Consider the following 111,351-nt stretch of genomic DNA (forward strand, 5'->3'; position numbering starts at 1 on the left):
AAGCGGCATGGCCCCTATACGATAACCGATAAAGACGGAAAGGTTACGACCTCCGGTGAATACGATCATGGGAAGAAAGTTGGTGAATGGGTTTCAAAAGACAGCTACGGTGAGATAAACGAGCATTACGACCAAGAGGGTAAGCTTGATGGTGTCCGTGAAGTCTATGGTGAAAATGGTGATTTGCGTTTACGCGAGCACTATAAAGATGACTTGCTAGACGGGGCTTATCAGGAATACGCCGACGGTGAACTCGTTGTTGAAGGCGAGTATGTCGAGGGTAAACGCGAGGGAGAGTGGCAAGTTGCTCTTGGCTATGCGCCTTATGAAATATCCCGGGGAAGCTATGAAAACGGCGTTAAAGTAGGGGAGTGGCGTACTTATTCTCCACAAGGTTACTTGCGTGGCGTTGAGTCATTCGATAGTGAAGGCTACCTGGACGGTATTGTTGTGAACTTCACTGATGAAGGCGCGTTATACAATATCAGCGAGTATAAAAGAGACAGGCGACATGGAAAAAGCTGGTCTTATACACAATCAGGGCAGCCGTTTTCAATCTCTGTTTACGAGGATGGCAGGTTGAAAGAGGAGCGCTTTGAGGATGAATTTGAACTGAGTGAATTTCCTTAAACGGAAGCTTATTAACCTTGATTAATACGTGTTGGCAGCCTGAAAACAGTTGCCAACACATTAATATTCGAAAGTTAACTCAAGTTTTAGTTCTTGCCCTGAATACTCTGAATATTTTCGGCAGTAAGCTCCACAATGCGCTGCCGCGCTTCAGGTGATGTCCAGGCGTTGTGAGGTGTGACAATCATGTTTAATCCCTCGTTCATCGCATCCAACAAGGGGTTGCCACCTTTAGGCGGTTCCTGAGGCAGAACATCAGCGGCAACACCACCTATTTCTCCCGCTCGTAGCGCCTCGGTAACATCCTGTTCATTGATAACACCACCCCGGGCATTATTAATAATTAGAGCGTCTTTTTTACAAAGTTTGAGATTATCTGCGTTAAGCAAGTTTTTGGTGTCATCCGTTAACGGACAATGAAAAGAGATAACGTCCGCCGAAGGTAGTAGCTCATTTAGCGTTGGCCGCGGATCATCTTTCTTTCCGGGGCGTGCTGAGAACTCAACGTGCATCCCCAAAGCTTCTGCCAGAGTTTTTACCTCCTGGCCGAGCTCACCAGAACCAACAATAACTAACTTCTTGCCGGCCAGTTGAATAATGGATGGGTCTAACAGGCAGAACATGGACGAACTTTGCCAGTCACCGGCGGCAACTCGTTTTTGCATAATGGGTTGCTTAGTCGCCAGCGAAAGCATCATCATCAAAGTATGCTGAACCACGCTTTGTGTACCGTAAGCTTCAACATTTTTAACCGGAATACTCCGTTTTTTGGCAGCAGCTAAATCAATATTGTTCATTCCCGTGGCTAACACGCAAATTAGCTTTAACTGTTCAGCGGACTCAAGGGCCTGTTCATTAATGACGACTTTATTTGTGATAACAATTTCAGCATCGTTAATTCGCTCATTAAGCTGTTCGGTCGTTGTTGAATCATATAAAACCAGTTCGTCGACGGACTTTTCAATAGCGGAGAGATCAATTCCCTTGCCCAGGGTTTCTGCATCGAGTATGACAGCTTTCATTAATTACCTCTTAATGGCGTCTTTATTTGCATAGGAGCTAAGCATCTTAGCAGAAATTATAAAAGCTCATTTAGTTAAGCTTAATTTTTTAGCGCTATTTACACTCATAAAATGAGTCCGTTAAGGGCTGAGTTTTACAAATATTAACTGGTATCGAAAAGACCGAAGCATTAAACTGGACACCTATTTTTAACTAATTCCTATGTTGATTGCCGTGCTCTATCAGAAAAACAACAAAGCCCTTATTGAATTGCTAAAGCGCACTGAAACGCAGGCGCATAACAGCCGTACCCGAGAGAATCTCGACGTGGTTATTGATGATCTGAAAGCCTTTTCCGGAAGCTACCAGTTTAATATGAAAGCTTACTGGATAGCTTTTGCCGTGTTCTTGTTGGTAACCGCCGCATTAACTTACTGGGACTGGTCTCAGTGGCAACGCTTTCAGCAAAGTACCTGGATTATTCTGGCCGTAGGTAGTGTTTTAACTTTGGTTGCCGGAATAACCGCTTTTTACCCGGGCAGGCTGATGGCAAAGGCATCGCATGCTTTACTGCAACGCGATGGTTTACTGGACAACGACTTGTCGCCCGCTGTATTTGAGGGCAGAGCGGCGTCAAATGAGTTCCAGCAGCGCTTCAGCGATTTTAACCGGGGTAATTACAAACGTGAAATTCGCGCGCTTTATGATGGAAGCTACAGTGGCAGTGAGTATTCTTTTAAGTACCAGTACTACCATTTTCATTATGTTGACGAACGAATAGTCACAGAGACATACACAGACAGTAGAGGCAACGTAAAAACCCGAAGAAAGAAGGTCTACGATCATTATGATCGCTACGGGCTTATTTTGCCTTTCGGTTTGTTACGTAATGTTGCTGTTGTAGGTTTTGGCCTTCCGGGAGCAGGAAAAGCAACTTATAAACCAGCGTCCAACCGGTTTAACAAAGAATTTAAAGTGGTCGCTGCCAGTGAACTAGAAGCTGCAAAAGCAATGAAACCGACCGTGGTTATTGCTTTTGAGGAGTTCTCTGAGGTGCTGTCGCAAGTGAACTTCGAAGTGAATGATGCCGGCGATTTGTGTCTTTCGTTCGCAGACAAAGACCTTATTGCCACAACTAAAGACGCTAAGATATGCGACTATGAAGCCTTTATTGAAGCTTTAGAAGGCGAGCAGGAATTTGCAAAGTTAAAGGCATCGCTTGATTTTATCCACTATGTAATGACCAAACTGGACAGTAACTTTTAGGAGTAAAACAATGACAGGAACATGGATAGCTATTGGCATAGCCCTTGTTTTAGTAATAGCCGTTATTGCTATATATAACGCCATTATTAGCCGCGCGAACGCTGTCGAGAGAGCATGGGCTAACGTTATTACACAAGAGCGTCAAAAAAATAAAATTATTCCGCATTTAGAAGATGTCGTGAAAGATTATAAAGAGTTCGAACAGGGCACTTTGACCAAAGTGACCGAACTGCGTAGTGCTCTGCAGGGTTTGGATAGTGGTAAAGTCGATACGGCTAAGCTTGAGCAGGCAGAAGCCAGAACTGGCGAGCTGCTTAAAAGTCTAAACGTTACTGTCGAGAACTACCCGGAACTAAAAGCTTCAGAAACTTATCAGAAATTGATGAGAGAAATTACCGACCAGCAGGAAAACATTGGTGCGGCAATTCGCATCTTTAACCAGAACGTAGAAGACTTTAACAACGGTATTGAAGTGTTCCCAAATTCATTGGTTAACTCTATGCTGAACCATAAAGAAAAAATAAAAACTTTCTCCGACTCTCAGGCTGAAGAAGGTTTTGAGTACAAGCCGAATATTTAATACTCTTGTTTTTCCCTACAGCCCGTTAATTTCATAACGGGCACTTAACTGGAAAGAATAACAGCATCTGGTTCATGCCAGTACGTCCTTGATAGAGCAGTTGAGCTTTAGAGTTGCCAGCTCATCGGCTCGTGTTTTCCCCAGAGTTAACAGAGCAACAGGTTGATTGTTTTGGTGAGCCTGACGTGCAAAGCGATAACCCGAAAAGACCATAAGCGAGGTGCCAATAGCGAGTAGGGCGTTACTGTTCTCTAGCGCTTTTTGAGCTTCTTCAACTCGCGGGCGGGGTACGTTGTCACCAAAGTACACGACATCGGGTTTTAGAATACCACCGCAGCTTCGGCAGTCGGCGACTTTGAATTGTTCAAAGTCGGCTTCAAGGTCTGCATCACCGTCCGGAGCGGCGGTTGCCTCTAAAGCAGCAAAGTCCGGGTTCAATTTCAGACTGCGTTCATGCATCTCCAACCGTGGGGTTATTTTCCTACAGCTCATGCAGACCATGTCGTTGGCGTATCCGTGTAAGTTAATGACACGAGTGGCTCCGGCTTTTTGGTGTAGGCCGTCCACATTCTGCGTGATAACACAGCCAATAAGCCCTTGCTGCTGCAATTTGGCTATCGCGTAATGCGCTGAGTTAGGCCTGGCGTGATAAAGCACTGGCCAGCCAAACAAGCTTCGCGCCCAGTACCTTTTTCGTACCGCTTCGCTGCGCATGTAATCCTGATGCTGAACCGGAGGCGTACGCTTCCATTCGCCATCATTATCGCGATAGTCGGGAATTCCTGAGTCTGTACTTATGCCGGCGCCGGTAATGACTGTTACGGGGGCATTGTCTCGCAAGAATGTCATTAGGGCCTTACGAGCCTGGGTAGGGTCAGTTATTGTCATATAAATGGAAACGCATATGTGAGTTACTACTTTTCTTATAAGTTATCACTGCTGGGCATTAAGAGAAAATAAGTTAAGTAAAAAATCTGCAAATCTTATCAGAGACTATACTAAAGCATGCTAGCTTTTTGGGCATTCATTGTTTTGATGGAGTTAGAGTATGAAAAAGTTAGTTTTGACTATGATGTTCTCTTCGTTAGCACTTGTGGGTTGTGCAAATATGAGTAACACCCAGAAAGGTGCGTCTATTGGTGCGGTCACTGGCGCTTTGCTGGGTAAAGGCACGGGCGACCATGATAAAAGCCGGTATGTATGGGGCGCGGCGGTTGGCGCCTTAGCCGGAGGTGCCATTGGTTCCTATATGGATAAGCAGGAAGAAGAGTTTCGGGAAGAACTGGCCGACAGTGGTGTGAAGGTAATACGTGACGGCGATAATCTCCGTTTGCAGTTACCTAGTAACATTACCTTTGCTACCGGTAGTGCAAATATTTCTCAAAGCTTCAACCCAGTACTGGACGATGTTGCGCGAGTGCTGAAAAAGTATGAAAAAACCACCATGCTGATAGAAGGACACACCGACAGTACAGGTTCTGCTGAATACAATCAGCAACTGTCGTTAAATCGTGCTAATGCCGTACGCAATAATTTAGTGGGTAACGGCGTGGACTCCCGCAGGGTAACAACCGAAGGTTATGGAGAAAGTATGCCGGTTGCAGATAACGATACCGAAAGCGGACGTCAGTTAAACCGTCGGGTAGAGTTACGTATTGTTCCTAATACTAAATAACGCGTCTTAGCTTTTGTTAGCCCTTGATTGATAAAGGGCTAACGTTTAAATTCCAGCAGCTGGTTATTGGCCGGCAAAGCGTGCATCTTTTTCAGCTCAAAGCCTTGCTGATTGGCCAGCTCTGCAATCCATTGCCAATCGCGTATTCCCATGTCGCTGTTACGCGACTGCAGCGACTGGTGAAAGCGACGGTTACTGTCGCTGGTAAAATGACCGTTGTCGTTAAAAGGCCCGTAAATACATAAAGACTTCACACTACTAAGACTGTCTCCCAAATGCTCGAAGAGCCTTTCAACCCCTTCTTTGGGCATAATATGGCAGGTGTTTGCGGTGAAAAGAGCGTTGAATGTTCCTTCCGGTGCGTCTGCAAATACATCAAATTCAACCGGTAATGGCTGGTTAGTTACGCCTTCCTGTTTTATCCGTGCCGTCACTCCCGGCAGGTACTCTTTTTGATCACTGGCTTGCCAATGAATATTAGGCATTTGGCTGGCAAAGTACACGGCATGTTGACCTGTGCCACTGCCTACTTCCAGAACACGAGTGCAGTTTGAAAATGCCGTTTTAAGAACCCGGAGTATAGGGTCTTTGTTGTTTTCACAGGCTTGCGAGAAAGGTAGTTCCATATCACATCCAGGATTTTTTCAAAGCTTCCACCTGATAAAGACAGGTGTCTATGAGTTCTTCACCGATTCGAGCGTTAATAAAAGGCAGGGTTTGCCCACCAGAGGCTAGTACAAATTTTACTGAACACAACTGAAAGCGGCGCATAAACCAGCTTTGCGAAAACTTTGTCTGCTGAACTTTATGAATAGGGAAGCAGCGGTAATTAACCCCAATCAGGCCCTTTCTGAGATAAATAAAGTTGTTATCAATTGCATAGCCGCGGCGCTTCCAAGCCAGAATGATAAAGCCGGTAGCTAGCACAAAAGCAGTAATTGAAGCTGCTGCCAGCTCTGTTTTTTCAAAATAAGCAAGCACGGAAGCAAAAGGAACAAACAGCCAAAAAGCGATGAGTGTGTTTCTAATAGCTAGTCGCTTGCTGACCGGGTTATAGCTTATGCTGCTTAATTGATTATTGGGCCAGGTTTCTGTTGCCAGGTTATGTGCTTCTTCGAGAGTAACCGATGGCACAATAATTTTGCCACCTGAAGTTCCTGCGGACTGGCGTTCAAAGTTGGCGTTGAGCTGCTCGAACTTTAAGTTAACTCTTTGCAGTAAGCGATCAAGCCAGTTTTGTTGTAAAGCAATCATTTGCAGTCGTGACAGTTTCATAACGACTTCGTGACGGGTAAAAAGTCCGTTTCGGCGAATATAGCGATCGTCACTGCGAGTTAACTTAAAGTCGTAGAAGGTGATGACAGAGCCTAAGACAGAAATTAATGCCATTAGGGCAATAACAATAAAGGCGATAGAAAAGAAGAATAATATGTATTGCCAGAAAGCGTATTGTGAAGAGGCCATAAGCGCATCAACATCCACTCCGAAGCTTTCTACGCTTTCAACAACCTTGTCTGAAAAGGAGTTAAAGAAAGGGGCTAACGCACCCAGCACAATCCAGATACGATTACTGGCCAGGCCATGAATAACTAAGTCTCGCATGGAACGGGAATTTAGCAGGCGTTCTTCATTAAACTGAGCTTGGTGATCTGTTGTTTCATGAGTATCTTCGGTTTTATAAGCGAGTATTTCTTGTTTTAGAGACTCGGCTACGTTTTTGGGTAAAGCAATAATTTTTGCTTCGAGTTTATTGGAACCGGCCGTGTCCAGAAGCATGCAGACATGATTCGTCGGGCGGTAAAAAATGGGTTGTTCAAAACGGACATTCTGTATGCGCTCGAAGGGAAGGTCTATATGCGTTTTCTGGAACACGCCGGAATGAATCTGAACTCGACCTTCGCTCAACCGGTACTGATAGAAATAAAATTTGAGCAAAGCGGAGATGGCGACAAAGACTAATAGAGCACCAAGCCCGGACAGTATTATCAAGGCATTTTCTGAAAACTGATTGTAGCCAACAAAAATAGCCGGCAGTAAATAAAATAAGTTGTTACCAATGGTTTTGATGAACTGAACAGCGAAATAAATAATCGCTACAGGTGATAGCTTCAGCCATTGGTTCTGGTAACTAGTCATTGGCTGCGATGTCGCTATGGGTTAGTACGTAGGAACGTATTTCGCGAGCTTTCTCTTCTGGTAAGCCCGGTATTGCGAAAGTGTGCATGGCACCGCCGGCACTGAAAATCTCCAGACTGGCCAGTCCAAAGTGTCGGTCAATCGGTCCGTGTTTTAATTCAACATGCTGAATACGTAAAATAGGCTGACTGACTACTGACTGGAATATAACACCACTACGATAGCTAAAGTCGTGCTCTCTTATGGCGTACCCTTTGTTTTTGTCAGCTAAAATTCCATAAACCGAACTTAATAAGCCAAAAACTCCTGCGGTTAATTGTATCTGGGGCAGATAAACTTCTAGCAGCCTGGGAAGAGCAACCCAGGGCTGCCAATAAAGAATTAATAAGGCGCTCACCACCATCAACCAAAAAATTAAGCGACACATTAGGTTGACCTTAATATAGGTATTACTTAATGGTGTAAAGGACTGAGAGTTTATCTGAGGAAGTTCTTCAGGTGTTATGGGGTGATTGCTAAATTCATCTTTTGACATAGTTTAGATTCTTATTTTTGTTATGTCGTAAAGTTATCAGTAATTTACTTGATGTTCTAGTTCTGAGGATATAAAAAAAGCGGCTAAGAAGCCGCTTTTTATCAGGGAGTATTAAAAAATATGATTAATTTTCTTCGCGAACCTGAATATCGTTTTCGATGTCTTTAACACCTTTTACGGTAGCCGCTAGATTCTCTGCTGTGTCGATATCGGCATCGCTTTCAACGAAACCTGACAACTGAACAATTCCGTTGTTCGTTTCTACATTGATATCCATGCTGCTCAGATTGTCGTCTTCGAATATAACGGCTTTGACTTTAGTGGTGATGACAGCATCATCAACATATTCACCCGCGTCTTCAGCCTTTTGCTCAGTGTAGCTTTTTGCTTCCTGAGCTTTTTCTTTAGTTTCTTGCATCGCGTTTTCAGTTTTATCTTCAGCTTCCTGCATAGCGCTTTCAGCTTTCGACTCTGCTTTTTCTGTTTCAGCATCACTGCAACCCGAAAGTGTCAGCATTGAAATTGCGATTAAACTTGCTGGTAGTGCCATTTTAAAGTTCTTCATGGGTAACCTCCTGTTATTAAAAATTATTACCACGCTCACTATAACTGGAACTGCGTGAGTTTACGGTTATCTTTACAGATGTTTTGCAAAAGTGCTGGCACTTTGTACGCCAGCAATAAGTCTTAATACTTTAATAACTCTATCTGTGGCAGATTTTTTCCCACCGGAAGACTTTGTCTGCTTTTTCGGCCGATTTGCCATTTCTCCGATAAAGAAACCTGCACCTGCGGCAACGCAAAGAGCCGTGGGAGAGGCTAGTTTGTCATGAGTTGTCGAAATAACGCTTTGTGAACGAACCTTAACAGCTAATTTGCGAAGCTGAAGGTCTTTTTGCGTTTGCGCTATTTGATAATCAAGGTCTGATGCCATAAGCCCTCCACTTAGAGACTGCTACTGGTTTCTGCAAACAGTAGGTCGCGACTTCTTCGTTTTATATATCTGACAATATAAAAAGCCGCTGCCAAATGAGCGACGGCAACAATGACTAATGCTGTTGTTAAAGACATTACACTACTATTTACAATCGCTATTACAGCAGCTGTAACTAAAACAGCCCACGCCGTAAAAGCTAAGCAAGCGGCCAGCACAGCGAAGGCGACCATACGCACAAAACTCTCCCCAGCTCTGCGGGTTTCCATACCCGCGAGCTGGAGTTGTGTTTTTACAACGGCGCGAACTTCACTCTCCAGTGCTTGAACTTGCTCAAGCAAACTTTCTGTTTCGTTCGCTTCAGGTTGCTTATGAGCGGTCACTGAACAACCTACTCAGTAAATAACCACTTGCAGCCGCAATACCTAAAGATTTAATCGGGTTATCTTTAACGTAATCAGTTGCAGTCGAAAGCCATTTTTCCTGAGTTTCTTTAAGATTATGTCCTTTTTCACCCAGGTTGTCAGATGCATGTTTCGCTGCGTCTGCCACTTTATCGATGGTGTCGTGAGCTTTATTTGCTGACTTGTTTACCGCGTCTTCTGCTTTTGCTTGATTGTTACTCATAATACCCTCGGTTTTTATTGAATGTACCTATTAAGGAAAGACGCAAATTCGGATATACGCAAATTTTTTACACTGCTTTACAAACTGTAAAGATGAATACTTTTCGGTATTCGATGGGAATAAACTAAAAAGCCCCTAAAAAAATCAGTGTTATTCTTGTTATTGATTGGGATCAATATCGTCATTGTCAAGTTTGAATAAACTGAAATCAAGAATTCAAACAGGGGAATAACCATGAGTTTATGGCAAGAGTTTTTTAAAGATCCGGTCATCTTTTTTTCTTTTACAGGCTTAGCGATTGTTATTGGAATGTGTGTTTTTTACGCTATTTTCTTTTACTTAAAAATGGTTAAATCAGAGAATAAACGTAAGTAGCGCTAAAAGAGGAACTATGAAGTATATTTTTCAGGTTCGTATCAAAGAAGGTCATACGGCAGAGGAGTATGCAGAGGCTTGGGTAAAAGCCAGTGAAATAATCCAGCAAGCACCAGGAGCCCGAGGTACGGAGTTACACCGCAAAATCGGTGATGACAAAACGTTAATAGCCATAGCGTCGTGGGATAGCAAAGAAAAACGCGACGCTATGGAAGGACAGCATAACTCCGAAGTGGCTAAGATTATTCGCAGTGCTGCCCCATTTTGTGAAATAACACCTTTAGGTGAATTCAGAGATCCTGAATGGGTGGTGTTGCCGCCGGAAGGTTAGATTTTAGTTAGCCAACTGTGTTTATCTTCCGCCTTACCCCACTGAATATCGTTCAGCGCTTTGCGTAATTTCAGTGTGGTAGCGCCTGATTTCCCACTACCGACAGAAAATTCTTTTCCGTTATGAATCAAAGTACCAACTGGCGCAAGTACCGCTGCCGTGCCAGACAAAGCGGCTTCGCAATCAGGTTTTGAAGCACGCTCCAGTAGTTCATCTACGCTAAGCTCTCGTTCAGATACAGTCATTCCCATATCACGCGCAATGGTGAGAATAGAGTCTCGGGTTACGCCATGCAGAAAGCTACTGTCCAGTGCTTTGGTGATAATTTCGTTGCCGTCAATAAGCAAAAAGTTGGCGGCTCCAGTTTCCTGTACGTCGCCATTAGGGCAGAACAGAACTTGATCTGCATTCACGGATTCCCGTGCCTGAAGAATGGGTTGTAACGCACTGGCGTAGTTGCCGCCGCTTTTAACCATACCCATATGAGCCGCGCAACGTGAACCGTCTTCCTCGAGCAATAAGCGTAAGGTTTTATCGCCGCCGGAAAAATAATCACCGACAGGCGATAGCAATACATAGAGCATTGATGAGCTGGTTGGCGAGGCTGCCTTGCCAATAGCCGCTTCGGTACCAATGTGAGTAGGGCGTATATACATTGACCCCGGTGGTTTTGGAACTTCGTCGCTGAAGTGTTTCACTACATCTGTAATCATTTTTTGCAGCAAGCCAGCATCAAATGCCGGTAAGGAAAGCAAACGGCTGCTTTGCTGCATGCGCTCAATGTTGCGGTTCATACGAAATAGATTGATAGAGCCATCTTCATGGCGAAACGCCTTTAATCCTTCAAAGCAAGTGCTGGCGTAATGCAGAACATGAGCTCCGGGGTGTAACTGTATTGCGTCAGAAGAGACTAATTCAGGTTTATTCCAGTCTGAATTCTCGAAAGTTGCCATCGTCATTTGTGGCATAAATACGGTGCCAAAGGCTGCCATAGGGTTGTCCTGATCTAGAAAATAATGCGCAGTAATATACCATAATTTTTAACATTCGGATGACTCTGGCGGTTTGCTTCTTTCGCATCATGCTCTTACATTGAGGAATTTGTGGGTAGTTGGGAAGTGACAGGCTAATACATTGCTGGTGAACAAGGATTTAACGAGCATGACTTTGTGCGGGATGTACTCGAAGCTCTATAAAAATTCCCTCAGAGTATGCCGAACAGTGATAGACTGTTGCCACCATACGGACGTATACCGAGACCTTATTATGAACGAAGAACAGCAAGTAACTCAAAGCAAACATACCCAACAATACAGTGCTGACGGTAAAAATGTAGAGATAGATATTTACCGTACCGAGGACAGCGGCTGGATTCTGGAAATTGTTGATGAGAATAATAATTCAACGCTTTGGGAAGATGCGTTTGAGAACGAAGATGATGCGCTTGCTGAAGCCCTCGACGCTTTGAAAGAAGAAGGCATAGATAACTTTATCCAGCCCGCTGAGTGATGTGGGTAAAATCGTTTAATTTTTTTGGTAATAAAGAGAAAAATGATTCAGATATCGCAACGAGTTGAGTTAGCAGAGAGCGAAATTGAATGGCAGTTTATCCGTTCCAGTGGAGCGGGTGGGCAAAACGTGAATAAAGTAGCAACTGCGGCTCAACTCATTTTTGATATTCAGGCCTCTTCACTTCCTGACTTTTATAAAAATCGCTTGCTGAAAAAATCTGACCACCGTATTACCCAAAGCGGAAAAGTGATTATAAAGTCTCAGGAAACTCGCAGTCAGGCACGTAATAGAGAGTTGGCACTGGAACAACTAATTGATTTAATCCGCAGCGCATCCCAGATTCAGAAAAAACGCATTCCGACGAAACCCAGCCGCTCGGCTAAAGAAAGACGACTAACCACTAAAAAGCAGCAGGGACAGAAAAAAGCACTTCGAAAGAAAGACTTCTAACCGTCGAAGTTCTGCAATGAGCCGGAACAGTTTATTCTGGCGCATTCAAGTATCAACTGTTTAAGCTCGCACTGACTGCAGTAATCACTGCAACGAATATCACTCGCCACTAACTTTTGCTCAAGCAGCAGTTTTTTAAGTTGCTCTTTACTCATTGAAAGTTGCAAGCGTTCAGGTTTGTTCATGCGCATAACCGGATTCCTCTAATTGTTGCATACAGTGCCCCAGGCAACGAGAATGCTGACAACCGGTAATTAGGAGTTGATAGCAGTAGCGACATAACTCTTCTAGTGGCCGAGTTTTAGCCTGATTAAGCCATGACGTTAGTTGCTCAACACTCTCTTGTTGAAACTCATACGCCTGTAGCTTTTGCTGGCAGCGAATATGGGTAGCAATTAACAAAATAGAACAGGTTGTAAAGCTTTGGATGGCATTACCCACCAGTACAGGTTCACTGAAGGCCCGTTTTGCTGAGTCGCGTGCCTGACTGAGAAATGTCGTTGCAGCGCGATAATCTTTTTGGTTGAGCAGTGAGCTCGCTATTTTTAGCTTTTCCTGAGAGTTAAAGTACTCTTGATAGGCGTTAGTCATTATGCATCCTTTATTCTGGCTTTGATTAAACAAGCTAACGCAAATGATAATAGTTCGCAATAAGTTATTTGTAAACGATCGTAATTGCAAAATAAAACGTATAGATAGCCGACAAAAATAAACTGGAGCTTTAATGAAAACCTACAAACAGCAAGATTTAGCGAAAATGAATGACCGCGATCGCGCACGTTTTGTGAATTGTTTATCCGGGTTTAAAAGTGCCAATGTCATTGGTACCCGAGACCGGCATCAGCAAAATAATTTAGCCATGATAAGTTCTGTTGTTCATCTGGGAAGTAACCCACCTCTGTTAGGGTTTGTTATGCGCCCTCAGTCAGTAACCCGACACACCTGGGAAAACATTGAAGAGAGTGGTGTTTATACGATTAATCAAGTTAACGAAAATTTTTTTCGCCAAGCACATCAGACCTCAGCACGGTATCCCAGAGAAACATCAGAGTTTGAAGCTTGTGGCCTGACGCCCGAATTTGTCGACGGTTTTCATGCGCCGTATGTGGCCGAAAGTTCGCTCAGAATAGGTATGCAGCAGGTTGAAATTATTCCGATACAACATAACGACACTGCATTAATTGTTGGGGAAGTTCGTTGGGTTGAAGTTAAAGAAGAGGCGGTGAAAAGCGATGGTTTCATTGATATAGAATCGCTCGGCACAATGACAATTTCAGGCCTTGATGGGTATCATCGCACTCAGCGGGCTGCGCGTTTGTCTTATGCGAAACCCGATGAGGAGCTTAGTGAATTAGATGCAGAAGGCGAGCCTAAAGACTAACTATGTTGGGTGTTCTGCGACTGTGCTTTTTAGTAACCCAAAAGAGTAGCAGACCGGCCAGCGATAGCGCGCACCCAACCCAGCCGGTTCCTTGCCAACTAAGTGGAGAAATAATAGCAAGACCACCCAGCCAGGCACCTAAGGCGTTAGCCGCATTAAAAGCGGAGTGGTTTAACGATGCTGCTAAAGTCTGGGCTTCTCCGGCAACGTCCATTAAACGTACCTGCAGAGCCGGAACCAGCGCGGCGGAACTACCAAGTAATAACACCATAGGCATCACCGTCCAGAGACTCTGCAGTGTTAAGGGATAAATTGCCAGCACAATTGCCGACCATACCAGAGAACCGCCAATGGTTAATTTCAGATTTCTGTCGGCAGCCCAGCCGCCGACCAAACTACCCGCCAAGGATCCCAGTCCGTAGATAAATAAAGCAACAGGTATCCAGTGAGAATCCAAGCCGGTGGCGTTTATTAGTGTTGGAGCTATGTAGCTCAGTACCGCAAACATGCCGCCGAAGCCAATGGCCCCTATGGCTAAAGTCAGCCAGACTTGAGGGTTTTGTAATGCCTGCATCTCTCCACGGGCAGAAGTTTTCTTTTCATTCGGGTGTTTGGGTACCACAATGAAAATCATGACAAAGGCCAGTAAGCCTAGAGCTCCCACGGTATGATATACGGTGCGCCAGTCAATAAGCTGCCCTAACCAGGTGGCTAAAGGATTTCCGACCAGGATAGCTACCGTGAGTCCCATCATCACCATAGTTACTGCCATACCACGTTGATTTTTACGAACCATATCGGCCGCAACCAAACAGGCAATCCCGAAATAAGCACCGTGAGGCAGGCCAGTTAAGAAACGTAACACCTGAAGTAATGTGTAATTGTCTGCTGAGGCACTGGCGAAGTTGCCCAGAGAAAATGCCAGCATTAGTGCAAGTAACATAGGTTTGCGTGGCAGCCTGGCAAATAAAATGGTAATAAGCGGAGCTCCGATAACCACACCAAGCGCATAAAGACTGATTAAGTGGCCTGTTTCCCGGGTGTCGGTATTAAAGTCTGCAGCGACGTCGGGCAGCAGCCCCATAATGACAAACTCACCAATACCAATGGCAAAGCTTCCAATTGCCATTGCAAAAATGGCCAGTAGAACTTGTATTTTTGAGAACTGCATAGGGCGGATTTACTTCCTGTCGTAACGAAGGCCTGTTCGGAGTGCGCAGTTTAGCGAATGCTACAACTATTGCAATCTATGTCACTTTACTGTACAAATAAACAGTATATTTACACATCAGCAAAGGACCATACCATGGCTGTAGTAACCCAATATGTAGTTATTCGCGACGGAGCCGAGAAAATGACCTTCACTTCAAAAGCCGAAGCCGATGCGCACGATAAAATTCTGGATATGGCAGAAGCCCTGAACCCATTAATTAAAAGTAGCGAACTGTTTACTGATGAGCAACAGCTTGAGGATATGGCTCTGTTTTTAGCGAAAGAGCGTGAAAATGTACTTATTGCATTAGGGGCTAAAAAGCCCAAAAAACCTAAGACCGAAAAAACATCGACAGAAAAAGCCGAAGTGTCTAAGCCTGCGGATAAAGAATCGACCAAAGCGGCTTAGTTACCGGTATTTCATTTGGTGCCGGCAAAGACTTTGCTAATATAGCCGCCTTGTTTTAAGTGAATAGGATTAAAATATGACGCAACAAACGATTTACCATATCGGAACACCGGGCACCCCATGGGGAGCGACAGAAAAAGCTCAGTGGCTGGCCGAGCAAACGAAAAAGCGCTCTTACTTCGATGATGTGGTTAGTAAGATTGAAACCTTTAAAAGCGATTTCGATGTAGACCAATATGGTGAACTTGCGTACGACAGCGGTACTTATCCTTTATTTGTGGTCAGAACAAAAAACTGGGATGACTCGAAGCCAACGGTTTTGGTTACCGGCGGAGTACATGGGTATGAAACCAGTGGTGTCCATGGTGCGTTGCGCTTTATTGAAACCAAAGCGAAAGATTACCAGCCACACTTCAATGTGGTGGTAGCGCCATGTTTGAGTCCCTGGGGCTATGAAACCATCAACCGTTGGAATCCGGCGGCCATTGATCCTAATCGCTCTTTTGTCGCTGATTCTCCTGCCGGGGAATGCGCGCACATTATGAATTATGTTGCTGGCTTAGGCGTAGATATTCTGGCCCACATAGATTTACACGAAACAACGGATACGGATAACAGCGAGTTTCGTCCGGCCAAAGCGGCGATGGATGGAAAAGTGAATACGAACTGGAATATTCCGGATGGGTTCTATTTGGTTGGAAATTCAGAAAAGCCTTATCCTGAGTTTCAGAAGGCGGTGTTAGATTCGGTGGAAGAGGTCACTCATATTGCCGATGCCGACGACGAAAATAAACTGATAGGCGAGGATATTGCTCAGCGTGGCGTTATTTTATTGCCAACGGCGAAAATGGGTTTGTGCATTAGCTTTAGCAAAGCAGAGTATGCGACGACTACAGAAGTGTATCCCGACAGCCCGAAAGCAACGCCTGAACAGTGTATTCAAGCACAAGTTGCTGCGGTAACCGGAGGACTGGACTTCTTAAAGTAAAGTCCGGTCCTGCTGGTCTGCGGTAGAATTAACGTCGTGTGTCCGGGCGCTTCTGGCGAGGCGCACGACGAGAGTTTTGAGGACGCCCCGTACGAGGCTTCTGAATCGGCTCCGGCTTTATGCTGGGGTCTGGTTCAAAACCCGGAATAACTTCCCTGGGTATCTCATTTTTAGTTAGCTTTTCTATATCGCGCAGCAATTTATGCTCATCAACACAGACTAAAGACGCGGCTTCACCTTCACTTCCTGCACGGCCTGTACGGCCAATACGGTGTACATAGTCTTCAGCGACCTGAGGCAGTTCAAAGTTAATAACGTGTGGCAATTCATCAATATCAATACCGCGTGCAGCGATATCCGTTGCAACCAATACTCGTAATTTACCGGCTTTAAACTGTGCTAAAGCCTTGGTTCTTGCGCCCTGACTTTTGTTACCGTGGATTGCCATAGCGGGGAGGCCATCATCAGTTAACTGTGTTGCCAGTCTGTTAGCACCATGCTTGGTACGCGTAAAGACCAGCACTTGTCGCCAGTTACGGCTGCCAATTAAGTAACTGAGTAGCTCTCTTTTACGTTTTTTATCCACCGGATAAACACGTTGCTCAATGGTATCAGCTGCGGCATTCTGACGCGCAACTTCAATCAGCTTGGGTTGCTGCATAAACTGCTGAGACAGTGCTTTAATTTCACTAGAAAAAGTCGCTGAAAACAGCAGTGTCTGGCGTTTTTCAGGAATGAGCTTCATGACCTTTTTAATGTCATGAATAAATCCCATATCCAGCATGCGGTCAGCTTCGTCCAGAATCAGTACGTCAATTTTACTTAAATCAACGGTTCCCTGACGACTGTGATCCAGCAAACGGCCGGGTGTTGCAACAAGAATGTCAACACCACGACGCAAGGCACTAATTTGTGGGTTAATACCAACACCACCAAAAATCACCAGGGACTTAAGACCGGTATATTTTGCATAGGTATTCAAATTGTCTTCAACCTGTGCTGCCAGCTCTCTGGTTGGCGTAAGGATTAACGCCTTAATAACAGGCTTTCCGTCGGTCTTTGTCTGCGACAATTTGTGCAGCAAAGGTAGCGTAAAACCAGCTGTCTTACCGGTACCCGTTTGCGCGGCGGCTAATAAGTCGTGGCCGGCCATAACGGTCGGAATGGCTTGCTGTTGAATTGGTGTTGGGGTGGTGTAACCGCATTCAGTAACGGCTCGTAAAATATCGTCGCTCAATCCGAGTGACTGGAATGAGGATGGGTTTTGTTCTGTGGACATGAAGCTCCGGGAATTATGATAGTAGATACCGCGCTAATGAGCGGCTTTTCGACATTGTATCACAAACGAGACTAAACCTTTATTTAGAAAAGTACCCTGAAGCTGAAGTTTTTCTTGATCCACTGAAAAAGCGGGCGCATCATTTCCGCAAAATGTCATTTCGCAGTAGGGCGTTTCATTGTCACTCATGAAATCAGGTAAGGCTCGTTCCCGTTGGCTTATTATCGCCGTTGTGGCCTGGTTTGGGCTGGTGCTTCTGGGGATCAGTTATTTACTGGAACAGCGGCTGGTCTGGTTTGATGAAAAAGGTGAATTACTGGAGCTCAGCAATAACGAAAAGCTGGAACCTCAGTTAGTGGCTGAGCTCACGCGTCTTGGTTATTCCGTTGCTGGCAGCGTTTTTCATATTACCTCCGGGGACTGTTCTTGTAACTGGCGCTCATCCGGGCATATGGCCAGCGTAAAAAGAAAGGTAGCGGAATCTGAAGGAGAAAACCGGGTTGTTGATATCGATCAATATCCAACCTTAAAGCGCTTCGTTCCTGCAACTCCAGCGATTATCATGTTCAATAAATCATCAAAGCTGATTTACATTGGCCCATATGCCGATGGTGCTTTTTGTACTACTGATAGTAGCTTTGTAGAAGAGCTGATACCTTCCGTTTCGGGGGAATCAGCGGCTCCTAAATGGGTTAATACCGTTGCAAAAGGGTGTTATTGCAAAGTTTAATGCGGCAGAACAGTGGAGCCACATAACGATGGAAGTAAAACAAACCTTTATTGAGTTCCTTGAAGTGATACCGGACGGTGCAATAGTTATTAATTCTCAGGGACTTATTGTTGGTGTTAACCAGGCTGCCGCGGCAATGTTTCGCTATTCCTCGTCATCTATGCTTGAACTGCATCTTAATGAACTGTTACCCGAAGGTATGCGTGAAAAGCATGATCAGCACTTAGAAAAGTTTTTTAAGTACCCGGGCAGGCGCTCTATGGGGAATGGCTTGATTTTCCCCGCAATTCGTCGGGATGGTTCAACTTTTTATGCCGATATTATGCTGAATCAACTGGATATCGAAGACCAGTTGTATGGCATAGCAATAGTGCGGGATTACACTCTGCAGAAAAAATCGGAAGATAAAATCCGTCTCGAACTGGAATTTGAGAAACGTCAGGCTCTTACCGACCACTTAACCGGAATAATGAACCGACGTGCCTTTACCGCACAGTTACAAGATGAAATAAACCAACTGGAAACCCATGGTACGCCCTTTGCTGTGAGTTTTATCGATTTGGATGACTTTAAAGAAATAAACGATGAACATGGACATCACTTCGGCGACCTGGTTTTGCAAAAGATAGCCGATTTAATTCGTTTGCACAGTCGACATACCGATTATGTTGCCCGTATTGGAGGTGACGAGTTTGCTACCATTCACCCTATGATTTCCGCTGAAGACGCCAGACTTATGATGCACCGTTTACGTTGCCAGTTAGTGAGTGGAATTGGGCATGCCGAGTTACCTGTCACCTTGTCTATTGGCCTTTGTCAATGCGATAAGCCTTCAGAGCATTACACTATTGAAGGCATTATGGCCCGGGCAGACAAAGCCATGTATCAGGCAAAGAGCGAAGGTAAAAACGCGGTCGTGCTGACAAGTTAAGTGTAATGAAGCGTAATTAAGTTTGATTGTCGCTTAAGGTCTGCTCTAAAGTGGTTAAGGGCTTTTAAGGAGAGACCATGGCAATCTTCACTTCCTATCTACGAATTATTCTACTGATTTCGGGCGTACTTGCCGGAATACAGTTGCCCGGCTTTGTTGATCAGTACGGTAAGAGTTTGCAGGCTCATATGGTTGAGTCAGAGCGCAGCCTGAACGAGTTTCGTGATGAAGCCGAGAAATTTTTCGATGGTAGTATTGAGGAACTTATTGCTCACTATCAGGCCAGTGACGACAGAGTATTTCAGGAAGGCGGGCAAAGCATCAGTGCCATTTATCAACGTAATCAATTGTTGGAACAAGCCTATCGTAGTTTCAGCCAAAATGCCTGGAGTGCTTATCAACAGGCATTTTTTACCCCAGTTGAGGACATTCAGCGCGAGGTTCGCAGCAGCTTTTCTTATACTGTAAAACTCAACCCCGGCGCTATTTTGTTTGGTTTAGCTTCAGGCTTGTTGCTGGCGGTATTTGGCGAACTTATTGTGCGTCTGCTGGCGAGGCCCTTTCGACAATCGCAGCACAATTAAGCCCTGTGGGCAATGTGCCATAGTTGAGTCCGGTCTTTGCTGCTAAACGGCTGGCACAAAAGGCATCGGCAACGTCCGTACCGGCGTGTTGAACTAATAAAGCGGCTTGTAACCCAACGGCCATGTTGTCCGTTATACTGCGTGCACGATACTGAAGCATATTCCTGTCAGTAAACTCACTTTTCAACCGCATAATAAACTGGTCGAGTCGTTTATCTGCACCTTGTGCCCGTTGCAGTTCGGCAAAATAGACATCGAGAACCTCTGGTTGTTTTTCTATTGCTCTGAGAACATCAAGACATTGAATATTACCGCTGCCTTCCCATATAGCGTTTACTGGCGACTCTCTGAACAGTCTCGGCATAATGTGGTTTTCCATAACACCGCTACCGCCAATCACTTCCATAGCTTCATAAGCATGATTCGGTGTGCGCTTACAAATCCAGTATTTGCCTATGGGTGTGGCAATACGGGACAAAAGCTTTTCATGCTCGTCGTCCTGGTTATCCATCGCCCGCGCTATGCGCATCATGTAAGTCATGGCGGCTTCGCTTTCAATGGCTAAGTCCGCCAGCAAATTTTGCATTAGTGGTTGTTCACTTAACTTAGCACCAAAAGCTTCGCGGTGGCTGGCGTGGTGAATGGCCTGAACCACGGCTTGCCGCATGCCGGAAGAGGAACCAATCATGCAGTCGTAGCGGGTAGTTGCCACCATTTCTATAATAGTGCGAACGCCTTTACCTTCTTGACCTACCATCCAGCCCAGTGCACCTCGCAACTCAGTTTCACTGGAAGCATTGGCCGCGTTTCCCATCTTTTGTTTCAGTTGTTGAATCTGAATTGGATTCTTTGAACCGTCCGGACGCCAGCGCGGCACCAGAAAACAGGATAACCCGCTGGCTGTTTGAGCAAGCACCAGAAAAGCATCGCACATTGGTGCTGACACAAACCATTTGTGACCAACCAGTTCGTAAGTCTGGCCTGAACCTTCTTTGTCTATTGGGTAAGCGCGAGTGCTGTTCAGCCGGACATCAGAGCCACCTTGTTTTTCGGTCATCGCCATGCCAATGGTCACGGCACTTTTTTCGGTATGGGGGATATTCCTGGGGTCGTATTGCCTGGCGGTAATTTTTGGTCCCCACTCTTTGAACAAATCGGGTTGGTGTCTTAGTGCGGGTATAGAGGCAAAGGTCATGGTAATAGGGCAGCCATGAGAGGCTTCAACCTGAGTGTGTAGATAATATTTAGCGGCGCGTGCAACATGAGCCCCTAATTTAGGTTCGCTCCAGGGACTCGCGTGTAAGCCATGCTCGATGGCTGTCGACATAAGCTGGTGATAGGTCGGGTGAAAATCAATGAGATCGATACGGTGCCCGTAGCGATCGTGAGTTCTCAGTTCAGGCTGGTATTTATTTGCCTGAAAACCCTGTTCGATACTGTCTGTTTTACCCGCCAGTTCGCCAAAAGCGATAAGATCGGAATAAGCCCAGCTGGCACCTTCGCGCTCAACGGCTTTTCGTAGTGCTTTATCAGCCAGGTAAAGATTATAGTTTTCCAGCGCCGTCGGCTGATTCTCAACCTGATGAGTGCTGGCCATAAACTGATCGGCTCGGGGATATTTATGAGTCATGTTCTTACTCCTTATCTTAATTGAGTGAAGCAAGATTATTAATGATCGTCAATGCACGAATAGTTGTCTTTCGTCTATTTTTCTACGACAGTGAAGTGAGATACTTTATCGTCGGTTTAAATAAGGACACGCAATGAGAGTCGTATTTTTAGGTGGTGCGGAAACGGTTACCGGTTCCAAATATTTAGTTGAAACAGAGTCAACCCGAATTCTAATAGACTGTGGCCTTTTTCAGGGCTACAAGTGGTTACGGCGACGTAATTGGCAGCCTTTGCCAATGGGGATTAATCAGGTTGACGGTGTCGTATTAACCCATGCTCATCTTGATCATTCGGGGTTTGTTCCTGTGCTATATAAAGAAGGTTTCCGGGGAGCTGTTTTCGCGCATCATGCAACATCTGGTTTGTGCGATATCCTGTGGGCCGATAGCGGAAGGATTCAGGAAGAAGATGCGAAATACCTCGGTAAACATAAGTTAAGCCGTCATGAAAAACCAGAACCTTTGTACGATGAGGCAACGGCAAAGTCAGCTATACGGCTGCTTCAGGGCGTTGAGTTTCATCAGCAATTTGAAATTGGCGATATTAAAGTGACTTTGCAGCCAGCCGGTCATATTCTGGGGGCTTCAAGCGTGATTATTGAAGCCGAAGGTAAGCGTGTTGGCTTTTCCGGTGATATCGGGCGTCCGCAGGATATTATGATGTATCCACCTGAACCGCTACCGGATTTGGACTTGCTACTGCTTGAGTCAACTTATGGCAATCGGCTTCATGCTAAAACCGAAAATGCGGAAGAGCAGTTGGCAGACGTCGTTAATGAGACGGCTCAGTCCGGCGGTGTGTTATTAATTCCGAGCTTTTCTGTCGGCAGAGCACAACTGCTGCAATATCTGTTAGTAAAATTGATGGATGAGGGGCGGGTACCTAAGCAACCTATTTATTTGGATTCTCCCATGGCTATTAACGTTTCAGGGCTTTACCAGCGCTTTCATAGCCTTCACAAACTGACGGACTCAGACTGCTCCCGAACCTTTGCAAGAGTCGAGTACACGCGTTCTGTCGATGAATCAAAAGCTATTGCGTCTCAGTCGGGGCCTCATATTATTATTGCGGGCAGCGGTATGGCGACAGGCGGGCGAATTCTGCATCACTTTAAACGCTGGTTGAGTGATCATCGCGCGACGGTTTTATTCAGTGGGCATCAGGCAGGGGGGACTCGTGGTGCCAAAATGCTGCAGGGCGTGGAGTCGATAAAACTGCATGGCCAATGGTTACCGGTAAAAGCTCGAATCCGTTCTTTAGAAGGGCTGTCAGGGCATGCTGACTACCAAGAAATTGCTGATTGGTTAGAGCAGTCCAGTTTAAAACCAAACACACCAATTCAATTGGTACATGGTGAGTTAGATGCATTGGAAACTTTCCGTGACTATTTAATGCAGAACACCACTTATAATGTCGATGTTGCTGATTACCAAGGGGTATATCGCCTCTAACAGAGTCTGGTAAACTACTCTTACTTAGGTGTACCAGATTAATAAGGAAGTCGTATGAAGTTTTTGAAAGCTGTTTTCTGTGGTAGTACGCTTTTATTTGTCAGTGTGTTTGCCCAGGCGCAGGACAGTGGTTACTACGGCGCAGCATCTCTAGCTCAGTTGAATGTTGATACCGAGCTTGAGGGCGCCCCGTCATTTACCCCTCATACGATGAACCTGATGCTGGGTTATCGTTACAGCAACAGCCTTTCGGCAGAAGCACGCTACGGTTTTGGCGTACACAGCAGCAGTGATAAAGGCACCAAGTTTGAAACCGATTACACGGCCAGCATTTTAGCTAAGCCTCGTTTGTATTTGTCACCCGACGTCGCTTTGTATCTTACCGGTGGTTTTTCGCGGGGAAAATTTACGGTAGGTGGTCAAAACACAACACTTAACAGTATCAGTTACGGCGGCGGAGTTCAGTATGATCATAACCCCAGAACAACTTACTTTATCGACTGGATAAAATTGATTGATAAAGACGAATACACAATTGATGCGCTAAATATAGGCGTAACCTATCGATTTTGATCAAACTATCTGTGGTAACAGGCTGTCATTATTGAGGCGGATTCGGTACATTACAAAAAAGTAACATCTAATTTGTTGATCTTGACTGAGCAGGCATTGATGCGTAATCCATTTTTATTAAAGCAGTATATAAATACGTTAGAGTCTGCTGCAATATGTGCGCGCTTGTCGCCGGACGGTAATATTCGCTGGATGAGTGAATCTCTGCATAAATTGTTAGGAGTTCACTACTTAAAGCGCACAACCGCATTTTCTGAGTTTCTCCACATTGATAGTCGCAACGATGTGACTGGCGAGATAAATCAAGCTGCCGCTAATGGTGAAGTCTGGAATGGACGACTTTGCCTGACAAGTACCAACCGCAGGCGCTGGTGTCGCTGTATTGCAATTCCCTTATACGAAACTGATGGCTTTTTAGCTGAGCAAATATTGTTGTTTCAGGATATCTCACGAGAGATTCACCTAGATGAATTACTACAGGAAGCCCGCTTTGATCAGGTTACCGCTCTTCCTACCCGAATAGACTTGCTCAACGACCTTAAACAGGTAGGGGCTCAATGCCTTGCCGTACTGGATATTCGTAAGTTTCGAAGTTACGCCGACTTCTACGGTTTAGAATTTGGTGATGCGTTACTGCGTGAATTTAGTGACTGGGCTTCGGCATTTTTGCGAACTAAACACATCAATATTTACCGTTTGCATGGTGATAAATTTGCGTTAATTCCAGATTTCAGAATGATCCCCAGTTTATTCGAGAGACAATTGCTTAGCTTTTACAATGCGTTGTCGTTACACAAACTCAAAGTAGAAAATAGTGATGTCACTCTGGATGTTGCCATAGGCATGGGTGTTGGGCGTAAAAAGCAGTTACAGCTTGCGGAAAGCGCCTTGTCGAAAGCGAAAGCCATTTACTCCGGCTACAAGGTGGAAGTGGTTTATGAACGTGAGTTGCTTGACGAGAATAAAGTGAACTGGCTTCCTAAAATTCAGTCAGCGCTGGTTGATCATCGCTTTGTCAATTACTACCAGCCCATTCAAAGTACGAACAAAAATCAGCCCAGCTATTACGAGGCGCTGGTCCGGTTAAGAGATAACAATAAGGATTTAGTGCCAGGGCTGTTTTTAGACGAGGCAAAAACAACACGTTATTATTGTGAAATTACCCGCTCTGTTATTGAACAGGCGGTGCTCACGTCCGAGCAATACCAGGTCGCAATATCCGTGAATGTCTCCATCGAAGATATTTTGAATGAAGAGACGGTCAGTTTTATTCATTATGTGCTGTCAGAGCATAAAAAAGCGCAGCTTATTTTCGAAATTACGGAAACCGAATCTACAGAAGATTTTACCAAGGTTCAGGCTTTTGCCAGAGATGTCAGACGTTTAGGCGGACAAATTGCGATAGATGATTTTGGCGTCGGTTATTCAAACTTCTCGCGCCTTATAAGTCTTCGTCCGGATTATTTGAAGATTGATGGCAGCATAGTTCAAAACGTATTACATGACCCGACAAGTGCCAGTATTCTGAATGGCCTGATCAGTATCTGTAAGGAATTACATATTCCTATCGTGGCTGAATTTGTTGAAAATAAAGAAGTAAATAGCTACTTGTGTGACCAGCAAATTGAGTACTTACAGGGCTATTACATTGGTAAGCCATCGCCGGAAGTCAGTCGCGTATTGAATTAATTTTTTAGCATGTTATCTCGGCCAAACGTATAGCAATTAGAAAGAGTCATGTTTATGAATGATTTTATCGAAACCTATGATAATGCCTTATCCTCCGAATTGTGCCAGCAGCTCATCACAGTTTTCGAAAAGTCACGGCATACCTTTCAGGGGCGTACCGGAGGTGGTGTTGATGTGAGTAAAAAGTCGAGTACGGACTTAGCATTGAACGCTCACCCGGAGTACCAGAAGCTGCTGCTGGAAATACAGAAAATCACAGCCCGATATGCGTTGGAGTATTTTAAAAAATATCATTTTGCCTTGATAGCGCCAGTCGCGCTAACGTTGCAGCACCCTAAAACTCAGCAGCCAGCCGCTTTAACACATGATAATTTTGATGAGATAGCGAAAGGCAACGAAATGGCAATTATGCAAAAGCTGTTTCGGGTTGGTGCAATACAAATGCAGCGTTATCGAAAAGGTGAAGGAAATTATAATTACTGGCACTGCGAAGCGTATCCTCAGAAAGGCTCAACGGAGCCATTGCATCGGGCTCTGTTGTTTATGTATTACTTAAACGATGTAGACGAAGGTGGCGAAACGGACTTTTATTATCAGGAACGGTCGCTAAAACCCCAAGCGGGTCAAATGGTTATAGCGCCAGCTTACTTTACTCACACGCATAGAGGCAGAATACCTGTATCAAATGATAAGTATATTTTAACCAGCTGGATCCTTCATAGTCGCGCAGAGCAATTATTTGGTGAGTAATGAGAGAGAAATTCCCCCAGTCAGAAAGACTGGGGGAGACGATGTTACTTCACGTCGCTTTCTTTTAGAATAGTTACCTCACCTAAATTCAGTGAACGTACTTTTTCTTCAATTTCAGCCAGGTCACCAACGATAACCCAGGTCATAGCGTCAGGTTTTAGAACCTTGTCCGCATTATCCTGAATATCGTTAAGCGTAATGGCGTTTATGCGCTGACCATAGTTCTCGAGATACTCAACATCTTTGCCTTTATTAAAGGTGCTGACTAAACCGTTCAGCAAGCTGCCTTTGGTTTCGTAGGCGCCAGGTAATTTAGCTGTTTTGTTGGCTTTTACTTTTGCCAGCTCGTCTGCGGTTGCTGGTTTGTCACCTTCGTATTGAGTAAATTCTTTCATAATTTCCTGAATCGACTCTTTAGTTTTATCGGTTTGAACCGGAGCCAGTGCAATTAGTAACCCTGGGCCTTCGTTATCTAACCAAATAGAGCGAGCACCATAAGACCAGCCTTTGTCTTCACGTAAGTTCATGTTCAGACGACTGGTGAAACTGCCGCCAAGAATGGTGTTCATTACGTCAATAGTATCAGCATTGTCGACTTGGCCAGAAGGAGCCAACTGACCCGCTATTATCACTGACTGAGGGTTTCCTGGTTTATCAATCAGGAATACGCGACTGGTTTCAGATGCCATCGAAGTATCAAGAGTCTTTTCTGGTTTATCAGAAGCCGGAGCCTGCCAGCTGGCAAACTGCTCTTCTAATAAAGATTGAGCTTGTTCAACGTTGGTATCACCCACAATCACCAGTTTTGCGTTGTCCGGGCGTAACCAGGTTTGAGCGTGCTGGACTAAGTCTTCACGAGTTAATGACTTAATGGATTCAGGAGTACCTGAGCCAGTTAATGGCTGGCTGTAAGCGTGTCCTTCCCCAAACATTAAGCCGGGCAACACGCGTAAAGCTTGAGTTTGAGGGCGAGCTTCTTCCTTGCGAATGCCTTCTATCCAGTTTGAACGCTTGCGTTCAATTTCTTCGTCAGAAAAAGCCGGATTCTGCAGCACATCATTCATCAGTGCTAAGCTCTCGGCAAAGTTTACACTAAGTGTATCCATACTAATGCGTGAACTATCGAGGCTGGCTGACGCATTTAAGTTGGTTCCTAAAGACTCTAAACGCTCATTTAATTCCAGTGCGCTTAGGTTTTCAGTGCCTTCTTTTAGCATCGACATGGTGTAACTTGCTGTTCCGAGTTTGCCGCCAACATCCGAAGCATAACCACTGTCAAAGACCAGACTCATTTCAATGGTTGGCGTATCGCTACGTTGAGCCAGATAAACTTCTAAACCATTAGATAAGGTGAAAGTTTTAACTTCAGGCAATTCTAGCTGTGGCAAGTCGCCAACGTCAGGTAATTGTGAGCGATCGGCATTAGTTTCCTGGGTAATATATTCAGGTTGTGGTACAACATTAAGCACAAAGTCACCAGAGCTTAACCATTGTTCTGCCGCATTTTGTAGGTCATTGACGGAAGCTTGTTTTGTCCATTCCATCTCTTGTTGGTAGAAGCCGGGGTTATCATGGTAAACCGCTCCCGAAGCCAGAATGTCAGATTTACCACCAAAGCCGCCAACTTTTTCAGCGCGACGAACAAAGTCAGCTGTGGTGCTGAATTTGGTGCGTTGCAATTCTGCCGCCGTTGGACCTTCCGTAATTAAACGCTCAAGCTCTTCATCAATAATTTTTTCAATTTGCTCAAGCTCAACACCTGGTTTGGCATCAGCCGTAATAAAGAATTGACCAGAGAGTTTGCGACCATATTGGAAGGCACCAACAGAGCTGGCAATTTGTTCGTTATAAACTAAGCGTTCATAAAGTCGTGAGTTTTTACCGTTAGCCAGAATGTCCGCCAACAGGTTAAGGTATTCGGAGTCGGCAGTCCCCATTTGTGCGGTATTCCATACCTTATAAATCCGTGGGGCCGGAACACGATCTTCCATAGTCGAGCGTTTTTGCTCATCGCGTTTAGCAACCCAGGCTTCCTGTTTTTGCAGTGGTTTACCAGGACCAATATCAGCAAAGTATTTGGTCACTTTTTCTTTCGCGGTTTCAACATCAATATCACCGGCTAAAACCAAAACTGCGTTAGCTGCACCGTAGTAATCCTCAAACCATTGGTGAACGTCGTCCAGAGAAGCTGCGTTCAAGTCTTCCATAGAGCCAATAACCGACCATGAGTACGGATGTCCTTCGGGGAAGGTCTGTTCGGCGATATAACTCCAGGCCTTACCATACGGCTGAGCTTCACCCTGGCGCTTTTCGTTTTGCACAACGCCGCGCTGCTCGTCTAGTTTGTCTTGAGTTATGGCTCCTAACAGATGGCCCATACGATCAGACTCCATCCACAAGGCCATATCCAATGCCGGTGTAGGAACATTTTCAAAATAGTTGGTACGGTCATTGTTGGTGGTGCCGTTCATTTCTGTTGCACCAGCGCGTTCAAAAGGACCGAAGTACTCGTCATCGTAGTTTTCGGTACCGTTAAACATTAAGTGCTCAAATAAGTGGGCAAAACCCGTTTGGCCCATTTTTTCGTCTTTAGAGCCAACGGCGTACCAAACATTAACCGCAACGATAGGCGCTTTGCGATCTTCATGAACAACAACCGTTAAACCGTTATCCAATGTAAATGTCTCGTAGTTGACCTTTACTTCGGGAAATTGTGACTGGCTGACATCCTGCCCGTTATTAGCTAACTGAGTTGTCTGACAACCGCCTAGTAACACAGTTGCTACAGCAACGGCGGTTAAAGTTTTCATCATTTTCATAGTGGTTCCTGGATTATTTTTTTATTTAGCGAACTTACTATAAGAGAGGGGGCACTGATATGCATGCTTATGTTCAGGCTAAATTGTAACGAAATTAAACATATGAGGGATTATCGGCCAAAGTTATGACAATAAAGGTGTCAGTCAAGTCTTTTAATTACGCAGACAATCAAGGATAATTGCGCGCGGTTTGCAGCAATTAGAAACGGAAGCTTGTGAGTAAAATAACAGTTATAGCGATAGCTGGCGCCTCAGCGTCGGGAAAAAGTCTGTTTGCCTCCACGGTGTATCAGGAGTTAGTGGCTGAATTAGGAACTGACGGCATTGCTATTCTGGCCGAAGACGCTTACTACCGTGACCAGAGTCATATGACCATGGAGCAGCGGGTGTTAACTAACTATGATCAACCTGCTGCTTTTGAACATGATTTGCTGATGCAACATTTACGGCAGTTAAAGGCCGGTGAAGCGGTCGATATGCCACAGTACAGTCATACTACGCATACCCGCCTGGAAAAATCTATACGGGTTGCTCCGGCAAAAGTCGTAATGGTTGAGGGTATTTTGCTGTTAACCGACGAAAAGTTACGTGAACAGTTTGATATCTCGGTATTTATGGACACGCCATTGGATATTTGCCTGCTGCGCCGTATCAAGCGCGATATTGAAGAGCGTGGACGTACGTTGCAGTCGGTTACTGAACAATATGAGCAGTATGTTCGTCCCGCATTCTTTGACTTTATATTCCCGTCTAAGCAGTTTGCTGATCTCGTTGTCACTCGCGGTGGTCAAAACGAAATCGCCATTGATATTATAAAAACAAAAATACGTCAGTTGCTGGCGGAATAAAATTGGTTCTTTTATGAATAGTATTCTCGGCGTTGCCGTCATTTTTATTGTTGCTTATTTAGTTTCAACGAACCGTAAAGCCATTCGCTGGCGTACTGTTATCGGCGCTTTTGGTATTCAAGTCGTACTGGCTGGGTTTGTGCTTTACGTGCCTATTGGGCGAGAGTTACTGTTCGGTTTTGCGCAAGGTGTCTCGGCGGTCATAGGTTACACCCAAGCCGGTATAAACTTTCTGTTTGGCAGCCTGGCGTCTGAAGAATTTGGTTTCGTTTTTGCCATTCAAGTCCTGTCCGTTATTGTATTCTTCTCTTCACTCATTTCGGTTCTGTACTACTTAGGCATTATGAAATGGGTCATCCGTATTCTTGGTGGTGGTCTGCAAAAGCTGCTGGGTACCAGCCGTCCGGAGTCCATGTCCGCCGCTGCTAATATTTTTGTCGGACAGACCGAAGCACCTATGATGGTGCGGCCATTTATCGGAACGATGACCCGTTCTGAGCTTTTTGCCGTGATGGTGGGGGGAATGGCGTCGGTGTCCGGTTCAGTTTTAGCGGGTTACGCCGGTGTTGGAGTTGAGTTGAAATACCTGATCGCCGCAAGCTTTATGGCAGCTCCCGGTGGTTTCCTCATGGCGAAGATGATGATTCCCGAGTGCGAGAAACCGCGTAACGATTTAGAAGAAGTGGAAGTAGAAGACAATTCTGCAAACGTGATTGATGCCGCGGCTACGGGCGCGTCGAGCGGTCTGCAATTAGCCATGAACGTTGGTGCTATGTTGTTAGCCTTCGTTGCGCTTATTGCACTGGTTAACGGTATTTTTGGCTGGGTTGGCGGTTGGTTTGGGTATTCTGAAATCACCTTACAGCAAATTTTTGGTTATGTATTTCAGCCCGTTGCCTATGTATTAGGGGTCAGTTGGGATGAAGCTAACCTGGCGGGAAGCTTTATTGGTCAGAAGCTGGTTATTAATGAATTTGTCGCCTACCTCGATTTTGTCAATTACAAAGATCAGTTAAGTGAAAACTCGCAGGTTATCATTACCTTTGTGCTTTGCGGGTTTGCGAACTTTTCGTCTATTGCTATTTTGCTGGGCGGGTTAGGCGGTATGGCGCCCAGCCGACGCCATGACATTGCTCGTTTAGGTATGCGGGCTTTATTAGCAGCGACTTTGGCAAACATGATGAGTGCTGCAATTGCCGGTTTCTTTGTTTCTCTGACCTAATCAGTAAACGTCAATACGCCCTAATATCGGGATCGCGTTTAACCGCGGTCCCGTATAACACCTTCCTGAATTGTTGAGGCAACCAATACGCCGTCACGTGTGAATATTTGCCCACGAACTAAACCGCGCTGACCACTGGCAGAAGGGCTATCTATTGCGTAGAGCAGCCAGTCATCCATACGGAAATCGCGATGGAACCACATGGCATGATCAACGGTTGCAACCTGCATATGGGGTTGAGCAAAGCTAACGCCATGAGGCTGCAGTGCTGTCGGTAAAAAGTTAAAGTCTGACGCATAAGCCAGCAAGTATTTGTGCACACGCTGATCGTCCGGCATGTTGCCGTTAGCTCTGAACCAGACATAACGGCGAGGCTCGTCTTTTTCAGGTTTAAATGGGTTATATGGGGTAACAAAGCGCATTTCTATGGGCTTGTCGCAAATGAACTTTTTGCGTAATGGTGCCGGTATTAACTCTTCGTGTTCACGATAAATATCCAAGTCTGAAACTAAGCCTTCTGGACCGGGCACTTCAGGCATGGTGTCCTGATGCTCAAAGCCTTGTTCCTGTTGCTGGAAAGACGCAGTCATGTAGAAAATGGGTTTACCATACTGTATGGCTTTGACTCTGCGTGCTGAAAAACTTTTACCGTCGCGTATGGTTTCAACGTCATAAACAATGGGTTTTTTGGCGTCACCCGGACGTAAAAAGTAACTGTGAAACGAATGGCACACTCGCTCCTGAGGTAAAGTTTCTTTAGCCGCCGACAGCGCCTGTCCAATAACCTGACCACCAAAAACTGCGCCAAAGCCTAAATCCTGACTTTGTCCACGGTAAAGACCGTCCTCAATGCTTTCCAGGGTCAGCAGGTTGAGTAAATCATCGAGTACCTGACTCATCCATTATATCCTTATTTTATTCGCTAAGACTGATGTCTGATTGATCTTAAACACTTTTTACAGACTATGTAATATAAACACAATTTATAATAAAAATAGTTGCTTAACTGACTACTTAACCAGCAGTTAATTGGCACAAACTTTTGATTTATGTTTTCATCAATATACACATTTGATGGCTGAAACGGTTCTGTTTGTCTATATTTAAGAAACCGTTTAGTTCACAACGACGCTTTGGAAGCGAATGGGAGAGAATCTATGTCAGGCAAAGACAGTCTGAAAACCTTAAGTTCGTTAGATGTTAAAGGAAAAACCTTTCATTATTATAGCCTGCCTAAAGCAGAAGAAGCCTTAGGAGACATTTCTAAACTTCCTGCTTCAATGAAGGTTTTACTCGAAAACCTATTGCGTAATGAAGATGGCGAAACCGTCACGAAAGACGATTTGCAAGCCATGGTCGACTGGTCGAAGAAGAAAAAAATTGACCGTGAAATTCAGTACCGCCCTGCGCGGGTTCTGATGCAGGACTTCACCGGTGTTCCGGGTATTGTCGATTTGGCGGCAATGCGTGATGCCGTGGCGAAAGCCGGGCATGACCCTGAAGTCATTAACCCGTTGTCGCCTGTCGACCTGGTCATTGACCACTCGGTAATGGTAGACAAATACGCAACCGAGGGTGCATTTAAGGAAAACGTCCGCTTTGAGATGGAACGTAACAAAGAGCGTTATGAGTTCCTGAAATGGGGGCAGGGTGCCTTTGAAAACTTCCGCGTAGTGCCGCCGGGTACCGGTATTTGCCACCAGGTGAATCTGGAGTATTTAGGTAAGAGTGTCTGGACGAAGGAAGAAGACGGCAAAACCTTTGCTTATCCTGATACTTTGGTTGGCACCGACTCGCACACCACCATGATCAACGGTATTGGCGTATTAGGTTGGGGTGTTGGCGGTATTGAAGCCGAAGCTGCAATGCTAGGTCAACCGGTTTCTATGTTGATACCAGAGGTTGTCGGCTTCCGTATGACCGGCGCGCTGAAAGAAGGTGTAACCGCGACAGACTTGGTATTAACCGTTACTCAAATGCTGCGTGAAAAAGGCGTAGTAGGTAAATTTGTTGAGTTTTATGGCCCGGGTCTGGACAACTTACCATTAGCTGACCGCGCAACCATTTCAAATATGTCGCCGGAATATGGCGCAACCTGTGGTTTCTTCCCGGTAGATGATGAAACCCTGCGTTATTTCCGCTTGTCAGGTCGTGATGAAGAAACTATTGAGTTAGTTGAGAAATACTCTAAAGCTCAGGGTTTGTGGCGCGACAATGACAACGAACCTGAGTACACCGATACGCTGGAATTAGACTTAAGCACCGTAACAGCCTCGCTTGCCGGTCCGAAACGCCCGCAGGATCGAGTAAACATGGAGCAGCTTGGCAGTAATTTCGATCTGATACTGGAAACTAACGGTAAATCGGGCGAAAAAGATAAAGAAGTAAAAGTTAAAGGTAAGGATTATTCCTTATCGCACGGTGATGTTGTAATCGCTGCTATAACTTCTTGTACCAATACGTCAAACCCAAGCGTCATGATGGCAGCAGGCTTACTGGCTAAAAAAGCAGTGGAAAAAGGGCTGGTTCGTAAGCCATGGGTGAAATCGTCATTGGCTCCGGGTTCTAAAGTAGTTACTGATTATTTCGCAAAAGCCGGTTTAGATGAGTACCTTGATAAACTTGGCTTTAACTTAGTGGGCTACGGTTGTACTACCTGTATTGGTAACTCTGGTCCGCTGGACGATGAAATAACGGAAGCCATTAATGAAGGTGACCTGACGGTATCTTCTGTGTTGTCAGGAAACCGTAACTTTGAAGGCCGTGTTCACCCTGAAGTTAAAGCGAACTGGCTGGCGTCACCACCGCTAGTGGTTGCCTACGCGCTGTCGGGTACAACGCGTACTGACTTGAGTAAAGATCCTTTAGGTAAAGACTCTGACGGTAATGGTGTATTCCTGAAAGACATTTGGCCTAGCAGTTCAGAAATTGCTGAAGCTGTGAAAATGGTTGATAACGAGATGTTCGGCAAAGAATACGGAGAAGTCTTTGAAGGTGATGAAGAATGGCAGTCAATTAGTGTTGCCAAAGGCAATACCTATAACTGGCAGGACGACTCTACTTACGTTAAGAATCCGCCGTTCTTTGAAGGTATTGATAAGCCACTGCAGGCACCGAGCGACATTAAAGACGCTAACGTGTTGGCGGTATTTGCGGACTCAATTACGACGGATCACATTTCACCGGCAGGTTCTATTAAGCCAGATTCGCCAGCAGGTAAGTATCTGCAGGAAAATGGCGTCGAAATTAAAGACTTTAACTCTTATGGTTCGCGTCGTGGTAACCACGAAGTCATGATGCGCGGTACTTTTGCCAATATTCGTATTAAAAACCAGATGCTGGATGATGTTGAAGGTGGTTACACCAAGTACATTCCAACTGGCGAGCAAATGGCCATTTACGATGCCGCCATGAAGTATATGGAAAATGACACGCCGTTGGTTGTATTGGCCGGTAAGGAGTATGGTACCGGTTCAAGCCGTGACTGGGCTGCCAAAGGTACAACGCTGTTAGGTGTTAAGGCCGTACTGGCTGAGAGCTATGAACGTATTCACCGTTCTAACCTGGTGGGTATGGGCGTTCTGCCGCTGCAATTTGTTGAAGGTGAAGGTGTTAAAGAACACAAGCTGACTGGCGAAGAGCAGATATCGATTTTAGGCCTTGATGATAACCTCAAGCCTGGACAAATGCTGAAAGTTGTTGCGAAACGCAAAGACGGAAGCGAAATCGAGTTTGAGGTTAAGTGCCGTATCGATACTGGTAATGAAATGAGCTACTACAAAAGTGGTGGTATCTTACATTACGTATTGCGCGGAATGCTTAAATAAGAGTCGCTATAGTGAACTGAAACCCGGCCACCGTGCCGGGTTTTTTTATATCATTAAGCCGCGACCGCCGTCGACTTTAATGGACTCGCCCGTAATAAACGGGTTGTCGCGTAAAAAGCGAACGGTTTCTATCATTGGCTCTAAACCACCTTCGACCCGCAATGGTGTTTCATCCAGCACCTGCATACGATGTTCTTTATCGTGCTCTGGTAAAAATAGAATAGGGCCTGGCTGAATGGCGTTGACTCTTACTGACGGCGCTAGGCTTTTAGCAAAAGCCTGGGTCATGTTGGCGAGTCCGGCTTTCGCTGCGCAATAAGCAATATAGTCGGTAGACGGGCGGTCAGCGTAGATGTCCGTAATATTAATAACTAGTCCATTCCCGGAATGGCTTAATTGCCGTTGCAAGCCGCTTATAAGCAGATAGGGTGCCATTCCGTGTACCTGAAATACCGCAGCTAATGCGTTGTTGTCGTTATCAACGGTCTCGTTGTCGAAAAAACAGGAAGCGTTGTTAACCAATAGATCGACAGAGTCCGTAGCGCTGCTAATAGTACGAACCATGGCCTGAATGCTGTCTATGTTGGTGAAATCTGCTTGTACGCCCTGAGCACCTAGTGCTTCCAGCTCGTCAATACCGTCACGCGAGCTATTGTAGTGAGCAAATAACTGGTAGCCCTCAGTCAGCAAGGATTTGGCCAGTTCAAAACCAAAACGTCGTCCGGCGCCTGTAATAACTGCTGTTTTTTTCATGAGGTGAGTCCTAAATCTGGTAATAAAGAGGTTAAATATTCCGGTACCGGAGGTTTCTCTTCAAGCCGTCCCAGGATATCAATATCTATGGTGCGATCTTTAAAGCTTCTTTGTGGGTCTGAGCGGTCGCGGCCCATAGCCTCTTCGATAGCATTAAACTTTTGCTTTAATTCATTCGCAGACATAGGCGTGCGAATAATAAATAAGGCGTTCAAAAAATCGTTATTCGTATCCATGTCGACTGGTGAAGTCGGTATGTTTCGTGAAAAGCGTATATCGTCGGATAAAGCTTTAAGGGCCACTTGTGCCTGAGGAAAATGTGTTTCAGGCTCAAGGTTTGAACCGAGACTGCATAAATACTTTTGCATTGAATGACTGACCACTAAAAGTAAATAATATGTTGAACTGATTACGAGCAATAACAGTAAACAGATGACTATTTTAAACAGTTGAAATTAAAAAATTCTGCTGCTAGCCTGAGATTTCAACTAATGCTAATGAGCAGAAGTTTTAATGACAACGCAGAAAAACGGCTTTAACTATTGCTATATTTTGTTTGCTTTATGTTTGTTGGTAATGTTGCCAACAACTGCGCATGCGAGCTCGTTAAAACTGAGCGGGCCGGACTCCGTTGTAAAAGAAGGTTACTTCACTGTTTCTGTTAGCGCTCCGAATTTTGACGAGCTTAACAGAGTTACTATTGAAGTTGCCAGCAATTCAGAGTTTGCCAAGAGTACTCGTCAGTTTCCTACACTAGGTGACTTCCAGGATATTTCACTTACCGGTTTTAGCAATGGAACTTATTATTTGCGTGCTAGAGCCGAAGGTCCTGATAACCAAATTTATACCAGCAATACTATTGAGATAACGGTGGAGCACTATCCGCTCTGGCAATCTCTGACTTTATTCTTCGTCGGCCTGGTTATTTTCATTACTTTGGTAGCAACCTTATTATTGCTTCATCGGCAATGGATCCACTCCAGACAAGAGCGCCATGACTGAGTTCGCACTGGATACTAGTACCGGCATCACGATTATCGTCCTGTTTGGGGTGTTCTGGGTAGCCTTTGGTTATTGGCTGGGGCGGAAGAACCGCAGCCACGAGGACTTTGCTCTGGCAGGGCGGAATGTTGGTTTTGCGTTTGCAGCGGCAACGGCTATGGCCACCTGGGTTACCAGTAACACCACGCTGGTTGCTCCCCAGTTAACCTATCAATTCGGCATTTGGGGCATGGTAGGGTATTCCTTTGCTGCTCTGGGCTTAGTGCTGTTTGCACCTATGGCTAAACGCATTAAGGAACTGCTTCCTAACGGTTATACATCGGGCGACTTTGTGCGTTTGCGTTATGGCAATCTGGCCTGGCTCGTCTTTATCATCATTTCTGTGGTTTATGCTTTTGGCTGGTTAATTAGTCTGGGTATGGCTGGTGGTATTTTGCTTGAGTCACTCAGTGGGCTCGATTATCACATAGGCATGACCACCATACTGGTAATTTGTGTCGGCTATACACTTTTTGGCGGAATGCGGGCGGTTATTGCTACCGACTTTATTCAGGCTTTAATCATCATTGTCGGTGTCAGTTTTATCGCGTACTGGATAATTGATAATGTTGGCCTGGAGAGCATCCACAGCAACCTGACAAGTGAGCATCCGCAGCTTTTGGACATGCTGTTTCCGGCTGCCGTCATGTTTCTGTTTAACAATATCTTCTTCGGCCTTGGGGAAATCTTTCATTCCAATGTCTGGTGGTCACGGGCGCTGTCTTTTAAAAAGAATGTGGCTTACAAGGCTTACTTAACTGGTGGCTTATTATGGCTGCCCATTCCTATTGTTACCGGGTTTATTGCGTTAGCAGCGCCTCAGCTGGGAATTTTCCCACCAAGCCCCGATATGATTGGCCCTACCGTTGCCGCTGCTGTACTCGGTAAAGCCGGAGCCATTATTGTTTTTATTGTTATTTTTTCTGCGTTGGCGTCCAGCCTGGACTCGTTACTCGCAGCTACTTCAGATTTAGTCACGCAGGATATTTTCCATAAAAAACTGAAACCTAAAGCCAGCGACAAAACATTAATGCGCTTTAATCGCAGTTGTATTCTAGGCTTAGGAGTCGTTACCTGGTTATTGTGCTTGCCGCGCGTTGCAACCTTAGGTGCTCTATTGAATTTTGCCGGAGCTTTTGTTGCCAGCACCATCTGGCCAATAGTACTGGGGCTGTATCATCGTCGGCTGACGGGAACATACGCGGCGTGCGCTATGGGGTTCGGTACGGCATTTGGTATGCTGAGTTATTTTGTTGTCGGCTTCTATGTCGCCGCTTTAGTGTCATGTGCAGTTTCCGGTCTAATATGTCTAGTAGGCATTTTACGCAGTAGCGAAAAGTTTGACTGGGACACACTAAATGAGAAGGAGCAGTCAAATGCTAATCAGTGAACTGGCTTTTGAGTGGTTAATTTCTTTGGCGCTAATAATGACTTGCTTAGCTCCGGTTTTGTTACTGGGGCTTTTTATTAAAGATTTTATTTCTAAAACCATATGGTAATTGTATGACTATAAAGGATGTCTCCTTTGAACGAGAGCGCCCCGATGTTTGCGGCGATGCTCATCCAAAGGCGTTATTAAAAGCAATTCAGGAAGATGGTGATTACTTGCTGAACTTGTCGAATCAGCATGTTGTGTCTGCTGATCAGTTTTCGCAGCTGGGGATGCTGCAACTGTTCCGGCTTGCTGCTAAGTACGAGGCTAACCCTCGTCGTTTTAGTACCTCATTACAGGGCAAAATTTTAATCAGCGCGTTTTACGAGCCAAGTACTCGTACTCGTCTGTCATTTGAAAGCGCCTGGCACCGTCTGGGCGGCGATATTATGTCAATTACTGATCGTTCTACTACCGGCATAGCCAAAGGTGAACGTTTAGCCGATGTGGCTGAAATGTTTAATAACTATGGTGACTGCGTGGTGTTGAGGGACAATAATGAAACCTCACTGGAAGAGATGATCGATTCGCTGCGCATTCCTATTATTAATGCGGGTAATGGTTCAGATGAACACCCGACTCAGGCGCTTACGGATATGTACGCACTGTTTAAATGGCGTCCCGATTTAGTGACGGACGAAGCCGATAAAGCGCCGATAAAAATTGGCATTATTGGTGTGCCAAATAAAATGCGTACCGTGCGCAGTTTTATTAAATGTTTAGTAAAGTTTCCAAAATCAATTGATGAAATTGTCATTATTCATGACGAGGAATCGTCGACTCAGCTGTTTGGAAGTGAGCAACGAGAACAGATTGAGCAAGCCGGAATAAAGATTCGTACGACCCGGGATTTAGAGCAGGTACTACCAGAGCTCGACGTGGTTTATATCAACGCGATTTCGTGGGAAGGTGATACCTTTAGTACTTATGGCAGTGAGTTTCACTTAACGGCGCAGTCTCCGCTAAAAGACAGCGCGATTATTTTACACCCTTTAGCGCGCGGTGAAGAATTATCCGCCGATCTCGACCATACGCCTCATAACTGGTATTTCAGCCAGGCACGGGGTGCGGTGTTTTTACGTATGGCGCTGCTGACCTGTATGGTACAGCGAGCTGAACGCGTCATTGATGTCGTCTGATACGAGGAAAAGCAAAGAATGTGCGGAATTGCTGGCGTTTTTCATCATCAAACGGAAAGAGCGATTGACCCCCAAACCTTAGTTAATATGGCTGCGATAATGCATCATCGTGGTCCCGACGGGTTTGGTTATGAAGTACAACAAGACTACGGCGTAGGATTTAGTCACGCCCGTTTATCCATTATCGACCTGGATGAAAAGCGAGGTCGGCAACCTTTTATATCAGCCGATAAACGACTGATGCTGACTCACAACGGTGAGTTTTACGACTTTAAACGCATACGCGCGGATTTAACCGCTCGTGGCGCACGCTTTAACAGTAAAAGCGACTCTGAAATTGTTCTTCACCTGTTTGAGCGTTACGGACTGGAGGACACCCTAAAGGAGCTTCGTGGAGAGTTCGCTTTCGGCTTATTCGATGCAAAAGATGAAAGCCTGTACCTGGTGCGCGACAGGTTTGGAATTAAGCCTTTATACTGGACGGAAACGGAGCATGGCGTGGTGTTTGGCTCTGAGCTGAAAGTGTTGTTTGCTCACCCGGACGTTAAACGGGAGTTTTCGGCAGAGGGCTTATACCACCAACTGATTCAAGTGATGGTGCCGGGCTCTACGGCTTTTGAAGAGATTAATCAGGTTCAGCCGGGTTATGTGGTTAAGTTGCAGCGTAAAAATGGCAAAGTGGTTGCAACGGAACATAAATACTGGGATGTCGATTTTCCGCCGGAAGAGAGCTATCCGGGAGCGGATGTTGACGAGGAATCTTATATTGAAGGGGTCCGCGCTAAGCTACTGGAAGCCGTTCAGCACCGAATGACAGCTGACGTACCTGTAGGTTGCTATTTGTCCGGTGGCATTGATTCATGTGCCATTCTGGGACTTGCGTCCGCCTCAACCCAAACCTCGGTAAAAGCTTTTACCATAGGTTTCGATTCTGCTGACTATGATGAAACACCTATTGCAGAAGAAATGGCTGAAGCTACTAAGGCTGATCACCACATTATGCGGCTTAAAGCCGATGACCTTTACGACCATTTCGTAAAAACTTTGTGGCATACAGAACGAACAATATACAACACGCTGGGCGTAGCCAAGTACCTGATGAGTAAAGAGGTGCATGAAGCCGGCTATAAAGTCGTGATGACCGGAGAGGGTTCCGATGAACTCTTTGCCGGTTACCCGGCTTTTAGAAAGGACATGTTCCTGCATGGACTCGACCATTTACCGGAAGTAGAGCGGGTTGAGTGGCAGGAGCTGTTGGAGAAAAACAATAAACTCTTTAAAGGCGCGATGTTGGCTCGCGAAGAGTTTGTCAGCGAAGCTTTTAACCAGAAAATGGGTTTTACTCCAAGTTGTGTGCAGCCGTGGCTTTCCTGCTCATCGGTTGCGCTGCCGCTTATGTCGGAGAACAAGCGAAAACAGGTTGAAGGCTATGACCCCAGCCTGGCTATTGCCAACACGCTTGATAAAGACATGCTGGATGGTCGGCATCCGCTGGACAGAGCTCAGTATGTCTGGATTAAAACCATGCTTGAGGGGCAAATTCTGACCTGGGGCGGCGACCGGGTGGATATGGCTAATTCAATGGAGGCGCGCCCGGCATTTTTAGATCATCACTTGGCGGAATACGCTTTCACTGTGCCGCCGCACCTGCGTATTAAAGGCAATAAAGAAAAATATGTGTTGCGTGAAGCCATGAAAGGCTTGTTGCCGGAAACGCTGTATAAACGGGAAAAGTTCGCTTTTATGGCACCGCCGGCGCACACCGACCCGGAGAAGTGGAAAGCTGTTGAGAAGCTGGCGGAGCAATTCCTGAATGCTGAGGCAGTTAAGTCAGCCGGTTTGCTTGACTACGACGAAGTGGTGCGGACCTTTGAACGGCATCAGGATGAGAATGTTCCGAATGAAGAGCGTGTGCAGCTTGATGCCGTCATCAACCATATGCTTGGTGTTCAGGTGCTGCATCATCACTTTGTGGCAACTGATGTGCCCAAGCAAGCTCAGCAGCGCGCTACTGAGCTGGGCTGGACGGCCTGATTATTACCGCTTAACTAATCATCGGTGACTGCAGGAATGTAGTCGCCGTACCCTTCTTCCTCCATTTTTTCTAAAGGAATAAAGCGCAGTGCCGCTGAATTCATGCAGTATCTTAAACCAGTAGGCGGTGGACCATCATTAAAAACGTGGCCTACATGAGAGTCTGCTTTGCGGCTGCGAATTTCAGTACGGGTGTAGAACCAGCTGCTGTCATCTTTTTCTACTACCGCGTCTGGGCTTATGGGCTTAGTAAAACTTGGCCAACCGGTACCCGATTCGTATTTATCTGCTGAAGAGAAAAGTGGCTCACCACTTACTACATCTACATAAATACCCTTGCGATCATTGTCCCAGTAGCGGTTATCGAAGGCGGGTTCCGTTTGGTCTTCCTGAGTCACAGCATACTGAATATCCGTTAGGCGTTTTTTCAGTTCGCTGTCACTAGGTTTAACGAAGCTTTGCTGTTCAGCTTTACCTGTCGGGTTGTCATTCGTAAATTGCTGATAGTCAACGTCCGAGGTATCGCCCCAATGCTTTTCAACGAAGTCATAACGCCCCGAGTTGTAGGTATAAATACGGTAGCGAACGGGGTTCTTGTCGTAATAGTCCTGGTGGTATTCTTCAGCTTTGTAGAAGCTCTTAAAGGGTGTTATTTCAATAACCACCGGGTCAGGGAAGGGTCCATTTTTATCCAGCCATTCGCGCGACTCCATAGCTATGCGCTTTTGTTCATCATTGTGATAAAAAACAGCGGGGCGATACTGTTTACCACGGTCAACAAACTGTCCGTCGTTGTCTGTCGGGTCACTGATACGCCATAACTTCTGAAGTAATGCCGCGTAGCTTACGACATCCGGGTTGTAGTATATCTGGGCTGCTTCCGTATGCCCGGTTTTACCTGCTGAAACCTCTTCGTATGTCGGGTTGACTTCGTCACCTCCGCTGTAGCCAGAAATGACTTCCCGGACTCCGGGCATTTTCTCGAAAGCTTCTTCAACACACCAGAAACAGCCGCCGGCAAAAGTCGCGACTTTTTCATTTTTTTGCTTTGTTGGCTCGCTATTCTGTGCCATGCTGAAACAAGATACTAACAAACCGACAATAACAATTATAAGGCGAAACGACATAGTGTTCTCCAACCAAAGGTGGTGTTTAGTTATAGACCGTTCAATATGAAAAAGATTACTTGGTTAGCTTTTATTTTTAGTCTTGGTTGCCAGTCAGCTACAGCAGCTCAGCAAGCTGATGAAGAAGATGGTATGTGGCTGGACAGTTTCCGCAGCGGGCTTGGAACCTCGGTAGATGTAACCGCGCGTTGGTTTGACGGCTTGTTCGGAAATGAAAGCATTAATCAATATGAACGTTCATATGGGCGGCTTTCGGTTGCGCCGCAATGGGATCAGTACGATGGCTTTGAAGTTAAGTCGCGTTTTAGAGCCCGGGTAACCTTACCTAAGCTAAAAGAAAACGTTTCAGCTTTCATTGGCCGGGTTGATGAAAATGAGTTTCTGGATGATGACTCTACCGGTCGCCCTTCAGTTATTCGTTCTCCTCAGTCAGACGAAGAGTGGCTAGTGGGCTTAGGTTTTGCTCCCGAAATTAACGAAGCGCATCGAGTGTCCTACAGTATAGGTATCCGTGGTGGTTTACGGTTTGATACCTATGCCAGAGCCCGCTACATGACAGGTTTTGTTTTTTCCGGTAATCAGCAGATTCGCGCGCAGTCTTCGGTTTTCTGGCGCGATAGCGACGGATTTGGTGTCGCGCAGAGGGTGGATTATGAAGCTACGTTAGCTGACACATGGTTATTAAGTTGGGCATCTAAAGGTACCTTCGCAGAAGAAACAGACGGTGTTCGCTGGAACAGTACTGCGCGTTTATATCATTTGTATGGACAGGAAAAAGCCTGGGCGACAGAAACCTGGATAGAGGGTAATACTGACCATGAGGTGCCAGTTCAGGACTATGGATTACGCTTTCTTAATCGTCAGCGATACTTACGGGACTGGTTTTTTGTGGAAACCTGGGTTGGGTACCACTGGCCTCGCAATCTTATGACAGAACAGCGTAACGGTCAGTGGTTGCTTGGTGTTGAGTTCGAGGTTCACTTCGGAACCGATAATGCCTACATGCCAGAGCCAGAAAAAACTAAGTCCAGTACTAATGGATCATGGTCAGAAGAGCGAAATGGGCCTTCTGCAAAGTACGCCTCATCGCGGTAATCATATAGCTGGGGTTCGTCAGCATTAAAGGGTAGGTGATACACCTCCAGAATCGCGTCTTTAAGTGAGTCTGCAACAAAAACGTGATCCAAAGCCCCGGCCTGACTGTCATAAACGTAAGAATAGTCTTTTGCGCCCGAAGGGTTATAAAAACCATTGTCAGCAAAATAACGCACCGGGTCTTCCTGATAGTAAGCGTTAAAATCGCCCAATAATACCGGGTTTGCTAAAGACTCGCTCTGAATCCATTGAATTAACTCTTGCGAGGACTGAAGTCTTAAGTCGTTCCAGCACGCCTGCCCATCATTTTGATTACTATTTGGGCTTTCGGAGTCTTCCGGACAACTGCCTTTCGACTTGAAGTGGTTTACCACAACACTGAATTCTTTACCTGTGTTTGCGTCGATAAAGCTTTGTGCAAGAGGAGGGCGGCTTCCCCAGGAGAAAGGCCCCTGACGTGTAAATATCGCGTGAGAATTTGGTTTTACGCGCTGCGGCTGATAAATAATACCGACAGTAATTTGGTCTGTTCCGATTTTTTCTGCACGCGGCTCAGCTATTGCATAATCTTTCCCTGATGCTTTCTCCAGTGCCTTGACCAGTTGCATTATTGCGCTGCGCTCACCAAATCCGTCATTCTCAATTTCCATTAAACCAATAACGTCAGCATCAATAGCCGTTAGTGCTGCAACAATCTTTGTCTGCTGTCGTTGCATTTGCTCAGCAGTATCGGCTCCTCTGGGAGTAGGGAAACCCTGACCAGCACCGTTTCCATTAAAGAAATTCAGCACATTAAAACTGGCTATGCGTACGGCATTATCTGACTTATCCGCCAACTGTGGTTGCACCGACGGTGTTGCTAATTCCAGGTCGTCAGTTGGCTGAATTCTATAACGGTTATTGAACTGGCTGATAATACCGGAGAAGCTTTTCAGGGTTGCACCCGAACGTAGACTACCTTGTTCACCATGTTGAAGCTCTGAAAATGGCAGTGGACGTGGCTCAATAACATTGCTTTTGTCATCAACCTGCAAGCGGTTCAATTCGTTTTCCTGTGCCTGAAGTTTCGCATCTTTTCCTGGCATAACGACTTGAGTTGGCGTCCATAAGCGCCCTGCGGAAATATCGAAAAAACCGTAGCGAGGGTAATTGTAATTGCCGGAAACCGTCAGGCTCCCGCCTTTAGTAGCGGATAAAATGACAGGCATACCTTCTAAGGCTTCAAGCTGGTCAAGTGATTCAACCGGGAGTTTCAGTTCAGTTGTCGCAGGAAGTGTTTTTGCTTCACCACAGGTTGTTATATTGGATACCTCTATTAACGAGGTTAATTCCGAACGCTCTTCAACTTGTCCTGTCACTCTTACCCATTCACCGTTATTAACTTGTGAATGCTGCTTGTTGGTAACTATAAATAAACCTTCTGAGGTGGCAGGGTTCTCATCCATGTCTTCGGGCAAACTGTGAAGAAAAAAGCCGCCAAGTTGTTCAGGCGGCTGCCAGCTTGCGGTAACAATACCGCGCACGGTTACTTGCTTACCAACCTTTGGAGACTGCTCACTGTCTCCCTGCACCTGTGAAATAGGAACAATCTCTTTGTCACTTCCACAGGTTTCTGCAATTGCAGCTCCCGATAAAAGCAGAGCGGGTAATAAGCTAAGTAGTCGTTTGTGCATGTTAGTGGTCCATTTTATGGTAGCTTCCAACTTCAAGTACGGGTGCGGCGTCGAGACGTTCCGCATCCATCATATTGGCAATTCTTTGCATCGACGAGAGCAGCAACGACTGCTCCCATTCATCCAGTGCCTGAAACTTTTCGATGAAATCTTCCTGCAACGGCTGTGGCGCTTTTTCCAGTAGAGTCAGGCCTTGCTCAGTGAGGTACAGAGAAACCCTACGTTTGTCTTGTTCACTACGGTGTCTGTGGATTAACTGCCGATGTTCAAGGCGTTCGATGACATTAGATACGGTTGCCGGGCTTAGATTGATATTTTGTGCCACTTTACTGGCGGTTATGCCGTTCGCCGCATTTATTTCACGCAAAATTAATAACTGAGGCGCGGTTAATCCGGAATACTTATTTAGCTGCTTAGAGTATAAGTCGATGGCGCGAATAACTTTTCTTAAGGCCAGTAGCAGTTCTTCGTACTTTTCCATAATTGCCTCGTAACTTATTAGTACCTTGGAGCCGATAAGTCAGTACGGCGAATTTGAACGACTACCCCGAGTTTAGGGTGATCAAAGTAATGTGTTTCGTGACTGATAACTCGCCGTAACTGAGAAAAATAATAGCTACGTAAATAGGGTGTTTGTTTACTCGCACCGTTAAGGGCATACGCCGCCTGAGTTTCTAAGTCGTTGGCTATACGTTTAATTTTATCTTGTTCGCGTAAGTTGAATTCACCGTCAATATGCAGATAGTTACCGACCAGGAAAATATGCATTAAGCCGTCAAACTCCCAGGCAAGCTGAGGGTTTCCTGCTGCGGTCAGAGGTGGGCGGACCGGTATGTTATCGCCTGAGCTGATAAAGGGCTCGGTGCCGGATTCAATAACGCCGAACAGGCGTTGGATTTTATCCATGCGCTGCTCCTGGCCAGCACTGGCCAGCGGTGTATCGAGTTGCTCCTGCTCTTTGGGAAAACCATTGTAGAAAAAGTCGTTGCCATAATTTTTACCGCCAAATAAGCGCATTTTACGACCGACACCCCGGGTAAATACCGGTTGCCTCCAGGCAAGGTGCAACAAAGGTTTAGCCTGACCTTTGCGCTCGAGTTCGGTTCTGATGGGAGAGAGTTCGAGCGCATCTGCCGGCATCAGGAAAGGTTGCGAGGCCTTCGTTACATCGCCACCAGGACCATCAATAACAACCTCAGTAGAGGCCATTTCAGATAACCTGTGTTCCGGTGCGAATGGGTTACCGGCAATGGGTATCCATTGTTCTTCATTGTCATACCGACAGGCAATATCAATTTGCCAGTTTTGTTCAGAGAATGCTTCGCAAACAGGCAGAGCGCTACGAAGAGAGCGGTTTTGTTGGCTGTAGTGAGGCGTTAATAAATCCCGACTTTTATTAACGGCAATAGGCTGCATGGTTAAAGAAAAGTTTTCGCCGGACTGATCGGTAGCGGTTTGTTTGAAGACCAGAACTTCAACTTCAAACCAGCGCCAATAATCTTTATCTGTTTGGGCCGCTGCATTTACAGACACTAAAGCCGTTAATGCTGTTGCTAAACCCAGTACCGATTTTACACCCCGATGTACCAGCGCCATTTATTCACTCCTGTGTTACGCCGCCTGAGATTGCTCTGCAAACTCGTCTAGCAGAGACTCTACCAGTTTTAAGCGGCTTTGAGTATCTTCCAGTGGTTGACTCAAACGTAAACGATTCGGCCCGTCCAGCTTATAATAGCTGGGCGCTTTTTGAATTAACCCAATAATTATCTCGGGGTTAATTTTCGTGTCGTCGGCAAACTCAATAATACCGCCCTGATTACCAATATCAATTTTGCGTATACCTAACTGTTCCGCATTATTGCGAAGTTGTGTCTGCCGAATCAGATTTTTTGCTGCGTCCGGTAACAGGCCAAAACGATCAATCAATTCTACTTGCAGATCATCAAGCTCTTTGCTTGTTTCGCAGTTGGCTATTCGCTTATACAAACTTAAACGATTATTGACGTCTGGTATGTAAGCTTCAGGTAAAAGTGCCGGCAGTTTCAGGTCAATTTCAGCACGTTCGTGTAGCAGTTGCGCAAGCGCGGGTTCTTTGCCTTCTTTTAAAGCTTTAACCGCTTGCTCCAGCATGTCCATGTATAAAGTAAAGCCAATGCTTTCAATCTGACCACTCTGATCATCGCCCAGCAGCTCGCCGGCACCACGAATTTCCAGGTCGTGAGTTGCAAGCATAAAGCCGGCACCCAGGTCTTCCAGCTGAGAAATCGCTTCGAGGCGCTTGTGTGCGTCTTTGGTCATGCGTTTGGGGTGTGGCGTCAATAAATAGGCGTAAGCCTGATGATGCGAACGTCCGACCCGGCCCCGCAGCTGGTGCATCTGCGCCAGACCCAGGTGATCGGCGCGATCCATAATAATGGTGTTGGCGCTGGGTATGTCGATACCGGTTTCAATAATGGTGGTACAGACCAGCACGTTAAACCGCTGATGGTAGAAGTCCGACATAATGCGCTCAAGGTCACGTTCACGCATCTGTCCGTGAGCAACCACAACCCGCGCTTCCGGAACCAGAGCTTCAATATCGGCCGCAGTTTTTTCAATGGTGTCGACATTGTTGTGTAAGAAATAAACCTGACCACCGCGCAGAATCTCACGCAATATTGCCTCACGAACCGTTGGCTCGTCGTATTCGCGGACAAAGGTTTTTACTGCCAGTCGCTTAGCTGGTGGCGTGGCTATAATTGAAAGGTCACGAATGTTGTTCATGGCCATATTCAGGGTGCGCGGAATCGGTGTTGCGGTTAGCGTCAGAATATCTACGTCAGCGCGCAGGCGTTTAATTGTGTCTTTTTGTCTTACACCAAAGCGGTGTTCTTCGTCGACAATAAGCAGACCTAAGTCATGACACTTAACATTGTCTTGCAGTAACTTGTGGGTACCAATAACAATGTCGACTTTGCCGTTGGATAAGTCTTCAAGAATGCCTTTTGACTGCTTGGCGGTTTTAAAGCGCGACAGCACTTCAACCCGAATGGCCTGATCAGCAAAACGGTCACTGAAGTTTTCGTAGTGTTGCTGGGCAAGTAGGGTGGTAGGAACCAGCACCATTACTTGTTTACCTTCATTAACTGCAATAAAGGCCGCGCGCATGGCCACTTCAGTTTTACCAAAGCCCACGTCGCCGCAAACCAGCCTGTCCATAGCGCGGGGCTGTTGCATGTCCTGTTTAACCGCATCAATTGCGGCCTGCTGATCAATGGTTTCTTCAAACGGAAAGCCGGCGGCAAAACGTTGGTAGTCTTCTTCGTTAATATTAAATGCATAGCCGGGCTTAGCTTCACGACGGGCGTAAATATCGAGCAGTTCTGCAGCAACGTCTCGCACTTTTTCTGCAGCACGTTTTTTGGCTTTTTCCCAACTGTCATTACCCAGTTTGTTTAAAGGAGCATGGCTTTCTTCACCGCCACTGTAGCGGCTTAAAACGTTCAGGTTTGCTACCGGAACATAAAGTTTGGCGCCACCTGCGTACTCAATGGTGACAAATTCCGTGGTGACATTACCGGCATCGAGAGTCGTCAACCCCTGATAGCGGCCAACACCGTGGTCCAGGTGAACAACCGGCTGACCGGCCTGCAGTTCTGCTAAATTGCGAATGAGCGTATCGGCGCTGACAGTGGCTTTTTGCTGACGTCGACGGCTTTGTACCACGCGGTTACCAAACAATTCGGTTTCGGTAATAAACCAAAGTTTGGCGTCTGGTAAATAAAATGAATTAATAATGGGGCTAATGATTAACCCAATTTGTTGGGTTGGGCATTCATCCAGCCCGGAGCAAAGTCTTACCTGAAAGCCAAGCTTGCTGACAATTTCCCGCAAGGCTTCGCGGCGGCCTGCGCTCTCGGCTGACAGCAGAACTTTTTCACCCTCTGCCAAAGCCTGTTCCAGTTTGGTCTTTAACTTGGCAAAGGGTTGCTTTTGCTGATGGTCAGCTGCTATTTCCGTTACTGCCTCTGTCAAAAACGGCGTGGGACCGGGTTGTGCCATTTCTGCAGGTACATTGGCACGCACCCGTCGGTACTGTTTGAAACCGGCGTGAATATTATCGACCGGAAGAAACAGCTCATTGGGATGCAGTAATGGCCGTAAAGGGTCAAACTGACGTTGATCGTAGCGGTGGTTAATATCCTGCCACAGTCGTTCCAGGCTCGCCTGAATGTTGCCGAAAGTAACCAATACCGTGTCTTCGGGAAGGTAATCAAACAAGCTGGCAGTTTCTTCAAAAAATAACGGCAGATAGTACTCTATACCACCAGGTAACTGGCCTTTACTGACTTGCTGATACACCGATTCACGCTCAGTGCTCGCCTCAAAATGCTCACGATAATTTGCGCGAAAGCGTTCAATCGCCGTTTTTGTCAGTGGAAACTCGTGTGCGGGCAGCAAGTTAATGCCGTCTATTGGATCTTTTGATAGCTGAGTCTCAGGGTCAAACGGCCGAATGGTATCGACTTCGTCGTCAAAAAAGTCGAGCCGGTAAGGTGTCTGGCTGCCCATAGGGTATAAGTCTAAGATAGAGCCGCGGGCACTGAACTCGCCATGCTCCATTACTTGATTAACATGACGATAACCGGCATTTTCAAGCTGTTGTCGCAGCTTCAGGCTGTCGAGTTGCTGGCCTTTTTCAATTTGTAACGCTTGCCCCTGCACAAAAGAGGTTGGAGCAATTCGGTGCAGCAGGGTATTAATGCTGACAATTAGTGCGCCGCGCTTGGCATCAGGAAGACGTGCCAGCACGCTGAGTCGGTCAGAAATAATGTCCTGATGCGGTGAAAAGCTGTCGTAAGGCAAAGTTTCCCAATCGGGGAAAAGAGTGATGTCGTCATGGTACTCGGTGTGTTCACCGGCAAAGTATTTTACTTCCTGTTCTAACCGGTGTGCCTGGTTAGCATCTGCGGTGACAATTAAAACCCGGCCGGGCGTGGCGTCAATTAGCCGCGCTATGGCCATTGCTGGTGAGCTACCATGCAACTCTTGCCAGGTAAGGTCTTTGTTTGCTGCCGGAGGAAAAGGGGGTCTTAATACAGATGCCTTAGTCATGACTACTCAACTGGTTTGGAAAAACGTCGGTATTATACCGAAATCAATCAGGATTTGGATGACAGGTTGTCGTTTTGTTTTTCTTCGCGGCGTTGTTTGGAACGTTCTTTAAGCTGGCGACTCTGGGCATGAAGACTGGCCCGAATCAATAGCTCCTGATCTTCCTCGCGAATTTGAGCAAAGCTAAGAGTGCAAAGGTAAGTATCACCATTTTCTTCAGGCTCTGACTTTTCAGCTCTCAGGTAGCAGTAAATTGCCAGAGCTTCTTCTTTGAAGAACAATTTGGCCTGGAACGTCTGGTCTTCTGTTAATGGCGAGTCATTGACAATACGAATGCCGCCGCCGCCATATTCAACACCCTCAAACCGGTACTCGGGGTCATCCTCATTACGGAGCATATAACCGAGCAATATGTTCATACGTTTGTGCTGCTGCTCCAGAAAAGCCACCAGAGCGCTGCCTGACGACTGTTCAACTTTAATGCTTTGCAGTTGTTGCTGATCACTTTCAGCCATACTGGATGCAATAGTAAACAGTTCCGGGATCTCGGCAATAAACGCGTCTTCGTCCGGTATATTGTCAGCCGAATCTAGCGCAATTAAATTGACCGGGAAGTGATCTCTTACCGTGAAGAAATCTCCTATTGGCGATGTCATTGATGTCTGCGATTGCGTCATTGTTTCGGCTTTTAGTTGTCAGGCTCAATACAACTCATTATCCTTGCTCGTTATGAATTAGCAACCATCAAATAATTGAGGGTATATGTTTCAGCCGGTTGTGCTGTTTATTGGCCTGCGTTACAGCCGGGCAAGGCAGGGCTCTGCCTTTACGGCATTTATTAACCGCTTTGCTTTTGCAGGTATTGCGCTGGGCGTAATGGCGCTAGTGGTTGTTATGTCGGTTATGAACGGTTTTGAAGGCCAATTGAAAGAACGGATTTTGGGCGCTGTCCCTCAGGTAACCCTAACCGACGCTGACAGCACTACTGAACTGACAAACTGGCGTAAAACCCAGGAGCAACTGCCCGAACTAGAGGCTGTTAAAGGGTCAATGCCGTATGTGCAAACGCAGGGCATATTGCAGTTTTCAGAAAAGATGTCGGTAGCCAATATACAGGGCATTTACCCAGATGTGGGCGAGGTACCTCTTTCACTCGAAGATAAAATGGTGGTTGGTGACTGGCTCAGTCTAACCCCGGGCAGTTATCACTTGATAATAGGTCAGCGACTGGCGCAAAAACAAGGAATAACCGTTGGCGATAACATTCGAATTATTGCCGCGCAGGGCGGTGTCTATACACCTTTTGGACTAGTGCCGTCGCAGCGCCGCTTTGTCGTTACCGGGTTCTTTTCTATGGGCTCAGAGGTGGATGAATCGGTTGTTTTTGCCCACGGTAGTGACTTAGCTCGTTTAATTCGCTTACCTGAAGGAAAAGTGAGTGGGCTGCAGTTGTTTTTAGATGACGCTTTTAAAGCCCCCCAAGTGGCAGAAAGTCTGCGCAATAAAACGCAATTAACGACCAGCGACTGGCGACAAAATTATGGCCAGTTATTTGAAGCAGTTGGCATGGAAAAACGCATGATGTGGTTAATGCTGGCGCTAATCATTGCTGTTGCTGCGTTTAATACTTTATCGGCTCTTATTATGGTGATAAACGACAAACGCCACGATATCGCCATATTACAAACGTTGGGTTTATCTAACGGGCGTATACGCACGGTATTTTTATTGCAGGGGCTTTATAACGGCGTGCTGGGATCATTAATTGGCGTTATTCTGGGGCTGATATTGAGCTGGTATCTGAATGATATTCTGGCTTTATTCGGTGCACAGATTTTTGCCGGATCAGATGAAGGTCTGCCAATTATTATTAACGTGTCTCAGGTTATTATTACCGCGGTTGCCGCAATTACCTTAACTTTGGTGGCAACGCTATATCCCGCATCACAAGCCGCACATGTTCAACCCTCGGAGGCATTACGCTATGACTGACGCGCTGTTGCGTTGCAAAGAATTGAGTAAATCCTATCAGGACGGGGGCGACCAGGTTACCGTTTTAAAAGACATTGATTTTGCGCTGCAAGCCGGAGAAATGGTTGCCGTAGTCGGAGCGTCAGGTTCGGGTAAAAGCACTTTGCTGCATTTGTTGGGGGGGCTGGATAAACCCTCATCGGGTCAACTGTTTTATAAAGATCAGGAGATGACGCACTGGAAGGCAGACAAGCTTGCTCAGTGGCGTAATCAAAACCTTGGCTTTGTGTATCAGTTTCACCATTTATTGCCGGAATTTTCAGCACTGGAAAACGTTGCAATGCCGCAAATGATAGCGGGTAAGAGCCCTGTTGAGGCTAAAAAAAACGCGAAGCAGTTACTAGTGCGTGTGGGATTAGAGCACCGGTTATCGCATCGTCCGGCACAGCTTTCCGGTGGTGAACGTCAACGGGTTGCTATAGCCAGGGCTTTTGTGAATAAACCACAGGTGGTGCTGGCCGATGAGCCAACCGGTAATCTGGATGGTAAAGCGGCTGAGAGTATTTATCAGTTAATGCTGGAGCTAAATCAGGAAATGGGCACGGCCTTTATTGTGGTCACTCATGACTTGCAGCTGGCTGAGCAACTGCAGCGCGTAGAAGTTTTAAAAAATGGAATTTTGCATAAGGAGCAAGGCTAATGCAGCTTGCCTGGTTAATTGCCCGACGCTTTCGTAAAGGTACTGCGAAACAGGGCTTTTTGTCATTTATATCGGCTTCATCCACTATTGGTATAGCGCTTGGTTGCGCGGTTTTAATTGCGGCCTTGTCGATGATGAACGGTTTTAATCAGGTGCTGCAGGAGCGGTTACTGGCGGTTGTTCCGCAGGTTGAGTACAGTGCAGTAGAAGGCGCGCTGGATGACTGGCAAAAAATAGCAAAAATCGCGCGGGAGCACCCGCAAGTTATAGCGGCGGCTCCGGGAATTAATTCCACCGTTATGGTGCAAACTCAGTCAACTTTTCATGGCATTCAGGTTCGGGGAATATCCGCAGAGCAGGAACAAAAAGTATCGGATATATCCAACTATGTAAGTAACGAAGACTGGCAAAGGTGGCAGCAAAAAGGCGGTTTATTGCTAGGGGCAGGTTTGGCCGAGAAGCTTGACTTAGCTGTTGGCGACTCTGTTTCCTTACTAACCCCGGAAAAATCTGAGCGAGGGTTTCGTTCGCCAGAGCGGGTGCGACTGGAAGTCACCGGGTTGTTTAAATTTGGCGGACAAATTGACTATCAAAATGCCTACGTCTCTCTGGAAACGGCTAAGAATGAGTTGAGTTTTGCTAGTGATGTCAGCTCCGTACGCTTGCGGTTAAAGGATGTTTTTTCGGCTCCTGCGGTTGCCCGGGAAATAGGTAACCAGTTGCCAGAATTGGTCTATCTGGATGACTGGACCCGAAGTCACGGCCATTTATATCGCGATATTGAGTTGGTGCGCTGGGTAGTGTATCTGGTTTTGATTCTGGTTATGGCTGTAGCCTGTTTTAATATTGTTTCAACACTCATTATGACGGTAGCGAAAAAGCGCAGCCAAATTGCCATGTTGAAAACCTTAGGTATGAAAGATAGTTCCTTACTGCAGTCCTTTGTGTTTCAGGGGTTAATGAATGGACTATATGGAGTGGCTATCGGTTGCTTCTGCGGGATACTTCTGGCGCAGTTTCTACCGGATATTATGCTAACGCTTGAATCCTGGTTCCACTTTGAGGTGCTTTCCAACGATATCTACTTTGTTGGTGAGGTGCCCTCTGAATGGGTTTGGGGCGACGTTATTTTAGTCGCCAGCGTGGCACTGGTAATGAGTTTGCTGGCCACTATTTATCCAGCCTGGAGGGCGGTCAAAGTTGAACCCGCCAAGGCCCTGCACGAAAGTACTTAATTGCCTTCAGGGTTGCGACGGCGCCAGGCTTTGACCACCGACTGGCGCCAAAGCAAGCGAATACCGATGTAACCGATAAAGCTGGATAACGTGCCAAGGATCAAACACCCAAGCAGTAATGCCGGACCGATGGTCGAAATGCTGTGCATTAGCCATTCCCAGCTAAGTTCAAAAGCAAAGGGTTGTGGTGGCTCTGCGAGCAGGGCATTACCGACTAAATAGCACAGATAGAACATTGGCGGCATAGTAATAGGGTTTGAGACCCAGACAAGCCCGACCGAAAGTGGCAAGTTAACGCGAAAAGGAATTGCCGCCGCTGCCGCCAATAACATTTGAAAGGGTACTGGTATAAAAGCGCAGAATAAGCCGACTGCAAAGGCGCCTGAAGCTGAACGTCGATTTAAATGCCACAAGTTTGCATCGTGCAGAAGGCTGCCGAACAAACGAATCGCTTTGGATTCGCGCACTTTTTGATGATCAGGCATTAAGCGTTTAATGAAGCGTCTGGCCATAATGTGACGTTTATTACCTATCCGGTTACTGCCCCAGGGAAGGAGCAACGATGGATCGTTGGTTACTGGTCTTTGTTGGCGGAATATTGTCCGCCTCGTTACACTCTGACATCAAATTTTGGCTAATTTTTTCAACTATCGCACTACTACTTTTGGCGACAGTTAATGCCTTTTTTTATTTTAGACAGAGGGAAGTAAAACAGCGAACCATCGTACTACGACTGATGGTGTTATTTTGCGGCATTTTATGGGGTAATGCCAACCTTTATTGGCAAAATTTACGCGCGATACCAGACGAATTGATGGGTAATGAAATTCAATTGACGCTTGTCGTGGATGAAATGTCGCGTCGTTATCCTTTTCATTTGCGTATGACGGGCAGAGTAGAAGTTCTGGCTGGTAAAGTTTTGCCATTCTGGCAGCAACCCCGGGTTCAACTGAGCTGGTATAACAGCCACCATAAACAGGTGCCGAAAGCTGGTGAACGTTGGCAACTGGAAGTGAAGCTGAAACAGGCAACGGACTACCGAAACCAGGGGAGTTTTCGATACCGGAAATACTTATTGCGCAATAATATTTATGCCCTAGGAACGGTCAAAGATGGCGAAAAACTGACTCGTGTAACCAGTTTTCGGCAGAGAGTTTTCGATAGCATAGAACAAGCTGATTTATCTGAACCGGGTATATTGGCTGCATTAACTATTGGCGAACGCAGCCTGCTAACCTCTGCCACTCGTGAAACCTGGCAAAAAACGGGGTTAGCTCATAGTCTGGCCATATCCGGCTTGCATCTGGGGATGGTCGCAGGCTCAGCTATTTTATTCTTTCGTTTTTGTTTTTACTGTTTTCCTATCAGCTTAAAAAATAGAGAGCGACTAGACATTCGGCTGTGGTCGCTGGTCTTCGCGGCAATTGTGGTAAGCGCCTATGCAGGCATGTCAGGTTTTTCAATATCGACTGTAAGAGCTTTAACCATGTTTCTGGTGGTTCTTCTGCATATTGTGTTAAAGCTCAAGTTAAATCCGCTAAGCTTATTGTTGCGAGTGGTGGCTGCGGTACTAGTGGTTGATGTTTTTGCCTGGCAGGATCCCGGTTTTTGGTTATCTATTACTGCCGTTGCCGCTCTTTTTCTTGCCAGTTGGCGCTGGAGCAAAAGTCGTGGCCGTTTCTCCGCGGTAAAAAGCCTTTGGTCAATTCAATGGCAGCTGTTGGTGGTGATGTCTCCTTTATCATTTTTATTATTTGGCGGCTTTTCGCTTTTTGCTCCCGTAGTCAATTTGTTGGTGTTGCCTGTTATCAGCTTTTGGTTATTGCCGCTGGCATTAACAGGAACTGTTTTTGCGTTGTTTGGTTCTGATATTGCTGTGTCGTTCTGGCAGTTGTCTGAACTATCGGTTACCTGTTTGACCCCACTATTGGACGCTTTAGCAGGGCACCCGGCTAATTGGTTGGAACTGAATCAATGGCCGATAACCCGCGCAGCACGGTTTGCTGTTTTGTTCGCACTTACTGCGGCCATGCTGTTGCCGGTAAGTCGTGGTTGGCAAAGGTTAGGTCTATTATTGTGCTTGCCTGTTGTGGCTTTTTCCTTTTTTAATCAACGGGACGGAAAGTTGCGTCTTCATGTTCTGGATGTGGGGCAAAGCCAGGCTGTAGTAATAGAGAAGGACGGCAAAGCCATGCTCATTGATACCGGTATTGAGTTTAGTTCGGGTTTTAGTGTTGCAGAAGCGGTTATTGAACCTTTTCTTAATTATCATGGTTTGCGGCCTGAGCTGGCTTTTATCAGCCATGGCGATAGAGATCATAACGGCGGCAGAGATTTTCTTAGACAAAGGTATTCTCAGCTAGAGTGGCGCGGAGATGCCAGTGATAAACCCTGTCGCGCCGGTGATACAGGTGAATGGAATAGCACACAATGGGAGGTTCTGTGGCCAACGTCTGCTTATCAGGATGCAAATCGGTTAAGTAAAAATAATCGTTCATGTGTATTACGCGTCAGTTATAAAGACTTCAGTGTTTTTCTGCCCGGCGACATTGAAATGATGGCGGAGCAATTATTGTTGAAGTCTTTACATAAGCTACCTGAAGCTAACTCCGATGTTCTGTTGATTCCACACCATGGCAGTAAAACATCCACTAGCTGGCCTTTGTTACAGGCGGTCGATGCGGACATCTATCTTATCAGTTACGGTAAACATAAAGGATATGACTTTCCCCATCGCTATACACTGGAAAGACTTTCCCGTACTCAAAAGCCTTGGTTTGGAACCAGAGACAGCGGACAACTGACCATAGTTAGTGACGGCAACACATGGAGTTTGGAGTTACCCTTTGAAAACAGGTAGAATATCAGAAGTGTTAATGACTAATATGAGATTACATGGATTCTCAGCTTAAAAAAAAGACGACCTTTAAACGCTTATTAGGTTATATCAAACCTTATAAGGCAGCTTTTATTGCTGCGGTCTTATGTATGATTGGTTACTCTGCCATTGATACATTGTTTTTATCCCAAATTGAAACCTTAATAGATGACGGGTTAACAGAGCAGGACTCTAATATACTGCTTTATGGTGCGCTTTTTGTTCCTTTTATTTTCATCCTTCGCGGTTCTTTGAATGTTGCCTCCAGCTATTTCCTGCATTGGGTTGGCTTTAAAGTTGTTACTAAAATGCGGCAGCAATTGTTTGACCATATGATGAAACTACCGGTCGGTTTCCATGATCAGCACTCAACTGGCGACTTGATTTCAAAAATAACTTATGACACTCAGCAGGTGGCAGAAGCGAGTAGTCGGGCCGTTCTGGTTTTGGTAAAAGAAGGAGCCTTCGTCGCCGGATTATTAGGTCTAATGTTTTACCAAAGCTGGCAATTGTCATTAGTATTTTTAGTGATAGGCCCTCTGGTTGCAAAAGTTGTTGGGGTCGTTTCTCGCCGCTTTCGTAAAGTAAGTAGCCGTATTCAGACAGCTATGGGTAACGTAACCACAACCGCAGAGCAGATGATCAACGGCCATAAGGTTGTGATTATGCATCAGGGGCAGAAAGGTGAGTCTGCCCGCTTTTCGAACATAAACAATATTACTCGTAACCAGAATATGAAGCTGGTGAATACCCGCGCTATTAGCACTTCGGTTATTCAGTTTATAGCGTCCTTAAGTCTTTCTATGGTCTTAGTTATTGCCAGTTTTCCCGAAATGCTGGGAGAATTGTCTGCTGGTGCCTTTACTACGTTACTTACCGCTATGATCATGCTGCTGCGTCCTTTGAAGCAGCTTACTAACGTAAACAGTGATTTCCAGCGCGGTATTGCGGCGGCGACCAGTGTGTTTGCGATTCTTGACGAACCGATTGAAGTTGATAAAGGCTCGCGGGTGGTTGACCGGGCAGCGGGCGATATTGTTTTTGATGACGTGACCTTTTCTTACCAAAAAGGTGATGAACCCGCGCTTCAGCACATTAACTTTAAAGTTGATCAGGGCAAAACCATTGCGCTGGTAGGTCGTTCAGGCAGTGGTAAGTCAACAATATCGAATTTGCTCACGCGCTTCTACGATGTCGAGCAGGGACGCATTTTGCTTGATGGCCATAATATTAACGACTATAAGTTGAAATGCTTAAGGCGTCAGTTTGCGCTGGTATCTCAGCACGTAACCCTGTTTAACGACACCATAGCAAACAATATTGCTTATGGTGCCTCGAAAGATGTCTCGCGTGAAGACATCACTAAAGCCGCTGAGCAAGCTTACGTTACTGAGTTCACCGACAGCATGCCAAAAGGCCTGGATACTATGGTGGGCGAGAACGGGGTGATGCTGTCCGGTGGTCAACGTCAGCGTATTGCTATAGCCCGTGCGCTACTACAAGACGCGCCTATTCTGATACTGGATGAAGCAACATCGGCTCTGGATACCGAGTCCGAACGCCATATTCAGGATGCGTTAGGAACCCTGAGAAAAAACAGGACAGCTATTGTTATTGCGCACCGTTTATCAACTATTGAAAATGCCGATGAAATTTTGGTTATGGACAACGGTGAGATTATTGAGCGCGGTACACACCAGCAATTGCTTGATCAGGAAGGCGCATATTTTCAGCTGCATAACCTGCAGTTTAGCGGGAGCGCCTAATGTGGCTTCAAAAGCAGTGGTATAAAGCCAGGCTGCACCCTTTACTGTTTTTGCTGACACCACTGTCGCTGGTGTTTTGGCTGGTAACAAATTTGCGTCGCAGTTTTTATGCTTTGGGGTTAATGCCACGCTATAAAGCTGATGTTCCGGTCATAGTAGTGGGAAACATTAGCGTGGGCGGCACTGGCAAAACACCTATGGTTGTGGCCTTAAGTCAATGGCTCAAAGATGAGGGCTGGAATCCGGGCATTATCAGTCGTGGTTACGGTGCAAAAGGGCCTTTTCCTTATGAGGTTTTAGAGAGCGACTCTCCGGAAAAAGCCGGTGATGAACCTTTGCTCATGCGTCGTCGCACTGGCTGCCCTGTTGTTATTGCGCCCAAACGAGCTCAGGCTGCAAAGCTTATGGCGGAACAACACCCCAAAGTAGACGTTATTATCTGTGATGACGGGTTACAGCATTATGCACTCAAACGCGATATTGAATTAATTATGATAGACGCTGAGCGAGGCACCGGAAATGGATGGCTTTTGCCTGCGGGCCCATTACGGGAAGGCCCATGGCGTCTCAAAGGTGCGGACTGGGTTATTTCTAACTATGGTCGTCATGCATTCGCCCGACATGTTGTGGATGTCGAGCCTGGCAACTGGTACCGGGTTGATAATAACGAGCAAGTTGCGTTAAAAACCGAGAGCAAATTTAATGCCGTGGCTGGTATTGGTTATCCGCAGCGATTTTTTAACTCGCTAATTGAGCAGGGTATTGAACTGGAGAACAGTCAGAGCTTTGCGGATCATCACGCTTTTAGTCAACAGGACTTTTCTAACCTGGCTAGTAACCCTATATTAATGACAGAAAAAGATGCTGGTAAATGCCAGTCTTTTGCGCAAGCTGACTGGTATTACCAAACAATTGAAGCGAAGCTGCCCGAAGTGATGAAAACTAACTTATTGGCAGAGCTGGAAAGGAAGAAAAATGGCCATCGATAAAACGACATTAGCAATATTGGCGTGTCCAAAGTGTAAAGGGAAACTGACCTATTACGCCGATAAAGACGAGTTAGTATGCCGCGGAGAACGCCTCGCATATCCAATAGACGAGAATATTCCCGTGCTTATAGCGGATAAGGCTCGCGAGTTATCATCAGAAGAGTTAGAAAAGGTTCCTTCATGAGTTTTACCGTTGTCATTCCAGCTCGCTACGGTTCCAGCCGCTTGCCGGGCAAACCTTTAGCCGATATTGCCGGTAAACCGATGATTCAGCATGTGGTTGAGCGAGCTGAGGCTAGTGGCGCTGCCGAAGTCATAGTTGCTACCGATGATATGCGGATTAAAGAGGGCGTTGATAAGTTTGGTGGTCGCGTCATGATGACCTCAAGTGAACACTCCTCGGGTACGGAACGTTTGGCTGAAGTTATCGAACAATTAGCTCTGGCAGAAAACGAGGTGGTGGTTAATGTTCAGGGTGATGAGCCCTTTATTCCGCCTGAAATTATTCGACAGGTTGCTGATAACTTAGCCAATCAACGGCAGGCACCTATGGCGACGCTGGCCGTGCCCATTACTGACGCTGAAGATATTTTTAACCCGAATACAGTAAAAGTAGTTACCGATGCTGCGGGTTATGCGCTGTACTTTAGCCGTGCCGCAATTCCCTGGGACAGAGAGCATTTTTCTGCCGACCGAGCGACAAATGTCGTTACTGAGCATTATCATCGTCACATTGGTATTTATGCTTATCGGGCGGGTTTTGTCAGACGTTATATTGAATGGGAGCCAAGCCCTATTGAACAGCTTGAGTCGTTAGAACAATTGCGGGTGCTTTGGCACGGAGAACGTATTCATGTCGCTGAAGCCATTCTCGCACCGGCTACAGGCATTGATACTGAAGAGGACCTGCAGCGGGCACGAAAACTGGCAGGCGATGGTTAATCCATCGCCGACATTTTTGAATACTCATCTTCGAAAAAGAATTTTTCCTCACCAAAAGCTGGTTTTAAGTGATGCAGCCAGGTGGCATCCGGATCATATTTAGCGAAGAAGGGACGTTGTACCCAGTCCGGATTGCGCCCCTGGATAAAGCGTAAGGCAAAGACTTTCTCACCAGCAATTTCAGTAACACCCTGAACTTCTACTTTCCCCGGGCCGGCACTCATCGAGGGGCCTCGCACGGTACGAGCTATACCTGAAACCTGCTGGTACGCTTTCTGGAAAATTTCCCAGGTACGCTCCAGCGGTACTTCAAAGTAACGTTTTGCTCCGGTATCCCGCTCGACAAACATATAATAAGGGATTAATCCGAGTTGTACCTGCTTCTCCCACATAGAAGCCCAGACATCCGGGTCGTCATTAATGTGCTTGAGTAAAGGAGCCTGACAGCGGATTTGAACACCTGTAGCGCGCAGGCGACGAATGGCCTCCTGACATACTTCAGTGCGTAATTCATTCGGGTGGTTTAAATGCGCCATTATCGACACATGCTTGCCACCATCAACTAAGCGCTCTAATAAACGCAGTAAATCGTCCGCGTCGGGGTCGGTGATAAAGCGATAGGGCCAGAAGGTTAATGATTTAGTGCCAATGCGTATGGTTTTAATGTGCTCGAACTCAGGTTGCAGTAAACCCTCTAAGTAATGGGCCAGCTTGCGCGTGCGCATAACCATAGGGTCGCCGCCAGTCACCAGCAAGTCAGTAACTTCTTTGTGCTGAGCCAGATAGCGGTGCAATTGATCCGCGTCATTTGAATTAAAGCGGGTAGCTTTACCGACAAATTGCGCCCAACGGAAGCAGAAAGTGCAGTAAGAATGGCAGTACTGCCCCTGAGCCGGGAAAAAGAGCACCGTTTCGCGGTACTTATGCTGCATGCCCGGCAAAGGCTCACCGTCAACATGCGGCACATTCATTTGCATTTGTCCGGCAGGGTGAGGGTTCATTTCATCGCGTAGCTGAGTCGCCAAATCAAACACTTCATTGGTGGTGTGCTTGCCTGACATTAGGTCTGCCATGCGCTGGTACGCAGAAGGCTCCAGCATATCTTTTTGCGGGAAAGTTAGCTGAAACAGCGGGTCATTGGGTACATTTTCCCAGTCAATCAGTTCGTTAAATACATATTCATTAACTCTGAATGGCAGTACATTAGCGACGACTTTCATTTCAAAACGCATGTCATCAGGAACTTTCTTTAACGCCTCAATTTTATCTAACTGGCGATGCTGATATACCTTGAATTTACGTGGTGTAATGATGGGTTGTTGTACATTGACTACTTGCTGCATAAGCCTCTCTGTAATTATCTGCAACCTGCTAAAGCACGTTGAAAATGAATTTGTCTGTCAGCTCTCTCTTTGGCGACCAACGAAATGCGACGTAGTATAAAGAATTTAAGGCTTCGTTGCACGTTCTGTAAGGTGTGAAAAGCAATGTACTCAAACTAATTAAGAGCGGGCATAAAAAAAGGCGCTCAACCGAGCGCCTTCTTAACTCAAACCAATTTATTTTTTAATTGGTGAAAACTCGCGTTTTGTATAACCAGTATATAACTGACGAGGACGACCAATTTTCTGGTTTTCTTCGCCCATCATTTCGTGCCAGTGAGAAACCCAGCCGACAGTACGTGACAGCGCAAAGATAACGGTGAACATATTGGTAGGAATACCAATAGCTTTCAGTACGATACCTGAGTAGAAGTCAACGTTAGGGAAGAGTTTCTTTTCAATGAAGTAGTCGTCTTCCAGAGCGATACGCTCCAGTTCCATTGCGACGTCAAGTAATGGATCATCACGATCCAATTCTTTCAGTACTTCGTGGCAAGATTCACGCATTACCGTTGCACGAGGGTCGGTGTTTTTGTATACACGGTGACCAAAGCCCATTAGACGGAAAGGATCGTCTTTGTCTTTTGCTTTCTCAATATATTTTGGAATGTTTTCAACAGAACCAATTTCAGCCAGCATACGCAAGCAAGCTTCGTTTGCACCACCATGGGCTGGTCCCCATAAAGACGCAACACCCGCAGCGATACATGCGTAAGGGTTAGCACCAGAAGAACCGGCAAGGCGTACTGTTGACGTTGATGCGTTTTGCTCGTGGTCAGCATGCAAAGTAAAGATGCGATCCATAGCGCGAGCTACCGCAGGGCTTATTTTGTAGTCTTCCGCAGGAACCGAGAACATCATGTTCAGGAAGTTTTCTGCATAACCTAAGTCGTTACGTGGGTAAACGAAAGGTTGACCAATGCTGAATTTATAAGCCATTGCTGCAATTGTTGGAATTTTTGCAATCAGACGGTAAGCACTACGTAAACGTTGGTTTTCATCGTGAATCTCCAGATCATCATGATAGAACGATGATAAAGCTCCCGTTACGGCACATAACATTGCCATAGGGTGAGCATCACGACGGAAACCATTAAAGAAATTGTGAATTCCCTGATGCACCATAGTGTGCTTAGTAATGGTGTTTTTGAATTCATGGTATTGCTTTTCGGTAGGAGCTTCGCCGTGCAACAACATGTAGCAAACTTCTAAGTAATCTGCTTTAGTTGCTAACTCACCAATAGGGTAACCGCGGTGCAGTAAAACGCCGTTTTCACCATCTATATAGGTGATAGCCGACTCGCAAGAGCCTGTAGCCAGAAACCCCGGGTCAAAAGTAAAATAACCATGTTTTCCCAGAGTTCGGACGTCAACTACATCCTTTCCTGCCGTTGGTGATAGTACCGGCAATTCAATGGATTGGCCGTCAATCTGTAAAGTGGCTTTACGATCAGCCATAAGGAATTCTCCTCGCTATCTACTTTGAAAAAGTGCGCTAATTTAACTCGATCATGCCCGTAAATGTCAATTTTAATCGGGGAACATGAACCAATTATAGCGAAATATACGTAATAAACATGACGAAAAGATTACTCAGATTGAAGAATTATCTTGTTAGGTTAGACTTTAGTAGTAAAGCGTATTTTAGTCAGCGTTCAAATCTGAGTTTGTCGTTGTAATTAATAGCTTGGCTAGATATACTTTGCGCCGTATTGGTGGCATGTTTCTGTGTCGCGCAAACGAAAATTGCATTTCTTTTGTGCTTTATTAAAAGGCAATCTATCGTGAAAAAAGAAAGACCTGTTAATTTAGACTTATCAACTATCAAGCTTCCTGCCGCTGCCAAAGCATCCATACTGCATCGTATTTCCGGTGTTGCTATGCTGTTCTCTCTGGCTTTTCTAATTTGGGCTTTTGCCGTGTCACTTAGTGGCCCTGAAGGCTTTGCTCAAATCGAGAGTATCATGACCAGCTTTATCGCTAAATTTATTGGCTGGGGTATTTTGACAGCGCTAGGATTTCACTTAATCATTGGTCTGCGTCACTTAGTAATGGACATGGGCTACTGGGAAGAACTCGATTCCGGAAGAATCAGCGCAATTGTCTCAATTGCTCTTTCTGTGATCTTTTCCGTATTAGTAGGAGTTTGGCTATGGTAACAGCAGCAGCTACTTTTGGTCGTAGCGGTTCTCATGACTTTATTTTATTGAGAGCCAGCGCGATTGTAATGGTTCTATATTCACTGTTCATGGCTGGGTTCTTCCTTTCTACGCCAGATGTAACTTATCAAGTGTGGAGTGGGTTGTTTGCCAACATTTGGATGAAAGTGTTCACTATGCTGGCCTTATCTTCTGTGTTAATTCACGGCTGGATTGGCATTTGGCAAGTATCAACAGACTACGTGAAAGCGTCCGGTCTCAGAGCTTTTATCCAACTGGTTTTCAGCGTTGGTCTGATCGCTGTTTGGCTCACTGGCTTATTCGTACTGTGGGGTGTTTAAGTGACTGTTAAAACTTTAGAATATGATGCAGTGGTGATTGGTGCTGGCGGTGCCGGCATGCGAGCAGCACTGCAAATTTCCCAAGAGGGATTGAGCTGCGCGTTGATGTCCAAAGTGTTTCCAACACGCTCTCACACAGTTTCTGCTCAGGGTGGTATTACCGTAGCATTAGGTAATGCGCATGAAGATAACTGGGAATGGCACATGTTCGATACCGTTAAAGGTTCGGACTATATTGGTGACCAGGACGCTATCGAATACATGTGTAAAGCTGGCCCTGAAGCTATTTTAGAAATGGAAAACTTAGGTTTACCATTCTCGCGTTTTGAAAACGGCAAAGTTTATCAACGTCCATTTGGTGGTCAGTCGAAGAACTTTGGTGGCGAGCAGGCTGCTCGTACTGCCGCTGCAGCTGACCGTACCGGTCACGCTTTGCTGCATTTGCTTTATCAGCAAAACGTGAAGAAAAAAACCACCGTATTTTCAGAATGGTACGCGCTGGATATCGTTAAGAACCAAGACGGCGAAGTTTGTGGTGTAACCACCATGGATATCGAAAGCGGCGAAGTTTACTTTGTTAAAGCTAAGGCCGTTGTTCTTGCTACCGGCGGTGCGGGTCGTATTTATTCTTCAACGACCAATGCTCATATCAACACGGGTGATGGTATTGGTATGGCACTACGTGCCGGCGTTCCTGTACAAGATATGGAAATGTGGCAGTTCCACCCAACCGGTATTGCCGGAGCGGGCTCGCTTGTCACAGAAGGTTGTCGTGGTGAAGGCGGTTACCTGCTGAACAAAGACGGTGAACGCTTTATGGAGCGTTATGCGCCAAACGCGAAAGATTTGGCATCACGCGACGTTGTCTCCCGCGCTATGATGACTGAAATCCGTGAAGGACGTGGTTGTGAAGGCCCATGGGGTACTCACCTTAAACTGAAACTGGATCACCTGGGTAAAGAAACCCTGGAGAGTCGTTTGCCGGGTGTTTGTGACTTATCACGTACATTCGCACACGTTGATCCGGTGAAAGAACCAATTCCGGTTATTCCTACCTGTCACTATATGATGGGCGGTATTCCGACGGACGTTAATGGACAAGTCCTGACTGTTGGTGACGATGGTCAGACATCTCACGTTAAAGGCCTGTTTGCTTGTGGTGAAATTGCTTGTGTATCTGTACACGGTGCTAACCGCTTAGGCGGTAACTCACTGCTTGACCTGGTGGTATTCGGTCGTTCAACCGGTATGCACCTGGGCGAAACGCTTGCGGCTAACGTAGAAGCCAGAGAAGCAAGTAGCGACGACATTGACGCTGCACTAGCGCGTTATAATCGTTGGGAAAATACTCAGAAAGGCGAAGATCCGGCACAAATTAAGAAAGACCTGCAACAGTGCATGCAACTTAATTTCTCGGTTTTCCGCGAAGGCGATTCAATGAAAGAAGGGCTTGCTGAGCTGCGCGAAATTCGCGAACGCCTGAAAAACGCTCGTCTTGATGACACCTCTAAAGAGTTTAATACTCAGCGCGTCGAATGCCTTGAGCTAGATAACTTGATGGAAACGGCTTACTCAACTGCAGTTGCTGCCAGCTTCCGTACAGAAAGCCGCGGTGCTCACAGCCGTGCAGACTACCCGGATCGTGATGATGAGAAGTGGTTAGTACACACTGTTTATCGTCCTGAAAAGGAAGATATGGTGACGCGGGAAGTCAATATGGCGCCTAAACTGCGTGAAGCTTTCCCTCCGAAAGCTCGTACCTACTAAGTTGGAGGGTATATGAAAAAATACACATTTTCAGTTTATCGTTATAATCCTGATGTCGACAACGCGCCTCACATGAAAGAGTACACGTTGGAAGTAGAAGATAATCAGGATTTGATGGTGCTAGAAGCACTGATCAAATTGAAAGAACAAGATCCATCGCTGGCGTTCCGCCGCTCGTGCCGTGAAGGTGTTTGTGGCTCCGATGGTATGAATATTAACGGTAAAAATGGTTTGGCTTGTATCACTCACTTGTCTTCTTTGAAATCAGACAAAATTGTGATTCGTCCGCTACCAGGTTTGCCGGTCATTCGTGATTTGATTGTTGATATGAGCCAGTTCTATCAGCAGTACGAGAAAATCAAACCGTACCTTATCAACGATGACAAAACGCCACCAGCGCGTGAACGACTGCAGTCGCCGGAAGACCGTGCTAAGCTTGATGGTCTTTACGAGTGCATTTTATGTGCATGCTGTTCAACATCATGCCCATCGTTCTGGTGGAACCCGGATAAATTTGTTGGACCTGCTGGTCTGCTGCACGCTTATCGTTTCTTAATTGATAGTCGTGACACAGCAACAGACGAGCGTTTGGATGAACTCGATGATGCCTTTAGTGTATTCCGTTGTCACGGAATCATGAACTGCGTTAACGTATGTCCAAAAGGGTTGAATCCAACAAAGGCTATTGGACACATCAAATCGATGCTTTTGAGTCGCGCTGTTTAACTCGTTATATTGTCGCGCCAATTTGAACGGTTGATGTTGTGGATGGCCATCCCACAAGGATGGCTATTTTTTTATAAAAACGGTTTATCTATTCAGGTGAAGGAAACGCAATGCAAGATGGTGTAATGCGTGAATGGTTAGAAACATCGCATCTAGCCGGTGGTAACGTTGCCTACATTGAACAAATGTTTGAGGCTTATCTGGATGATCCGACGGCAGTCAGTGATGAGTGGCGTCAAATGTTCGATGCGTTGCCGAAGGATAATCACATTGTTGATACTAAGCTCAGCGATGTCCGGGAACAGTTTCGCCAGGCCGCGAAGAATAAGCTCAAGCAATCTCAAACAGGCAGTACGACTGCCGCAGATCAGAAGCAAGTTAAAGTTTTACAGCTTATCAATGCTTACCGATTCCGCGGCCATCAGCACGCCAACCTTGATCCTCTTGGTTTATGGAAACAGGAAACCGTTCCAGACCTTTCATTAAACTTCCACGATTTAAGCAAAGACGACTTGGAACGCGAGTTTAATGTCGGCTCTTTAGCTGTTGGCAAAGACACAATGAAGCTGAGTGATATTCACGAAGCGCTGGAAAATATTTATTGTGGCTCTATTGGTGCCGAATACATGCACATTGTTTCAACCGAGGAAAAACGCTGGATTCAGCAACGGTTGGAAGGTGTTCTTGGAAAGCCCAAGTTTGAAAAAGAACAACAGACTAAAATTTTAAAAGAACTGATAGCCGCTGACGGACTGGAAAAGTATCTTGGGTCAAAATTCCCGGGAGCTAAGCGCTTTTCATTAGAAGGTGGCGACAGTCTGGTTTCGTTGTTGAAAGAACTCATTTCACGCTCTGGTGAGCAGGGTGCCAAAGAAGTGGTTATTGGCATGGCTCACCGTGGTCGCTTGAACGTTTTAGTCAACGTTCTGGGTAAAAAGCCACAAGACTTATTCGACGAGTTCGCCGGTAAGCATGACAGCAGTAAAGGCTCAGGTGATGTTAAGTATCACATGGGCTTCTCTTCTGACTATGCAACGCCGGGCGGCGACGTCCACCTTGCTTTGGCCTTTAACCCGTCGCACCTGGAAATTGTAAACCCAGTTGTTATGGGTTCGGTTCGTGCACGCATGGATCGTCTGAAAGACCCGGAAGGCAAAAAAGTTCTGCCTATTACCATTCACGGTGACGCTGCTGTTGCTGGTCAGGGTGTGGTGCAAGAAACGTTCAATATGTCGCAGACACGTGCTTACCGTGTAGGCGGCTCTATCCGTATAGTGGTGAATAACCAGGTTGGTTTCACTACATCTAAACAGGAAGATGCGCGCTCCACTCAGTATTGTACTGACATTGCCAAAATGGTGCAGGCGCCAATTTTCCACGTTAATGCGGATGACCCTGAAGCCGTTGTTTTTGTCACTCAGTTAGCGCTTGATTACCGTAATGCATTCCAGCGCGACGTGGTTATTGATTTGGTTTGTTATCGCCGTCATGGACATAACGAAGCCGATGAGCCAAGTGCAACACAGCCGCTGATGTACGCAAAAGTTAAAAAACAGCCCGTTGCCCGCGAGCTTTATGGCAAGCGTCTGATAGAGAAATCGATAGTTGATGAAGACACGGCTAAGCAGTGGATGTCTGACTATCGTGATGCATTAGATAAAGGCGAAGTGGTGGTTGATGAACACCGTCCTATGCGTCAGCACTCTGTTGACTGGTCTCCCTACATAGGAAACGACTGGGACGTTGAGTACGACTACAAAGTCTCAGCAGATAAGCTGAAAGATCTGGGCGAAAAAATCACTCAGTATCCGGAAGAAGACAAGCTGAATTCCCGCGTTGAAAAAGTTTATCAAGAACGTCTGAAAATGGCGAAAGGCGATAAACCAATGGACTGGGGTTTCGCTGAAACTTTGGCTTATGCCACCTTAGTTAACGACGGCACTCATATTCGTTTGACCGGTCAGGACAGCGGCCGTGGTACCTTCTTCCACCGCCACGCGGTATTGCATAACCAAAAAGATGGTTCTACCTATATGCCACTGAACAATTTAGGTTCAGATCAGGGGCAAATTGAAATTTATGACTCAGTTTTATCAGAAGCTGCAGTTGTGGCCTTCGAATACGGTTACGCTACGGCTGAACCGCAGTCTCTGGTTATGTGGGAAGCTCAATTTGGTGATTTCGTTAACGGCGCCCAGGTTGTTATTGACCAGTTCTTAAGTTCTGGCGAGCAGAAATGGGGACGTTTATGTGGTTTAACATTGCTATTGCCGCACGGTTACGAAGGGCAGGGTCCTGAGCACAGTTCAGCCCGTCTTGAGCGTTTCCTGCAATTATCGGCCGATCACAACTGGTCAGTCTGTGTACCGACAACGCCTGCACAGGTTTTCCACATGATCCGTCGTCAGCACTTACGTCCGGTTCGCCGTCCGTTAGTTGTTATGACGCCTAAGTCATTGTTACGTCATCCGTTAGCGGTTTCAGAAATGGATGATTTAGCGGATCTTGGATTCCAGAACGCGATTGGTGAAATCGATGATCTGAATCCGAAAAAAGTAAAACGCGTGGTATTTTGCTCAGGTAAAGTCTACTACGATTTACTGAAAGAACGCCGCGAGCGTGAACAAGAAGATGTTGCCATTATTCGTATCGAACAGCTGTATCCGTTCCCTGCGGAAGAAGTGGCAGAAATTATGAAAGATTATCAGCACGTTAAAGATTTTGTCTGGTGTCAGGAAGAGCCTCAGAACCAGGGTGCATGGTATAGCAGCCAGCATCACTTCTGGGCCGCAATTCCGAAAGGAGCTCAGTTGTCTTATCGTGGTCGTAGTGCGTCAGCCGCACCGGCGGTCGGATACATTTCAGAGCACAACAAGCAGCAGCAAAACCTTGTTGACGAAGCGCTAACCATTAAATAGGTGAAGATGAACCATGGCGATTGATATTAAAGTTCCTCAATTACCCGAGTCTGTTGCAGATGCAACAATTGCAACATGGCACGTAAAACCTGGCGATAAAGTGTCTCGCGACCAGAATCTGGTTGACATCGAAACCGACAAGGTAGTGCTGGAAGTGGTTGCGGAAGCAGACGGTGTTTTGGGCGAAATTACTGCCGAAGAAGGCACTACCGTAACAGCTGAAGAAGTTATCGGAAAAATTGAAGAAGGTGACGGTGCGTCGGCATCTGACGATAAATCAGACGATAAAGACTCAGGCGACGACAAGAAGTCAGAGAAAAAAGAATCTGATTCTTCAGAAGACAAAGGCTCTGACACAAAAGGTTCTGGCGAGAAGATGGAAGTTAAAGTTCCTCAACTGCCAGAATCAGTCTCTGATGCCACTGTTTCTACCTGGCACGTTAAAGCTGGCGATGCAGTAAAACGTGACCAGAACCTGGTTGATATTGAAACCGATAAAGTGGTTCTGGAAGTGGTTGCTCCGGCTGATGGCGTTTTAGCTGAAATTAAGCACGAAGAAGGCGCGACAGTCGGTGCTGATGACGTTATCGGTATTGTCGAAGCTGGTGGGTCTGCTGGCGGTAGTTCAAGCAAGTCCGATGACAGCAAATCTGAATCTTCTTCAGAAAGTAAAGACGATGACGGTGACAACGAAGTAGCGGGTCCTGCGGTTCGTCGTTTACTTGGTGAACACGGCCTTAAGCCAAGTGACGTTAAAGGCACTGGTAAGGGCGGTCGCGTCACTAAAGAAGACGTGGAAAAACACGTGAAAGCTCAGTCTTCTAAGTCTTCGGATAGCAGCAAACAGCAGTCTTCACAGCCAGCCGTTTCAGGTGACCGTGACCAGAAACGTGTACCAATGACACGTCTGCGTAAACGTATCGCTGAGCGTCTGTTGCAAGCTAAGAACGACACCGCGATGTTGACCACGTTTAACGAAATCAACATGAAGCCAATTATGGACTTGCGTAAGAAGTACAAAGACGTGTTTGAAGAAACTCACGGCACGCGTCTTGGTTTCATGGGCTTCTACGTCAAAGCTGTAACTGAAGCACTGAAACGTTTCCCAGACGTCAACGCATCCATTGATGGCGACGATATTGTTTACCACAATTTCTTCGATATCAGCATTGCGGTATCAACGCCTCGTGGTCTGGTAACTCCAGTTCTGCGCGACACTGACCGTTTAAGCATTGCGGATATGGAAAATGGTATTCGTGACCTGGCTATCAAAGGCCGTGACGGTAAGTTAACTATGGATGAAATGCAGGGTGGTAATTTCACCATTACTAACGGTGGTGTATTTGGTTCACTGCTTTCAACGCCAATTCTGAACCCACCACAAAGCGCTATTCTGGGTATGCACAAAATCCAGGAGCGGGCGATGGTGGTAGACGGTAAGATCGAAATCTTACCGATGATGTACCTGGCTCTTTCTTATGACCATCGAATTATTGATGGTAAACAATCGGTAGGTTTCCTGGTTACCGTGAAAGAGTTATTAGAAGATCCTCAACGTCTTATCCTGGATATCTAAAGACGCTGAGAACCAGCCGCAATGCAATTTAGCTTGCGGCTGTTAATTATGCGCCGAGCAGGTTAAAATTCGGCGCGGTATTCGGGTAGGCAGCATTTTAGCTGCTTAAGTTGTTTCAACGAATCGGAAGAGCATCATGAATTTGCATGAGTATCAGGGTAAACAACTCTTTAAAGAGTTTGGTTTGCCAGTATCTGAAGGTTATGCCTGCGACACTGCTGATGAAGCGGTAGAAGCGGCAAAACGTATTGGTGGCGACATTTGGGTTGTCAAATGTCAGGTTCACGCTGGTGGCCGCGGTAAAGCGGGTGGCGTGAAATTAGTGAAAAGTTTAGACGACGTTCGCGCATTTGCTGAGCAGTGGTTAGGTAAAAACTTAGTAACTTTCCAGACCGACGAGAAAGGTCAGCCGGTTGCTAAGATTTTAGTTGAAAGCTGCACTGACATTGCAGACGAGCTTTACTTAGGTGCAGTTGTTGACCGTGCTTCACGCAAAATCGTGTTCATGGCATCAACCGAAGGCGGCGTAGAAATTGAAACCGTTGCTGAAGAAACACCTGAGAAAATCTTGAAAGCTGAAATTGACCCTACGGTTGGCGCGCAGCCATACCAAGGTCGCGAACTAGGCTTTAAACTGGGTCTGACTCCAGACCAGGTTAAGCAGTTCACTAAGGTCTTCATGGGCCTGGCGAAAATGTTCGAACAGTACGACTTAGCACTGTTAGAAATTAACCCATTGGTTATCACTGACGAAGGCAACGTTCACTGTCTGGATGCGAAAGTTGGCATCGACAGCAACGCATTGTACCGTCAGCCTAAAATCCGTGAAATGCACGATCCGTCACAAGACGACGCGCGTGAAGCAGAAGCGGCTAAATGGGAACTGAACTACGTAGCACTAGACGGCAACATTGGTTGCATGGTTAACGGTGCTGGTTTGGCGATGGGTACTATGGACATCGTTAAACTGAGTGGCGGCGAACCAGCTAACTTCCTTGACGTTGGTGGCGGCGCGACAAAAGAACGTGTTTCTGAAGCGTTCAAAATTATCCTGTCAGACAGCTCTGTTAAAGCCGTATTGGTTAACATCTTCGGTGGTATCGTACGTTGCGATATGATTGCTGAAGGTATTATCGGCGCTGTTGAAGAAGTGGGTGTTAAAGTTCCAGTTATTGTTCGCCTTGAAGGTAACAACGCTGAACTGGGTACCCAGAAATTGAACGAAAGTGGCCTGAACATTATCGCTGCAGAGAGCTTATCTGATGCTGCCGATAAAGTGGTTGCTGCGGCAGGAGGTCAATAATGAGCATTTTGATCGATAAAAATACCAAAGTTATCTGCCAGGGCTTTACTGGCGGTCAGGGTACTTTCCACTCTGAACAAGCTATTGCTTACGGTACGCAAATGGTTGGCGGTGTTACACCTGGTAAAGGTGGTCAAGAGCACTTAGGTCTGCCTGTATTCAATACTGTAAGAGAAGCTGTAGAAGCAACTGGCGCAACTGCTTCAGTTATCTACGTACCAGCTCCTTTCTGTAAAGATTCAATCATCGAAGCAGCAGACGCTGGTATCGAACTGATTGTTTGTATTACTGAAGGCATTCCTACACTGGATATGCTGTACGTTAAAGAATATCTGACGCACAAAGGCGTGCGCATGATCGGTCCAAACTGCCCGGGTGTTATCACTCCGGACGAGTGCAAAATCGGTATCATGCCTGGTCACATCCACAAGAAAGGTAAAGTGGGTATCGTGTCACGTTCAGGTACATTAACGTATGAAGCGGTTAAGCAGACTACTGACGCTGGTTTTGGTCAGTCTAGCTGTGTTGGTATCGGTGGCGACCCTATCCCGGGTTCTAACTTCATCGATATTCTGGAACTGTTCGAGAAAGATCCAGAAACCGAAGCTATCGTTATGATCGGTGAAATCGGCGGAACAGCAGAAGAAGAAGCGGCAGAGTACATTAAAAACAATGTATCTAAGCCGGTTGTTTCTTACATTGCTGGTGTTACTGCTCCTCCGGGCAAACGTATGGGCCACGCTGGTGCCATCATTGCCGGCGGTAAAGGTACTGCTGACGAGAAATTTGCTGCACTTGAAGCCGCAGGCGTTAAAACTGTACGCAGCCTGGCCGATATCGGCAAAGCTGTAGCAGAGAAAACTGGCTGGTAATAACTGCCAACGCTTAAACAAAACCCGGCCTTCGAGCCGGGTTTTTTGTTGCTGGCTCTGAGGGAATAAGGAATCTGCATCACGGAGACGCTACGAGCACGTCCGTGTGCGCTTGTCTCAGGCCATCCTTTGCCTTCGACACTACGTGATGCCGAGTCCTTCTTCCCTTGCCTAGCAACAAACTCCGCTGCTCTGGCGAAGGTTCTTTCTGAAAATTAAATTAATACGGAATTGAACAGCAGGGCGGGCATAAAAAAGCTGAAGGAGAAGGCCATTGAGCCTGTAATAGCAAGCGCGGCGCAGCAGAATGTTGCCTGGGTAATAAACACAGATGGCTTGGTCGACGCGCTTTGCGTGAACGACAGATAAGCGGTAAATAGCTTAACTTCTAGTTCGCTGTATTTAGCCTGGAGCCACAGCAAAGTGGGTTTGAGGTACAAAAGTAAAAATGCGAAAGCGACTTCAATGCCACCAAATTGAACCAGCATAGCAAACTCGGGAGCAAGCAGTGCTAAAGCCATTAGAACAACGCCAGCTACCGCCTTTTGTAAAAAGGTTAAATCTTCCCACTTTTTCTTCATAAAATCCCTTTAATAAACAGCCTACTATGGCTGGAATCCTTATCTGATAATTATTTTAAGTTACACTAAACTTTGTTCGTTGTACAGATTGCGACCATTTGTAGGTTTAGTGTTAAGGAATAAATTTACTCTGAGTAGTTAGATTTTTTGGTTTTAAGCTGTTCAAGCTGCGGAGAAATTGACGTGGAGGTGTTGCTGTATTCGTCGAAGACAACGGTGGTGTAGATGAGTGCTACAACGCTTAGTACAAGCGATAAACTGCCGGTAATTCCCAGCCATTTGGCGGTGTTTGGGTCGCGTTTTTGAGTCCGTAAATAGTGCATTCTCATTCCGCCTGCAACTAATGCCACTAGCATAAGTCCGAAGAAGGCGTAAATAAGTTTTACGGTCAGTCCGGAGAAGTCACCAAAGTGGAGTGGGTCGGCTGTATCTGAAATTCTGGCGACAATACCTAAATTGCCGGCGTACTGAGTTCCTGCAATCTCTCCGGTAACCGGGTCAAGATATACTCTGTTAGCGCGGTCACGCACCAGTATTGAACCATTTTGTCCGGTAAAAGACATGGGTTGGTTGTATTGGTGCGGATAGTAGAATCGGGTAATGTCCATATCTGGTCGGGCGGCTTGCGCAATACTTACGAGCTCCGTGAGTGAAAGCGCGGGTTGTTGCTGTTGCGCTTTGGTATGCTCAATTTTTGGTGCTGCCGGGTAATGTTCAATGTCAAAATTGAACATCATATGTTCGGCTAAATACCATATTCCCGTAATTGTAATAGTAGCGATAAACCACCAACTCCAAAGCCCCATCCATTTGTGCCAGGAGGACCACTCCGTTCGTTTTTTCCAACTGAGCTTACCGGGTTTCGCGAGAAATCCGCGCCACCATTTTCGGTAAACATAAAAGCTGGAAATAAGCGAAATAAGAAGCAGGAGGCTGGTGAGGGTAACAATGTATTTACCTATGCCACCCATAGACAAATACATGTGAATGTCGCGTAAGTAGCGTGAAACTTGCCCCCAGCCACCTTCACCCAGTAATTGTCCGCTGGCCGCATCGAAATAAACAAAGCGAAAGCCATTTGGGGTCATTAAACGGACTTCGCCGGAGAGGTAGTCTTGCGAGTGCACCTGCGCCCCTAAAATATGGCTCTCAGGGTAGTTTTCACTCAGGCTAGACTCTAGCTCTTTCCAGGCCACCGGGCCTTCACGTTCTTCTAGAGCCCGGTATTTTTCGTCACTAAGGTATTGAATTTCGTAACTCAAAGTAGCTAAAACGCCAGTGATACAAATGAGCAGCAGAAGCCCCGCAAAGGCGAAGCCAGCCCAGGAATGAAATTTGAACCACTGGCGGTTAGTCATTGAGCAAAGTCCTTAAAAACGATATTTAACCGATGCGTAAATGCGACGAGGTTCGCCCGGGAAGTGTCCGGTACGGGTTAAGAAGCCGCTTGAAGCATATTCCTTATCAAATAAGTTTTTGATATTAACCTGAACTAACCACTGGTCAAACTCTGTCTGCCAGCTGACATCAAACACTGTGTAGGGTTTAACTCGTTGAGCCGGGTTCGAAAAGCTTATTTGCTCGCTCACGTAATCCATACCACCGCTGATAGAGGAGTTCAGTGCAGGCAAGTCATAGCGCGTCCATACACCCATTTGGTGCATAGGAGCGTTTGCGAACTGGTCACCGACTGCGTTGGTAATACCCTGGCCAGGTACGGTTTCTACCACTTTTGCGTCGTTGTATGCATAGTTAGCATTAATAACCCATTGGTCGGTAATGTCGCCCAGCACATCAATTTCAAACCCACGGCTGCGCACTTTACCTACGTTGCCTAAAACATTGCGACCGTCTTCGCTGACTTCACCGGTTGCCTGCAAAATGTTTTCGCGGTTAATTTCGTAAACTGCGGTGCTGACGCGAATGCTGTCGTTAATCAATGACCAACGGGCGCCCAACTCCTTAATATCCGATTGTTCCGGCTCGAAAGGACCGCCAACCTCTGATTCCTGATCACCGGCAGACTGTGGTGAGAACCCTGTACCGTATAGCGCATAAGCCCGAACCCAATCAGCAAATTCGTAGGTTCCACCAATACGGTAGGTTAAGTCACTGTCATCAAAATCTGCTGCATTGGTCTCGTCTTCAAACTGGTCGTAACGCAAACCCAGTAACAGGTTTACTTTTTCGTTAAACGAAATTTGATCTTGCAGGTAGAAGCCGTCGCGCTGAGTTTTGGTAACTCTTGGGGTCGCATTTTCTAATGCGGTAGAGTAGGGGCCTGAGGTCAGTCCGTAAACTGGGTTATGGATCTCTAAATTGGGAACTTCGCCAGGGTTTGCGTTGTTGCCAATAAAGGTGTTGTCTGCCGTATAACTTTCGGCCCCCATTAACACAGTATGTTCCAGACCTGAAATATTGAGTTCACCAATTAAGTTACCTGTAACACTGGTGGCTTCGTTTTCACGATACTGATTACGGAATTGTCGTTGACTGTAAACCGCCTCTCTAGGGTCGTCCACAGGATTTAAGTCGGCATCAAGTAGACCGCGAGGTTCGTGATAATTCTGACGCTCGGTGTTCTCATAGTGACGAACGGTTAAATCGCCGCGCCAGTTAAGCGAAAAGTCGTTATTAATGCGAGCCTGATAAACGGTAGCTTCTAATCTTTGGAAGTCGCTCGCTTCGTTATGGTTCCATTTACGGTCGGTGACAAAGTTACCGTCATTATCAACCGGCACGCCGCGGAGGCGAGCGCCCTGGTAGTCTTGCTCATAGTCGGTTAGCTGAAGAATGACTTCGCTGCTGCTTCCGATATCAAAAGCGTAACCTAAGTCGAGAATTTTATTGGTTTGCTCTGTGTTATAGCGAAACGGTTTTTCGTTATCGTAATAGTAACCGGCACGGTAACGCTGCGAAGCATCTTCTGTGAGCGGTCCGCTTAATTCAACAGAACCGCGTTTGTAGTCGTAATTTCCGAGCCCCAGTTCAATGGAACGCTCCGCTGTTGCTGTTGGCTTTTTAGTCACATAGTTAATAACGCCGCCGGGCTGACCGCTACCAAACATGGCACCACTTGGGCCTTTTAACACCTGAGTTTGTCCAATGTTGAATAACTGCGGAACGGCGAATCCGTTAAAGGGGTCACCGCGAACACCGTCATAGAAAATGTCATCCTGACGGAAACCACGGAAAGTAATGGTGGAGTAACTGAACGAATTCACACCACTGATACTGCGATACAAATCTGTTATTTGGCGGGCGGCCTGATCTTTCATGAGTTCTTCGGTCAGCACCTGAACGCTTTGTGGAATTTCTTCAATGGGCGTATTGGTGCGTGTAGCAACACTGCTTGAGTCCTGACGGTAAAGCGTCTGGGCTCGGCCTTTAACGTTAATGTGCTCAATGTTCTCTTGAGAGCCAGTTGAGTCTGATTCCTTTGTTGTTTGTGTTTCTTGTGCCAGCAATGGTGTGCTTGTCATACCGGCCAGAGTCAGTGCGATAAAGCATTTTGTCAGTTTCATTGATACCCCCGTGAAATGTCGGAGGAGGATCATAAATGAGAATGATTTGCGTTTCAATGTAAAGGTGAAATAAGTTTTCAGTTTATTTGTATACAGGTGAGATAAGAGCTTTAGAGTGTGTTGATGGTGGTCTTGGTAAAAAACGTTCCCTAGCCGCAGCTAGGGAACAAATTTGCACTTCCAGGGAGAGGAAAAGCAAAGACCTGTATAAGCAACACTTAAGAGTGCTTAAGTAATTGCGGGTTGGATCATAATGAGAATTATTACTATTTGCAAGTTTGTTTTAATGTTTTAGAGAAAAGCGGGTTGCTAGTTAGCAACCCATAACCGCAAGCTTACTTATTCTGACTTTCCAGTGCCTGAATCTTATTCCAGAGTTCGTCTGCTTGTTGGCTGATATGCGAACTATCGCGAATGTTTCCGTTACGCTGCATTTCCATGGCTTTTTCTTGCAGTTGCTTTAGTTCTTTGCGCATTTTCTTCGTAGGGTCTGATTTAAAAAGTCCAAACATTAATGATTGCCTTAAATTATTACGTGTATCCAGCAATACGATAAAACCTGATTAAAAGTTTATTTGTCGCTTAGGGATTTGAACTTTAGGCGAGTCCATATAAAGCTAGTTATCGGAATTAATACCAAAATACCTAGACCAAAGAATAGCCAACTGGTATTAGCTGTCCAGGCACCTTGTTCTTCTTTATATGATGCAAATATACCCGCACAGAAGCCCATAATGAAGCAGGCTATTGTGATGTTCTTCCAAAGCTTTGGGGCGACAATTTTCTTTTTACAGTTTGGGCATTTGTAGTTCCATGGGTTAATGTTTTTAAAGCTTTGTAAGAACGTCATGCTCTCGTTGCACTCAGGGCAAATCGGTCGTTTACTCATACTTTGTCTATCCTTGTACTTTTTATCGTTAATTTAACAAGAATTAGAACTTGATGTCATCACCGCTGCTATTTTATCTAAAATTTGCTAGAAAATTTATATAGTTAGTTATAAAAGAACTAATAACAATATTTTGAGTCAGATAACATTCCATCGCTATCACGCGAATCACACTCTAAATTATGGCAATCTGAGACTGAAAAAATGATAAGGAACATCACAAAATTAGCTTTAATGTTTATTCCGTTAATATTTTCAGACAGCTCATTGGCGAATGAATCTGGCGATATTCTTAGAGAAAAAAAGTGCCTCGGGGATACTTATGAAGAGGCAAAGTACTCAAGAATAAACAAAAAAGAGTTCCTGGATTTAAAAGCTAATTTTACCTGTAAGGTCATTGTCTACCAAAGCGGCCAGTATCCTGTTGGCGGAATACTGTTAACTCCTAAAACTGAGAATGACCAAAAAGTGCCTGCGGTCATTTTCAATCGAGGAGGTAATGGCCGTTTTGGGGCTCTAAACTACTCCAGTATTTTCCTGCATTTGAAACCTATAGCAGAAATGGGCGTTGCTGTTTTAGCCACTCAATACAGAGGTGGAATGGAGTTAACTGATGGACCGGCTGAGAGTGTTGATGAGTTTGGCGGGAGCGATGTGAAAGACGTTATTAATATTGTTCGGCTAGCCTCTCAGTTGCCATACGTAGATGAAAACCAAATTCATATGGTTGGGTTTAGTCGGGGAGCAATGTCGGCTTTTATATCACTAAAAGAACTGAGCAATATAAAATCATTGACGGTTCTTGGTGGCCCCTCGGATTTATTCAAAACACTTGAAGAAAGGCCTGAAATGGAAAAGGTCTTCGATTATAGAGTCCCCAGTTTCACGAGTAACAAAGAGTCGGAATTAAGGAAGCGCTCAGTAGTGTATTGGCTAGATGAGCTGCCTGGTGAATTACCCATCCTCATACTTCACGGAGCCAAGGATGAAAGGGTTTCTGTGGAGCAAGCAAAGATCTTAGCGGATAAATTATCCGATATTAATCATCCCCATAAGCTGGTTATTTATGATGATTACCACGGTTTACCGTTTTCGCAAGGTCTAATGTATAAAGAGATAAACGCCTGGATAACGGGAGAACCCAAGGCAGAATAAACGGTAAACTAGCCTGCAACGGCAACCGTATTTTTTTAACAGGAGCTTGGGCTCGATGTCACTGTTGCTGCAGTTATAGCCGGCATGATGGCAGCTATCATAACTGCTGCTTCTATAGCCTGGATCGCTTCTTTTGCGGCTTTGGATACCAGTTCGCCGTTTTCTATTTGCTTGATGCGGTGTTTACGATCTTTCAGCTCTTGCTTGCTAAATACTTGAGGTAAAAGTGATGCGCTATTGGCTAAAGCAATGGTAATAGCTATTCGCGGCTCAATATCGTTTTCATCACTCAGTACTACATTGCGCATTTCCTGACGCAACTGTTCTTCAGGCTCAGGATTCACCTCTGGGTATACACGGCGCTCAAACAACCACAAGACTTTCTCTTTCTCTGACGCCACTATTCCGTCAGCAGCGAGTGCCTGCGCTACTTTGTGTTTAAGGTCTTTAATGCCAGCGAGTTTTTCTACCCAGTATTCTAATTGGTATTGCCACTTTGTGTCCGAGATCTTTGTTAACGCTTCATCTAATAACGAGTCACCTGTTCGGCTGTCGTTAACTAACGTGACTTTTTCTTTATTGCCGTCATCAACTTTTATACGTCCAAGCATCAATAACTCGGCAGCTAGTGCAGCCGCGGTCGCATATTCTACATACGCGCCGTTCATGGTGCCTTTTTCCTCGCACAACGCGAGCAGCACAATAGCTTCGTAAAGCTTTAAGTTGTCCGGCATTCGGTACCTGCTTAATAATAGTTGTGATTGATATTATTCATATAAGCATTTTGGGTCGAGTCAGGCAAGGCTTAGACATAGCTGGTATAGGAGCGGTTTGTTGGTAAGTGTTTGAATTACCGTTTTAATTCGTTTAATGTCAGTTACATAACGAAATTAAAATTAGCGTTATCGGTGCGATGCAGAATGCCGTCAGTAATTGGTCGAGTTACTAAGTACGTATGCACAATATATAAATATCAGGCATCCAATGGACTACGAAGAACAGCTCAAAAAATGGATAAAAGAAGACTCGGAACGCATGGAGGTACTTTATTTGGCTGCTGAACTGCGCCTGCCGGACTGGTGTCTCGCTGCAGGCTTTGTCCGCAATCTCGCGTGGGACAAGATGCATAATTTTTCATCTGCAACGCCGCTTAACGATATAGATTTAATCTACTTCGATCCTAAGGATATCGGCAAGGCTAGAGATCGCGTTATAGAAGATAAGCTCAGCGGCATCTCTGATTTTCCCTGGTCGGTAAAGAATCAAGCGAGAATGCATGAGCGGAACTTGGATAAACCATATACGTCAGCTTCAAACGCTATGAGTTACTGGATTGAAGTGGAAACAGCTGTCGGAGCTAGGTTGGATGATAATGGGGAGGTCACCATTGTTGCCCCTTTCGGCGTCGAGCCTCTATTTAATTACTCCATTACGCTGAATAACAAGAGGCCCAAGCCAGTTGATTTTAGAAAGCGCATAGCTGAAAAAAGATGGTTGGAAATTTGGCAGAAACTAACGGTGAAAAGTGCTTAAGCAAACGCTGCATATGACAATCCCGTGAGTGCGGCATTAGCATTCCGCAGTAAGGAAATACTGTGAAAAAAATTATAATTACTTTGTCGCTTCTTATTCTATTGATAGTTATAGCTGGCATTTCTAACGCGTACTTGTTTGTTCCTAGTCTAAAGAGAGAGGGGGAGGTCGTTGCTTACCGTGCAGGGGGAGGCTCGGTAAATTATAGCAAATTGAATGAGACAGGTTGTACCGCAAAGTCTTTGCTGGAGTCCGAAGTCGGTACAGTTGAGAACACTCTAGAAGCAGCCTCTACATCCGTTCAAGCCGGAACCGATGTTCTTCATCTTAACGTGCACCGGACACTAGATGATCAACTGGTCGTATTTCACGATTGGACTTTAGATTGTGCGACCAATGCCAGCGGTCAGATAAATAAAACCTTGTTCCGTGATATACAAAAAGTTGATGCTGGATTTGGGTACACGTTTGATGACGGCGCAACATTTCCTTTTCGAGGGTTAGGCTTTAGAATTTCTAAATTAGATGAGTTCGTTAGCCGGTTTCCAGAATATGAATTCTGGTTAAACTTAAAAGATAACGATGAGCACTCATTTGATGTTCTATATCGTTACCTTGCCAGTAAACCTTTTACTCATGCTCAAGATGTTTTGGTGATCACCTCCTCAAAAGGCATTAACTGGTTTCGAAAAGCAGATTCATTAATCCCGGTAGTAAGTGTTGACGGCGTTAGAAGCTGCGGAGTTGACTACTTGCTGCTGGGGTGGGCTGGCATCGTGCCTGAATCATGTAAGAACACAACGCTCCTGATTCCGCCGTCGAAGGCAAAGTACTTTTGGGGATATCCAAAGAGATTAGCGGCCAGACTTCAAGAGCATGGAACGGAAGTCTATCTTTGGTCCAAGCACAAGCCTGTTGATGAAAGATTTGCAAATGTCGTAGCAGAGGGTGTCGGAGTAGTAACTAGTGACAACGGTTTTATGAGCAAAGTAAAAGCTAATAAGAGCGTCAATTAGGACGCTCTAAACTTCCTATAGTAAAAGCTAAAGTCAGTTATAACGAGATGCGATCTTTTAGCTTTAAATCGCCGCATTCTGTTCGGCCGCTTGTTTTCCAGCATAGATTCACGAATGGCTCATCACTGCTTAATAACGCGCGCAGCTCATCAAAGTTGTCTTCAGTTATTTCTTCGCCGTTAATTTCTCTCATTATCGCTGGTGCAGTAATTCCAAGTTCTGCTGCATGAGAATTTTCTGCTACCTGTTCTATTAGGCCTCCCAGACGGTGTGGCTCCATTACCAAGCCACTGCGGTCAATATAAGTTTGATTACTAAACAGCTTATTTTTTACGAGCGTAATAGTGCCTTCCTCGTAATTAAAATGGACATCAAATTTCCGAAGCAGCCCGCTGCCTATTAAACCAACTCCGTGAGAGTCTTTAAAATGCGGTAAATCATGTGCTGCTACATTTTGAAATTCCGCATCGCCCAGTCCAAAGAAGTCGATGCGACTGGTTTTAAATACCTCTTTGCCGTCAAAGTTTTGTGTTTGAGTTTCAAAATATTCCACTGGAAACTCTACACCATCTGCCAATTTTTCATTCAAATAAACATAGTCAGGGGCACCTGTGTCTACCACAAAAGCATATTTTGTCTTAACGTCGTCTTTGTTTTTCATTGTGGCATCAACGTAAGGAATTCGGCCATGAATCGACAATGGTAAAGTAATGCTGTTTTCGTTGCTGAATGCACTTTTCGTGTCTCTTTGAGAGAACTGTAGGGACTGTTCTGAGAAAAGAACCGTTATATTGAAGTGGTTCAGTAGGTCGTAGCCAATCGCGCCGTCAAAATAAGCTGTGTCATAGTCATTGAATAACGGGTTTTGCTCAATAGGGACGTGGATAAAGGTCAATTCTGAAAGCTCTAGTTCTCCAATTTGTATAACTCCATTATTAACCACGTTGACTTGCCTGCCCTGAAGATCAAGCTGTCTTTCCACATCTAACGGCAGGTTTTGAGTTCGGGGAGTATCAAAAATAACGGTCGCAGCGGCAGCTGAATCAAAAGCGAGCCTTAGAGGTTCGGTATCATTTACGTTTACTTCAATAATGATATGGCCGTCATGCCAAACGAAGGGAACTTTGAAGCTTTCTTCTTTACTTAACCATGTTTGCGACGCCAGAGCATTGCCGCTTTGTAGGTTGATGATCCCTTTGGCTGAGCAACTTGCCGTTAATAATGCGACGGTTACCACTGCAATCAATTTAGCGAAAACGACGTAGTGTTTAATCAAGATATATGCTCCCAATGAATGTTTGGGCTATAGTAGCTCGGCTAGCCTATATGTTATTGAACGATATTGCGATTATATGAATAAAGTGACATGAGGCATTAAAAAGGCTTTGTCATAGCTTGAAATGAGTCAATTCAGGAGTACCGCAGGGATGGGGAAGAACAAGAGTTGGGTGAGCAGAGCCGACGGCGAAACAGAACGAATCGAAGCCTGTTTTAGTGGACTTGCTTATGCACCACACAGCCATGACACATACACTTTAGCTTTAACGACACAAGGTGTTCAAAGCTTCAATTATCGCGGTGAATTACGACACTCCCTTCCCGGTGAAGTGGTGATACTGCATCCTGATGAAACTCACGATGGTCAGGCCGGGACAGATGACCCTTTTGCTTACCGAGCGATAACCATTGATCCTGTTGACGTGCAAAATATATTGCAAGGCTTCAGCCTGCCATTTTTGGACGGAGGAGTAACAAAGCAGCCTCAGTTTATTGAAATTGCGAAAAAGCTATTATCTGAATTTAATCGGCCGCTGGAAAAGTTAGAGCATCAGGATCTTATTTATGCTTTTGCCAACTGTTTACAGCAGACTACGTCGAACAGTATTAAGCATACTCAAGCAAACTACCATGCAATGAAGCGAGTGCGCGAATATATTGACGATATCATTACCATAGATTCCAGTTTACCTGTCGACATTACATTGGATGAACTGGCTGTGATTTCCGACTATAGTAAGTGGCAGGTAACACGCGATTTCAGAGCTCTATATGGCACCACCCCTTATCGCTACGTAACCCTGAAACGCTTACAAAAAGCAAAAGCTTTAATTGAGTGTGGCATACCATTGTCTCAAGTGTCATTCAGCAGTGGTTTTGCAGACCAAAGCCATATGACGAGACATTTTAAAAAATGTTTTGGCACAACCCCGAAAACCTGGGCAAACTTGAGTCAGTGATGTTCAAACTTAATATAGAACGAGACTTATAATGGTTAATTCAGCCAGAAAATATGCCTTTCAGGCTGTTAAGGTCACAATTACGGCGATTATGCTGTGCGTGTTCTGCTGGCTGTTTTTCAGTAACCCGGACTCGACTACAAATACTCAGTTCGTCGTAGCCGATACGTCTGTTACGTCCCAGGCAAATGGCGACACTGTTGTCTCGGCTTCAACATACTCAAGCGCGAGTCAATTTGAACACCATAAACAGTCTGCAAATTGGCAGTTTGAGCGCATTGATGAAACTAAGTTCAGCGTTGCCGCTGCTAATATTTATTTGCTCACCGAACCCATTCTTACTGATTGGTTTTTAATAAAGCCATCAAGTCGTTTTCATCTGTCCGGATGGAAAGACGTTGGCATACAATTCAAAATCAAGAACGCCTTTATCTGAATCCATTAGTTCCTAAACGAATAACGAAAACTGGACTGGTTCAAGCCAGCCGTTAATAATGGATTTTAAAGGTAAACTTATGAAAAGTATTTTGCTTAAACCGTGCAGACTTATTGCTCTGCTACTTTTGCTTATTTCTCTGTTGTCCAATTCGGAGCTATCTCAGGCCGATGAGAACAATCTGTCGCAAGAACATGTTCGTCAGCTGATGACTAAAATGTTCGATGTTATGCAGGACAACTACATAGAACCGGAAGTGGTTCCCGAGCTAAAACAGCTATTTCTTAACAAGCTGGAGCTGGGACAGTACGATTCGCTGACGTCTCTGGAGGACTTCGCGCACTTACTGGGACAAGATTTACGAGCGGTTACAGGCGATAACCACCTTAGTTTGTATACCGTTAACCCAGACGAAGAAATCACTCATATATTGACGCATAAAGAAGGGAAGTTAACCAACAACTATGGTTTCGAGGAAGTGCGTTACCTGAGCGGTAACATTGGCTATTTGAAGTTTAATAAGTTTTCGCCGGACAAGCAGGCCAGGGACGCCGTTGACGCAGCTTTTAACTTTCTTGGCCAGAGCGACGGTATCATCATTGACTTGCGAGATACCGTTGGCGGTTCGCCCGATTTAGTTCAGTACATGTTGAGCTATTTTCTGCACGACGAAACGCCTCTTTGGTATGTGCTGAATTCTTCAAACGAAAAGACAGCAGAGATTTCAGCATCTGATACCGCAGCTCACCACAGTTTTCGCGGTGACTCTCCGGTTTGGATATTAACCAGTCGCAATACAGCTAGCGCTTCTGAAATTTTCGCCGGTGTCTTGCAGGCGAACTCAAAAGCCGTACTGGTTGGTGACACCACCGCTAGTGCCGGTTTCTATGTCGGAGTACGCCGAATTACTGACACGCTTGTGTTTCGTATTTCACTATTTAAACCGATAATAACGGCAACCGGGAAAAACTGGGAGCGCACGGGAATTATTCCCGATATTCAAGTGCCGGCTATGGATGCTTTAGACCATGCTCATGAGCTGAGTGCTAAAACTATCCGCGCTGATCTTTAGTCGGAACCGGCGTCGTTCTGTCAAGTTCGACGTCGGCAATGCTCTACAGCTCATGCTGCTGAATCCGCTCGCCTATAAGATCCTCAATGGCTTTTAGCGCTTCAGCGTCCTCGTCCGTTACCAATGATATAGCATGACCGGTTTGACCGGCGCGGCCAGTGCGGCCAATACGATGTATGTAATCTTCCGCAACGTGGGGGAGATCGTAATTGATAACGTACGGCAGCTTTTCAATGTCGATGCCGCGTGATGCGATATCGGTGGCGACAAGCACCTGCACTTTGCCGCTTTTAAAGTCAGTTAATGCTTTGGTGCGGGCACCCTGGCTTTTGGCGCTGTGAATAGCCGCTGCCAAGAAGCCGGCTTTATCCAGCTGTTTGACTAACCGGTTAGCGCCTTGCTTGGTGCGCGAAAACACAAGCACCTGGGGTAAGTTGATACTTTTCAGTAGCTTTAATAGCAGCCCTAACTTTTGACTTTTTTGTACTTCATACACTGTTTGCTCAATAGGCTCGGCTGTGGAGTTGGGTGGTGCCACGGCAATTTCTACCGGGCTTTTCAGCAAGCCCTTAGCCAGCGTACGAATGTCATCGGAAAAGGTTGCCGAGAACAGAAGTGTTTGGCGCTTAGCCGGAAGTAACTTAATAATTTTCTTTATGTCGTGAATAAAGCCCATGTCGAGCATACGGTCGGCTTCATCTAACACCAGCACTTCTAACTTGGGGAAACGAACCGCGTTTTGTTTGTATAAATCCAGCAAGCGGCCTGGCGTCGCCACCAGAATATCCACGCCTTTACGAAGCTTCATCATTTGCGGATTAATTTTCACACCACCAAACGCCACCGCATAATTCAGTGGCAGACCCGCACTTAAGTTCGCAACGTTCTCACCCACCTGAGCAGCTAATTCGCGAGTCGGCGTTAAAATGAGTACGCGCGCCGTGTTTGCCTTTGCGCGCTCGTTACCTTTCAGAAGCTCTAAAATAGGTGCGGTGAAAGCGGTTGTTTTTCCCGTACCCGTTTGCGCCGCTGCCATGACGTCTTTCCTTGCAAGCACCAAAGGAATAGTCTGAGCTTGAATGGGCGTAGGCTCGCCGTAACCTTGACGTGCAAGGGCTGCAAGAGTTTCAGGAGAAAGTTCGAGATCAGAAAAAGTCATGTGACCGTGTGCGGTTTGGTGTTTAGGCTGTGTATTGTACGTTAGATTCGGGTTATTTGGTACGGTTCCGCCGCTTATGACTGGCTGGTTGATTCAGTTGCCTGCGCACATTCTTCGGTGATGTCGCACCGTTTAGCATTGCTTTATGGAATTAACTCTTTTATCGTCAGCTATATAACAAAAAATTAAAGTATAATATTGCGCATTAGGTTGAACGAAAGTGAGCATGCTCGAATTGTTTTTTCGGGTAAGTTTGACCTAAGAGTAAAAATAGTAATTATTATCAGTCGCTAAGACGGTTTGGAGTGCTGTTTTTGGGCGTTACAAAATGCGCATGCGCAGTATATATATGTTATGCACAGGTTGTTCGAAATGAAAGGGGTTAGCTGATGGAGATGGTAGTTTCGGTGGGTGCCTTTCTGGTCTCTTTAATAGCGCTGTACCTTTCCCACTGGCATAAATCTTCAAAAGCTATTCTTTGTTTGAATAGCCGATTTTTTGATTGCCTCAGTGAAAAAACGAATAGAGAGCTGAACTACACCTTCAGTAATACTGGTAATCAGGAGCTTTACATCAAGGATATCGCTTTGTTGATGGGGCCATCTCCACTTGGGCATTTGAAGCATGATGCCCCATATCTTGAAGTCCCAATCAACCATCTTGATCCGTTTGTGTTAAAACCAGGGGAGATTCGGCCTTTCACTGTGGTGCATGATGCTGCCTATAGACCGCCAAAGGAATCAGATCCAAATCAGCATCGGCATACAATATTGAGTCTTGAGGTGATCTCAGCAAACGGAAAGCGTTACCAAGTTGCTCATGACATCTCAGAGCTAGGCGCAACTGGACCGGCTTTGAAACATCCAATCTGGAAAGGAGTTCCCTTGGGAAGTTCAGTATGAGCGAGCTTTGCATAACAATCGGCTGCACGGCGACCGATTTTCCGCCGCTTTCGCGGCTCCAAACCGGCGCGTGAGCCGGGCGTTAAGAACAAGAAAAACAATATTATGGCATCAGGCACATCAAATAAATTAACAGGGCAGGTCGGCGAACATCTAGTGTCGGCAATACTGGGTACGTTAGGTTACTATGCTTCTCCGTACTCTGGGAATGTGCCAGGGTTTGATGTTACAGCCGTGCATTCCGAGTCATTAAAGTCGTTTCCTGTTCAGGTTAAGGCGAGTACCAAGGGTGCTCTGGTTCAGTCCACAATCGATAAGTGGTGTAATCACAGTACCGATGAGAATAACCGTCAATCTCTGGGCGAATTGACACGCCTCAAGCACCCCGATTTGATCTGGGTTTTGGTGCGGTTGCCCGACTCGGGAGTCAGTGGAGCAAGATTTTTTATCTGTACTGAGCGTGATATACAGAAAAAAATTGTCGATAGGTACGTGGCTTTCATGGAAAAGCACGACTACCGCCGCCCTGGAGGCGGCGCTTCACCGCAAGCGATACTCAATATCAAAGACGTTGCTGAGTTTGAGAATAACTGGGAAGTTCTTTCGGTTTATCAATAACCATAGCTATAAAAATACGTCATGAAATTAAACCGAGTAAGTTGCCGGAAATTATTGGTTTCAGCTTCAAAGAGACAATAAAATTGTCTGGTTCGCAAAATAATTTGTACAAATATCTAGGTTGAAAGGCGGCTTCCAATGTACGGCTCACTTTTACTACTCCACATTCTCGCGGCAACCATCTGGACAGGTGGGCACATTGTCCTGTCCGTCGTTGTGCTGCCCAAGGTTTTGAAGGAGCGGTCACCTCAGCTGCTCCTGGATTTTGAGTCTGTGTATGAAAAAATTGGCATGCCCGCACTCATCATTCAAATAATTACAGGCGTAATGCTGGCGCACAGGCTACTCCCAGATTTCAGTCAGTGGTTTAATACCAGTAACCCAGTTGCTTATCCAATAATGGCAAAACTGGGTTTGCTCGCGTTGACGGTTGGTTTTGCTATTAGCGCAAGGTTTCTCGTCATACCCAACCTTTCGCCAGCAAACCTCAAAGTAATGGCATGGCATATCGTGTCGGTTACTGTTATTTCCATTCTATTCGTTGTTGTGGGTGTTTCGTTTCGAACAGGCTGGTTTTATTAAACGCTTTGCCCCCAACTCTGGTTGTACCACCAACACTTTCAAGTCTACAATGCTGTTAACTATTCGTTCGGAGCGGGCATTATGGACTTTTCCTACAGTGCGAAAACAAAGGACTACTTAGCGCGGATAGATGTGTTTATGCGCGAGCATATTGAGCCGTATGAAAACCAGTATCAAAAAGAGAATTACCGGCTGAACAGCACGCCGAACTGGCGTGAGTGGCAGGTGGCACCAAGGGTGGCTGAGCTTAAGCAAATAGCGAAAGAGCAGGGGCTTTGGAATTTATTTTTGCCTGATGAAGAGCTTGGTGCTGGTTTAAGCACGCTGGAATATGCGCCGCTGGCTGAGCGTATGGGTCGCAGCCTCTTAGCACCCGAGGTCTTCAACTGCAACGCACCTGACACGGGTAATATGGAAGTGCTCTATCACTTTGGTGATGACCCGCAGCAAGAGCAGTGGTTAAAACCGCTTTTGAACGGCGACATCCGCTCGGTGTTTTGTATGACAGAGCCCGATGTCGCGTCCTCCGATGCCACCAATATGCAAACTACCATTAAAGCGGATGGCTCCGACTGGGTCATAAATGGTCGTAAGTGGTGGAGTACTGGTTTGGGTCACCCGGACGCAGAAATTGCCATTGTTATGGGGCTAACTGATGAAGATGCCGAAAAGCATCATCGCCATTCCATGGTATTGGTGCCGTTAAACACGCCGGGCGTGAATATTGAACGTATGTTACCTGCTCTGGGCGAGTACGATGCCCCCTACGGCCATGGCGAGGTGGTGTTCGATAACGTGCGCGTACCGAAAGAGAACATTATTGTTGGCCCTGGTGCCGGTTTTAAAATTGCGCAGGGGCGTTTAGGCCCCGGACGAATTCACCATTGCATGCGCGCTATTGGCGCGGCTGAACGTGCGTTGGAGCTCTTTATTGAACGGGGCGTATCGCGCATTGCCTTTGGCGAGCCATTAATGAAGCTTGGCGGCAACACCGAGCGTTTAGCTGATTTACGCGTGGCGATTGATCAAGCGCGCTTGCTGACATTGCACGCTGCATGGCAAATAGATAACGTAGGTGCACTTAAAGCCATTAAGGAAATATCGGCCATTAAGCTGGTGGCACCGAATGTGCTGCAGCGGGTGGTGGACGAAACCATGCAGTTGTTTGGTGGGGCCTCTATGTGTCATGACACACCGTTGCCGGGGTTATTAACTGTTGCGCGTTCACTGCGCATTGCCGATGGACCCGACGCGGTTCACCGTGCGACTATTGCAAAAACCGAGTTGAAACAAAGAGAAAAACAATGGAAAGGGCGCTCTAATGACTGATCCATCATCCGCCGTAGTCGATCAGGCGAGTGACGTACGCGAAGAAGAAACCTTGCCCGTAGAGGCGTTGGACAACTGGCTGGCGGAGCATATAGGCGACGAGCTGCCGGAAGATCGCGGTACTTTGCGCATTACCCAATATACTGGTGGTGTGTCGAATTGGACCTACCGTTTAGATTACAACGGCCTGGCTTTGGTTCTGCGCCGGCCTCCAGATGGCACAAAAGCCAAGTCCGCCCATGATATGGGGCGTGAGTTCCGTCTGCAAAAACGACTGCGGCCGGCGTTTCCGCACGTACCCCGAATGCTGGCGTATTGCCGTGACGAGTCGGTTATTGGCGCCGAGTTTTATGTGATGGAGCACGTAACAGGAATTATTCCGCGGAGGCGTTTTCCTAAAGGGCTGGACCTTAGTTCTGAGCAGGCGCGGCAGCTATGCACGAACGCGCTGGATAAACTGATAAAGCTGCACCAGGTGGATTTAGACAGCACTGGGCTACGAAAAATAGCTAAAGGTAAAGGCTATACCGAGCGTCAGGTAAATGGCTGGTGTGGCCGTTATGAAAAAGCGAAGACCTGGAATGTATTCGGCGCAGGTTCAGTTATGCGCTGGCTGCAGGAAAATAAGCCAGAGAACGAAACGATTTGTCTGGTTCATAACGACTTTCGCTTAGACAACCTGATACTCAATCCGGATGACCCAACCGACATTATCGGCATTCTGGACTGGGAGCTGGCGACCTTAGGCAATCCGTTAATGGACCTAGGCAATTCGCTGGCTTATTGGATTGAAGCAGGCGATGACAAAGTGGCGCGTGCGACCAAACGTCAGCCGAGCGACTACCCAGGCATGCTAACCCGCAAAGAAGTTATCGATTACTACTGTGAGCGCACTGGCACCAAGGTAGAAGACTTTGCTTTCTACGAAGTGTTTGGTTTATTCCGTTTAGCGGTGATAGCCCAGCAAATTTATTATCGGTACCACCATAAGCAAACCACCAATAAAGCCTTTAAGAACTTCTGGTTTTTGGTGAACTACTTGCTATGGCGTTGCCGCCGTCGTATTGCCAAAGCCTAAAAAATACGAATAAAAAACAATAACAATAAAAGAGAGCTCAATAATGTCTCAAGAAAGGAAGACTATTTTAATTACCGGTGCCAGCTCTGGTCTGGGTCAGGGTATGGCTCGCGAGTTTGCCGCTCAGGGCAAAGACCTATGCCTGTGCGCACGTCGGTTAGACCGGCTGGAAGCCTTAAAAAACGAACTGGAAGAAAAGCATTCTGGCATAACGGTCAGCATTAAAACCCTGGATGTAAATGCTCATGAAGACGTATTCCGCGTGTTTCAGGAGTTTAAGCAAGAGCAGGGGCAAGTTGACCGTTTTATTATTAATGCGGGCATGGGTAAAGGCGCTGCGCTGGGTACTGGCTACTTTGAAGCAAACAAAGCCACGGCTGAAACGAACTTCGTAGCCGCGCTGGCTCAGTGCGAAGCGGCTATGGAAATTCTACGGGAGCAAAAGCAGGGGCACCTGGTGACTATTTCGTCCATGAGTGCTTTCCGCGGTATGCCGCGGGCTATGACGGTTTATGCGGCTACCAAAGCCGGGTTGGCATCATTAACGGAAGGCATTCGTGCGGACTTAATGAAAACCTACGGCAGCAACAGCCCAATAAAAGTATCAACTATTTATCCGGGCTATATTCGTTCGGAAATTAACGAGAAGGTGAAAAACACGCCTTTTATGGTGGACACCGAAACCGGCTGTCGCTTACTGGCAAAAGCCATTAATAAAGAGCCGGTTAAAGCTTATGTACCGCGTTGGCCCTGGGCATTAATGGCGTTTTTAATGAAACGGCTGCCACTGAAATGGGTGTTAAAGTTGGCTTAACTTTGGTTATTCACCAGAGTCAGAGCACACGGCGTCGCCGCGAGTAGACACCTGCACTGACAGAGACTGGCTAACGCCTTGTGCATCATTAAACAGAAACACCGGCTCGACTAAAAACATGTCGCCGCGCTTGCCATCGTGGTTTATTTCCAGTCTCTGATCAGATAGTTCCAGTTTAATGCAGCCATCGTGTTCGGTGGTCATTATGCGTTCCCATTTATCCAGCTGTGGTTCGTGCAGCCAAATTTCATGGCCCTGCCAACTTTGTTTTTCACCCCGTTCGCACCAATAGCTGTGAACCTCCAGCGCGCCGTCTTCACTGGTTTCCAATTGGCGGATCTGGCACTCGTCTTCATGCGGTAATTCAGGCTCCATAGCGGTGTACTGGTACACAACAACGCTGACAAAAATAACGAGAAGTGTGACGGCCGAAGCGCCTAACCAGATAAGAATTTGCTTTAACATATGGCTCCAGAACCTGATACAGTATAAGTTCTTAGTATAAAGACAATAATTATAAGAACAATGATTTGGGGGAAGTATGTGGCAACGTGTTTTGGCATTACTGATTCTTATTGTGGGCTTGCTTCTGGCCGTTCTGGGTGTGGTCAGTGACAACGATACTCCCGTTAGGCTAACCGGCGCGGTTCTGATGTTAATTGGTATTATCTGGCTGTATAAGCAGCCGACTTTGCAGTCGCTTAACCGCACGGATAAACCCATTTTGAAATGGTATCAATCTCCAATTCTCTGGATACCGATTATTGCTATTATCTTCTTTATTATCAGTCTGTTCATGTAGGAATTAAATTAATGAATATAGCAAAACGAATTGTTATTTTGGCCGGCGCGGTGGGGCTGTTTTTTTATACCGCGGAACAGGAAGAACTGATTACTTTAATTGCGAATTTTAATCTGAGTTGGTACAAACTGGGCGTTCCTGTTGCCTGGGGCTTAGTCATTGGCGGGCTGTGCGCACTGTTAAAGTTCCGTTGGCTGCTGTCCTGGATGGCACCTGTTACCTTAGTTGCCAGCGCCATAACGACTATGGGGCTCACTGGTGCAGCAGCGGTATTTGTGAAACATCAACTGGTGGTGCTTTGCTTGCCGCCGTTACAACTCGCCGCGGTAGGTGTTGGTTTATACTTGTTTGCCGTGGGTCTGGCTAAGCTAATGGGAGACATTGAAGCCAGAAAATCCGAAAAAGGTGAGGAATGAATCGTCACGTTACTCCCAAGAGTCACCAGGGAATTACATTAAACAGCGATATTGGTGAAAGCTTCGGAGCCTGGAAAATGGGTGCCGATGACTTAATTATGCCGTACATCGATTGTGCTAATGTGGCTTGTGGTTTTCATGCGTCAGACCCTCTAACTATGCTTAAAACAGTAAAGTTAGCCAAGCAGCATAACGTGACGATAGGCGCGCACCCTGCGTATCCCGATCTCGTTGGTTTCGGCCGACGTCATATGGCGTTAAAACCCGATGAAGTAACCGCTTTAATTCAGTATCAGGTGGGGGCTTTACAGGGCATTTGTGCAGGCCAGAAAACCGAAGTGAAATATGTGAAGCCACACGGTGCTCTTTATAACGACATGTTAAGCGACGGTCAGCAATTCGATGCTGTTTGTCAGGCCATTGCCGCCCTGCAGGAAGACAGACATGAACCCTTGCCCTTGATGGTTATGGCAACTCCCGAAAATGATGCCTGGCGCCACCGCGCGCAGCAGTTTGGTGTTGAATTATGGTTTGAAGGTTTTGCCGACCGCGCTTATGACGACAATGGTCAGTTGCGCTCGCGGAGCAATCCTGACGCCGTGCACGGTGATGTTGAAGCCATGTATGCTCAGGCGGAGGCTTTTGCGACAGGTCGTGCTATTGAGAGTGTGTCGGGCAAGTCGCTGCAAATTGAAATTGATTCTCTTTGTGTTCACGGGGATAACCCCAAAGCGATAGAAACCGTAGAGAAGCTGCGGAATATTGTCCGGCAAGCTAACGAATAAACTCAGGAATGACTAAAGTTCAGTTATGAAAGAAGAGTCTGATTTTCCAAAACTCGTTTCAGCCGGCGCCGATGCCGTTATAGTCTATTTAGGCGAGGGCATTAGTGTGTCGGTTAACCAGCGTGTTCTGGCTGCGGTTAAGGCAGTAAAGGAGCAACTGTCTGATGTTGTGCTGGATTTAGTGCCCTCCTATAACTCCTTAATAGTTTACTACAATGTGTTGAACATTGACGAGCCTGAAATACGTGAACGCTTGCGTAGAGCTCTAGCTGACCTCAGCTCTGATACTAGCGAGCAGAGTGGCAAGCGGCATCGCATTCCGGTTTTTTATGATGAAAGTGTCGGGCCTGATCTTGCTCGCATTGCTGAAATGAACAACTGCTCTGTGGATGATGTAATAAAAACGCACACCGAGCAGACCTACCGAGTGTACGCCATGGGCTTTGCGCCGGGCTTCGCTTATTTAGGTGAAGTGAGTGAGAAGATCAGAACGCCTCGTTTAGATAACCCCAGAAAGCGCATTACCGCAGGCAGCGTCGCCATTGCTGAGAGTCAGACGGCAGTTTATCCGTCGGCATCGCCCGGAGGCTGGAACATTATTGGCCGTACTTCTACTCAGTTATATGACCCGTCATCGGGGACTATCAGCCCGCTGAACGTAGGCGATGAAGTAGAATTTTACGCGGTAAGCAAAGAGCAGTTTATTGAGGAAGGCGGTGACACGGAGGCCTTGTCATGATGCGTATTATTGAGCCGGGTATGCGCTCAGCCGTTCAGGATTTTGGGCGCTTTGGGTATTTGTCGAAAGGCCTGACCCGCGGCGGACCCATGGATGAACACGCGTTTTTATGGGCTAACCGTTTATTGAGCAACCATTTTAATGCCGCTCAAATAGAAATTACCCTGGGCGGTTTTGAAGTAGAATTTGAGCGTGATTGCCAGTGTGCTGTGACCGGTGCCGATGTCGAATTAACGCTGGACGACGAGGTGTTAAATACCTGGCAAAACTTTAAAGTACGCGCGGGGCAACGCCTGAAGATGGGCTACGCCAGTGCTGGTGTCAGAGCCTATTTAGCGGTGCAGGGCGGTTTTCAGGTGGAGCCTAAGTGGGGCAGTTGCGCAACCGTTACTCGCGACGCGGTCGGCGGCTTGCACGGCGATGGCGCGTTTTTACAAGCGGGTGACGAACTGAGCTTTAATGAGCAGAACTATCAGGTATCGCGGCGCGTGGGCTGGGCCTACAGATCGGACTATCAGAAAACTCCGGTCATTGGCTTAATACCTGGCTTTCAGTACGACGCCTTTCCCATGTCTGCAAGAGAAGCTTTCTGCTACGAAGATTACGAAGTCACTAAAGACAGCGACCGCATGGGCATTCGCTTGTCGGGTAAAGCGTTGGAATATAACGGTGAGGGTTTGGTATCTGAAGGCGTGAATGTGGGGTCTGTACAGGTGCCCGCAAATGGCCAGCCTATTATTATGATGAACGACCGCCAGACCTTAGGGGGCTACCCGAAACTGGGCACCATTAACCCGTTCGATTTAGGTCGGTTGGCACAATGCCAGCCGGGGCAGACCGTTCGTTTTACCCGCATTGAGGGTAAAGTTGCACAGCAGCAATTGCGCCGTTTTTATCAGTTTTTTAATGTTCGCTTAGCTTGTCAGGCTGACGATAACCTGCGATCATAGCCGCTTCATATTATCCGGTGTTGATTTTGTAGCGGAGACAAAAGGTTCATGGCAGATACTGACTCTCGTCCCAGTAATTTTATTCGTCAAATCATTGATAAAGATTTGGCCAGTGGTAAGCACGCAACTGTACACACCCGTTTTCCTCCGGAGCCGAATGGTTACCTGCATATTGGCCATGCCAAATCGATAGTGCTGAACTTCGGTATTGCCGAAGACTACAACGGCACCTGTAACCTGCGTTTTGATGATACCAACCCACTGAAAGAAAAAGTGGACTATGTGAACTCCATTAAAAAAGACGTGGAATGGCTAGGGTATCACTGGGAAGGCGAGCCGCGTTATTCCTCTAATTACTTTGATCAGCTACACGCGTTTGCGGTTGAGCTGATTGAAAAAGGCCTGGCCTACGTTGATTTCAGTTCGCAGGATAAAATGCGCGAAATGCGCGGTACTCTGAAAGAGCCGGGCGTAAACAGCCCTTACCGTGATACTTCTGTGGAAGAGAACTTAAAGCACTTTGCTGACATGACAGCAGGTAAGCACGAAGAAGGCACCGCCGCATTACGGGCAAAAATTGATATGAGCTCGCCGTTTATGTGTATGCGTGATCCGGTGATTTACCGTGTGCGCTTTGTACACCATCACCAGACCGGTGATAAATGGTGCGTTTACCCAATGTACGACTTCACCCACTGTATTTCGGATGCGCTGGAAGGTATTACACATTCACTGTGTACGCTGGAATTCCAGGACAACCGTCGCTTGTATGACTGGGTACTGGATAACATCAGCATTGACTGCCATCCACAGCAAATTGAATTCTCGCGTCTGAATCTGCAATACACGGTAATGAGTAAACGCATTATTAATACGCTGGTTGACGAGAATAAAGTAAGCGGTTGGGATGATCCGCGCATCGCTAGTATTGCTGGTTTGCGTCGCCGTGGTTATACACCAGATTCAGTTCGTGAGTTCTGCCGTCGTATTGGTGTGACCAAAATGGATAACCAGGTAGAAATGAGCATGCTGGAAGCCTGCATTCGTGATGACCTGAACGTCAATGCACCACGCGCTATGGCGGTGATGGATCCGGTTAAAATTGTTATTGAAAACTACCCTGAAGGCGAACAGGAACTGCTGGATGCGCCAAACCACCCGAATGACCCGGAAATGGGCTCGCGTCAGGTGACTTTTAGTCGTGAAATCTGGATTGAACGGGAAGACTTCCGTGAGTCGGCTAATAAGAAGTTCAAGCGTCTGGTGCTGGATAAAGAAGTGCGTTTGCGTAATGCCTATGTTATTCGTGCAGACCGGGTAGAAACCGACGATAACGGCGAGATCCAGACCATTTACTGTCATTACGACGCTGACACTCTGGGTAAAGACCCTGCAGACGGCCGTAAGGTGAAGGGCGTTATTCACTGGGTGTCTGCAGAAACCGCAAAAGCAGCAGAATTCCGTGTGTATGACCGCTTATTCCAGGTGCCTAACCCGGCGGCCGAGGAAGACTTGTTCTCAACCCTGAATCCGGAGTCTTTGGTTATTAAGAAAGGATTTGTGGAAGCTAACTTAGCGAGTGCGAAACTGGGCGAGAACTTCCAGTTTGAACGTCTGGGCTACTATTGTCTGGATCAGGATGCTGAGACTGAAGGCCGTTTAATATTCAACCAGACCGTTGGTTTACGTGACAGCTGGGCGAAAATAGAACAGGAACAAACTACTGGATCTTAAACTGGTCCAGTAGCTTAGCGCCGTACAAACGTGAGGGGGTGTAAAAGCCCCCTGACTGCTTCTGGCTTAAGGTATGAATGGCTATCTCAACAGCTCCTTCGGCAGTTAGCGAATAGCCGTTTTTCACTTTAACCCGCATACTTTTCTTATTGCCTTTGGCATCGCTGATTTCACCCCAAACGTAAGTTGGGTTATTCTTCCGTTCTTTTTCTTCAGGGCCAGCAGGCTGTGATTCGAGTTTCTTCTTCAGCTTAGCCTGAACCCATTTCCATTTAAATACCCAGCGGAACCAGTTCATCCGGCGCATTTTCTTCACTAAGCGTGGACTGGCCGGTATGTACACTTCAATGTTGGGTATTTCCGTGGTGTAGTAGGCGGTAGAGACATCGCCCCAGGGAATGGTCATGGCATATTTTTCGCCATTACCAAAATCTATCCAGCGAGAATGCCAGGCGTGCGGAACATCGGTAATTTGTCCTTTAATACGGGCGGCGCCACCACGACCTAAACGTTCTATGCTGGTTCTGGCAGTGCCACGACTCATGCGTGAACCTGAATCAAAACCTAAGGCCAGGTGTGTTGCTTCCGGCATCTGCGCATTGAGTCGCGCGGCAATACAGTCGGTTGGAATAACATCGAACCCAACGCCCGGACATAAAACAATGCCGGCTTCGCGCGCGGTTTTGTGCATAGAGTGAGCGTATTCAAATACGTCTATCTCGCCGGTAATGTCTAAATAGTGGGTTTTGGTATCAATACAGGCTTGAATAAGGGGAATTGCGGTCTGGCTGAATGGGCCTGCGCAATTAACGACTAAGTCTACGTCTTCTAATTGCTTTTGAACTTCATCAATACTGTCGAGCGAGAAGACCTTGTATTGAAAGTCTAAGTGACGTGCTACTGGCTCAAGGGCGTTTTCGTTACGGCCGGCTAAAATAGGTTGGTAACCGCGTTTTTTAGCCTGATGGGCAATAAGTTTGCCTGAATAACCGTATGCACCGTAAATGAGCCAGCGCAGTGCCATATTATTACTCTGCCTCAGCGGCAGCTTTGTATTCGCAGCCCTCGCCACGCTGACATTCACCGTAAAGGTACAAACTGTGGTTAGTCAGTTTAATTTTATTTGCTGCGGCTACTTTTTCCTGACGCTCTTCGATTACGTCATCTTCAAATTCAAAAACGTGGCCACAGGTTAAACACACCAGATGATCGTGGTGGTGCTTTGCACTCAACTCAAATACCGAACGCCCACCTTCAAAGTGGTGGCGAGTAATAATACCAGCGTCATCAAACTGGTTTAGTACCCGGTAAACGGTAGCCAGGCCAATTTCATCTTTTTGTTCCAGCAGAATTTTATAGACATCTTCGGCACTGATGTGTTGGTTATCTGGTTTTTTCAAAATCTCCAGAATCTTCATCCGTGGGGAAGTGACTTTTAGTCCTGCTTTTTTCAGCTGTTCGTCGTTACTCGCCATAATAATTAGTATCTCAGTTAAACATGTATAACAGCATACCCTGTATTAGCTGTCACTTGCCAGTTCTGCCAGACACATTTCTTCATAAACTTGCTGGCACCATTTGCTAACGCGTTCTTTGGTTAACTCTGGCTGACGGTCTTCATCTATGCCCAGACCGACAAAGTGTGTGTCGTCGGCCATACCTTTAGAGGCTTCAAAATTGTAGCTCTCGGTAGGCCAGTGTCCGACAATAATGCCACCACGGGCTTCCACAATGTCGCGAACCATGCCCATGGCATCAAGAAAGTATTCAGCGTAATCTTCCTGATCACCACAGCCAAAAATGGCAATGAGCTTGTCCGTAAAATCGATTTCTTCCAGTTCGGGGAAAAAGTCATCCCAGTCGCACTGAGCTTCGCCGTAATACCACGTCGGAATACCGAACAATAGTAAGTCGTAATTGGCAATATCTTCTTTACTGGATTTGGCGATGTCTTTTACATCAACGAGCTTTTTACCAAGCTCTTTCTGAATCATCTGTGCGACGGCTTCGGTGTTACCGGTGTCGCTTCCAAAGAAAATTCCAACAGTTGCCATAAGTCAATTTTCACCTGATTATACGAATAAACAGTACTGAACGGGTTGCCATTCAGCGGCGTAAATTATCAATTGGGTTAAACTCCGGATTCCCAGAGCACCTGAATAATACCTTTAGCGATAAAGCCAAAACAGCCAAGAAAGAGCACCATCCAGACAATAACCTGGCCAAATTTTGGTACTGCAGAACGCTTTAACACGTCCCGAATGGCTAAGCCTATTAGTAAGAATAGTATGCCCAGCGTAAAATTGGTGGCCAGAACTTCAATTTGTTCGTAATACTCAGCTAACATACTGCTTAACCTCGCTGGTACTTAACCTAAGAATGCTTAATGCGGTCTTGACTGTTTTTTACGGCGCTTAGATTACCATAAAGCACGACTGGTGGCGAGATTACTGCGCTATAAACTCAATGACCAGGCGGTTAAATATTCTTGGTTTCTCGGCATGTAGCCAGTGGCCTGCACCTTCAATAACTTTTACCGAGGCATTGCTAAATCGCGCTGCCACGTCTTGTTGATGCTTTTCTGTGAGGTAGTTTGAGCTACCTCCTTTTATAAAAAGTACCGGTCCGTCGTATTGGCCTTTGCTGACAGCCGCTGAAATTTGCTGATAATTTTCTCTTAGCGCTTTTAGGTTAAGCCGCCATTGGTAACCGTCGTCAGTTTTTTTCAGGTTTTTCAGCAGAAACTGACGTACACCTTTTTCTGAAATTGTCTCGGCTAACTGTTTGTCGGCGTCGCCGCGGCTTTTTACCTGGTCTATGTCCAGGTTAGAAAGAGCGTCTAATATGCTGTCGTGGGTACCGTCGTAAGCGGCGGGTGAAATATCAGCAAATATTGCCGCTTTAATCCGTTCAGGGGCTTTTATGCAAGTTTCCATTGCTATTTTGCCACCCATAGAATGACCGACTAAATAAAACTGTTTCAGGTTCAGCGAGTCAGCCAGTTTTATAATGTCTTCTGCCATGTCCGGGTAAGTCATGCTGTCGCTGTGAAACGATTCACCATGATTACGGGCGTCGGGCAAAATGCAGTAGTAGTTTTCTGACAGTTCACGGGCAAGACTTTTTAAATTGTCTTTATCGCCAAACAGACCGTGAATAATGATGATAGCCGGATTGCTATCCGTACCTAATGTTTCGTGATTCAACAATGAAGAGTCTGCCATCGAACTGCCTTTAGTGATAAACTTTGGTCTATATTTTCAAGGCTTTGTCGGGGTGTTGCAAGTGACAAAGCGCAACCTTTCAATTTTTAGAGGTAGAAAGTCAACAATGAAGCGGATTGACATTGACGATGACTTATACACGTACATTGCAAGCCATACCAGACAAATAGGCGAGAGCGCATCGGATATTCTGCGTCGTTTGCTTGACGTGAATAGCAGTGAACCTGAAGCCGACAGCAAAAGCGAACTCACTGAGTCGGTTTTTAACCGTTTGAATGAGCAGGATGTGCGTATTCAGAAAAGCGTAGTAGCGCGCTTTCTGTATATTTTAAGCATGTTGTACCGCTGCCACCCGAGCGAATTTTCGCAAGTGCTGGATATTCGCGGTCGTGATCGTCAATATTTTGCCCGCTCAGAAGAAGCTTTACTGACATCGGGGAACAGCACGAACCCGAAGCAGATTCCGGACTCTCCATTTTGGGTAATTACCAATACCAATACGACTAAGAAAAAAGCCATGCTGACTCAGGTAGCAGAAAAACTGGGTTATCAATCGGCCGATGCAGAAAAAATTAGGGACTTTTTATAATGGCGGATCACGAGCGAGCAGGCCAGTTGGCGCAGGCCAGCGACTTGACCAATATAGCGCAATTGACCAGTGCGTATTATGTTTATGAGCCGGACCCACGCAAAGCGGCTGAAAAAGTCAGTTTTGGTACCTCGGGTCATCGAGGCAGTTCATTGAAGCGTTCCTTTAATGAAGCGCATATTCTGGCTATTGCTCAGGCTATTTGTGCTTACCGCGAGGAGCAGGGCATTACCGGACCTATTATGGTGGCTAAAGACACTCATGCGCTGTCTGAGTCTGCTTACATTAGTGCGTTAGATGTTTTTATTGGCAATGGCGTAGAGGTTCAGGTTCAGACTGAGCATGACTACACACCAACTCCGGTTTTAAGCCGCGCGATTATTGAGTGGAACCGTGAGAACACAGCTAAAGCCGATGGCGTGGTGATTACACCCTCGCATAACCCGCCAGAAGATGGCGGTTTTAAATACAACCCGTCACATGGTGGTCCGGCAGACTCTGACGTGACCCGAACCATAGAGAAATACGCAAACGCGTTGCTGTCTTCAGGGCTTGTCGGCGTGAATACCTGCGAGAGTGAAGACGTATTACAGCACCCGAAACTAACCTTTGTTGATTGGCGCACGCAGTATATTAGCCAGCTTGATGATTGCATTGATATGTCGGCTATTCAGGATGCGAAACTGAGACTGGCGGTTGATGCCATGGGTGGCTCGGGCGCTAAGTACTGGACGCAAATTGCAGAGCATTACAACTTATCGATTGAGGTTCGTAATGCCGTGGTCGACCCGACATTCTCTTTTATGCCGCTGGATAAAGACGGAAAGATTAGAATGGATTGCTCGTCGCCTTTTGCCATGGCCAGCTTGCTCGAGCTGAAAGACAATTACGATTTGGCTTTTGGTAACGACCCGGACTATGACCGTCACGGCATAGTGACTCCGACACACGGTTTACTGAATCCGAATCATTATTTGTCTGTGGCAATAGATTACTTATGTAAGAACCGCGACTGGGATAACAGTATTGCTATTGGAAAAACTCTAGTGTCCAGTGCCATGATTGACCGCGTGGTGGGCGCAAACGAGCGACCATTGATGGAAGTACCGGTGGGTTTTAAATGGTTTGCTAAAGGGTTGTTTGAACGTTCAATTGCGTTTGCCGGTGAAGAAAGTGCCGGTGCTACTTTACTTGACCGTAAAGGCAATACCTGGACGACCGATAAAGACGGCATTGTCATGGCACTGCTGGCGGCTGAAATACTGGCGAAAACCGGTAAAAACCCCGGTCAGTATTACGATGACTTATGCCAGCAACATGGTACGGCTTATTATCGCCGGGTTGATACCGCTTCCAGTGTACAAAAGAATGCGCGCTTTAAAGACATTCGTGCCTACAAAGTAAAGCTGCCTGAACTGGCGGGTGACAGTGTGTCTGATATTTCTACCAAAGCGGCAGGGAATGACGCCCAGTTTGGTGGGATAAAAGTGACTACTGATAACGGCTGGTTTGCTGCCAGACCTTCAGGCACAGAGCCTGTTTATAAAATTTACGCAGAAAGCTTTGTCAGCGAGCAACATCTGGATGACATTCTGGAGCAGGCCACCACCTGGGTGAATGACCTGCTGTCAGACTAAGCCTTTAACGAAGGACGGCGTTGGATTCCATTTCCTCGTCGTCTTCTTCTTCCGTTTCCGGGGCTTCCTCAGCCATTGACGTTAAAAGCTCATCAGAAGTTTGTGACGGTGCCAGTATGGCAAAGTTGCTGTGCAGCTGGTCTTCTGCTTTTGCCCTACGTGTAATGCGGTACAGAGAATAAAAGCCAACACAGGAGGTAAGCGCGGCTAAGAGTAAAAAGAAGTAATTAATGGCACCAAACTGCATTAACGCAGCTACCGCAGGCGCACCAATAATAGAGCCTGCTCCTCCAATTTTAATGATGGCACCGGTTGCTCCCACCATTTGATCTCGTTCCAGAAAATCGTTTGTGTGCGCCATGCCGAGTGAATATAAAGGCAAGATGAACGCACCGAGCAGACCAACGTTTAAATAAATGAGAATAGCGTTAGATGCACTAAGCTGTGAAAGGGTCGCCGCGGTAAGTGTTCCTCCGGCGGCACAAATAGCCATAACAAAACGACGGTCGATGCGGTCCGACAATAAGCCAAATGGTGCCTGCGAAATTAAGCCTCCGGCAATAAAGGCGGCCATGAAAAAGGTAATTTGCAGAACACTAAGGCCTATGTAGGACGCATACATTGGCCCTATACCGTAAAACATGGCGTAGCAGGCCTGCATTATAAACGCATTAATTACGCCCAGTGGAACGGTTTTCAGCAGCAGTGAAATGGGGACTTTTCTGTTTTCGTGCGTTGTAGGCTCAGCCGTAACGCTGACCAGAATTGGAATAAGCGCTAAGTTAATGAGCAGAGCAACAATAGCGAAAGCAACAAAGCCAGCCGGGTCGGCGACACCGAGAATCAGCTGCCCGACAATGAGTCCGCTGTATATAATGACCAGATAAACTGACAGCAGGGTACCGCGGCTACGGTTATCGGCCATGGTATTAAGCCAGCTTTCAACAATGACGAAAATACCAGAAATAGCGAAACCGGTTATAAAACGCATGACGAACCAGACCACCGGATCGACCCAGATGGCCTGCATCAGAATACTAAAGGCAGCCAGCGCGGCAAGGCCGCCGAATGAACGAATATAGCCTACCCTGCGAATATCTTTTGGTGCGCGGGTCGAGCCAAATAAATAGCCGATAAAATAAGCCGACATGATAAAGCCGGTGACTAAGGTACCAAAACCTTCAATGGTAGCGCGCAAACTTAACAGGGTGCTGGTCATGCCGACACAAACCCCAATTAAACTGATACTGCCGAGCAGAGAGCTGATACCGCGAAGTTGTTGTTTTAGCATGCCTTTGTCACCCTTCGTCCGTTTGTCGCAATACTACCGTTAGTGGCTTTATTTTCCTAGTGAAGATTCCCACAAGCTTATCCACAAGTTGTTACTTGCTGTTCGCTACCTGGCTGTTTAATATGCTCTCAAAGTCTTATTTGGATAATGACATGTCAAAGTCGCAGATTCATTACTTCGCTGCCAGTTTATTTTTTCTGTTTAGCCTTTTTAAGGTGACAGGTGCCGAAGCGCGGTTAATAGAAAATTTGTATTCGGCAGAAGTGGCAGTGGCCTCGCAAAGTTCATCTGACCGGCAACAGGCAATAGGACAAGCGTTTGACCGTGTTATCACAAAATTAACGGGGCAAACCGAATTGGCCGGGCATGATGCGATACAGCGAGCAAAACGTGATGTGAATAATTATCTGGTTCAATACGGTTACAGTGAAAATGAAGGACAGCGAACTTTAACGGCGACATTTGACGGCCGCAAGTTACGCGCACTTCTGGCTGAGCAGCAGTTACCCTACTGGGGCAGCCGGAGACCACAACTGATGCTGTGGATAGCGAAGGAAAACAGCAACGGTCAGCGCGTAATCATTGATAGTAATAGTGAATCAGTATTTACCCAGCAACTGAAATTCTTTGCGCAGCAATACAGTATTCCAATTCAGCTGCCGCTGATGGATTTGACCGACAGTTTCACCATAAATGCGACCGATGTCTGGGGGCGCTTTTTAGACCCGGTGAGAACCACTACAGAGCGTTACGGCACAGACGGTTTATTGATCGGTCGTATCATTCGTCAGGACAACGAGGAAAAGCCCTGGAGTTTAAACTGGTTTGTTGAAGTGGGAGACGACCGTTTCTCCGGTGAAGTGACAGCGACCAGTCCAGACTGGCTAGCGGAGCCTCTGGTCGAGCAGCTAATGGCGCAGTTGGCTAAGCAGTACAGTGTTACTGCGGGTGATGAGAATGTTCGTAATACGTTGATGATTAAAGTTGAAAAATTAAGTAGCTTAAATCGTGTTTTAGAGTTGGAAGCGTTTTTAGATAGCATTGTCTCTGTTAGCGACGTTCGTTTACTTGAATACTCGCAAGCTATGAGTGAATTCGAGATTGTGGTTAACGGCCCGGTCGATCAAATATTGCAGGCTATCAACTTGGATGGACGCCTGGTTTCACAGGAACTCGGGCCGTTTGTTGCTGCGCGACAGACTGAAACACCGGTTTATCGTTGGAATGAGAGCCGCTGATGTCACCACAGCAATTACCGTTAGCCGTACAGTTGCCGGATGACGAGATATTTTCTACTTTTCTTGCGGGCGACAACTCAACCTTATTAAGTTGGTTAGAGAGTTTGCCTACAACTGAGCCACCGCTGAGGAGAAGCCAGCAATTGACCTGGTTGTCGGGAGCGAGTGGGGTAGGAAAAAGCCACTTAATGCACAGCGTTATAGCTTCGGCCGGGTCGCAATACCGCATTGCGTATTTACCTTTGCGTGAGTTGGCTAAAGCCGATGCATCGGCCGTTCTGCAAGGAATTGATCAGGCTGATCTTATTTGTCTGGATGATATTGATACGGTAACGCTGGAACAGAATTGGAGTTTTGAGTTGTTCTCGCTTATTAATCGCGTAACCGATAATGAGTCGACACGTTTGGTCATGACGGCCAAACAGTCGGCTGCTCAAACTAAAGTTCTGTTACCGGATTTACAGTCGCGTTTCCAATGGGCAACGGGCTTTCAGGTTCAGCCGCTGAACGACGAAGAAAAAATTAATGCGTTAATTTTGCGGGCACAATGGCGTGGACTGGAGTTGCCGAACGATGTCGCAGCTTTCATGACTCAGCGGTTGGGTCGTTCCATGCGGGATTTAATGAAAGCGTTAAACGAGCTTGATAAAGCCTCTATTACTTACCAACGCCGCTTAACAATTCCTTTTGTTAAGCAGGTTCTCGAAATTTAGTCGTAGTCTTTTAGTTTTTTCAGCCCTAACCCCTGAGCTCTTCCCTGATAGCGGGCATAACCTGTTGCGCCAATAAATGCGCCGGTTGTAAATATCAGTTCCAGTATTGACCACACACGCTCGTCCGGGTGGGTGTAGACCACGGTTAAGCCATGCAGAAAGTAAAACATTAAAACAAAGTTAGTCCATGCGTGGGTATAAGGTTTGCCTTTAACCAGCCCATGCAGAGGGAATAACAACGGCAGCACCCAGAGGAACAAAGCAATATAAACTGGCAATGTACCCGGCGCGTCGGTTGGCATACCGTGCCACAGTGCAACTAAAATGAGCAGTGGCCAGTAACAAACTTGTGTTAACCAGCGATAAAAACGTGGAGAAGTCGGCATTGATAATTCCTATGATGAGAGCTTAGAAGCGGTTTGCGTGACTCGTTTACCTAAAGCGATAGCGCATTGCTTTTCATGGTCAGTTAACTTATTGCTGTGCTCATGGTGGCTGGCACCATAAGGTGAACCGCCGGACTGAGTCTGATGCAGAGCCGGTTCAGAATAAGGAATGCCAACCAGCATCATACCATGATGAAGCAGCGGTAAAGCCAGAGTCAGCAGGGTCGATTCTTGTCCCCCATGAAGAGAACTGGAGGAAGTGAACACCGCACCGGGTTTGTCAGTTAACGTAGCCTGCAACCATTCGCGCGAGGTGCCTTCCCAGAATTTTTGCAGGCTTGAGGCCATATGCCCAAATCGAGTCGGACTGCCCAGAATAAGAGCATCGCAGGTTTCAAGGTCAGCGTTTTCAACTTCCAGATCGCGGTCACTGACGGCATCACTGCCGTGCCCGGTGCTGCGTAAAACAGCTTCGCCTCCAGCCGCCGTAACGCCTTCGGCTATCGCGTCAGCAAGCTGCTGAGTAGCCCCGTTACGGCTGTAATAAAGAATAACGACGCGGGTCATTATAAAATATCCAGTACAGCTTCAGGAGGGCGGCCAATGGCCGCTTTATTACCCCGAATAACAATAGGGCGCTCAATAAGCTTAGGGTTATTGACCATTGCGGTAATCAATTCATCTTCGTTATTGATACCGGCCAGACCGAGTTCTTTATATGCGTCTTCTTTTTTGCGCATTAGCTGATCGGCAGAAAGCCCTAACTTTTCCAGTATATCTTTTAATTCTGCAGCGTTAGGTGGAGTTTTAAGGTATTCAACAACTTCCGGCTCAACGTCATTCTTCTTGAGTAATTCAAGAGTTTGTCTTGATTTTGAGCAACGCGGGTTATGATAAATTGTTACTTGGCTCATAAGTATCGTACCTTGTAGTATCTGATTATTAGGTAAGTATAAGTTAATAATAACGTAATTGAGGTAAGGAATGAAACTGAGAACGCTAGTGTGCGCGGCAGCTGCTGTGCTGATAACAGCTTGTTCGCAAGAGCCGGATGTGGTTACCGATGCCGACAATGAGTTTCGCTGGGGCGACCTTGGTGAAAAAACGGTGGTGGTAAACTACTTTGCTGAGTGGTGCGCTCCTTGTTTAAGAGAGTTACCCGAGTTAAACGAATTTAACCAGCACAAAGCAAAAGATGTTGAGTTAGTCGGTGTCAGTTTCGATCCAATGTCTAACGCTGAACTGGCTGAGCTGAAACAGCGTCATGGAATAGAGTTTCAGTTGGCGTTGATGGAGCCTGCGCCAAAGTTTCCGTTTCAGCGCCCGCAGATGTTACCGGCTACCTACGTAATAAAGCCGGACGGCAGCGTCAAAGGGCCTTTAATGGGAGAGCAGGACTTAGAATCGCTGGAAAATGCGGTTAACTCACATTAACGATTTTATTTGCTGCTCTAAGCTGCGCATTTGCTCAATACGTGCATTCAGACGTTTATGCGTCAGATCGCTATCGGTATGGTTATGTGCAGTGTGCAGCTGATCAATGGCGAGCCGGAAGTTTCCTCTTAGCGCCAGTGATTCCGCTCGGGTTTCGTACATAGCGGCTCGCTTACCACTACGCTCGTACACTTGAGTGAGAAGATCAAGCGCCAGCGGGTGGTCCGGTTGTTTTAGTAAAAAATCGCGCAGAAGCTTCTCAGCTAACTCGGTGTCTTCTGCTTGAAGGGCCGCGTTAGCAAAGTTAAGAGTAATAACAGGCTCGGTTGGCTGCTGAATGTACTTGCCTCGTAGCCAGCTTAAAACCGTCTCGTAATCTTTTTGTGCCAGTAGAATGTCGGTCTGGACATCAATATAGAATGGATCATTAGGATAGCGCTCTAGTAGTGGCTGCATAAGTTTATAAGCTACATCAATGTTGCCACCGTCTAACGCGCGTATGGCTAAACCATATTGCCCTGCTTGTTGGTTAATTGAATTGCTACTGGAGCGCATAGATTCAAAGTCACTATTCGTGGTGTTGCCAATATAGCGAGCCTGAACTCTGGTTTTAGCCAGGGCAAAGTCGAGGCTGGGGGGTACGTCCACTCTTTGCATATTTTCAGCGCGAGCACGAGTGTCTGCTATGCGGGACTCAGGCAATGGGTGAGTCATGAGCATTTCCGGGGGCTTGCTTACATAGCGGTATTTTTCTGCCAACCGGCCAAAAAAGTCGGGTGCGCCACGGGGATCAAAACCTGCGGCTAACAACGTAGAGAGACCGATGCGGTCGGCTTCCATTTCATACAACCTAGTGTAATTAATTTGTGACTGACCGGCCATACCCATTGTGGCGTAAAGGCCTGCAGCACCGGCTTCTGGGTTGGCCATGCCGACTAAAATAGAGCCAATGATACCGGCAATGGTCATAGGCATACTGCGCTGTTGTTCCTGCATTCGACGAACCATGTGACGTTGAGTAATGTGCGCGACCTCGTGTCCAAGTACCGCCGCGAGCTCTGACTCGGTTCTTGCTTCGTCAATTAAGCCCGTATGCACACCTACGTAGCCGCCCATGAAGGCGAAGGCGTTTATTTCCTTATTGTTAATCCAAAAAAAGTTGAAAGGATAGCGCACACCGTTGGTGTTTCTGACTAACCGCTGGCCAATGCTGTTTAAATAGCTGTCTAATACCGGATCGTGAACAATAGGGGCTTGTGAGCGTACCTGACGCATGTAAAAGTCGCCTACAACACGTTCACGTTCGATACTCATGAAAGCCGCGCCGGTAGTTCCAATTTCTGGTAAACGTTGGTTATCCTGCATAGCGTTGCTGACAGCACTAAAGCTGATTGCAAAGGTCAATAAACAAGCGGTGAAAGTGTGTAATATTTTGGTGGACATCAACTACTCATAGGCCAAATGAAACGGATTTAATCTACTCTTAAGAGCAAAATTCTTATCTTTAGTTCCTTTTTACTCTATGGGGTTATGGAAAGATTGCAAGGACTGATATTATCATCTCAACAAAGGTTAAGAGATAGTGGTTATGTGGGAATACATTCAACAGTGGTATCAACGGAAATTTTCTGACCCTAATGCAGTAACTTTATTTCTGTTACTGGTTGTTGTGGTATTAGTCATTGTGTTTTTCGGTAGCTTAATTGCGCCGTTGTTAATTGCTATATCTCTGGCCTATTTGCTGGACTGGCCGGTAATGCGATTGATGGGGCTTGGTTTATCCCGTTTAACCGCCACGATTATTACCTTTTCGTTATTCTTGGCATTAATGATTGTTACTTTGCTGACTCTGGTTCCCGTTATTTGGCAACAGAGTACGACTTTGATTCAGGAAATGCCGGATATGGTCACGAACCTGCAAATTTGGCTGCATAAACTACCTGAAATGTTCCCGACTATTGTCGATGACAGCCAAATTACTGAGTTTACTCAGGAAGTAAAAAGACGAGCAGTGAGTTTAGGAGAAAGCCTGTTAACGGTTTCCCTGACCTCTATCGTAAACGTCATGGCCATGCTGGTTTATCTCATTATCGTGCCGCTTTTAATCTTTTTTATGCTAAAAGACCGCGATATATTGATTGCTCATTTCAGCCGTCTGTTGCCTTCAAATCGTCAGTTAATTTCGCAGGTAGGGCAGGAGATGAACCTGCAAATTATGAACTACATTCGTGGCAAAGCAATTGAAGTGGTGGTGGTTGCGATAGTCACTTTTGTTACCTTTAGCTTATTTGGGCTGCGCTACTCGGCATTACTGTCCATTATGGTCGGTTTATCGGTTTTAATTCCCTACGTCGGCGCTGCGGTCGCAACCATTCCGGTGGTATTAGTGGCTTTATTTCAGTTTGGGCCAACGGCGGCATTTGTTTGGGTGACCGTAGCCTATCTGGTTATTCAGGCTCTGGATGGTAACTTACTGGTACCGCTATTGTTTTCAGAGGCAATAAGTTTAAACCCAGTTTACATTATTGGCGCGGTATTAATTTTTGGCGGCATATGGGGGTTCTGGGGCGTGTTTTTTGCTATTCCGCTGGCCAGTCTGGTCAAGGCGGTACTAACAGCATGGGACAGTGGCACCGGGGAAAAGGCAGAAGAGCAAACACCGCTTTAGTGCGGTGTCTGCTCTATAGAGCTTAAGCTTGCTTAAGGTGCTCCAGCACCACTTCGTGATGCTCTTTAGTTTTAAATTTATCGAAGACTTTTGAAATGCTTCCGTCCTGTTCTACTAAAAAGCTAATACGGTGAATACCGTCGTATTCTTTACCCATAAACTTTTTCAGGCCCCATACGCCAAAATCTTCAGCCACTTTATGGTCTTCGTCGCTTAATAAGGTGAAGTTTAGCTCATCTCTATCAGTAAACTTAGCTAAGCGTTTAGGCGCATCAGGGCTTATACCAACAGAGACAACATTAAATTCCTCAAGCTGCTTACGGCTGTCGCGTAAGTTTTGTGCCTGCACAGTGCAGCCCGGTGTCATGGCTTTTGGATAAAAGTAAACCAGTACCCGGTTCTCTTTTAATAACTCCGATAAGGTCACTGAGTTCTCGTTCGCATCCGGTAAAGTAAAGTCAGGCGCTTTATCGCCCTGTTGTAGTGTCTG

114 protein-coding genes (2 of these 114 only partly in view) are annotated in these 111,351 nt (G+C 46.2%); 67 read left to right on the forward strand and 47 right to left on the reverse strand.

The window, feature by feature from the left end; all coding sequences use genetic code 11:
- Window positions 1–630, forward strand: partial view of a toxin-antitoxin system YwqK family antitoxin gene (locus ACP7H9_RS00275; protein ID WP_114981176.1) — the final stretch only. It extends 1,095 nt beyond the left edge of the window; only the last 630 of its 1,725 coding nucleotides appear in the window; the start codon falls outside the window, past its left edge; its stop codon occupies window positions 628–630.
- An 86-nt stretch (window positions 631–716) separates the two neighbouring features.
- Here ACP7H9_RS00275 and ACP7H9_RS00280 read toward each other — a convergent pair whose 3' ends face one another.
- Complete coding sequence (locus tag ACP7H9_RS00280; RefSeq protein ID WP_114981177.1) at window positions 717–1,652, reverse strand: D-2-hydroxyacid dehydrogenase; 936 nt, start codon at window positions 1,650–1,652, stop codon at window positions 717–719.
- A 202-nt stretch (window positions 1,653–1,854) separates the two neighbouring features.
- Here ACP7H9_RS00280 and ACP7H9_RS00285 point away from each other — a divergent pair, with 202 nt between their 5' ends.
- Entirely contained in the window at window positions 1,855–2,898 is a 1,044-nt protein-coding gene (locus ACP7H9_RS00285; RefSeq protein WP_439222040.1) for a hypothetical protein, read from the forward strand.
- Window positions 2,899–2,908: 10 nt separating this feature from the next.
- Window positions 2,909–3,478: a LemA family protein gene (locus ACP7H9_RS00290; protein WP_011234809.1), complete on the forward strand. Its 570-nt coding sequence runs from the start codon at window positions 2,909–2,911 to the stop codon at window positions 3,476–3,478.
- A 72-nt stretch (window positions 3,479–3,550) separates the two neighbouring features.
- Here the strand turns inward: ACP7H9_RS00290 and ACP7H9_RS00295 are convergent, their stop codons facing one another.
- Entirely contained in the window at window positions 3,551–4,366 is an 816-nt protein-coding gene (locus ACP7H9_RS00295; protein WP_114981178.1) for an NAD-dependent protein deacetylase, read from the reverse strand.
- A 160-nt stretch (window positions 4,367–4,526) separates the two neighbouring features.
- Here ACP7H9_RS00295 and ACP7H9_RS00300 point away from each other — a divergent pair, with 160 nt between their 5' ends.
- On the forward strand, window positions 4,527–5,153 hold the full coding sequence (locus ACP7H9_RS00300; protein WP_114981179.1) for an OmpA family protein: 627 nt from the start codon (window positions 4,527–4,529) through the stop codon (window positions 5,151–5,153).
- 38 nt (window positions 5,154–5,191) lie between these two features.
- On the opposite strand, the gene ACP7H9_RS00305 is transcribed toward ACP7H9_RS00300, so the two are convergent.
- The 7 genes from ACP7H9_RS00305 to ACP7H9_RS00335 form a co-directional block, all read right to left on the reverse strand.
- A complete protein-coding gene (locus ACP7H9_RS00305) occupies window positions 5,192–5,779 on the reverse strand; it encodes a DUF938 domain-containing protein (protein ID WP_114981180.1) in 588 nt (195 codons plus the stop codon).
- Between the two features lies 1 nt (window position 5,780).
- Window positions 5,781–7,289 carry a PH domain-containing protein gene (locus ACP7H9_RS00310; RefSeq protein WP_114981181.1) on the reverse strand — a complete coding sequence of 503 codons (1,509 nt, stop codon included), beginning with the start codon at window positions 7,287–7,289 and terminating at the stop codon, window positions 5,781–5,783.
- Window positions 7,282–7,824 carry a PH domain-containing protein gene (locus tag ACP7H9_RS00315; RefSeq protein ID WP_114981182.1) on the reverse strand — a complete coding sequence of 181 codons (543 nt, stop codon included), beginning with the start codon at window positions 7,822–7,824 and terminating at the stop codon, window positions 7,282–7,284. The genes ACP7H9_RS00310 and ACP7H9_RS00315 overlap by 8 nt, the downstream gene beginning before the upstream one ends.
- 124 nt (window positions 7,825–7,948) lie before the next feature.
- The gene (locus tag ACP7H9_RS00320) at window positions 7,949–8,389 is read right to left on the reverse strand and encodes a BON domain-containing protein (RefSeq protein WP_011234803.1); all 441 of its coding nucleotides are present in this window, start codon (window positions 8,387–8,389) and stop codon (window positions 7,949–7,951) included.
- A gap of 72 nt (window positions 8,390–8,461) precedes the next feature.
- The gene (locus tag ACP7H9_RS00325; RefSeq protein WP_011234802.1) at window positions 8,462–8,758 is read right to left on the reverse strand and encodes a hypothetical protein; all 297 of its coding nucleotides are present in this window, start codon (window positions 8,756–8,758) and stop codon (window positions 8,462–8,464) included.
- 11 nt (window positions 8,759–8,769) lie between these two features.
- The gene (locus tag ACP7H9_RS00330; protein WP_114981183.1) at window positions 8,770–9,141 is read right to left on the reverse strand and encodes a phage holin family protein; all 372 of its coding nucleotides are present in this window, start codon (window positions 9,139–9,141) and stop codon (window positions 8,770–8,772) included.
- Window positions 9,128–9,385 carry a DUF883 family protein gene (locus ACP7H9_RS00335; RefSeq protein WP_011234800.1) on the reverse strand — a complete coding sequence of 86 codons (258 nt, stop codon included), beginning with the start codon at window positions 9,383–9,385 and terminating at the stop codon, window positions 9,128–9,130. Before ACP7H9_RS00335 ends, ACP7H9_RS00330 begins: the two co-directional genes overlap by 14 nt.
- Before the next feature lie 234 nt (window positions 9,386–9,619).
- Between ACP7H9_RS00335 and ACP7H9_RS00340 the strand changes: the two genes are divergently transcribed.
- Both ACP7H9_RS00340 and ACP7H9_RS00345 read left to right on the forward strand, forming a co-directional pair.
- Complete coding sequence (locus ACP7H9_RS00340) at window positions 9,620–9,760, forward strand: DUF3149 domain-containing protein (RefSeq protein ID WP_081423223.1); 141 nt, start codon at window positions 9,620–9,622, stop codon at window positions 9,758–9,760.
- 16 nt (window positions 9,761–9,776) lie between these two features.
- Complete coding sequence (locus tag ACP7H9_RS00345) at window positions 9,777–10,091, forward strand: antibiotic biosynthesis monooxygenase family protein (protein WP_011234799.1); 315 nt, start codon at window positions 9,777–9,779, stop codon at window positions 10,089–10,091.
- Here ACP7H9_RS00345 and ACP7H9_RS00350 read toward each other — a convergent pair.
- The gene (locus ACP7H9_RS00350) at window positions 10,088–11,083 is read right to left on the reverse strand and encodes a branched-chain amino acid aminotransferase (RefSeq protein WP_114981184.1); all 996 of its coding nucleotides are present in this window, start codon (window positions 11,081–11,083) and stop codon (window positions 10,088–10,090) included. The genes ACP7H9_RS00345 and ACP7H9_RS00350 overlap by 4 nt on opposite strands.
- Window positions 11,084–11,357: 274 nt before the next feature.
- On the opposite strand from ACP7H9_RS00350, the gene ACP7H9_RS00355 reads away from it, so the two are divergent.
- Entirely contained in the window at window positions 11,358–11,600 is a 243-nt protein-coding gene (locus ACP7H9_RS00355; protein ID WP_034821363.1) for a hypothetical protein, read from the forward strand.
- 42 nt (window positions 11,601–11,642) lie between these two features.
- The gene (arfB, locus tag ACP7H9_RS00360; RefSeq protein WP_114981185.1) at window positions 11,643–12,053 is read left to right on the forward strand and encodes an alternative ribosome rescue aminoacyl-tRNA hydrolase ArfB; all 411 of its coding nucleotides are present in this window, start codon (window positions 11,643–11,645) and stop codon (window positions 12,051–12,053) included.
- Here arfB and ACP7H9_RS00365 read toward each other — a convergent pair.
- Window positions 12,050–12,244, reverse strand: a complete 195-nt coding sequence (locus ACP7H9_RS00365; RefSeq protein ID WP_011234794.1) for a hypothetical protein — start codon at window positions 12,242–12,244, stop codon at window positions 12,050–12,052. The two genes, arfB and ACP7H9_RS00365, sit on opposite strands and share 4 nt — an antisense overlap.
- Complete coding sequence (locus tag ACP7H9_RS00370; RefSeq protein WP_114981186.1) at window positions 12,225–12,644, reverse strand: hypothetical protein; 420 nt, start codon at window positions 12,642–12,644, stop codon at window positions 12,225–12,227. The genes ACP7H9_RS00365 and ACP7H9_RS00370 overlap by 20 nt, the downstream gene beginning before the upstream one ends.
- Before the next feature lie 133 nt (window positions 12,645–12,777).
- Between ACP7H9_RS00370 and ACP7H9_RS00375 the strand changes: the two genes are divergently transcribed.
- On the forward strand, window positions 12,778–13,434 hold the full coding sequence (locus tag ACP7H9_RS00375; protein WP_011234792.1) for a flavin reductase family protein: 657 nt from the start codon (window positions 12,778–12,780) through the stop codon (window positions 13,432–13,434).
- Here the strand turns inward: ACP7H9_RS00375 and ACP7H9_RS00380 are convergent.
- Window positions 13,424–14,605, reverse strand: coding sequence for an MFS transporter (locus tag ACP7H9_RS00380; protein WP_114981187.1), 1,182 nt, complete (start codon window positions 14,603–14,605; stop codon window positions 13,424–13,426). The two genes, ACP7H9_RS00375 and ACP7H9_RS00380, sit on opposite strands and share 11 nt — an antisense overlap.
- A 135-nt stretch (window positions 14,606–14,740) precedes the next feature.
- Here ACP7H9_RS00380 and ACP7H9_RS00385 point away from each other — a divergent pair, with 135 nt between their 5' ends.
- Together ACP7H9_RS00385 and ACP7H9_RS00390 are read left to right on the forward strand one after the other, a co-directional pair.
- Window positions 14,741–15,055, forward strand: a complete 315-nt coding sequence (locus ACP7H9_RS00385) for a YebG family protein (protein WP_114981188.1) — start codon at window positions 14,741–14,743, stop codon at window positions 15,053–15,055.
- 76 nt (window positions 15,056–15,131) lie between these two features.
- Window positions 15,132–16,043 carry a M14 family metallopeptidase gene (locus ACP7H9_RS00390; RefSeq protein WP_011234789.1) on the forward strand — a complete coding sequence of 304 codons (912 nt, stop codon included), beginning with the start codon at window positions 15,132–15,134 and terminating at the stop codon, window positions 16,041–16,043.
- A gap of 28 nt (window positions 16,044–16,071) precedes the next feature.
- Here the strand turns inward: ACP7H9_RS00390 and ACP7H9_RS00395 are convergent, their stop codons facing one another.
- Window positions 16,072–17,322 (reverse strand): DEAD/DEAH box helicase, encoded by a 1,251-nt coding sequence (locus tag ACP7H9_RS00395; RefSeq protein WP_011234788.1) that lies wholly within the window; start codon window positions 17,320–17,322, stop codon window positions 16,072–16,074.
- 187 nt (window positions 17,323–17,509) lie between these two features.
- Between ACP7H9_RS00395 and ACP7H9_RS00400 the strand changes: the two genes are divergently transcribed.
- The 3 genes from ACP7H9_RS00400 (at window position 17,510) to ACP7H9_RS00410 (ending at window position 19,567) form a co-directional block, all read left to right on the forward strand.
- The gene (locus ACP7H9_RS00400) at window positions 17,510–18,052 is read left to right on the forward strand and encodes a DUF6436 domain-containing protein (RefSeq protein ID WP_034821361.1); all 543 of its coding nucleotides are present in this window, start codon (window positions 17,510–17,512) and stop codon (window positions 18,050–18,052) included.
- A gap of 28 nt (window positions 18,053–18,080) precedes the next feature.
- Window positions 18,081–18,983, forward strand: a complete 903-nt coding sequence (locus ACP7H9_RS00405) for a sensor domain-containing diguanylate cyclase (RefSeq protein ID WP_153849232.1) — start codon at window positions 18,081–18,083, stop codon at window positions 18,981–18,983.
- A 77-nt stretch (window positions 18,984–19,060) separates the two neighbouring features.
- Entirely contained in the window at window positions 19,061–19,567 is a 507-nt protein-coding gene (locus ACP7H9_RS00410) for a DUF2937 family protein (protein WP_286830555.1), read from the forward strand.
- Here ACP7H9_RS00410 and ACP7H9_RS00415 read toward each other — a convergent pair.
- The gene (locus tag ACP7H9_RS00415) at window positions 19,518–21,197 is read right to left on the reverse strand and encodes an isovaleryl-CoA dehydrogenase (RefSeq protein WP_439222041.1); all 1,680 of its coding nucleotides are present in this window, start codon (window positions 21,195–21,197) and stop codon (window positions 19,518–19,520) included. The two genes, ACP7H9_RS00410 and ACP7H9_RS00415, sit on opposite strands and share 50 nt — an antisense overlap.
- Window positions 21,198–21,330: 133 nt before the next feature.
- Between ACP7H9_RS00415 and ACP7H9_RS00420 the strand changes: the two genes are divergently transcribed.
- From ACP7H9_RS00420 to ACP7H9_RS00435, 4 genes are all read left to right on the forward strand, one after another.
- A complete protein-coding gene (locus ACP7H9_RS00420) occupies window positions 21,331–22,689 on the forward strand; it encodes an MBL fold metallo-hydrolase RNA specificity domain-containing protein (protein WP_439222042.1) in 1,359 nt (452 codons plus the stop codon).
- Between the two features lie 54 nt (window positions 22,690–22,743).
- Window positions 22,744–23,262, forward strand: a complete 519-nt coding sequence (locus ACP7H9_RS00425) for a porin family protein (protein ID WP_011234782.1) — start codon at window positions 22,744–22,746, stop codon at window positions 23,260–23,262.
- Window positions 23,263–23,361: 99 nt separating this feature from the next.
- On the forward strand, window positions 23,362–24,951 hold the full coding sequence (locus ACP7H9_RS00430) for an EAL domain-containing protein (RefSeq protein WP_439222043.1): 1,590 nt from the start codon (window positions 23,362–23,364) through the stop codon (window positions 24,949–24,951).
- 54 nt (window positions 24,952–25,005) lie between these two features.
- Entirely contained in the window at window positions 25,006–25,701 is a 696-nt protein-coding gene (locus tag ACP7H9_RS00435) for a 2OG-Fe(II) oxygenase (RefSeq protein ID WP_439222044.1), read from the forward strand.
- A gap of 44 nt (window positions 25,702–25,745) precedes the next feature.
- On the opposite strand, the gene ACP7H9_RS00440 is transcribed toward ACP7H9_RS00435, so the two are convergent.
- Window positions 25,746–28,520 (reverse strand): M16 family metallopeptidase, encoded by a 2,775-nt coding sequence (locus ACP7H9_RS00440; protein WP_114981195.1) that lies wholly within the window; start codon window positions 28,518–28,520, stop codon window positions 25,746–25,748.
- A gap of 215 nt (window positions 28,521–28,735) precedes the next feature.
- On the opposite strand from ACP7H9_RS00440, the gene udk reads away from it, so the two are divergent.
- Together udk and ACP7H9_RS00450 are read left to right on the forward strand one after the other, a co-directional pair.
- Window positions 28,736–29,368, forward strand: a complete 633-nt coding sequence (gene udk, locus ACP7H9_RS00445; RefSeq protein WP_011234778.1) for a uridine kinase — start codon at window positions 28,736–28,738, stop codon at window positions 29,366–29,368.
- A 13-nt stretch (window positions 29,369–29,381) separates the two neighbouring features.
- On the forward strand, window positions 29,382–30,590 hold the full coding sequence (locus ACP7H9_RS00450) for a NupC/NupG family nucleoside CNT transporter (RefSeq protein ID WP_273025150.1): 1,209 nt from the start codon (window positions 29,382–29,384) through the stop codon (window positions 30,588–30,590).
- Between the two features lie 38 nt (window positions 30,591–30,628).
- Here the strand turns inward: ACP7H9_RS00450 and tesB are convergent, their stop codons facing one another.
- Window positions 30,629–31,489, reverse strand: coding sequence for an acyl-CoA thioesterase II (gene tesB / locus ACP7H9_RS00455; protein ID WP_439222045.1), 861 nt, complete (start codon window positions 31,487–31,489; stop codon window positions 30,629–30,631).
- A gap of 258 nt (window positions 31,490–31,747) precedes the next feature.
- Between tesB and acnA the strand changes: the two genes are divergently transcribed.
- Window positions 31,748–34,417: an aconitate hydratase AcnA gene (gene acnA, locus ACP7H9_RS00460; protein ID WP_439222046.1), complete on the forward strand. Its 2,670-nt coding sequence runs from the start codon at window positions 31,748–31,750 to the stop codon at window positions 34,415–34,417.
- Between the two features lie 45 nt (window positions 34,418–34,462).
- Here acnA and ACP7H9_RS00465 read toward each other — a convergent pair whose 3' ends face one another.
- Both ACP7H9_RS00465 and folK read right to left on the reverse strand, forming a co-directional pair.
- Window positions 34,463–35,170: an SDR family NAD(P)-dependent oxidoreductase gene (locus ACP7H9_RS00465; RefSeq protein WP_439222047.1), complete on the reverse strand. Its 708-nt coding sequence runs from the start codon at window positions 35,168–35,170 to the stop codon at window positions 34,463–34,465.
- Window positions 35,167–35,538, reverse strand: coding sequence for a 2-amino-4-hydroxy-6-hydroxymethyldihydropteridine diphosphokinase (folK, locus tag ACP7H9_RS00470; RefSeq protein WP_011234773.1), 372 nt, complete (start codon window positions 35,536–35,538; stop codon window positions 35,167–35,169). The genes ACP7H9_RS00465 and folK overlap by 4 nt, the downstream gene beginning before the upstream one ends.
- 145 nt (window positions 35,539–35,683) lie before the next feature.
- On the opposite strand from folK, the gene ACP7H9_RS00475 reads away from it, so the two are divergent.
- The 5 genes from ACP7H9_RS00475 to asnB are packed head-to-tail and all read left to right on the forward strand — an operon-like array spanning window position 35,684 to window position 40,816.
- The gene (locus tag ACP7H9_RS00475) at window positions 35,684–36,172 is read left to right on the forward strand and encodes a hypothetical protein (protein WP_439222048.1); all 489 of its coding nucleotides are present in this window, start codon (window positions 35,684–35,686) and stop codon (window positions 36,170–36,172) included.
- The gene (locus ACP7H9_RS00480; RefSeq protein WP_439222049.1) at window positions 36,165–37,601 is read left to right on the forward strand and encodes a sodium:solute symporter family protein; all 1,437 of its coding nucleotides are present in this window, start codon (window positions 36,165–36,167) and stop codon (window positions 37,599–37,601) included. Before ACP7H9_RS00475 ends, ACP7H9_RS00480 begins: the two co-directional genes overlap by 8 nt.
- Window positions 37,588–37,710 (forward strand): hypothetical protein, encoded by a 123-nt coding sequence (locus ACP7H9_RS00485; RefSeq protein ID WP_255801631.1) that lies wholly within the window; start codon window positions 37,588–37,590, stop codon window positions 37,708–37,710. Before ACP7H9_RS00480 ends, ACP7H9_RS00485 begins: the two co-directional genes overlap by 14 nt.
- A 4-nt stretch (window positions 37,711–37,714) precedes the next feature.
- Window positions 37,715–38,782 carry an aspartate/ornithine carbamoyltransferase family protein gene (locus tag ACP7H9_RS00490; protein WP_439222050.1) on the forward strand — a complete coding sequence of 356 codons (1,068 nt, stop codon included), beginning with the start codon at window positions 37,715–37,717 and terminating at the stop codon, window positions 38,780–38,782.
- An 18-nt stretch (window positions 38,783–38,800) separates the two neighbouring features.
- Window positions 38,801–40,816 carry an asparagine synthase (glutamine-hydrolyzing) gene (gene asnB, locus ACP7H9_RS00495; protein ID WP_439222051.1) on the forward strand — a complete coding sequence of 672 codons (2,016 nt, stop codon included), beginning with the start codon at window positions 38,801–38,803 and terminating at the stop codon, window positions 40,814–40,816.
- Window positions 40,817–40,830: 14 nt separating this feature from the next.
- Here the strand turns inward: asnB and msrB are convergent, their stop codons facing one another.
- Window positions 40,831–41,943, reverse strand: a complete 1,113-nt coding sequence (gene msrB / locus ACP7H9_RS00500; RefSeq protein ID WP_439222052.1) for a peptide-methionine (R)-S-oxide reductase MsrB — start codon at window positions 41,941–41,943, stop codon at window positions 40,831–40,833.
- Between the two features lie 45 nt (window positions 41,944–41,988).
- Between msrB and ACP7H9_RS00505 the strand changes: the two genes are divergently transcribed.
- Window positions 41,989–43,038: a hypothetical protein gene (locus ACP7H9_RS00505; protein WP_439222053.1), complete on the forward strand. Its 1,050-nt coding sequence runs from the start codon at window positions 41,989–41,991 to the stop codon at window positions 43,036–43,038.
- Here ACP7H9_RS00505 and ACP7H9_RS00510 read toward each other — a convergent pair.
- From ACP7H9_RS00510 to ACP7H9_RS00530, 5 genes are read right to left on the reverse strand one after another with little or no spacing between them, the layout of a single operon-like run.
- Window positions 42,942–44,711, reverse strand: a complete 1,770-nt coding sequence (locus ACP7H9_RS00510; RefSeq protein ID WP_439222054.1) for an ExeM/NucH family extracellular endonuclease — start codon at window positions 44,709–44,711, stop codon at window positions 42,942–42,944. The two genes, ACP7H9_RS00505 and ACP7H9_RS00510, sit on opposite strands and share 97 nt — an antisense overlap.
- Before the next feature lies 1 nt (window position 44,712).
- Window positions 44,713–45,192: a MarR family winged helix-turn-helix transcriptional regulator gene (locus tag ACP7H9_RS00515; protein ID WP_439222055.1), complete on the reverse strand. Its 480-nt coding sequence runs from the start codon at window positions 45,190–45,192 to the stop codon at window positions 44,713–44,715.
- A gap of 17 nt (window positions 45,193–45,209) precedes the next feature.
- Entirely contained in the window at window positions 45,210–46,307 is a 1,098-nt protein-coding gene (locus ACP7H9_RS00520) for a peptidoglycan binding protein CsiV (protein WP_439222056.1), read from the reverse strand.
- A 15-nt stretch (window positions 46,308–46,322) separates the two neighbouring features.
- Complete coding sequence (gene mfd / locus ACP7H9_RS00525; protein ID WP_439222057.1) at window positions 46,323–49,805, reverse strand: transcription-repair coupling factor; 3,483 nt, start codon at window positions 49,803–49,805, stop codon at window positions 46,323–46,325.
- A 47-nt stretch (window positions 49,806–49,852) separates the two neighbouring features.
- Window positions 49,853–50,482 (reverse strand): PilZ domain-containing protein, encoded by a 630-nt coding sequence (locus tag ACP7H9_RS00530; RefSeq protein WP_439222058.1) that lies wholly within the window; start codon window positions 50,480–50,482, stop codon window positions 49,853–49,855.
- 85 nt (window positions 50,483–50,567) lie between these two features.
- Between ACP7H9_RS00530 and ACP7H9_RS00535 the strand changes: the two genes are divergently transcribed.
- Genes ACP7H9_RS00535 through ACP7H9_RS00545 form a run of 3 tightly spaced genes read left to right on the forward strand, consistent with a single transcriptional unit; the run spans window position 50,568 to window position 53,711 of the window.
- Window positions 50,568–51,797, forward strand: coding sequence for a lipoprotein-releasing ABC transporter permease subunit (locus tag ACP7H9_RS00535; RefSeq protein WP_439222059.1), 1,230 nt, complete (start codon window positions 50,568–50,570; stop codon window positions 51,795–51,797).
- Window positions 51,790–52,476, forward strand: a complete 687-nt coding sequence (gene lolD, locus ACP7H9_RS00540) for a lipoprotein-releasing ABC transporter ATP-binding protein LolD (RefSeq protein ID WP_153849221.1) — start codon at window positions 51,790–51,792, stop codon at window positions 52,474–52,476. The genes ACP7H9_RS00535 and lolD overlap by 8 nt, the downstream gene beginning before the upstream one ends.
- Entirely contained in the window at window positions 52,476–53,711 is a 1,236-nt protein-coding gene (locus ACP7H9_RS00545; protein ID WP_273025495.1) for a lipoprotein-releasing ABC transporter permease subunit, read from the forward strand. The genes lolD and ACP7H9_RS00545 overlap by 1 nt, the downstream gene beginning before the upstream one ends.
- Here ACP7H9_RS00545 and ACP7H9_RS00550 read toward each other — a convergent pair.
- Window positions 53,708–54,223: a DUF2062 domain-containing protein gene (locus tag ACP7H9_RS00550; protein ID WP_110013285.1), complete on the reverse strand. Its 516-nt coding sequence runs from the start codon at window positions 54,221–54,223 to the stop codon at window positions 53,708–53,710. The genes ACP7H9_RS00545 and ACP7H9_RS00550 overlap by 4 nt on opposite strands.
- A gap of 50 nt (window positions 54,224–54,273) precedes the next feature.
- On the opposite strand from ACP7H9_RS00550, the gene ACP7H9_RS00555 reads away from it, so the two are divergent.
- From ACP7H9_RS00555 to kdsB, 5 genes are read left to right on the forward strand one after another with little or no spacing between them, the layout of a single operon-like run.
- Window positions 54,274–56,571: a DNA internalization-related competence protein ComEC/Rec2 gene (locus ACP7H9_RS00555; RefSeq protein WP_439222060.1), complete on the forward strand. Its 2,298-nt coding sequence runs from the start codon at window positions 54,274–54,276 to the stop codon at window positions 56,569–56,571.
- Between the two features lie 35 nt (window positions 56,572–56,606).
- Window positions 56,607–58,355: a lipid A export permease/ATP-binding protein MsbA gene (gene msbA, locus ACP7H9_RS00560; RefSeq protein ID WP_114981214.1), complete on the forward strand. Its 1,749-nt coding sequence runs from the start codon at window positions 56,607–56,609 to the stop codon at window positions 58,353–58,355.
- A complete protein-coding gene (gene lpxK, locus ACP7H9_RS00565; protein WP_011234755.1) occupies window positions 58,355–59,344 on the forward strand; it encodes a tetraacyldisaccharide 4'-kinase in 990 nt (329 codons plus the stop codon). The genes msbA and lpxK overlap by 1 nt, the downstream gene beginning before the upstream one ends.
- The gene (locus ACP7H9_RS00570) at window positions 59,331–59,528 is read left to right on the forward strand and encodes a Trm112 family protein (protein ID WP_011234754.1); all 198 of its coding nucleotides are present in this window, start codon (window positions 59,331–59,333) and stop codon (window positions 59,526–59,528) included. Before lpxK ends, ACP7H9_RS00570 begins: the two co-directional genes overlap by 14 nt.
- Window positions 59,525–60,286 carry a 3-deoxy-manno-octulosonate cytidylyltransferase gene (gene kdsB, locus ACP7H9_RS00575; RefSeq protein WP_011234753.1) on the forward strand — a complete coding sequence of 254 codons (762 nt, stop codon included), beginning with the start codon at window positions 59,525–59,527 and terminating at the stop codon, window positions 60,284–60,286. The genes ACP7H9_RS00570 and kdsB overlap by 4 nt, the downstream gene beginning before the upstream one ends.
- On the opposite strand, the gene ACP7H9_RS00580 is transcribed toward kdsB, so the two are convergent.
- Together ACP7H9_RS00580 and gltA are read right to left on the reverse strand one after the other, a co-directional pair.
- The gene (locus tag ACP7H9_RS00580; RefSeq protein WP_011234752.1) at window positions 60,283–61,629 is read right to left on the reverse strand and encodes a KamA family radical SAM protein; all 1,347 of its coding nucleotides are present in this window, start codon (window positions 61,627–61,629) and stop codon (window positions 60,283–60,285) included. The genes kdsB and ACP7H9_RS00580 overlap by 4 nt on opposite strands.
- A 216-nt stretch (window positions 61,630–61,845) precedes the next feature.
- Window positions 61,846–63,126 carry a citrate synthase gene (gene gltA, locus ACP7H9_RS00585; protein WP_011234751.1) on the reverse strand — a complete coding sequence of 427 codons (1,281 nt, stop codon included), beginning with the start codon at window positions 63,124–63,126 and terminating at the stop codon, window positions 61,846–61,848.
- A 326-nt stretch (window positions 63,127–63,452) separates the two neighbouring features.
- On the opposite strand from gltA, the gene sdhC reads away from it, so the two are divergent.
- The 8 genes from sdhC (at window position 63,453) to sucD (ending at window position 73,330) form a co-directional block, all read left to right on the forward strand.
- Window positions 63,453–63,827: a succinate dehydrogenase, cytochrome b556 subunit gene (gene sdhC / locus ACP7H9_RS00590; protein ID WP_011234750.1), complete on the forward strand. Its 375-nt coding sequence runs from the start codon at window positions 63,453–63,455 to the stop codon at window positions 63,825–63,827.
- Window positions 63,821–64,168, forward strand: coding sequence for a succinate dehydrogenase, hydrophobic membrane anchor protein (gene sdhD / locus ACP7H9_RS00595; protein WP_011234749.1), 348 nt, complete (start codon window positions 63,821–63,823; stop codon window positions 64,166–64,168). The genes sdhC and sdhD overlap by 7 nt, the downstream gene beginning before the upstream one ends.
- Window positions 64,169–65,935, forward strand: a complete 1,767-nt coding sequence (sdhA, locus tag ACP7H9_RS00600) for a succinate dehydrogenase flavoprotein subunit (RefSeq protein WP_011234748.1) — start codon at window positions 64,169–64,171, stop codon at window positions 65,933–65,935.
- Window positions 65,936–65,947: 12 nt separating this feature from the next.
- Window positions 65,948–66,661, forward strand: a complete 714-nt coding sequence (locus tag ACP7H9_RS00605) for a succinate dehydrogenase iron-sulfur subunit (RefSeq protein WP_034821292.1) — start codon at window positions 65,948–65,950, stop codon at window positions 66,659–66,661.
- Window positions 66,662–66,771: 110 nt separating this feature from the next.
- Window positions 66,772–69,579 (forward strand): 2-oxoglutarate dehydrogenase E1 component, encoded by a 2,808-nt coding sequence (locus ACP7H9_RS00610; protein ID WP_110013278.1) that lies wholly within the window; start codon window positions 66,772–66,774, stop codon window positions 69,577–69,579.
- A 13-nt stretch (window positions 69,580–69,592) separates the two neighbouring features.
- Window positions 69,593–71,155 (forward strand): 2-oxoglutarate dehydrogenase complex dihydrolipoyllysine-residue succinyltransferase, encoded by a 1,563-nt coding sequence (gene odhB / locus ACP7H9_RS00615; protein ID WP_286822943.1) that lies wholly within the window; start codon window positions 69,593–69,595, stop codon window positions 71,153–71,155.
- A gap of 136 nt (window positions 71,156–71,291) precedes the next feature.
- A complete protein-coding gene (gene sucC / locus ACP7H9_RS00620) occupies window positions 71,292–72,458 on the forward strand; it encodes an ADP-forming succinate--CoA ligase subunit beta (RefSeq protein WP_011234744.1) in 1,167 nt (388 codons plus the stop codon).
- Entirely contained in the window at window positions 72,458–73,330 is an 873-nt protein-coding gene (gene sucD, locus ACP7H9_RS00625) for a succinate--CoA ligase subunit alpha (RefSeq protein WP_011234743.1), read from the forward strand. The genes sucC and sucD overlap by 1 nt, the downstream gene beginning before the upstream one ends.
- Window positions 73,331–73,545: 215 nt before the next feature.
- Here sucD and ACP7H9_RS00630 read toward each other — a convergent pair whose 3' ends face one another.
- From ACP7H9_RS00630 to ACP7H9_RS00645, 4 genes are all read right to left on the reverse strand, one after another.
- The gene (locus tag ACP7H9_RS00630) at window positions 73,546–73,911 is read right to left on the reverse strand and encodes a hypothetical protein (protein WP_114981218.1); all 366 of its coding nucleotides are present in this window, start codon (window positions 73,909–73,911) and stop codon (window positions 73,546–73,548) included.
- Window positions 73,912–74,036: 125 nt separating this feature from the next.
- Window positions 74,037–75,269, reverse strand: a complete 1,233-nt coding sequence (locus tag ACP7H9_RS00635; RefSeq protein ID WP_286824772.1) for a PepSY-associated TM helix domain-containing protein — start codon at window positions 75,267–75,269, stop codon at window positions 74,037–74,039.
- Between the two features lie 12 nt (window positions 75,270–75,281).
- Window positions 75,282–77,435 carry a TonB-dependent siderophore receptor gene (locus ACP7H9_RS00640; protein WP_286824776.1) on the reverse strand — a complete coding sequence of 718 codons (2,154 nt, stop codon included), beginning with the start codon at window positions 77,433–77,435 and terminating at the stop codon, window positions 75,282–75,284.
- A 335-nt stretch (window positions 77,436–77,770) separates the two neighbouring features.
- Entirely contained in the window at window positions 77,771–77,947 is a 177-nt protein-coding gene (locus ACP7H9_RS00645; RefSeq protein ID WP_153849213.1) for a DUF6435 family protein, read from the reverse strand.
- A 581-nt stretch (window positions 77,948–78,528) separates the two neighbouring features.
- Here ACP7H9_RS00645 and ACP7H9_RS00650 point away from each other — a divergent pair.
- Window positions 78,529–79,479: an alpha/beta hydrolase family protein gene (locus ACP7H9_RS00650; protein ID WP_286824791.1), complete on the forward strand. Its 951-nt coding sequence runs from the start codon at window positions 78,529–78,531 to the stop codon at window positions 79,477–79,479.
- A 35-nt stretch (window positions 79,480–79,514) separates the two neighbouring features.
- On the opposite strand, the gene ACP7H9_RS00655 is transcribed toward ACP7H9_RS00650, so the two are convergent.
- Entirely contained in the window at window positions 79,515–80,213 is a 699-nt protein-coding gene (locus tag ACP7H9_RS00655) for a GOLPH3/VPS74 family protein (protein WP_286824794.1), read from the reverse strand.
- A 250-nt stretch (window positions 80,214–80,463) separates the two neighbouring features.
- On the opposite strand from ACP7H9_RS00655, the gene ACP7H9_RS00660 reads away from it, so the two are divergent.
- Window positions 80,464–81,012, forward strand: a complete 549-nt coding sequence (locus ACP7H9_RS00660) for a nucleotidyltransferase family protein (protein ID WP_286824800.1) — start codon at window positions 80,464–80,466, stop codon at window positions 81,010–81,012.
- Window positions 81,013–81,074: 62 nt separating this feature from the next.
- Window positions 81,075–82,028 (forward strand): glycerophosphodiester phosphodiesterase family protein, encoded by a 954-nt coding sequence (locus ACP7H9_RS00665; protein ID WP_286824804.1) that lies wholly within the window; start codon window positions 81,075–81,077, stop codon window positions 82,026–82,028.
- Window positions 82,029–82,065: 37 nt separating this feature from the next.
- On the opposite strand, the gene ACP7H9_RS00670 is transcribed toward ACP7H9_RS00665, so the two are convergent.
- Window positions 82,066–83,304, reverse strand: a complete 1,239-nt coding sequence (locus tag ACP7H9_RS00670; RefSeq protein WP_286963599.1) for an aspartyl protease family protein — start codon at window positions 83,302–83,304, stop codon at window positions 82,066–82,068.
- Window positions 83,305–83,455: 151 nt separating this feature from the next.
- Between ACP7H9_RS00670 and ACP7H9_RS00675 the strand changes: the two genes are divergently transcribed.
- The 3 genes from ACP7H9_RS00675 to ACP7H9_RS00685 all read left to right on the forward strand — a co-directional run bounded on the left by ACP7H9_RS00675 (window position 83,456) and on the right by ACP7H9_RS00685 (window position 85,773).
- Window positions 83,456–84,265 carry an AraC family transcriptional regulator gene (locus ACP7H9_RS00675; RefSeq protein WP_286830172.1) on the forward strand — a complete coding sequence of 270 codons (810 nt, stop codon included), beginning with the start codon at window positions 83,456–83,458 and terminating at the stop codon, window positions 84,263–84,265.
- A gap of 31 nt (window positions 84,266–84,296) precedes the next feature.
- The gene (locus ACP7H9_RS00680; protein ID WP_439222061.1) at window positions 84,297–84,701 is read left to right on the forward strand and encodes a hypothetical protein; all 405 of its coding nucleotides are present in this window, start codon (window positions 84,297–84,299) and stop codon (window positions 84,699–84,701) included.
- Window positions 84,702–84,780: 79 nt separating this feature from the next.
- Window positions 84,781–85,773: a S41 family peptidase gene (locus ACP7H9_RS00685; protein ID WP_439222062.1), complete on the forward strand. Its 993-nt coding sequence runs from the start codon at window positions 84,781–84,783 to the stop codon at window positions 85,771–85,773.
- A 43-nt stretch (window positions 85,774–85,816) separates the two neighbouring features.
- Here the strand turns inward: ACP7H9_RS00685 and ACP7H9_RS00690 are convergent, their stop codons facing one another.
- Window positions 85,817–86,932, reverse strand: a complete 1,116-nt coding sequence (locus ACP7H9_RS00690) for a DEAD/DEAH box helicase (protein ID WP_439222063.1) — start codon at window positions 86,930–86,932, stop codon at window positions 85,817–85,819.
- 389 nt (window positions 86,933–87,321) lie between these two features.
- Here ACP7H9_RS00690 and ACP7H9_RS00695 point away from each other — a divergent pair, with 389 nt between their 5' ends.
- From ACP7H9_RS00695 to ACP7H9_RS00720, 6 genes are all read left to right on the forward strand, one after another.
- Window positions 87,322–87,834, forward strand: coding sequence for a hypothetical protein (locus ACP7H9_RS00695; protein WP_110013268.1), 513 nt, complete (start codon window positions 87,322–87,324; stop codon window positions 87,832–87,834).
- Window positions 87,835–87,939: 105 nt separating this feature from the next.
- A complete protein-coding gene (locus ACP7H9_RS00700; RefSeq protein WP_110013266.1) occupies window positions 87,940–88,452 on the forward strand; it encodes a hypothetical protein in 513 nt (170 codons plus the stop codon).
- Between the two features lie 138 nt (window positions 88,453–88,590).
- Entirely contained in the window at window positions 88,591–89,034 is a 444-nt protein-coding gene (locus tag ACP7H9_RS00705; protein WP_110013265.1) for a CopD family protein, read from the forward strand.
- 81 nt (window positions 89,035–89,115) lie between these two features.
- A complete protein-coding gene (locus ACP7H9_RS00710) occupies window positions 89,116–90,363 on the forward strand; it encodes an acyl-CoA dehydrogenase family protein (RefSeq protein WP_110013264.1) in 1,248 nt (415 codons plus the stop codon).
- Complete coding sequence (locus tag ACP7H9_RS00715) at window positions 90,356–91,441, forward strand: phosphotransferase family protein (protein WP_110013263.1); 1,086 nt, start codon at window positions 90,356–90,358, stop codon at window positions 91,439–91,441. The genes ACP7H9_RS00710 and ACP7H9_RS00715 overlap by 8 nt, the downstream gene beginning before the upstream one ends.
- Window positions 91,442–91,484: 43 nt before the next feature.
- The gene (locus ACP7H9_RS00720) at window positions 91,485–92,255 is read left to right on the forward strand and encodes an SDR family oxidoreductase (protein WP_110013262.1); all 771 of its coding nucleotides are present in this window, start codon (window positions 91,485–91,487) and stop codon (window positions 92,253–92,255) included.
- A 6-nt stretch (window positions 92,256–92,261) separates the two neighbouring features.
- On the opposite strand, the gene ACP7H9_RS00725 is transcribed toward ACP7H9_RS00720, so the two are convergent.
- On the reverse strand, window positions 92,262–92,720 hold the full coding sequence (locus tag ACP7H9_RS00725) for a hypothetical protein (RefSeq protein WP_110013261.1): 459 nt from the start codon (window positions 92,718–92,720) through the stop codon (window positions 92,262–92,264).
- Window positions 92,721–92,796: 76 nt separating this feature from the next.
- On the opposite strand from ACP7H9_RS00725, the gene ACP7H9_RS00730 reads away from it, so the two are divergent.
- From ACP7H9_RS00730 to glnS, 6 genes are read left to right on the forward strand one after another with little or no spacing between them, the layout of a single operon-like run.
- Window positions 92,797–93,057 carry a hypothetical protein gene (locus ACP7H9_RS00730; protein ID WP_110013260.1) on the forward strand — a complete coding sequence of 87 codons (261 nt, stop codon included), beginning with the start codon at window positions 92,797–92,799 and terminating at the stop codon, window positions 93,055–93,057.
- An 11-nt stretch (window positions 93,058–93,068) separates the two neighbouring features.
- A complete protein-coding gene (locus ACP7H9_RS00735) occupies window positions 93,069–93,473 on the forward strand; it encodes a hypothetical protein (protein WP_110013259.1) in 405 nt (134 codons plus the stop codon).
- Window positions 93,470–94,258, forward strand: a complete 789-nt coding sequence (locus ACP7H9_RS00740; protein ID WP_110013258.1) for a 5-oxoprolinase subunit PxpA — start codon at window positions 93,470–93,472, stop codon at window positions 94,256–94,258. Before ACP7H9_RS00735 ends, ACP7H9_RS00740 begins: the two co-directional genes overlap by 4 nt.
- A 25-nt stretch (window positions 94,259–94,283) precedes the next feature.
- Window positions 94,284–94,997, forward strand: coding sequence for a 5-oxoprolinase subunit PxpB (gene pxpB, locus ACP7H9_RS00745; protein WP_110013257.1), 714 nt, complete (start codon window positions 94,284–94,286; stop codon window positions 94,995–94,997).
- Window positions 94,994–95,947 carry a biotin-dependent carboxyltransferase family protein gene (locus ACP7H9_RS00750; protein WP_110013256.1) on the forward strand — a complete coding sequence of 318 codons (954 nt, stop codon included), beginning with the start codon at window positions 94,994–94,996 and terminating at the stop codon, window positions 95,945–95,947. The genes pxpB and ACP7H9_RS00750 overlap by 4 nt, the downstream gene beginning before the upstream one ends.
- A gap of 48 nt (window positions 95,948–95,995) precedes the next feature.
- On the forward strand, window positions 95,996–97,681 hold the full coding sequence (gene glnS, locus ACP7H9_RS00755) for a glutamine--tRNA ligase (protein ID WP_110013255.1): 1,686 nt from the start codon (window positions 95,996–95,998) through the stop codon (window positions 97,679–97,681).
- Here glnS and ACP7H9_RS00760 read toward each other — a convergent pair.
- From ACP7H9_RS00760 to ACP7H9_RS00780, 5 genes are all read right to left on the reverse strand, one after another.
- The gene (locus ACP7H9_RS00760; RefSeq protein WP_110013254.1) at window positions 97,668–98,705 is read right to left on the reverse strand and encodes a saccharopine dehydrogenase family protein; all 1,038 of its coding nucleotides are present in this window, start codon (window positions 98,703–98,705) and stop codon (window positions 97,668–97,670) included. The two genes, glnS and ACP7H9_RS00760, sit on opposite strands and share 14 nt — an antisense overlap.
- A 4-nt stretch (window positions 98,706–98,709) precedes the next feature.
- The gene (gene fur / locus ACP7H9_RS00765) at window positions 98,710–99,156 is read right to left on the reverse strand and encodes a ferric iron uptake transcriptional regulator (RefSeq protein ID WP_011234722.1); all 447 of its coding nucleotides are present in this window, start codon (window positions 99,154–99,156) and stop codon (window positions 98,710–98,712) included.
- A gap of 45 nt (window positions 99,157–99,201) precedes the next feature.
- Window positions 99,202–99,735 (reverse strand): flavodoxin FldA, encoded by a 534-nt coding sequence (gene fldA / locus ACP7H9_RS00770; RefSeq protein WP_011234721.1) that lies wholly within the window; start codon window positions 99,733–99,735, stop codon window positions 99,202–99,204.
- A gap of 77 nt (window positions 99,736–99,812) precedes the next feature.
- Entirely contained in the window at window positions 99,813–100,028 is a 216-nt protein-coding gene (locus ACP7H9_RS00775) for a DUF2788 domain-containing protein (RefSeq protein WP_011234720.1), read from the reverse strand.
- Between the two features lie 100 nt (window positions 100,029–100,128).
- Window positions 100,129–100,905, reverse strand: coding sequence for an alpha/beta fold hydrolase (locus ACP7H9_RS00780; protein ID WP_110013253.1), 777 nt, complete (start codon window positions 100,903–100,905; stop codon window positions 100,129–100,131).
- A 106-nt stretch (window positions 100,906–101,011) separates the two neighbouring features.
- Here ACP7H9_RS00780 and ACP7H9_RS00785 point away from each other — a divergent pair, with 106 nt between their 5' ends.
- A complete protein-coding gene (locus ACP7H9_RS00785; RefSeq protein WP_110013252.1) occupies window positions 101,012–101,494 on the forward strand; it encodes a replication initiation negative regulator SeqA in 483 nt (160 codons plus the stop codon).
- On the forward strand, window positions 101,494–103,131 hold the full coding sequence (pgm, locus tag ACP7H9_RS00790) for a phosphoglucomutase (alpha-D-glucose-1,6-bisphosphate-dependent) (protein WP_110013251.1): 1,638 nt from the start codon (window positions 101,494–101,496) through the stop codon (window positions 103,129–103,131). The genes ACP7H9_RS00785 and pgm overlap by 1 nt, the downstream gene beginning before the upstream one ends.
- Before the next feature lie 4 nt (window positions 103,132–103,135).
- On the opposite strand, the gene ACP7H9_RS00795 is transcribed toward pgm, so the two are convergent.
- Window positions 103,136–104,422, reverse strand: coding sequence for an MFS transporter (locus tag ACP7H9_RS00795; RefSeq protein ID WP_110013250.1), 1,287 nt, complete (start codon window positions 104,420–104,422; stop codon window positions 103,136–103,138).
- Between the two features lie 152 nt (window positions 104,423–104,574).
- Here ACP7H9_RS00795 and ACP7H9_RS00800 point away from each other — a divergent pair, with 152 nt between their 5' ends.
- Together ACP7H9_RS00800 and hda are read left to right on the forward strand one after the other, a co-directional pair.
- Complete coding sequence (locus tag ACP7H9_RS00800; protein ID WP_243734849.1) at window positions 104,575–105,660, forward strand: DUF2066 domain-containing protein; 1,086 nt, start codon at window positions 104,575–104,577, stop codon at window positions 105,658–105,660.
- Window positions 105,660–106,373, forward strand: coding sequence for a DnaA regulatory inactivator Hda (gene hda, locus ACP7H9_RS00805; RefSeq protein WP_011234714.1), 714 nt, complete (start codon window positions 105,660–105,662; stop codon window positions 106,371–106,373). The genes ACP7H9_RS00800 and hda overlap by 1 nt, the downstream gene beginning before the upstream one ends.
- Here the strand turns inward: hda and ACP7H9_RS00810 are convergent.
- Genes ACP7H9_RS00810 through arsC form a run of 3 tightly spaced genes read right to left on the reverse strand, consistent with a single transcriptional unit; the run spans window position 106,370 to window position 107,673 of the window.
- Entirely contained in the window at window positions 106,370–106,759 is a 390-nt protein-coding gene (locus tag ACP7H9_RS00810; protein ID WP_011234713.1) for a DUF2069 domain-containing protein, read from the reverse strand. The genes hda and ACP7H9_RS00810 overlap by 4 nt on opposite strands.
- A 9-nt stretch (window positions 106,760–106,768) precedes the next feature.
- Entirely contained in the window at window positions 106,769–107,326 is a 558-nt protein-coding gene (gene wrbA / locus ACP7H9_RS00815; RefSeq protein WP_011234712.1) for an NAD(P)H:quinone oxidoreductase, read from the reverse strand.
- Window positions 107,326–107,673: an arsenate reductase (glutaredoxin) gene (gene arsC / locus ACP7H9_RS00820; RefSeq protein ID WP_153849184.1), complete on the reverse strand. Its 348-nt coding sequence runs from the start codon at window positions 107,671–107,673 to the stop codon at window positions 107,326–107,328. The genes wrbA and arsC overlap by 1 nt, the downstream gene beginning before the upstream one ends.
- A gap of 70 nt (window positions 107,674–107,743) precedes the next feature.
- Between arsC and ACP7H9_RS00825 the strand changes: the two genes are divergently transcribed.
- A complete protein-coding gene (locus ACP7H9_RS00825) occupies window positions 107,744–108,193 on the forward strand; it encodes a TlpA disulfide reductase family protein (protein ID WP_011234710.1) in 450 nt (149 codons plus the stop codon).
- On the opposite strand, the gene ACP7H9_RS00830 is transcribed toward ACP7H9_RS00825, so the two are convergent.
- Window positions 108,185–109,636 (reverse strand): beta-barrel assembly-enhancing protease, encoded by a 1,452-nt coding sequence (locus ACP7H9_RS00830; RefSeq protein WP_243734850.1) that lies wholly within the window; start codon window positions 109,634–109,636, stop codon window positions 108,185–108,187. The two genes, ACP7H9_RS00825 and ACP7H9_RS00830, sit on opposite strands and share 9 nt — an antisense overlap.
- Before the next feature lie 145 nt (window positions 109,637–109,781).
- On the opposite strand from ACP7H9_RS00830, the gene ACP7H9_RS00835 reads away from it, so the two are divergent.
- Window positions 109,782–110,861 (forward strand): AI-2E family transporter, encoded by a 1,080-nt coding sequence (locus ACP7H9_RS00835; RefSeq protein ID WP_011234708.1) that lies wholly within the window; start codon window positions 109,782–109,784, stop codon window positions 110,859–110,861.
- A gap of 22 nt (window positions 110,862–110,883) precedes the next feature.
- On the opposite strand, the gene bcp is transcribed toward ACP7H9_RS00835, so the two are convergent.
- Window positions 110,884–111,351: the 3' portion of a thioredoxin-dependent thiol peroxidase gene (bcp, locus tag ACP7H9_RS00840; RefSeq protein WP_439222064.1), read on the reverse strand. 3 nt of this gene lie beyond the right edge of the window; only the last 468 of its 471 coding nucleotides appear in the window; the start codon falls outside the window, past its right edge; the stop codon is at window positions 110,884–110,886.

The sequence above is a fragment of the Idiomarina sp. ST20R2A10 genome (assembly GCF_051842345.1).
GTDB classification, from domain to species: Bacteria; Pseudomonadota; Gammaproteobacteria; order Enterobacterales; family Alteromonadaceae; genus Idiomarina; species Idiomarina loihiensis.

Excerpts from the sequence above, each read along its gene's own strand:
- asnB (WP_439222051.1), top strand. The coding sequence starts at position 38,801 with ATGTGCGGAATTGCTGGCGTTTTTCATCATCAAACGGAAAGAGCGATT.
- sucD (WP_011234743.1), top strand. The coding sequence starts at position 72,458 with ATGAGCATTTTGATCGATAAAAATACCAAAGTTATCTGCCAGGGCTTT.
- ACP7H9_RS00695 (WP_110013268.1), top strand. The coding sequence starts at position 87,322 with ATGGAGATGGTAGTTTCGGTGGGTGCCTTTCTGGTCTCTTTAATAGCG.
- gltA (WP_011234751.1), bottom strand. The coding sequence starts at position 63,126 with ATGGCTGATCGTAAAGCCACTTTACAGATTGACGGCCAATCCATTGAA.
- ACP7H9_RS00380 (WP_114981187.1), bottom strand. The coding sequence starts at position 14,605 with ATGCAGTTCTCAAAAATACAAGTTCTACTGGCCATTTTTGCAATGGCA.
- ACP7H9_RS00825 (WP_011234710.1), top strand. The coding sequence starts at position 107,744 with ATGAAACTGAGAACGCTAGTGTGCGCGGCAGCTGCTGTGCTGATAACA.
- ACP7H9_RS00285 (WP_439222040.1), top strand. The coding sequence starts at position 1,855 with ATGTTGATTGCCGTGCTCTATCAGAAAAACAACAAAGCCCTTATTGAA.
- ACP7H9_RS00835 (WP_011234708.1), top strand. The coding sequence starts at position 109,782 with ATGTGGGAATACATTCAACAGTGGTATCAACGGAAATTTTCTGACCCT.
- odhB (WP_286822943.1), top strand. The coding sequence starts at position 69,593 with ATGGCGATTGATATTAAAGTTCCTCAATTACCCGAGTCTGTTGCAGAT.
- ACP7H9_RS00730 (WP_110013260.1), top strand. The coding sequence starts at position 92,797 with ATGTGGCAACGTGTTTTGGCATTACTGATTCTTATTGTGGGCTTGCTT.
- ACP7H9_RS00610 (WP_110013278.1), top strand. The coding sequence starts at position 66,772 with ATGCAAGATGGTGTAATGCGTGAATGGTTAGAAACATCGCATCTAGCC.
- ACP7H9_RS00715 (WP_110013263.1), top strand. The coding sequence starts at position 90,356 with ATGACTGATCCATCATCCGCCGTAGTCGATCAGGCGAGTGACGTACGC.
- glnS (WP_110013255.1), top strand. The coding sequence starts at position 95,996 with ATGGCAGATACTGACTCTCGTCCCAGTAATTTTATTCGTCAAATCATT.
- ACP7H9_RS00725 (WP_110013261.1), bottom strand. The coding sequence starts at position 92,720 with ATGTTAAAGCAAATTCTTATCTGGTTAGGCGCTTCGGCCGTCACACTT.
- ACP7H9_RS00690 (WP_439222063.1), bottom strand. The coding sequence starts at position 86,932 with ATGACTTTTTCTGATCTCGAACTTTCTCCTGAAACTCTTGCAGCCCTT.
- ACP7H9_RS00355 (WP_034821363.1), top strand. The coding sequence starts at position 11,358 with ATGAACGAAGAACAGCAAGTAACTCAAAGCAAACATACCCAACAATAC.
- ACP7H9_RS00345 (WP_011234799.1), top strand. The coding sequence starts at position 9,777 with ATGAAGTATATTTTTCAGGTTCGTATCAAAGAAGGTCATACGGCAGAG.
- ACP7H9_RS00435 (WP_439222044.1), top strand. The coding sequence starts at position 25,006 with ATGAATGATTTTATCGAAACCTATGATAATGCCTTATCCTCCGAATTG.
- ACP7H9_RS00295 (WP_114981178.1), bottom strand. The coding sequence starts at position 4,366 with ATGACAATAACTGACCCTACCCAGGCTCGTAAGGCCCTAATGACATTC.
- ACP7H9_RS00400 (WP_034821361.1), top strand. The coding sequence starts at position 17,510 with ATGAAATCAGGTAAGGCTCGTTCCCGTTGGCTTATTATCGCCGTTGTG.
- ACP7H9_RS00645 (WP_153849213.1), bottom strand. The coding sequence starts at position 77,947 with ATGTTTGGACTTTTTAAATCAGACCCTACGAAGAAAATGCGCAAAGAA.
- ACP7H9_RS00420 (WP_439222042.1), top strand. The coding sequence starts at position 21,331 with ATGAGAGTCGTATTTTTAGGTGGTGCGGAAACGGTTACCGGTTCCAAA.
- ACP7H9_RS00655 (WP_286824794.1), bottom strand. The coding sequence starts at position 80,213 with ATGCCGGACAACTTAAAGCTTTACGAAGCTATTGTGCTGCTCGCGTTG.
- arfB (WP_114981185.1), top strand. The coding sequence starts at position 11,643 with ATGATTCAGATATCGCAACGAGTTGAGTTAGCAGAGAGCGAAATTGAA.
- ACP7H9_RS00290 (WP_011234809.1), top strand. The coding sequence starts at position 2,909 with ATGACAGGAACATGGATAGCTATTGGCATAGCCCTTGTTTTAGTAATA.
- ACP7H9_RS00705 (WP_110013265.1), top strand. The coding sequence starts at position 88,591 with ATGTACGGCTCACTTTTACTACTCCACATTCTCGCGGCAACCATCTGG.
- ACP7H9_RS00415 (WP_439222041.1), bottom strand. The coding sequence starts at position 21,197 with ATGACTCATAAATATCCCCGAGCCGATCAGTTTATGGCCAGCACTCAT.
- msbA (WP_114981214.1), top strand. The coding sequence starts at position 56,607 with ATGGATTCTCAGCTTAAAAAAAAGACGACCTTTAAACGCTTATTAGGT.
- arsC (WP_153849184.1), bottom strand. The coding sequence starts at position 107,673 with ATGAGCCAAGTAACAATTTATCATAACCCGCGTTGCTCAAAATCAAGA.
- ACP7H9_RS00780 (WP_110013253.1), bottom strand. The coding sequence starts at position 100,905 with ATGGCAGACTCTTCATTGTTGAATCACGAAACATTAGGTACGGATAGC.
- ACP7H9_RS00735 (WP_110013259.1), top strand. The coding sequence starts at position 93,069 with ATGAATATAGCAAAACGAATTGTTATTTTGGCCGGCGCGGTGGGGCTG.
- ACP7H9_RS00785 (WP_110013252.1), top strand. The coding sequence starts at position 101,012 with ATGAAGCGGATTGACATTGACGATGACTTATACACGTACATTGCAAGC.
- ACP7H9_RS00675 (WP_286830172.1), top strand. The coding sequence starts at position 83,456 with ATGGGGAAGAACAAGAGTTGGGTGAGCAGAGCCGACGGCGAAACAGAA.
- ACP7H9_RS00370 (WP_114981186.1), bottom strand. The coding sequence starts at position 12,644 with ATGACTAACGCCTATCAAGAGTACTTTAACTCTCAGGAAAAGCTAAAA.
- ACP7H9_RS00580 (WP_011234752.1), bottom strand. The coding sequence starts at position 61,629 with ATGCAGCAAGTAGTCAATGTACAACAACCCATCATTACACCACGTAAA.
- ACP7H9_RS00440 (WP_114981195.1), bottom strand. The coding sequence starts at position 28,520 with ATGAAAATGATGAAAACTTTAACCGCCGTTGCTGTAGCAACTGTGTTA.
- fldA (WP_011234721.1), bottom strand. The coding sequence starts at position 99,735 with ATGGCAACTGTTGGAATTTTCTTTGGAAGCGACACCGGTAACACCGAA.
- acnA (WP_439222046.1), top strand. The coding sequence starts at position 31,748 with ATGTCAGGCAAAGACAGTCTGAAAACCTTAAGTTCGTTAGATGTTAAA.
- ACP7H9_RS00280 (WP_114981177.1), bottom strand. The coding sequence starts at position 1,652 with ATGAAAGCTGTCATACTCGATGCAGAAACCCTGGGCAAGGGAATTGAT.
- sucC (WP_011234744.1), top strand. The coding sequence starts at position 71,292 with ATGAATTTGCATGAGTATCAGGGTAAACAACTCTTTAAAGAGTTTGGT.
- ACP7H9_RS00760 (WP_110013254.1), bottom strand. The coding sequence starts at position 98,705 with ATGGCACTGCGCTGGCTCATTTACGGTGCATACGGTTATTCAGGCAAA.
- ACP7H9_RS00325 (WP_011234802.1), bottom strand. The coding sequence starts at position 8,758 with ATGGCATCAGACCTTGATTATCAAATAGCGCAAACGCAAAAAGACCTT.
- ACP7H9_RS00515 (WP_439222055.1), bottom strand. The coding sequence starts at position 45,192 with ATGGAAAAGTACGAAGAACTGCTACTGGCCTTAAGAAAAGTTATTCGC.
- ACP7H9_RS00365 (WP_011234794.1), bottom strand. The coding sequence starts at position 12,244 with ATGCGCATGAACAAACCTGAACGCTTGCAACTTTCAATGAGTAAAGAG.
- ACP7H9_RS00310 (WP_114981181.1), bottom strand. The coding sequence starts at position 7,289 with ATGACTAGTTACCAGAACCAATGGCTGAAGCTATCACCTGTAGCGATT.
- lpxK (WP_011234755.1), top strand. The coding sequence starts at position 58,355 with ATGTGGCTTCAAAAGCAGTGGTATAAAGCCAGGCTGCACCCTTTACTG.
- ACP7H9_RS00660 (WP_286824800.1), top strand. The coding sequence starts at position 80,464 with ATGGACTACGAAGAACAGCTCAAAAAATGGATAAAAGAAGACTCGGAA.
- ACP7H9_RS00555 (WP_439222060.1), top strand. The coding sequence starts at position 54,274 with ATGGATCGTTGGTTACTGGTCTTTGTTGGCGGAATATTGTCCGCCTCG.
- mfd (WP_439222057.1), bottom strand. The coding sequence starts at position 49,805 with ATGACTAAGGCATCTGTATTAAGACCCCCTTTTCCTCCGGCAGCAAAC.
- ACP7H9_RS00425 (WP_011234782.1), top strand. The coding sequence starts at position 22,744 with ATGAAGTTTTTGAAAGCTGTTTTCTGTGGTAGTACGCTTTTATTTGTC.
- ACP7H9_RS00430 (WP_439222043.1), top strand. The coding sequence starts at position 23,362 with ATGCGTAATCCATTTTTATTAAAGCAGTATATAAATACGTTAGAGTCT.
- ACP7H9_RS00720 (WP_110013262.1), top strand. The coding sequence starts at position 91,485 with ATGTCTCAAGAAAGGAAGACTATTTTAATTACCGGTGCCAGCTCTGGT.
- ACP7H9_RS00450 (WP_273025150.1), top strand. The coding sequence starts at position 29,382 with ATGAATAGTATTCTCGGCGTTGCCGTCATTTTTATTGTTGCTTATTTA.
- ACP7H9_RS00635 (WP_286824772.1), bottom strand. The coding sequence starts at position 75,269 with ATGACTAACCGCCAGTGGTTCAAATTTCATTCCTGGGCTGGCTTCGCC.
- ACP7H9_RS00605 (WP_034821292.1), top strand. The coding sequence starts at position 65,948 with ATGAAAAAATACACATTTTCAGTTTATCGTTATAATCCTGATGTCGAC.
- ACP7H9_RS00375 (WP_011234792.1), top strand. The coding sequence starts at position 12,778 with ATGAAAACCTACAAACAGCAAGATTTAGCGAAAATGAATGACCGCGAT.
- ACP7H9_RS00335 (WP_011234800.1), bottom strand. The coding sequence starts at position 9,385 with ATGAGTAACAATCAAGCAAAAGCAGAAGACGCGGTAAACAAGTCAGCA.
- ACP7H9_RS00485 (WP_255801631.1), top strand. The coding sequence starts at position 37,588 with ATGCTAATCAGTGAACTGGCTTTTGAGTGGTTAATTTCTTTGGCGCTA.
- ACP7H9_RS00505 (WP_439222053.1), top strand. The coding sequence starts at position 41,989 with ATGAAAAAGATTACTTGGTTAGCTTTTATTTTTAGTCTTGGTTGCCAG.
- ACP7H9_RS00390 (WP_011234789.1), top strand. The coding sequence starts at position 15,132 with ATGACGCAACAAACGATTTACCATATCGGAACACCGGGCACCCCATGG.
- ACP7H9_RS00535 (WP_439222059.1), top strand. The coding sequence starts at position 50,568 with ATGTTTCAGCCGGTTGTGCTGTTTATTGGCCTGCGTTACAGCCGGGCA.
- ACP7H9_RS00570 (WP_011234754.1), top strand. The coding sequence starts at position 59,331 with ATGGCCATCGATAAAACGACATTAGCAATATTGGCGTGTCCAAAGTGT.
- tesB (WP_439222045.1), bottom strand. The coding sequence starts at position 31,489 with ATGAGTCAGGTACTCGATGATTTACTCAACCTGCTGACCCTGGAAAGC.
- pgm (WP_110013251.1), top strand. The coding sequence starts at position 101,494 with ATGGCGGATCACGAGCGAGCAGGCCAGTTGGCGCAGGCCAGCGACTTG.
- ACP7H9_RS00465 (WP_439222047.1), bottom strand. The coding sequence starts at position 35,170 with ATGAAAAAAACAGCAGTTATTACAGGCGCCGGACGACGTTTTGGTTTT.
- ACP7H9_RS00320 (WP_011234803.1), bottom strand. The coding sequence starts at position 8,389 with ATGAAGAACTTTAAAATGGCACTACCAGCAAGTTTAATCGCAATTTCA.
- wrbA (WP_011234712.1), bottom strand. The coding sequence starts at position 107,326 with ATGACCCGCGTCGTTATTCTTTATTACAGCCGTAACGGGGCTACTCAG.
- kdsB (WP_011234753.1), top strand. The coding sequence starts at position 59,525 with ATGAGTTTTACCGTTGTCATTCCAGCTCGCTACGGTTCCAGCCGCTTG.
- ACP7H9_RS00405 (WP_153849232.1), top strand. The coding sequence starts at position 18,081 with ATGGAAGTAAAACAAACCTTTATTGAGTTCCTTGAAGTGATACCGGAC.
- ACP7H9_RS00550 (WP_110013285.1), bottom strand. The coding sequence starts at position 54,223 with ATGGCCAGACGCTTCATTAAACGCTTAATGCCTGATCATCAAAAAGTG.
- ACP7H9_RS00800 (WP_243734849.1), top strand. The coding sequence starts at position 104,575 with ATGTCAAAGTCGCAGATTCATTACTTCGCTGCCAGTTTATTTTTTCTG.
- ACP7H9_RS00530 (WP_439222058.1), bottom strand. The coding sequence starts at position 50,482 with ATGACGCAATCGCAGACATCAATGACATCGCCAATAGGAGATTTCTTC.
- ACP7H9_RS00630 (WP_114981218.1), bottom strand. The coding sequence starts at position 73,911 with ATGAAGAAAAAGTGGGAAGATTTAACCTTTTTACAAAAGGCGGTAGCT.
- ACP7H9_RS00410 (WP_286830555.1), top strand. The coding sequence starts at position 19,061 with ATGGCAATCTTCACTTCCTATCTACGAATTATTCTACTGATTTCGGGC.
- ACP7H9_RS00300 (WP_114981179.1), top strand. The coding sequence starts at position 4,527 with ATGAAAAAGTTAGTTTTGACTATGATGTTCTCTTCGTTAGCACTTGTG.
- ACP7H9_RS00680 (WP_439222061.1), top strand. The coding sequence starts at position 84,297 with ATGGTTAATTCAGCCAGAAAATATGCCTTTCAGGCTGTTAAGGTCACA.
- ACP7H9_RS00700 (WP_110013266.1), top strand. The coding sequence starts at position 87,940 with ATGGCATCAGGCACATCAAATAAATTAACAGGGCAGGTCGGCGAACAT.
- ACP7H9_RS00520 (WP_439222056.1), bottom strand. The coding sequence starts at position 46,307 with ATGGCGCTGGTACATCGGGGTGTAAAATCGGTACTGGGTTTAGCAACA.
- ACP7H9_RS00350 (WP_114981184.1), bottom strand. The coding sequence starts at position 11,083 with ATGGCAGCCTTTGGCACCGTATTTATGCCACAAATGACGATGGCAACT.
- ACP7H9_RS00315 (WP_114981182.1), bottom strand. The coding sequence starts at position 7,824 with ATGTCAAAAGATGAATTTAGCAATCACCCCATAACACCTGAAGAACTT.
- ACP7H9_RS00475 (WP_439222048.1), top strand. The coding sequence starts at position 35,684 with ATGACAACGCAGAAAAACGGCTTTAACTATTGCTATATTTTGTTTGCT.
- fur (WP_011234722.1), bottom strand. The coding sequence starts at position 99,156 with ATGGCGAGTAACGACGAACAGCTGAAAAAAGCAGGACTAAAAGTCACT.
- pxpB (WP_110013257.1), top strand. The coding sequence starts at position 94,284 with ATGAAAGAAGAGTCTGATTTTCCAAAACTCGTTTCAGCCGGCGCCGAT.
- ACP7H9_RS00710 (WP_110013264.1), top strand. The coding sequence starts at position 89,116 with ATGGACTTTTCCTACAGTGCGAAAACAAAGGACTACTTAGCGCGGATA.
- ACP7H9_RS00490 (WP_439222050.1), top strand. The coding sequence starts at position 37,715 with ATGACTATAAAGGATGTCTCCTTTGAACGAGAGCGCCCCGATGTTTGC.
- msrB (WP_439222052.1), bottom strand. The coding sequence starts at position 41,943 with ATGTCGTTTCGCCTTATAATTGTTATTGTCGGTTTGTTAGTATCTTGT.
- ACP7H9_RS00395 (WP_011234788.1), bottom strand. The coding sequence starts at position 17,322 with ATGTCCACAGAACAAAACCCATCCTCATTCCAGTCACTCGGATTGAGC.
- sdhD (WP_011234749.1), top strand. The coding sequence starts at position 63,821 with ATGGTAACAGCAGCAGCTACTTTTGGTCGTAGCGGTTCTCATGACTTT.
- ACP7H9_RS00775 (WP_011234720.1), bottom strand. The coding sequence starts at position 100,028 with ATGTTAGCTGAGTATTACGAACAAATTGAAGTTCTGGCCACCAATTTT.
- ACP7H9_RS00750 (WP_110013256.1), top strand. The coding sequence starts at position 94,994 with ATGATGCGTATTATTGAGCCGGGTATGCGCTCAGCCGTTCAGGATTTT.
- ACP7H9_RS00480 (WP_439222049.1), top strand. The coding sequence starts at position 36,165 with ATGACTGAGTTCGCACTGGATACTAGTACCGGCATCACGATTATCGTC.
- ACP7H9_RS00340 (WP_081423223.1), top strand. The coding sequence starts at position 9,620 with ATGAGTTTATGGCAAGAGTTTTTTAAAGATCCGGTCATCTTTTTTTCT.
- lolD (WP_153849221.1), top strand. The coding sequence starts at position 51,790 with ATGACTGACGCGCTGTTGCGTTGCAAAGAATTGAGTAAATCCTATCAG.
- ACP7H9_RS00830 (WP_243734850.1), bottom strand. The coding sequence starts at position 109,636 with ATGTCCACCAAAATATTACACACTTTCACCGCTTGTTTATTGACCTTT.
- ACP7H9_RS00685 (WP_439222062.1), top strand. The coding sequence starts at position 84,781 with ATGAAAAGTATTTTGCTTAAACCGTGCAGACTTATTGCTCTGCTACTT.
- ACP7H9_RS00385 (WP_114981188.1), top strand. The coding sequence starts at position 14,741 with ATGGCTGTAGTAACCCAATATGTAGTTATTCGCGACGGAGCCGAGAAA.
- ACP7H9_RS00740 (WP_110013258.1), top strand. The coding sequence starts at position 93,470 with ATGAATCGTCACGTTACTCCCAAGAGTCACCAGGGAATTACATTAAAC.
- ACP7H9_RS00810 (WP_011234713.1), bottom strand. The coding sequence starts at position 106,759 with ATGCCGACTTCTCCACGTTTTTATCGCTGGTTAACACAAGTTTGTTAC.
- hda (WP_011234714.1), top strand. The coding sequence starts at position 105,660 with ATGTCACCACAGCAATTACCGTTAGCCGTACAGTTGCCGGATGACGAG.
- ACP7H9_RS00795 (WP_110013250.1), bottom strand. The coding sequence starts at position 104,422 with ATGCTAAAACAACAACTTCGCGGTATCAGCTCTCTGCTCGGCAGTATC.
- ACP7H9_RS00640 (WP_286824776.1), bottom strand. The coding sequence starts at position 77,435 with ATGAAACTGACAAAATGCTTTATCGCACTGACTCTGGCCGGTATGACA.
- ACP7H9_RS00305 (WP_114981180.1), bottom strand. The coding sequence starts at position 5,779 with ATGGAACTACCTTTCTCGCAAGCCTGTGAAAACAACAAAGACCCTATA.
- ACP7H9_RS00510 (WP_439222054.1), bottom strand. The coding sequence starts at position 44,711 with ATGCACAAACGACTACTTAGCTTATTACCCGCTCTGCTTTTATCGGGA.
- ACP7H9_RS00650 (WP_286824791.1), top strand. The coding sequence starts at position 78,529 with ATGATAAGGAACATCACAAAATTAGCTTTAATGTTTATTCCGTTAATA.
- ACP7H9_RS00545 (WP_273025495.1), top strand. The coding sequence starts at position 52,476 with ATGCAGCTTGCCTGGTTAATTGCCCGACGCTTTCGTAAAGGTACTGCG.
- folK (WP_011234773.1), bottom strand. The coding sequence starts at position 35,538 with ATGCAAAAGTATTTATGCAGTCTCGGTTCAAACCTTGAGCCTGAAACA.